Source organism: Oceanobacter antarcticus, from assembly GCF_044962685.1.
Lineage (GTDB): Bacteria > Pseudomonadota > Gammaproteobacteria > Pseudomonadales > Oceanobacteraceae > Oceanobacter > Oceanobacter antarcticus.
Genome location: NZ_JBBKTX010000002.1, coordinates 172,141 through 262,107 on the forward strand (window position 1 = coordinate 172,141; position 89,967 = coordinate 262,107).

The following is an 89,967-nucleotide window of genomic DNA, read 5'->3' on the forward strand; positions in this document are numbered from 1 at the left end:
GCCGTTGTGCCCAGGCGCGGGCCATTGAAAATGAATGTTATGTGGCGATCGCTGGCAGTATTGGTAACTTGCCACAAGTGGATAGCCTGGATATACAGTATGCCCAGACGGCGGTGTTTTCACCCTCCGACTTCTCTTTTCCACACGATGCCATCATGGCGGAAACCACCCCCAATACTGAAATGACACTGATTGTGGATGTTGATCTGGCCAAACTTCAGGAAGTCAAAAATGAAGGGTCGGTGACCAATTTTCTCGATCGTCGCCGCGATTTATACCGGGTTGAGTGGATCGGTTCCGAGACTCGTTGAGTCTGCCTGAGCAGGAATGACAGTTGGGCATAGTAATTGTCGGCGGCTTCTCTCCCGGATTGTATTCAGTGGGCTAGTCTTGGAGCGTGGGATAAAAACTACCTTGCGATCACCCGGAGTGCCATGCGCAAATATTTGCTTCCTGTTGTGTTGCTGGTCGGCCTGGGTCTGGTCTTTTTGTACATGGATCGGCTGTTGGTTGCCCAGCAACAGGCCTCAGAGACCATTATTGCCAAGACCCGTATCAATGAGGTAAGTAACCGCCTGTCTGCCGTAGTGAACCAGCACCTGCAGTTGACCTATGGCTTGGCGGCTTTTGTTCATGCGCAACCAAATTTTACCGAACAGGAATTCGAGGTGTTTGCGGCCAGCAGCCAGCAAAATACCGGTGGCGTGATGAGCTTGCAGTTGGCGCCGGGCGCGGTCGTCCGTTATATGACCAACAAAGAACACCATGGCAAGGCGCTGGGTCACGATTTATTGGCGGATCCGGCGCGCCGGAAGATCGTCAAGCGTGCTATTGACGAACGTCGTTATGTCATTGCCGGGCCGATTTCCCTGGTTCAGGGGGGCAGAGCGATCATTGCCCGCAATCCGATTTATTTGATGGGCAATGAGGGCGAGTTTTTTTGGGGCTTCGCCACCATACTGCTCGATATCGAACGGTTGTTGCTGGAAGCCGGATTATCCAAGCATGAATACTGGCTGGATCTGGCTGTGCGTGGCAAGGATGCACTGGGCGCCAAGGGCGATGTGTTCTTTGGTGATGCCAAGGTATTTGAGCGAGATCCGGTGGTTGCATCGGTCATTTTACCGGGGGGATCCTGGCAAATAGGTGCCAGTCGGGCGCTGGATTATCGCTATCTGCTGCCACAACGGATTGTCTTGTGGCTGGTCTTTTGTATTGTTGCTCCCTTGCTGGGCTGGATGTTCTGGCATTTGATGAACGAACCGGCAGTGCTCAAACGTGAAGTGGCGGTTGCCACCACCGAATTGCAGGAAGCTTATGCCCGAAGTGAGGCGGCATTGACGGAAGCGGAAGTGGCCAACAAGGCGAAGTCCGAGTTCCTTGCCAATATGAGCCATGAATTACGTACCCCACTGAATGCCATCATGGGGTTTGCGACCCTGATTGATACTCGAACAACCGAACCCCATGTGCACCGTTATGCCAGTCAGACGCTGGCGTCGGCGCGGCACCTGCTGGCTTTGGTGAATGATATTCTCGACTTTTCCAGAATTCAGGCAGTGGGTATTGAGATCGAATCAAAGCCGTTCTTGCTTTATCAGATGCTGGAAAGTGTGATGGACAGCCTCAAGGCCTTGCTGGGAGACAAGCCCGTCAAGGCAGCGTTGACCCTGGACGACGATATCCCGCAATGCGTCTGCGGTGATGAACTGAGATTGACCCAGATACTCATCAATTTTATCAGCAATGCGGCAAAGTTTACGGCGGCTGGTGTGGTTGAGCTGGCGGTACAACTGATCCATTTGGGTGAGGATCATGTCCGGCTCCGATTTTTGGTGAACGACACCGGTCGCGGTATTCCGGCAAACAAGCTGTCGCTGATTTTCGAGCAATTCCAGCAAGTGGATGGCTCGGATACTCGCCACTATGGCGGTGCCGGTCTCGGGTTGAGTATTACCCGTTCGCTGGTGGAAGCGATGGAAGGCGAATTGCTGGTGAGCAGTGAAGAAGGTAAAGGCAGTCAATTTGGCGTGTCTTTGACTCTGGCATTGCCGGATGCTGGTCTGGAAACGGCATCGCTTGCCGTTGCAGAAACTGAGGCTGATCAGATCGATGAACAGCCTGGCACAAACCTCAGCGGTAGTGCGCCGGAGTCGTTATCGCTTCAGGGGATTGGCATCCTGATCGTTGATGATAACGCGGTGAATCGCAAGCTGGTCAGTGAAATGCTGGGCCGGCGTGGTGCGACCCTGGTGTGTGCAGAAAATGGTCATGAAGCGGTTGATGTCTTGCTGAACGGGCTACAGCCGATTGATATCGTACTGATGGATATTCAGATGCCCGTACTGGGAGGGCTTGAAGCAACGCGGCTGTTACGGGAGTACTACCAGATCGATACCCCGGTGATCGGGCTGTCGGCCAATGCTTCAGCGCAGGACGAGCGGATCAGTCTGGAGGCCGGTATGAATGGCTATCTAAGCAAACCCTTCCGGCCGGAACCGCTGGTGGCACTGGTGCAGCAGTTGACCAAACGGGATAAATGTTCATTCGGTGGCACAACAACAGACCCAGGAACCCAGACCTAGCGAATCATCGAGAAGCGTCGCAGCGCGCGCTGGGCATGACTTTCAAAGCGACTGCTCTGCTGCAGCGTTTCTTCAACAAAGGCCAGATGGTTGTTCACAGCTTGGCGGGCATCGTCTTCATTACGCTGGATCACCGCATTTTTCAGGGCTTCATGCTGCAGGCGGATGGTATCCCGACGTCCTTCCTCGGTGTAGAGGTAGGTCAGGTTGGTGGCAATGGTCTGTTTGAACAGGCTGAGTAATGCCCGCATGGAGTGCAACAGGACGGCATTGTGTGATGCCTCGGCGATGGATAAATGGAAGCGCCAGTCCAGCTCGGCTTCTGCTTTGGCGCCGAGTCGGGCCTGATGCCCGTCGAGCCATTCCTGGTAACGACGTTCAATAATAGCGTGGTCTTCCGGTGTCGCCCGCAGGGCCGCATAGTGAGCGGCAACTTCCTCCAGCGCATGGCGGTATTCCAGCAAATCGTAATTAAACTCCGGGTGACTCTGAAACAATTCCAGCAGTGGATCGGCCAGAGAATGGCCAAGGGCGGTGGCAACATAGGTACCGCCGCCCTGTCGACGGCTGACCAGTCCCTTAGTCTCCAGCTGATTCAGCGCCTCGCGAATGGAAGGGCGAGAGACGTCAAAGCGAGCAGCCAGTTCACGTTCGGTCGGCATTTTCTGCCCTGGTTCCAGACTGCCTTCAATAATCATGCTTTCCAGCTGGCCAGCAATAATAGCGGAGATTTTCTGACTCTGGATGCGTTGGGTCATGGGAAATCCTGTGTACGGTGTGCCATCAAATGTGCCATCAAGTGCGCCATGGTGGCTGATTTTACGCCAGACGTGCGACTTTGATCGGTAGCGGCCACAGTTGTCCATTGACCCCGACAATATTCAGAGGTAATTTGGCGTTGTATTTTTGGTAAATTGGTAAGACCAATTTATTCAATCACAATAATAACTGCAAGTGTTTTCTGCGATGTCGGTCGTGATTCCTGCGGCCGGGCTACTGACGCAGTGCACCTGGCATCCGTATAGGTGGAATCCTCATGACCCTTTCCCTGTCGTCACGGCGGCGCAGCTATCCATCCCGACCATCGCGGGTGTACCTGATGGGCACGTGTCTGGTCGACAGTTTTTTCCCCCAGGCGGGGATGGACGCGATTGCGGTTTTACAGAGCCAGGGCGTTGAGGTGGTGTTTCCACAAGCACAAACCTGTTGCGGCCAGCCAGCCTGGAATTCCGGTTACGAAAACGAAGCCCGCGCCGTTGCCCGGCGTCAGCTGTTAGCTTTTGCAGAGGACATTCCCGTTGTGGTGATGATGGGGTCTTGCGCCGGTATGGTGCATCTGGAGTACCCGGCGCTGTTTCGTGGCCAGTCGGAAGCGCCGCAGGCGGTGGCGTTGGCGGCACGTACCTATGAGTTCTCCGAATTTCTGATTAACGTTCTCGATATTCAGTTTGAGTCTCGTGATATTACCAACCTAACGGAGCAACGAGTGGCCCTGCACACCTCTTGCTCGTCGCGGCGGGGCATGGGAGTGGCGGCCGAGCACCGGGAGCTGGTCGGCCGTCTACCGGGTGTTCAGGTGGTGGAGCCAAAGCGGGTTGCCGAATGTTGTGGTTTTGGCGGCACTTTTGCGGTGAAGCAGGCGGAGATTTCGGCAGCGATGGCACACGACAAGGCCATGGCCATGTCAGCCACAGCGGCTGATGTGATTACCAGTGCTGATTGCGGCTGTCTGATGAATATTGGCGGCACGCTGGATGTACTGGCGGCCGAGGGCAAGGCCCGCGCCATGCCGACACGCCACCTGGCAACGCTGGTACGAGCATCCCTGGATCAGACCGGAGGTGAAGCATGAATTCGTCAACCTCAGCGTTTATTGAATTAAAAACCCTGGTTGATCAGGAAGAACACGAGTTTGCCGATATGCAGGCGCGCCACTTCAAGGCTCGCGCCAGCATGGCACTAAAAAACGAGACCCTGCGGGCCAGTTTTCGGGGAGCCAGTGACTTTCTGATGGGCAAACGTCAGAGTGTCTTTCCAGATGCGGTCGAACTGGAAGCCTTGCGTGATCGGGGTGAAGCCGCCCGCCAGCGCAGTCTGGCGAAGCTGCCGGATTTACTCGAACAACTGGAAACCAACCTGGTTGCCAACGGTATTCAGGTGCACTGGGCCGATACTGCCGAGCAGGCCAATCAAATCATCCATGGCATTCTTGATGCCAATCAGGCCGATACCGTGGTGAAGGGCAAATCCATGGTCAGCGAAGAGATTGAGCTGAACCACTATCTGGAAGCCCGAGGGATCGAATGTCTGGAAAGTGATATGGGCGAGTATCTGGTACAGCTGGCCAAAGAAGCGCCATCCCACATCGTGATGCCGGTGATTCACAAAAACAAACAGCAAATCGCCCAGCTGATGCACAGTCGCGCCACGACCCCTGAAGGTGACCCGGTACCTTACAGCGAAGAGGTGGATGATCTGATCGGTAATGCCCGCGCTATTCTGCGGGAGAAATTCCGTCACGCCGATGCCGGTATCTCTGGCGTCAACATGGCGATTGCGGAAACCGGCACCTTGTTGCTGATCGAGAACGAAGGTAACGGTCGTATGTGCACGACCGTGCCACCGCTACATATTGCCGTGACGGGCATTGAAAAAGTGGTGCAAAGTCTCAGTGATGTACCGGAGTTGCTTACCCTGTTACCGCGCTCTGCCACCGGCCAGCTGATTACCACCTACGTTAATATGATTTCTGGCCCGCGCCAGACGGACGAACTGGATGGCCCGGAGCAGGTGCATCTGGTGCTGGTGGATAACGGTCGTTCGAAAATATTCAACCACCCGGATCTGCAATCGACCCTGCAATGTATCCGTTGTGGTGCCTGTATGAACCACTGCCCGGTGTATGCCCGGATTGGCGGTCATGCCTACGGCTCGACCTATCCTGGCCCGATTGGTCAGGTGGTGACACCCCAGCTGGGTTCGGCTGGCGGCTTGGCGATCCATGGCGACATGATCAACGCTTGCTCGCTTAATGGTGCCTGTGGCGAGGCGTGCCCGGTACGTATTCCGTTGCCAGATCTGATTCGTGATCTGCGGGCTGAGGCGGTGGCACCCCTGAGTCGTCAGCAAAATGGCCAGACGCCTGTGGAAGGAAGCGGCAGCAAACGTACGCTGGCCGAAAGTCTGATCTGGCAAGGCTGGAGTCTGGTGCACAAGGTGCCCTGGTTGTACCGGCTGACGACCAGGCTAATGACCCGTGGCCGCAAACTGATGCCCGCCAGACTGGCCCCCTGGACGAACACTCGTTCGATGCCAAAACCTGCAGCCTACAGCCTGCATGAATTGGCCCGCAAGGCGGGTATTGCCGCGCAAGCATCTCCGGTAGCCAATAGCAGAGAGAATAACAATGAACAGTAAAACCCGAATTCTCGAGCGCTTGCGCCAAGGGCAAGCGCAACAGGCGACGGCGGTTGACCACGGCGACTTGCCCGCCATGCCGCGCTTGCCGGAAACCGCCTGGAAAACCCGTTTCATCGAATTGATGACGGCCAATCACGCCCAGGTAATTGAATGCAACAGGGCCAACTGGATTGGGCAACTGGTTGAACTGCTGCAGCAAAAACGTCTGGATCAGCTCTGCCTGGGCCAAAGCCCCGCTAATCTGGAACTGGCCGACGTGCTGGCCAGCCGCCTGCCGGAACTCCGTCTGTCGCGCTTTGACCAGGCGCTGGAAGCGTACGCAGATAGTCGTATGCGAGTGCGATTGTTCACCGAGATGTCGGCCGGTTTCAGTCGTGCCACTGCGGCACTGGCGGAAACCGGCACGCTGGTGGTGGCCAGCGGCGCAGAGGAACCAAGAACCTTGTCGCTGGTGCCGCCGCTGAGCATCATTCTGCTGCATCAAGCCGATCTGGTATCCGGCTTTGCCGAACTGATCGAGCAGCCACGCTGGCAGGGCAAGCTGCCAACCAACCTGTTGCTGATTTCCGGGCCCAGTAAAACCGCCGATATTCAGCAAACCCTGGCTTATGGCGCCCATGGGCCAAAAGAGCTGGTGGTGCTGTTAGTGGATGAATGCGTGCAGGATGAATGCGTGCAAGATGAATGCGCCAGCGACTGAGCTGATGAACACAACTGATTTTGCGGCGGTACCGCCAAGCCGGTGTCGTCAGGGATAAGTAATGAAACCCGAATATAGTAATTTTCTGAAGCAACTGGGGCAGGTGATTGAGTCTGATCGAATCATCACCGATGCGCTGCGGAGGCTGGCGCTGGGAACCGATGCCAGCTTCTATCGGTTGATACCGCAGGCCGTCGTGATGGTGAATACAGAAGCCGAGGTGGTGCAACTGTTGTTATTGGCTGGCCAGCACAAGGTACACGTCACTTTTCGCGCAGCAGGCACCAGTCTGTCTGGTCAGGCCGTCACGGATGGCATTTTGGTTCGTCTGGCACCAACCTGGAATGGTATTGAGGTGTTGGAGAACGGTGGCAAACTGCGGCTGCAGCCCGGCGTTATCGGTGCCCATGCCAATCGTCAACTGGCACCGTTCCAACGCAAGATTGGCCCGGATCCGGCATCCATCAATGCCTGTAAAATTGGCGGTATTGTTGCCAATAACGCCTCTGGCATGTGCTGTGGCACAGCCCAGAATAGCTATCAGACCATCGACTCAATGCGGTTGGTGTTGGCCGATGGCACGATCCTGGATACCGCCGACCCGGCGTCGCGACAGGCATTTGTAAAACGCCAGCCCGAGATGATCGCCACACTGGCCTCGCTGCGTGACGAGGTGGCTGCCAATCAGGAATTGACCGCCCGTATCCGCAAAAAATTCTCAATTAAGAACACCACTGGCTACAGCCTTAATGCCCTGGTTGATTTTCAGGATCCGATCGACATTCTGATGCACTTGATGGTCGGTTCGGAAGGCACGCTGGGATTTGTCTCAGAAGTGGTCTATCGCACGGTAGAAGAACATGCGTTCAAGGCCTCGGCCTTATTGATGTTTGCCGATATCGAACGCACCAGTCGTGCAGTCACCGCGTTGGCCAGCGCTCCGGTAGCGGCGGTGGAACTGATGGATCGCGCCAGTTTACGCTGTGTGGAAGACAAGCCAGGCATGCCCGATTATCTGGCTGCACTGGCTAACGACGTTGCCTGTTTACTGGTGGAGGTTCGTGGCACCAGCCAGCAAGAACTCGACCAGCGTCTGGCCGCCGTGACCGCCGTACTGGCTGAATTTGATACCTTGCATGGTAACGCCTTTACCATCGATGCAGACATCTGTCAGCGCTACTGGAATATTCGCAAGGGGTTGTTTCCGGCCGTCGGCGCGGTGCGGGAAAAAGGCACCACCGTAATCATCGAAGACGTCGCCTTTCCGGTCGAATCCCTGGCCCCCGCAGTGCTGGAATTGCAGCAGCTGTTCAGCAAATACCACTACGACGAAGCGATTATTTTTGGCCATGCTCTGGCCGGAAACCTGCATTTTGTGTTTACCCAGAATTTTACTGACGCTGCTGAAATCCAGCGTTATGCCGATTTTATGGACGAAGTCTGTGTGCTGGTGGTTGGTCGTTACGATGGATCGCTCAAGGCCGAGCATGGCACCGGGCGCAACATGGCACCCTTTGTGGAACTGGAGTGGGGGGCACAGGCGTATGAGCTGATGTGGCGTATCAAGGCGGCGTTTGACCCGGCTGGTATTCTCAACCCGGAAGTGATTCTGACCCGTAATCTGCGTACACATATCGAACACCTGAAACCGATACCGGAAGCCCACGACCTGATTGACCGCTGTATTGAATGCGGTTTTTGTGAGCCGGTGTGTCCGTCGAAAAACCTCACACTGACGCCTCGGCAACGGATTGTAGTGATGCGTGAGCTGAGTCGGCTGGAGCGACAGCACGCCAACTTGCATCGCTCTGATGAGTACGAACAATTACTCAGTGACTACCAGTATCAAGGCATTGATACCTGTGCTGCGGATGGCTTGTGCAGCCTGGCCTGTCCGGTGGACATCAATACCGGCGACCTCAGTCGTTTTTTGCGCAGCGAGCGTAACGCCCGTTATGGCGGCCGGGCGGACTGGGTTGCCGGACACTTTGAGCTGGTTGCCAACGGCACGCGTGCTGGTTTGAAAATGCTGGATCTGACCCGTGCGGTGATTGGGGATTCCGCACTGGCAGGTATCAGCAAAGTGGCCAACAAACTGACCTTCGATGCGCTGCCACAATGGCATGATGCGATGCCGCAAGCCAGCGGTAGCGCCCGGCCGCTGGCACCGACACCGGAAGTGGCCGGAGCCGGGGTCGATCTGGTGTATTTTCCGAGTTGTGCCAGCCGGAATATGGGGTCGGCAAAGCAGGACGATGACCAGCGCAGTTTGCAGCAGGTAACGCTGGATCTGGCAAAAAAAGCCGGTCTCACCGTGATCCAGCTAGCCGATCAACAGGCGTTTTGTTGCGGTATGCCACTGGAGAGCAAGGGTATGTTTGAGCAGGCAGATGCCATGCGAGAACAGCTGAACCAGGCGTTGCTGGTGGCCAGTGATATGGGCCGTATTCCAGTAGTGATCGATACCAGCCCTTGCGTATTTCGTATGAGCCAGCAACTGGATAAGCGTATTCAGCTGCTCGATCCGGTGCATTTTGCCAATCGGTATCTGGTGCCGAAACTGGCTATCACACCCGTGGATGACGCAGTTGCCGTGCATGTCACTTGTTCAACCACCAAGCAGGGGTTAGGCACTGAACTGATCAAATTGGCAAAGCAGTGTTCCACCCGAGTCGTGGTGCCGGAAGACATTAGCTGTTGCGGCTTTGCTGGCGACAAGGGGTTTGTTTTGCCAGAGCTGAACGCCTCGGCGCTGGCGCCACTGCGAGGCCAGATCAAGGACTGCAAGGAAGGCATTTCAACCAGTCGCACCTGCGAGATTGGCCTGGCGCGGCATGGCGAAATTCCTTATCACTCGCTGTTCTACTTGCTCGATCGGGTGAGTACAAGTCAGCCTGTTGTCGCACACTCTATTCGACGGGACACTCTGTCTCAGGATTAATCCGTCGGCTGTTTGTTCTCCAGAGTGCTTGCCTGCACGCATCCACATCCCGGAGAATCACGTTTTTTGCTTTTTGACGTTTTTACGGGATGAGATGTGACGGCAATGGGCCCAGGCTGCGGTTATTATGTGAATTCAGGCGCATAAACCGCCGTCTTGCCGCAGTGGCTGTTGCATCGGTCGGAGCCGCGTTGTCGACGATAGCTGTGGCGTATTTCTTTCCGGTACACTGGCCAATCATTCTGGTTTTTATCCGGTATTTGCAACGTACACAGGGAAAGCGACTATGCCATTGTCCTGGCAGCAACCATTGCAGCAATGTTTTGGGTTTGACTCTCTGCGTCCTGGCCAGCAGGCGGTGATTGAGACGCTTCTGGCGGGGCGTTCTGCCGCTGCAATTTTTCCGACCGGTTCCGGCAAGTCGCTCTGTTATCAGTTACCTGCGCTGCTGTTACCGCATCTGACGTTGGTGATTTCACCGCTGCTGGCGCTGATGCAAGACCAGGTGCAGTATCTGCAATCCCGTGGCATTGCCGCTGCGACGATCGATTCTACCCAGAGCCGGGACGAAGCCCAGGCTGTTATGAACGGGGTGCGCAGCGGTACGACCAAAATCCTGATGGTGTCGGTCGAGCGGCTGAAAAACGAGCGCTTCCGGCAATTTATTGGTCAGGTGCCTATCTCTTTGCTGGTGGTCGATGAGGCTCACTGTATCTCGGAGTGGGGTCATAATTTCCGCCCGGATTATTTGAAACTGCCGGATTACTGCCGCGAATTTGCGGTGCCACAGGTGTTGTTATTAACCGCCACTGCAACTCAGGCGGTGATTGATGATATGCAAACGCACTTCGCTATCGCCGTAAACGATGTGGTGACGACGGGCTTTCACCGGCCCAATTTGCGTTTGCTGGTACAGCCGACGGCGGTGTCTGATCGGGTTGATCAATGTGCGACCTGGTTGCAACATCTGGCCCGCAAATCGGCACAAAAACAGCAAGATTTTGCCGCCATTATCTATGTGACCTTGCAACATACTGCTGAAGAAGTAGCCCGGCAGCTGGCCCCGCAGTTGCCGTTTGCGGTGGTGGCTTATCATGCCGGTTTGGGCCATGAACAGCGGGAAGCCATTCAGCAGCAGTTTATGTCTGGTGCGATGCCGGTGATTGTCGCCACCATTGCGTTTGGCATGGGGGTGGATAAAAGCAATATCCGTCAGGTGATGCATTATGACTTGCCGAAATCGATTGAAAATTACAGTCAGGAAATTGGCCGTGCCGGGCGCGATGGCCATGCTTCGGACTGCATTATGCTGGCGGATGAGTCCGGTCTGACGGTGCTGGAAAATTTCGTTTACGGCGATGGGCCAGAGTTACACAGCATTCAGCAGGTGATTCAGAGCATTTCGGAACAGCAACAGGGCAGTCAGTGGGAAGTGCTGATGACGCCACTGTCCAATACCACAAATATTCGTTTGCTGCCGCTGAAGACCCTGTTGGTTAATCTCGAAATGCGCGGTGTACTGACGTCGCAGTACAGCTATTTTGCTGAATACAGGTACAAGCTTGAGCAGTCCGAAACGGAGTTGTTGAATCACTTTAACGGTGAGCGTCAGCAGTTTTTGCAAACGCTACTCAACACCAGCAGCAAAGGCCGCAGCTGGTACACCTTCAATAGTGACGCGCTGGAGCAGGCGTTAGGTAAGCAAGCAAGCGCTGGAGACAGGCCAACCCGAGTGCGGGCATTAAACGCGCTGGAGTTCTGTCAGGAGAGAGGCTGGATACAACTCGAAAGCAAGCAGATGACGGATGTTTATCGGGTCGATGGGCAGAAGCTGGCCGAACCGGGTCTGGCGGAGTCCTTGTATGCGCATTTTTTGCAGAAACAGACCAATGAGATTCATCGTATTCACACGATGCTGGATCTGTTTCGTCAGCCTGACTGTGTATCGCGGCGGCTGGCCGCCTACTTTGGTGAGCAAATGCCGCAGGATTGCGGTATCTGCTCGGTGTGTCGTGGCCAGTTTAAAGCCTGGGCTTACACTCAACATAGCCATTCATTGGCAACGCTGAATGCGGCCAGGCTGGTGGCTCCGTTACAACAAAACATTCAGCAGCAGTTTGGTCAGCCAGCGTCGCTGGAGTTGCTCACCCGTTTTTTATGCGGAATTCAGGTGCCCTGGTTATCCAAAGTACGTGCCCGGCAGTTGCCCGGTTTTGGTCAGCTGGAAAACATCCCCTATGCTGACGTCCGACACTGGCTGGCATCCGGTTTGACTTGAGTCGGTGGGATCAACAGGGATGGATCAACAGAGATGGGATCACTGCGGGATGATCCGCCACGATCGATCGATCGTGGCGGAGCGGGTAGCGACGAGTACGAGGTGGTTAACAATGGTTAAAGTTTTCTGGCTTTGATCGTCTTGCCCTTGACCCGGCCTTTATTTAACACATCAACCGCCTGACGGGCTGCTGTCCGTGCCACCGCGACGTAAGACACCATATCCAGCACGTGTATCTTGCCAACCTGACTGCCCTGAATACCGCCGGGCGCTGTGAGAGCGCCAAGTACGTCACCTGGGCGCATTTTGTGTTTGCGGCCTGCGGCAATACAGAGGGTGGCGAATTCCGGCAGCACTGGTACCGGTTCGCTGCGGCTGAGTTCGTCGATGGCGATACAGGGAATCTCAATATCTTGCTGGTGGTTGAGTGCCTTGCGCTTATGGTCTTCGCTGTCGGCCAGCAAGGTGATGGCGATACCTTCCTTGCCTGCGCGGCCAGTACGGCCAATGCGGTGGGTGTAGACCTCAATTTCCCGAGGTACTTCGACGTTAATCACTGCGGGCAGATCGTCAACATCCAGACCGCGAGCGGCAACGTCAGTGGCGACGAGGAAGTTGGCCGAGCCTTGTTTGAACTGGGTGAGAATGGCATCGCGGTCGCGTTGTTCCAGGTCGCCATTAATGGCGCGGGCAATAAAGCCGAGAGAGGTTAACTGCTGGGCGATTTCTTCGGTACTTTGTTTGGTATTGCAGAATACCACGGCCTGTTGAATGTTGAAGTGAGCTAACACTCGTTCAAGAGCAGCAGGGCGCTGATGACGGTCGCACAAGATAAAGCGTTGATCGATGCTGTTGCTGGTATGAGTCGATTCGACCTTGATGATTTCTGGCGTCTGTTGGTACTGGGCGCTCAGTTTCTGGATATTGTTCGGGTAGGTGGCCGAGAACAGCAAGGTCTGGCGGTCTTCCGGGGTGTGGCCAATGATGTGCTGAATGTCGTCACTGAATCCCATGTCTAACATGCGATCGGCTTCGTCGAGCACCAGAGTGTGTACCTGGCTGATGTCGAGGGTGTTTTTGCGCAGGTGATCCTTGAGGCGGCCAGGTGTGCCGACGACGATATGAGCACCGTGTTCGAGGGAGCCAATCTGGGGGCCAATGGAGACGCCACCACTGAGTACCACGACTTTGATATTGGCCAGGTAACGGGCCAGTTTGCGGATCTCGGTGGCGACCTGGGTTGCCAGTTCGCGAGTAGGGCACAGCACCAGGCCTTGGACACCAAAAAAGCGCGGGTTGATTTTGGTCAGCAGTGGAATGGCGAAGCTGGCGGTTTTGCCGGATCCGGTTTTGGCCTGGGCAATCAGATCCCTGCCGTCCAGCGCCAGCGGCAAAGCCAGTTTTTGAATGGCGGTCATGGTGGTGTAACCCATGGCACGCAGGTTGTCGATTTGTTCCGCTGGCAGCGGCAGGGTTTCAAATTCGCTGGTGGGGGTTGATTCGGTCATGGCGGCTGCCTGTGGTGTATCCGGGATGGACTGATGCGACCGGGCGGCGTTGCCGACGGGGCTGATATCAGCTGTGGTGTCAGGAGATGTCCCGTTACGCTGGGCGTTGACGGGTGGGATGGAGCCGAGTTTGCCGCTCCGGGCATTTTTCCAGGGATCGACCATCAGACAGGTTTCCGGGTCAGTAAAACACCAGTCTCAATATGATGGGTATAAGGAAACTGGTCAAACAGGGCGAAGCGTTGAATGGTGTGCGTTTGTGACAGAAGACGCAAATTCGCTTGCAGGGTTTCGGGGTTGCAAGAAATGTAGATGATGTTGTCGTACCCCTGCAGCTGTTTGACGGACTCGTCATCGAGTCCTGCCCGTGGCGGGTCGACCAGTACGGTGCGGAAGTCATAGCTGCCGAGGTCGATGTCTTTCAGTCGTTCGAACTGTTTTTCGCCACGCAGGGCCTGAACAAAATCCTCGCTGGCGAGACGGGCGATAATCAAGTTGTCGATCTGGTTGTCGGCGATATTGATCTGCGCCGCCGCGACGGAGGTTTTGGAAATTTCAGTCGCCATAACACGGTCGAAGCAGTTGGCCAGCGCGATCGAAAAATTGCCGTTGCCACAGTAGAGTTCGAGCAGGTCACCACCAATACCCTCTGAACAGCTGCGCGCCCAGCTGAGCATGTGCTGATTCATTGCGCCATTTGGCTGGGTGAAGCCACCTTCGATCTGGCGGTAGCCATAGCGCTGGCCATCGACCTCTAGTTGCTCGGTAACGTAGTCCCGTTCCAGCACTACTTTTTGTTTGCGGGAGCGACCAATAATGGCGACGTTTAAACGAGCCATCAGGGCGCGTGCTTCTATTTCCCAGCCGTCATCCAGTTTTTTGTGATAAATCAGTGTGATCAAGGCATCGCCACTGAGCGTGGTGAGAAACTCGACCTGAAACAGTTTACGCCGCAGTGGTTGATTGTGTTGCAGCTCTGCTAACAGGCGTTGCATCAGGTCGTTGATCAATTCAGAGGCAATCGGAAAGTCGAGCACTTCCAGCGGCTTTTTGCGATCGTCGGGATCAAACATGGCGTAGAAACAGCGGTCACCGCTGTGCCACAGGCGAAATTCTGCCCGTAGGCGGAAATGGCTGGCACGGCTGGCAAACACTTCCAGTTCCGGTGGGCTAAATTCGGACAGGCGTTGTGTCAGGGTTTGGCACTTTTGTTCCAGTAATTCCGGGTACTGTTCTGGCGTTACGCCGGGTTGGTACAGATCTGACATAAAAGCGGGTAAGCTCCGCATTGGGATAGATATGGGTGAAAAAAGCCGGGCATTATACGGCGCTGGTGCTGTACAACAAGCGTACTGCACGGAAGCCTGAGAATAAAAACAACTTTCGGTGTTTGATTGGTTGTGAGTGGCTCCTTTGGATAGGGCTTCTTTGCCGCAAATACCACCTGATTCTATTGATTGCCTGATTATAGAGAGAGGCCTTGGCATGAGTGATGTTCTGGATGAACTGATGGGTTTGCTCGATCTGGAGCCGATTGGCATGAACCGCTTTCGTGGTCGCTGCCAGGATTTGGGTTTTAAAAATCTGTTTGGTGGCCAGGTGTTGGGTCAGGCGCTGTCAGCGGCGATGCAGACCTTGCCTGGTGATTTTCATCGCGACTGGTTGCCGCATTCATTACACGCCTATTTCTTGCGTCCCGGCAATGTCCGCGACAGCCTGGAGTTTGAAGTATCCGCCCCTCGTGATGGTCGCAGTTTTGCCAATCGGCAGGTGATTGTCAGTCAGTTGGGTAAAGCGGTGATGTCGATGATTTGTTCGTTTCAGCGTCCCGAGCAAGGCTTTGAGCATCAGCTGAATATGCCTCCGGCAGAAGGGCCGGAGGGGGTTGCCTCTCAGGTCGAGCTGGCCCGGCAGTGGCGCGATTGTTTTCCGGAGCGCTTGCGGCCGATATACACCGCCGACAAGCCGGTTGAGATGCGGGTGGTTGATCCGATCAATATTTTTTCACCCGAGGTTCGCCCGCCGCACAAGGCGGTGTGGATGCGCAGCGACGATACCCTGGGTGACAATATTCGCCATCACACGACCTTGCTGGCCTACGCCAGTGACTTCAATCTGATCACGACCGCCTTGCTGCCGCATGGGGTTTCGGTGTTCCAGAAAGAAATGCAGGTTGCCAGCCTGGATCACAGTATCTGGTTTCATCGCCCGTTCCGTATGGATGACTGGCTGCTATACAGCATCGACAGCCCCAGTGCCTCGGGTGGGCGCGGTTTCTGTCGGGGTCAGGTTTTTTCTTCCAATGGCGAGCTGGTGGCCTCGATTGCCCAGGAAGGTCTGATCCGTCATTGCAAACCGGAAGACTGAGTTTCAGGGCTGGCTGGTTTCTTCGTGGTTGGCCTCAGGCAGCAGTTGCGGGTCAAGGAACAACATCGGGTTTACCCGCGCGTTGTTGAGGCTGATGGTCCAGTGCAGATGTGGGCCGGTTGCCCGGCCAGTTGCGCCCACCAGGCCGATATGGTCACCGGCTTGCAGTTGGTCACCAGGCTGCACATCGATCTGGCTTAAATGGCAAAACATCGAAATCAACCCCTGACCATGATCCAGCAGCACGGTATTGCCGTTGAAGTAGTAGTCGCCGGTTTGCACCACGGTGCCGTGGGCGGGGGCGACGATGGCGGTGCCTGTGGCGGCGGCGATATCCAGCCCGCTGTGAGGATTACGGCGTTGGCCATTAAAAAAGCGTTGTAGCCCAAATGGGCTGGAAATTGGCCCGGTGATCGGCCAGATCATGGGTTGCCATTGCGTCGATGCGGTACTGCTGAATGAGGTGAATACGGCTTTCATTGCACGGCTTTCGGCACCAATGCGATCCAGTGCTGGCTGACTCGGATTAACGTGTTTGTTTTGCACCGTCAGGTGTTGTTCGGCGTAATTGTGTTTGGTTACGCTGAAGGTTCGGGCTTGGCCATCAATGGTCAGGGTACGTTTGCCAGGTGCTGACTTCAGGTCAATACCTACGATCGCGGTCCAGTGCTGACCAGTACCGTTGCCGGTGGCGACGGTCATGACCGGTTGACCCTTGATGTCGACCTTGGGACGAGTGGCTGCGGTGCCGAGGTCGAACAGGGCGAGACCGCCGGGAATCAACTGTTGTTGTGGCAAGACCTCGGCGCTCACGGTGAATGACAGAAACAGGCTCGTCAGCGCTGTGATTACCAATCGATTAGCCATCAATTGATTAGCCACCAACCGCTTCGCTCTGAATCGCTGGGTGAATGTTCCGGCCTCTGTATTTTGTGGTGTTTTCACTGTTGTCTTGTGCATTGTTGTCTATCTCCTTCGCTTATCTGTCTGGTCTCGGCTGACATCAGCGGGATGTGTTGTCTGAGTGGGAAGCAAGCACTTCGCATTCAAGCCAGCCCTCCGCCAGGCGCGTATGCACCCGTTCCCCCGGCTGGTGCATCCGGGCAGTACGAATCACTTCGCCGGTTGGCGTCTGACAGAGCGCATAACCCCGGCCCAGTACATTGAGCGGGCTAAGGTTATTAAGCAGCTGTGCCTGATAGCCAAGTTGTTGCTGGCGCTGCTGGAGCAGCCGTTCCATCGCCTGCTGCAGACGGCTGCCGAGCTGGCTGTTCTGGCTGCTCAGAGCTGTCAGTGTGGTTTGCGGATGCTGGTGTTGCAGCCGCTGATGCCACTGCTGGATGTGCCAGTGACGTTGCTGTTGTTGCTGTTGCCAGACGGAAATCAGGCGCTGTTCCAGTCGATCCAGTTGTTGGGCTTTTTGCTCCAGTTGCTGCGCCGGGTGGCGCATACGCTGTTGCAAATGCTGCAGGCGCTGGCTGGCGGTCAGCAAGGACTGGCGCTGACTGCGTAACAGTCGTTGCGACAGTTGGGCGAGTTGTTGCAGGCGGCTGGACTGGTCGTCACTGACCAGTTCTGCGGCTGCGGACGGGGTTGGCGCACGCAGGTCGGCAACAAAGTCGCACAGGGTGAAATCCACTTCATGGCCGACGGCGCTGACGACCGGTAAACGTGAGGCGAAGACGGCGCGCACCAGAGCCTCATCGTTAAAGCACCAGAGGTCTTCCAGCGAGCCACCGCCGCGTCCGAGAATAATCACGTCGACGCTGTTATCGCGATTGGCCCGTGCCAGGGCGGCAATCAGCTGGGCTGCGGCATCCTGGCCTTGTACCAGTGCCGGATAGACATCGACCTCGACGGCTGGATTGCGCCGTTGCAATACCGTCAGAATATCGTGTAGCGCCGCTCCGGTCGCAGAGGTAATAACGGCAATACGCCGGGCTTTCGGGATCGGCTGCTTGTACTCCGCATTAAACAGACCTTCGGCTGCCAACCGTTGTTTTTGCTGCTGGAAGGCCAGTAATAATGCCCCTTCACCCGCCGGTTTCATGCTTTCGACAATCAGCTGATAGTCGCCGCGAGCTTCGTACAAGCTGACCTTGGCGCGAATTTCGACCTTGTCGCCTTCCTTCGGAGCGAATGTTAACTGCGCGGTACGTGAACGGAACATGGCGCAACGTACCTGAGCACCACTGTCTTTCAGGCTGAAATACCAGTGGCCGGATGATGGCCGGGACAGGTTCGACAGTTCACCTTCTACTCGCACACTGGCAAAGGATATTTCCAGCAGTTGCTTGGCGCGCTCGTTTAACTGGCTGACCGTAAAAACGGCGGACGGGGTCGGTGCAGGCATGATGGTCTCGAACAGGGTTTGTCCAGAGGCTGCCACAGCGCTGTGGCGTTGGCCAGCGGGTGATTCTAAAAAGTCTGTCTTTGATGAGATGCTTCCGGTGTGCAGTGAGCGTTTTGGGAGATGGCGCAGTATGTCGAATATCGGTAGTTGGTAATATAGACGTCATCGATCAGGCATATTAGTGTATTTATTGAACGCCGCAGGGCAATAATGTCTGCAGCGCTTCATTGACCCCATTTTCAAGTTAAAGGATTAAGGACTATGAAAAAAATTGCAGCAATTGCCATTTTGGCAGCGTCTTCTTCGTTTGCACTGGCGTCTAACGGCCCGGCTGGATGTGGCTTGGGCACTGCCGTTATCTTCCCTGATGCCGACGAGTGGCATGAACATGTGCTGGCAGCAACCACCAACGCCACCTCTGGTAACCAGACTTTCGGTATGACCTCTGGCACGCTTGGTTGTGAGTCTGCTCATGGCCCGTTGTCGAAAGGATTGACGCAGGCATTTATCGACGAAAATATGGATCAGCTGGCTGCCGATGTGGCGGTTGGTGAAGGTGAAACCCTGAATGCCCTGGCTGAAGTGGTGGGGGTTGAACTGTCCGATCGCGCAACCTTCGCGGCAGTGCTGCAGTCCGGTTTCGATACCATGTTTAACGAAAATGCGACCTCTGCAACGACGCTGGCTGCAATGACGGCTGCGATGGCTGCCGATGCCAGCCTGCAGAAATACCTGGGTTGATCGTTCCTGTTGTTGGCAAGCAGGGTGCCGGGTAACGATTATTTCTAGCGGTATTGCTACTTGATTAAAGTGCGCTGAGGCGCACTTTTTTATGTGCTTTATTTTATGTGTCTGGTTCTGTGGGCTGCTGTGTTGTCGTGGGTTACAGAGGAGCGGTTGGTTATGGCTGGTACAGGTGCGAATTGCTGGCGCTGATCATATGGACGGATCTGACGAGTGAATGGATTGTTAATGAGTTTTTATCCCGGCTACAAAACCGGTATCTGCCTGTCCGGATGGATGCGGCGTCTGACAGGAACGATGACGTTGATTACGGTGGCGTTGATTACGGTGGCGGCTTCTTCTGTCACGGTATCTGCTGCCGCAACAGCAACAGCAACAGCAACAGCAGCGACTCCAATCGCTAACGATAATCCGGCCTTCTGGTCTGAAAGCAGAGTGACGCAGCTGGAAGCGCTGGCAAGCAAGCCGCAGTGGCATCATCTGCTGCATTATCGTTATCACCCGTTCAGCTTTCGCTGGATGGCGCAGAACGATTCGCCCGAATTTTATCTGGCTCATCCAGAGGGTCATCTGCAAGGTGACGCAGGTTTGCGGGCTGAATTACAAGCGGCTGTGGCGGCATTTTTACAGCGGGATATGGCTCCGGATACGTCGGCGCAATGCCGTTTTCCGGCCCGTTATCACTGGCTCCGACTGCAGTTGCCGGAATACGACTGGCAAGATCAGGCATGCCCGGAATTTGAGCGCTGGCGCGAGACGCTGGGGGCTTATTCGCTGACGTTGGTATTCCCGGCCTCACACATTAATTCGCCCTCATCCATGTATGGCCACACCCTGGTGCGTATGGATCGCCAGGATCCGGACTCCAGCAAACTGCTGGCTTACAGTGTGAATTTTGCCGCCAATGCGAACCCGGACGATAACGAGCTGGTATTCAGTTACAAGGGGCTGACGGGAGGCTACCCGGGCGTGGTGTCGGTGATGCCGTATCACGTTAAAACCCGTGAGTATCAGCACATGGAATATCGCAATGTATGGGAGTATCCACTGGCGTTGACACCGGCCGAAGTCGACCAGTTTGTGCGCCATATCTGGGAGTTGAAGGATACCGAGTTTGATTATTTCTTTTTTGATGAAAATTGCTCCTACCGGGTGTTAGCTATGATTGATGCCGCGACCGAGCGTTCTGATCTGGCCGATGGGTTTTTATTCACCGCCATTCCGGTAGAAACCATCCGGGCGCTGGATTCGGCGCAGCTGATCGCAGGTCACGTGTTCCGGCCTTCGGCAGCGGCAGAACTGGACAACATGGAATATCAAAGTTCGCCGGATATGATTGCTCTGGCCCGTCAGCTGGTGGAAGGCCAGCGGTCGCCGGAGCAATTGCCAGAGCAACTGGACGATCAGCACAAAGCGCAGGTGCTGGAGCTCGCTTTCCAATACGCCCGTTACCTGTCGGTCAGAAAGAAACAGGCGACGCCGACCTTGCGCCGTCAGACACTGGCGCTGCTGCAGGCGCGCAGTCAGCTGACGCTGGCGAGTGGCAGTGCGTTTCCGCAACCGGTGCAAGCGCCTGTGCGTGATGATCTGGGGCACGGCTCTGGCCGCATCGGTGTATCGATCGGGGCGGTTGGCGGAGAGCGGTTTGCCGATCTGTCGCTGCGTCCGGCATACCATGATGTGATGGATCGTCCGACGGGTTTTGTTGCCGGTTCTGAAATCCAGATGATGCATCTGACCTTGCGTGATCAGGCGCAAGACGGCCTGCGGGTACAGCAGCTGTCGGCGGTCAAGGTGCTGTCGCTGGCCAGCCGTGGTGAATTGTTGCGGCCATTATCTTGGGGCGTGGATGCCGGATACGACCGCTTGCCCGGTCTGGCTGGCAGACCCGGTGCAGGCCATGGTTATCTGGAGACGGTGTTTGGTTACACTTGGGGGCTTGGGCAAAGCCCCCTGTCACCCAATGGCATGGGGCGTGTTTACACCTTGCTGGAAACCCGTTTGCTGGCAGGGCAGCAGTTGGGTGACGCTGGCTGGAGCCTGTCGGCAGGCCCGCAGGCCGGTTGGCTGTATCAGGGGGAGCACTGGCAGTGGCAACTATCCGGGCGCTGGCATCCGGCCATTGCCGGTGAGTCGCTGGATCTGCTGGAATGGCAAGGACAACTGGGATGGTCGGTCATGGAATCCGGCCAGATCCGACTGCTTGCCCAAACAACGCGTTTTGAACAAACATGGGTTGAGCAATGGTCGCTTGGGTTGAACTGGTATTTCTGATGATGCGTTGGCGCGGATGGCGAGGGCGGCGATGTTGTCGTGTGGGCAGCAGAGGATCTGGCTGGGGGCGCAGCGCTATGGTGATCGGCCTGCTATTGATGCTGTCTGGCTGTACGTCGCTGACCCGGCTTTATTTTCATCCTCAGCAAGTCTGGATTCGTACCCCTGCGGAACTGGGCCTGGCCTATGAAGACGTCGCCCTGACTGCTGCCGACGGCACCTCGCTGCATGCCTGGTGGATTCCCGCACAAGAAGACAACAACGAAGACAACACAGCCGCCAAAGCGGAATCTGTGTCATCGTCGGTAACGCCATTGCCGGTGGTGCTTTACCTGCATGGCAATGCAGAAAACATCAGTTCTCACTTACTCAGCGTGTCCTGGTTGCCACCGCAGGGAATTGGCTTGCTGGCGCTGGATTATCGCGGTTTTGGTGCCTCACAAGGACAACCACTACTGCCGGACGTGTTGATGGATATTCAGGCCGCCGCCGAATGGTTACAGCAACGTTTTCCCGACCGTCCGCTGGTGGTGCTGGGGCAGAGTATTGGTGCCGGGCTGGCGGTGCCGTTTGTCGCCCTCCAGGCCGAGCGCTATGGCATTGATGCCCTGGTGCTGGAAGCACCACCGGCACATTATGCCGAGGTCGCCCGAGACATGTTCTCCCGCAGCTGGATCGGCTGGGTATTGATACCGGCAACCTGGTTGTTGCCGTCTGACTGGGATCCCGACAACTATGCAGCGGCGGTTTCTGTGCCGGTACTGGTGATCCATAGCCCGGATGATCAGGTTATCCGGGTCGAACAGGGTAAAACACTGTATTCCGATGTGTCTGGCCCGGCTTGCTGGATCAATGCAACAGGCCCTCATATTGCCGGTTTTTCAAGCGCGGCAGTGCGTCAGCAGACGCTGGCGTTCATCTCCGGACTTTCGTGCGCGGCGTTGTCGAGGTAGTTATTTCCGGGTACAATGCCGCGCCTAAGTTTCTCCGGGGTCGCTTGAAAACGTGATATTCCCGGCGGATCAGGCCAGCGAACAGGGCTTTCCGCCACCGCGTTTGACTTCGGGTAACCTCCCAAATTTCCCCATTCTGGAAGGCTCTCTATGTTGCGAATCGCTCAGGAAGCACTCACTTTTGATGATGTGCTGTTGGTTCCCGGTTTTTCTGAAGTTCTGCCCAATCAGGTTTCCCTGAAAACCCGTCTGACTCGTGGTATTGAGCTGAAGATTCCGCTGATTTCTTCTGCAATGGATACCGTCACCGAAGGCCGCCTCGCGATCGCGATCGCACAGGAAGGAGGTCTGGGTATTATCCACAAGAACTTGACGCCGGAAGAACAGGCTGCCGAGGTTCGCAAGGTCAAAAAATACGAAAGTGGGGTGGTGAAAGATCCCATTACGGTCACCAGTTCAACCACGATCAGCGGTGTGCTGGAATTGTCTGCCCAATTCAATATTTCCGGAATGCCGGTTGTCGATCATGGCGAGCTGGTGGGTATTGTTACCCGCCGTGATGTGCGTTTTGAAAAAAATCTGGAGGCAACCGTCGCCTCGGTAATGACTCCCAAAGAAAAACTGATCACCGTGCTGGAAGGCACCAGCCCAGCTATTGTTCAGGATCTGCTGCACAAGCACCGTATTGAAAAAGTGCTGGTGCTGAATGAGGCTGGCAAACTGGTGGGACTGATGACCGTCAAGGACATCGACAAGGCCAAAGCTTCTCCCAACGCGGCCAAAGATGATCAGGGACGCTTGCTGGTGGGTGCTGCTGTTGGTACTGGCGCAGGCACGGATGAACGTGTGGATGCACTGGCCGCTGCCGGTGTAGACGTGATCGTGGTGGATACTGCCCATGGCCACACATCCAATGCCAATGGCACTGGTGTGATCGATCGTGTACGCATGATCAAACAGAAATACCCTAATCTTCAGGTGATCGGCGGCAATATCGCCACCGCAGAAGCCGCCGTTGCTCTGGTAGAAGCCGGAGCTGATGGCGTGAAAGTAGGTATCGGTCCGGGTTCTATTTGTACCACCCGAATTGTGGCCGGTGTCGGCGTTCCGCAAATCAGCGCAGTCGCCAATGTCGCAACAGCCATGGAAAAGTACGACGTCCCGGTTATTGCAGACGGCGGCGTACGTTTCTCTGGTGACATCGCCAAGGCACTGGTCGCCGGAGCCTCAGTGATTATGGTTGGTTCTATGCTGGCCGGAACCGACGAAGCACCCGGTGAAGTGGAGTTGTTCCAGGGCCGTGCCTACAAGTCTTACCGTGGCATGGGCTCTCTGGGTGCAATGGGCCAGACCCAGGGTTCTTCCGACCGCTACTTCCAGGACAAGAAGGAAGGCGTTGACAAGCTGGTACCAGAAGGCATCGAAGGTCGTATCGCCGTTAAAGGGCCGCTGTCGAATGTGGTTCATCAGTTGATGGGCGGTGTTCGTGCGGCCATGGGTTATACCGGTTGTGCGACCATTGACGAGATGCGCACCAAGCCGCAATTCGTACAGATCACCGGTGCTGGCATGAAAGAATCCCACGTCCACGATGTGCAGATTACCAAAGAAGCGCCCAACTACCGCCTTGGTGACTGATGCTGACTGCTCTATGGCACTGCTGTCTACTGCATCGCTGTGCTAGTGACGGTGTTTACTGTTAATGACGGTGTTAGTGGTGTGTTAGTGGCTATAAGCAGCCAGCAGCAGGGTAGAGCAGCAAGGACTGGAATTCGACAACGCGGATTTTAAAGAGGGGGATTAGCGTCCCCTTTTTGCATTTTTACTGATTATTCAACCGTGGGCTGTGGCCCCGTTACCATGGATACCCTATGTCTCAAGATATCCACGCCCAGAAAATTCTGATTCTGGATTTTGGCTCCCAATACACCCAACTGATTGCCCGTCGTGTGCGCGAAATCGGTGTGTTTTCGGAAATACGTGCCTTTGATATGGACGCCGCCGAAATTCTTGAATACAACCCGAGCGGTATTATTCTGGCCGGTGGCCCGGAATCAGTGACCGAAGCCGGATCACCACGGGCTCCGGAATGTGTATTTACCCTGGGCGTGCCCGTGCTGGGTATCTGCTATGGTATGCAAACCATGGCAGAGCAGCTGGGTGGCAAGGTTCAGGGTTCCAGCATTCGTGAATTCGGCTACGCCCAGATTCAGGTGGAAGGCAATAGCCAGCTGTTCCATGACATTCGGGATCACATCACCGACGACGGCCAGTCACTGCTGGACGTCTGGATGAGTCACGGCGACAAAGTATCTGCCATGCCCGAAGGCTTTGAGCTGATGGCCTCAACGCCTTCATGCCCGATTGCCGGTATGTACCTGGCCGACAAACATTTCTACGGCGTTCAGTTCCACCCGGAAGTGACCCATAGCCTGCAAGGCCAACGCATTCTGGAACGCTTTATTCTGGACATCTGTGGCTGCGAAGTGCTCTGGACACCGGCAAAAATCATCGAAGACCAGATCGAAAAAGTCCGCGTCCAAGTCGGCGATCAAAAAGTATTGCTCGGCCTGTCGGGTGGTGTGGACTCCTCCGTGGTGGCGGCCTTATTGCACAAGGCCATCGGCGACCAGCTGACCTGTGTTTTTGTCGATAACGGCCTGTTGCGCAAGAACGAAGGCGACATGGTGATGGACATGTTTGCCAAAAATATGGGCGTTAAAGTCATCCGTGCCGACGCCGAAGCGCTGTTCCTGGGTGCCCTGGCTGGCGTGACCGATCCGGAAGCCAAGCGTAAGGCCATTGGCGGCAACTTTATCGACGTATTCGACGCCGAAGCCACCAAACTCAAAGACGTACACTTCCTGGCACAAGGCACCATCTACCCGGATGTGATTGAATCCGCTGCCTCCAAAACCGGTAAGGCCCACGTCATCAAATCTCACCATAACGTCGGCGGCCTGCCAGACGATATGAAAATGGCATTGGTAGAACCATTACGCGAACTGTTCAAGGACGAAGTGCGTAAAATCGGCCTGGAACTGGGCCTGCCCTACGACATGGTCTACCGCCATCCATTCCCAGGGCCGGGCTTGGGCGTCCGTATACTTGGCGAAGTGAAAAAAGAATACGCCGATATCCTGCGCGAAGCCGATGCCATCTTTATTGAAGAACTGCATAACTTCGACTGGTACCACAAAACCAGCCAGGCCTTCGCGGTATTTATTCCGCAAAAATCCGTTGGCGTCGTCGGCGACCAGCGCCGCTACGAATGGGTAATTGCTCTGCGCGCAGTCGAAACCATCGACTTTATGACCGCCCGCTGGGCGCACTTGCCGTACGAGCTGCTGGAGAAAGTATCCAACCGCATTATCAACGAAATAGAACACGTCTCCCGCGTGACCTACGACGTATCCAGCAAACCGCCTGCGACGATTGAGTGGGAATGATTCCACGTCTGGCACTGGCTGGCATTCACAAGCAGTAAACCTCTATTAACCCATTGATATCAATGGGTTTTTCTTTATTTTTCCTGGCAATGTCAGGCACTCCCCAGCACCCTCAAGCAAACTTTTTTCATGGTATTTTTGATGGTATTGTTCGAGCTGATACCGCGACCTCAAAGAAATACCATGCCATGAATTTTGGAGTAGTCATGGTATCGAAAATCACTAACATGCTGATATTAAAGTAAATATAGGCGAAAAATACGGCATGTTTGATCATGGTATTAAGGACGAGAAAAGGAGGATTAGCCATGCTGACCGATACCAAGCTTCGCAACCTGAAACCTCAAGACAAGCTCTACAAGGTCAACGACCGAGACGGCCTTTACGTAGCAGTCACGCCGGCAGGGACAATCTCTTTTAGACATAACTACTCCATCAGCGGCCGCCAGGAGACGTTGACCATCGGTCGGTATGGCAGTGGCGGTATCACACTGGCGGAAGCGCGGGAACTGCTGAGCGAAGCAAAGAAAATGATTGCAGCCGGCAAATCCCCGGCCAGAGAGAAAGCGCGCGACAAATCGCGCGTGAAGGATGCCGAAACATTCGGGGCATGGGCTGAAAAATGGTTGCGCGGCTATCAGATGGCTGACTCGACACGCGACATGCGTAAATCGGTCTACAACCGCGAGTTGAAAAAGCGCTTCGGCAATCAGAAATTATCTGAGATCACGCATGAGGATCTCCGGGCAGTGACCGATGCCATCGTGGAAAGAGGAGCGCCAGCAACAGCCGTCCACGCCCGAGAAGTGGTATTACAGGTTTATCGGTGGGCGATCGAACGCGGACAGAAAGTTGAAAACCCCGCTGAAATGGTTCGCCCCAACAGTATCGCCAGATTCGAACCCCGTGACCGCGCCCTGAGTCCTGCCGAAATTGGTCTGATGTATCGGTACATGGATCGAATCGGGACCTCGCCGCAATATAGAGCCGCAATCAAGCTGCTGTTATTGACCATGGTCAGAAAATCCGAGTTGTCCAACGCCACCTGGGAAGAGATCAATTTTAGCGAGGCACTCTGGACGATCCCGAAACAGCGTATGAAGCGACGAAATCCACATTTGGTGTTTCTGTCTCGCCAGGCACTGGACATCTTTATCGCACTGAAGACCTTTGCCGGTGGCTCCGAATTCGTGCTTCCCTCGCGGTATGATTCGGACTTGCCTATGAGTGCAGCGACTTTGAATCGCGTTCTTGCCCTGACGTATCAGTCTGCACAAAAGGATGGTGAGCAGCTTGGTAAATTTGGTCCGCACGATCTGCGTCGCACAGCCAGCACCTTATTGCATGAAGCAGGCTACAACACTGATTGGATTGAAAAGTGTCTTGCCCATGAGCAGAAAGGAGTAAGGGCAATTTACAATAAAGCCGAATACCGGGAGCAACGGGCGGCGATGTTGCAAGACTGGGCTGACATGATTGACGAGTGGACTAGCGTGAAGCGTTAATATTGATTCCTGGCCGGATAGGTTGATCTTCAGACTCTTTGCGGGATTCGATCCACTTTTCCACCTCGGCCAAGTCCCAGGCGACATTGCGGCTTGTCAGCACGATTCTGCGCGGAAAGTCGCCTCGTTTCTCCATATTGAAGATGGCGCGATCTGAAAGCGGAATCATAGCCAGTAATGTTTTTCGATTGATTAAAGTCTTTCTTGGTCGAGTAGGGTGTCCGTCATCCATTGCTTCTCACTCTCGCTCCGGACCGCACGTGTCAGAGTCTTAGGCTTGCCAAAAACTAAACGTTAGCACCGTGCAAATCATTTTGGCAAAAGAGAATGTTTAGCAATGTGATAAACAATTACTGCATCAGGGTGGGGTGATGGACTTAGGAGTGTTGCCGTGACAGCGTCATTCACCATATTTGCGCTGCATGCGGTCACTTGAATTAATTATTGTTGTTCCTGCCTTTGGGCAGGCTGGGAATACTTAGACCACCTCCCCCTTGAAGACAATGACTCCACAGATTGTCGCTTCTTCATCCACTTCGATAATGCGATTCGGCCAGTCAGGGTTGAGTGCCTTCAGGTACTGCTTGCCCTCTTCAATAATTAACTGCTTGAACGTGGCTTCATTGGATTCATCGAGTCGAACAACCACGTACTTTCCGTGGTCAGGTGAAACATTGGGGTCAACAAAAATCAGGTCGCCCTCATGAAACTTGGGTTCCATACTGCTACCGCGAACCCTAAGTACAAAGGATTCAGGACTACAACAAACCGGGCAGGGTAAAAGTTCTGAACCGTAGGCCGGCACGAAACTTTCAGAAATCTCATACCAGTTTCCCGCTTGGACCCAGGATATCAGCGGGTGGAGACTGCGCAAATCCGGGCCGTCGTGGGCGTTGTGTTCCTCTTGTCTTGCCCCGTCCGCATGGGGGGTATCCATCCATCCTTGGTCTTTATTCATGGCCTTTTCCAGTTTCTCCGCCAGCTCATCTCCAATAGAGCGGGGCGTTCCTTTTTTGGTCGGCAGCTGGTTGCGCACCTGACTGAGGTAGGAGCTATTGGTCCCAGCCGCACGCGCCAACTTGGCAGCTGACCCCGCTTCGGCAATCAGAACCTCAAGATTGTGGAGCCGGATCTGGTTAAGTTTTAGCGTCATGCGAAACACTTTAGCATGATTTTTAGCAGAGTGATAAACAAAAAGTGGCGATTGCGCGTTGTTCGATGATTCGCACGGTGCTAATGTTTCTGCGCATGGAGCTAAAGGATTTCCTCAAAATGGCAACCAAGCGGGAGCGGGCCGACGTCGCTGCGGCGTGTGGCGACTCAGTCTCCTACTTGTATCAGATTGCCGGCCAGCATCGATATGCCAGTCCATTGATGGCGACGCAAATCGAGCATTACACCCGTACTGTGGCGGACCTTTCGGATGGTCGACTGGAGCCTGTGCCTCGGGCGAGCATGGTTCGACATCCAGAGATTTTCTACGGCGTCGTGCCTGAATCGGGTGCACAAGAAGCAGGTGGCAACGATGACGCCTGAGAGATCGCCATCCGCCCACGAGATCACCCGTGTAGACGTCACTCGTATCCACCATTACTCCCGCAATCCCCGTCGGCAGCAGAACCCTGAATACGATCGAATAAAGGCGTCGATCCAGGCTGAAGGCCTGGATCAACCATTGGTGCTATCACAGGAGCCGGGGGCTGCTGATTATGTGCTCCACAGTGGCGGCAATACACGGCTGAGGATACTAAAGGAGCTTTTGGACGAAACCGGCGATGAGCGATTTCGCTGGATTGATTGCGTCGTCAAGCCCTGGTCGCAGGAGTCCAACGTACTTTTTGCCCACCTCCGCGAAAACGAGCTCCGCGGCGGTTTGCCTTTCATTGATAAAGCGTTGGCCGTATTCGAAGCAAAGCATCTCCTCGAAAGCGAGATGGGGGTTGAGAGCCTGTCTCAGCGCCAACTGGAAGAGTTGTTCAGAGAGCGAGGTTTCGGGCTCAGCCACAGCATGATTTCCAAAATGGGATATGCCGTTGAGACCTTGTGGCCATTGATGCCAAAAGCCTTGGCTGCCGGATTGGGTCGGCCACAGGTGGAAAAGATCCGAGCCCTTGAACGCGCTGCCCGAGCGATCTGGGATCGTCGCCAATTGGGGGATAACACCGTTTTCGATGCGATCTTTGCTGAGTTGTGTCGCCGTCATGACGGCGCCGAATGGGACATTCAGCCACTGCGCGATGCATTGGAAAATGAGATCGCCGTGGAGTCCGAACTGAATCGCCAAGTGATTCATCTGGAGATGGAGGCACAACTATCGGGCCGCGCATTCAGCCTTCCCGCTCATGCCGAAGAGGATACAGAGCCGGGGGCGGACAGGGACTCGGAACACCCGGAGCATTCTGATAGTGGGCCGTCATCGAATACGACGACATTGGAAAAGCAGCCCGCTGACATCGATTCACCGGCGAGTGGTCATGACAAAAGCAAAGACCAACCGAACATGCCGGCTGAGTTGACCTCTGCGCCGAATTCCCAAAAAGGTGGTCAACAAAGAAATCTTGAAGTTTTGCGGAGCCAGTTGTGGGACTGCGCCGTAACCCTGGCGGCATCCCACGGATTGCACGATACAGTCATTCGTCTGCCGGATCAGGGCTTGGGCTTTCTGCTGATTGATGTGCCTTCACTGGAACTGCGGGAATCCCTTGACCAGGACATGCTGGATTTAGTGTCCGCACTCTGGTGGCAGTTGGCTGCGAGCTCAGAGTTGACCGTCGCTCCCACGGACATTGTCCTGGCCTACCTGGATAAAGACTCGCTTCTATACCAGGCCTTGGCATCCCATGATGCCGGTCTGCTCTTTGGCAGTGTCTGGACGCCTGATCCCGGCCATCTCAACAGCCAGCTCTGGCAACAATTGAACCCGCCAGACTGGCAGCGTTTGCTGCAAATGATGGAGTCCTACCGGAGCATTAAACGGTTAGCCTTCGATACCGGGGTCGAGCTTTGGGCGCAACAAGGAGGTGAAAGCGATGTCGTCCAATAAGGAAGCCGACCTCACCACCGCCGTTCTGTTGTACGCCATGCGATGTTTGGCAGAAGGGGATCAGCAGGCATTGCGTGCCATGAACTTTGGCCCCAAGGAACTGGACGCCCTGAAAGAGATGAATCTGGCCGATCTCTATCGGGCCGATGCACTGCGTGTGCACTGTCTGCAGATTGGTCTCAATCGTGATGTTTTTTGGCCGATGCTCGATCACCTGCGTCATCAGCGGGAATCTGAGGATCTGCAGCGAACATTGCTGGTCGCGGACGCGCCGTTAGAGATGATGCAGCAGTTATTTGGTGTGAGTTCTCGGGAATACACGCGATGGCGCCGATTGTTGACGTTGGCGCCGGCCGTGGGCAGGCCTCCCGAACTGAATGAAACCGATACCCACGCGCTTTGGTACGCCTGGCAGGATAAGGTAAGGGCGGATGACAAATCCACATTAACTGCAGAGGACTATCTCGACCTACAGCAACAGACAGGCATTGGATTGCGATCGATTTGGGCGCTGGTGCAGCGTTGGGAAACCTACGGCGTGGGAAGCAGTGCCGCGACGTCCGGGCGGGTTGCCGAGAATGGCTCATGAAGCGGATGCGCTGCGACCAGAAACTGTTGCTCTCGACGCTTTAATCAAGGCAACTGTTGCCAAGGTTCGTGCCCAGAGTGATCCATCGTTACCGGATGCCATGTTGTTCATGGGGAATTGGCATCAGGCCGTGCCGGCCATGGTCATCCAGGATCCGGTGTTGGAACCCGTCGATAAACTGGTATGGATGGTTATCATGCTCTATGCCAGGGAGACAGGGGGACGAACGGCATTTCCCGATTACGATACCATTGCGGCTAAAACCAACGTTTCTTCAACCTCCACTGTCTCTCGCGCTATTGCCATTCTGCGCTTGACGCGTTGGCTAACGCTGTGCGCCAGAGTGCGTCAAAAAAGCGGCCGTTTCACCGGCAATGTCTACATCCTTCACGATGAACCCCTGCCTCTGGTCGATGCCCTGTACCTGGATGAGGCCTACATGGCATTCGTCACCCAATCCCAGGAACATCATCACGCCCGCGTCCGGCGCGTGGCGCAAGCTGTGTTGGAGAGTCTGGATAAGGATATTCAGGAAGGCGAGTCGTTAGGACGGAAGGAGTCAACTATTGAGCGTCGCCTGCAGGCCGCGCAACAATTGTCAGATTCCAGCGGAAACCACAGCAAAAGCGGTCGTTATTTTACCTTTCACGCCGCGACCATCGGGAAACTAAAAAATTCGTCCGGGGCGTGCGCATCAGTACAATCCGTCCAGGACCAAAATTCAAAGGCGGAGGAAAAGGAACACTACAGTAGTGGTTGTAGTAGTCATTATAAAAAAACAACTACAACAACCACTACACACAATACAAACCATGAAGAGAAAACATTTTCTGAATCCAATCCATCAACCCCGTCGTCAACAGAGCGAGCGCTGATCTATCCTCCGCGCTTGTCGGAGAACCAGAAACACTTGGCGGACAGGTATCTTGCCATGATCGATCCTGATGATCGGCAGTTGGTGCTCGACGAGCTTCAGGGGCGCCTGGAGTCTGAGCAAAAAGGCATGAAGCCGGTTTATGACGAGCTGCGGTTCTTGCATTCGCTGTGCAAGGCGGCACAACAAGGCGAATTTGTGCCCAACCTCGGGATCAAGGTGGCCGAGGCAAGACACGATCGGGCACATCACGTCCCGCCGCCAGAAAACGAAGAACAGAAAAGTAAAGCGGCTGAAGAGCGAGCACGAAACCAAGCCTATGGGCTGGAGCAGCTGGCCAAGTTACGAGCATCATTGAATATGGACAAATAGCGCTGCCGCCCGTTGTCACACACGATGTGACATCTCTCTGTCGTTACTTCCCCGCACTGCTTCCACTGGAACCATCTGATCGCAGCAACACAAAACGCTGCATCAGTCGGATGGATATTCCGTGGTGCCATTTTCCCATTCGTGGATTCATAGCACGTCAGAGTTGATCTTGAAGGGAATGACGCAAATGAATTCAGACGCAGAGCAGTCACACGAGAGTACAGCCGAAAATCAAAACGAGTCAGTGCCAGGCGCCCTGCAGGGTGAAGTCTGGTTGACGATTCAGACCTATCAGGCCCAGAGCCTGATCCGCGGCCGCCGTGCAGTCGATGGCAAGCCTGCCATTATGGGATTGATCGGCTTTGCAGATCGGCTGAAGTCGCTATGGCAGGCCGTCCGATTCGACGACCCTTATGCCGACTGGTGGTTACTCAAAGTGGAAGAGGGCGTTGCCGATATCCGAGCACAGCTGCAGGGATTGCAGCAAAGGATGGACGCCCTTATCACTGAATCCAACAGTGCTTTCGAATTCACCGTCGCACAATCGAGTCGACCACAGCGCGTATCGTTACAGTTTGCCAATCCCTATGCCTTCCGTGCTGCACAGTTGCTGGGTGAGTACGACCGGTTGATGTGCGCAGACATGACGTTGCATCACTTAGGTCTCGACATGCCCACTGACCTCATTGAGCAGGTGTCGGCTAGCGGGCGATGGGTGCGCCGGGTGTTTGCGTTGCCCCAGGGGTATCACAGTCTGGACGTTCGTCGCCACGACATCCGGCAGGGAACACCGGCAGCCATCAAAGCGAGGGAACGGATGGGCGAGATTCCCCAGGACATCCTCAATGGTGAGCGGTTGCCGTCTCTGCGTCCACTGGCATTTCAACAGAAGCATAGCAACGCCATCGCAGATTCTGACGAGACCTGACCGCCGTGGCCACCAGCACGCTTCAGCAGCTCGTCATCTCGCTTGATACGCGAATTCCACTCGAAGCGATGGTGCTTCAGCGTCTACGCCGCCTGCCTAAAAGCAGACAAAACGAGTGGTTGCGGCAGCTGTTGCTGGTGGGATTTCGAAGCGAGTGTCAGGCCATCAGATCTGAGCAAGCGCTGCCGGCACACACAATTCCTATGAGCCAGCCGTGTACATCCACCCAGATAAACGGAAGTCGCGGATCGGGTTCCGTCCAGCCGCGAACAACCGAGACGATGGTCGATCACGCTGCGCGGTCACCTGGCAGCTCACACAACAGCGAACGCGCCAGGCTTGCTCCCCCAAACGACACCAGAAAACCCTTTACGCACCTGAGACGAGTGATCGGTGAGTAAAGACAGCTAACCCCGATATCAGGAATCGCACCATGACAGAACTGACCAATGAGAAATTTTCTGACGAAGACAAACCTCCCGTGACCACTAATCCCATGGCGGTGGGACAGGTGGGTCTCGATGACGGCTATGCCTATACCAAAGTGGCGTTACCGGATGGTCGCCTCCTGGCGGTGCCTTCGCGGGCACGCATGGGATCGGCCGGTGTCACCTGGATACGGGATGAGGAACAGAAAATTTTTGAGTACGAAACCGGTGGCAGTGTGTATTCCGTCGGTGCGGTCGATGGTGAGCCCACCCAATTCGATGAATACCCTGGCTCGGCCCTGAATCGGGTGATCGTCCAGCATGCACTGCAACAGGCGGGTTTGTCGGGCCGATCCGTCCATGTGGTGACGGGGTTGCCGGTCTCCGCTTTTTACCGCAACGATGGTCAGCAACGGCGACAAGCGATCCATGCCAAAAGAGATGGTTTGAAATTGGCGGTTGAGCCTGTTGTTGCCAGAAAAGCATCGCAAAGGTCAGCGCAACAGGGGCTCCTAAAGGTGAGCATCGCCTTTCATGAAGTTATTCCGGAGGCGCTGGCTGCCTGGTACGACTATGTGATTGTTATGACCGATGATGATGGTGTGACGTTGGACGCGGATCGCGTCAACGCGCCCATCGCTATTGTCGATATCGGTGGCCGCACCACGGATTATGTAGTGGTTCAGGACCAGGGCATTGTGCACGGTTCCTCCGGCTCTCTGAATCGCGGCATGCTGAACGTCAAGATTCGCGTGGCGAACCGTATACAGGAACAGTTCGATATCAACGAGCTTGGCGAGCAGAGTATCAGTCGGGCCGTCGATACACATCGGTTGCGTTTGCATGGCAAGGATCATGATGTCTCGGCCATGGTGGCGGAAGCAAAACGCGAGTTGGTGGAACGACTCTATACCGAAACCCGCCGCAAGCTTGGACTCGGTGTGGAGTTGGATCGTGTGCTGTTCGTCGGCGGTGGCAGTGCTGCGTTAGCCGCTGATATTGCCAACTGGTTTCCCAATCAAATTATGGCCGACCATGCCGCTTTTGCTAACGCAAGGGGCATGCTCAAGTACCTGCAGTTTGTCTGCGACGCCCCGGTGAGGGAGGGGTAACGACTTTGTACGTGGCCACTGCGGTCTCAGTGGCAAAGAAGATGTCAGCGGATTGTGCAAGTGACATCGCGGTTTTACCGTCAATCCAGTATCAGGGCTTGTCCTGATTTTACTCACCCTGCCGGGAAACACCTTCCCGCCAGGGAATCGTGTTCTCCGGCTTTCCATTATGTTCAAGGAGAAACTGTTATGACCAGTAGACAAACTACCCCTGAAAAACCGAAGTATTTCGATCTTGATATCCACGGCATCGGTTACCTCAACCGGGTTCGCGAAGTGACACCCGAGAATGGGTTCCCCTTTCTCAGTGTCACCATCGCAGCGCTACGAGGGCCAGCCGATAACGTTCAGCACACGCATTTCGAGTGCGTGGTGGTGGGTGAAGAGGCGAAGGATCTGGTGCGTCAGCTAATGCCTGCGGTGGAAGCTGACTTTAAAGTCTTGGTGGGTTTCCACCTCAGTGATCTGCAAGCCGAAACCTTCATCTTCAAAAACGGTGATCGAGCCGGTACGACGGGCATCAGCCTGAAGTCCCGGTTACTGCGGTTCCAGTGGATCAAAGTCGAAGGTCAGCCCTTTCCGGCGCCGACGGCTGAGACCCACAACGCCGTAGCCTGACGACCAAATCTGATCGCATCTTGTGATGCGATCAATCTTTCAACCCAGCGAGGGAGATTCTCCCTTGCTGGGCAGGTCTCCTCGACTCTTCAAGGAGACCGCTCATGGCTTCCAAATCCTCACCTTCCCGGGTGATTCCTAAAAACCGCTTTGCGGCCATTCGCATGGCGTCGTTGAACGATCCTGAAAAGCAATCCCTGCTGGAGCTGGCCTTTGCGATATTGCAGGACCTGCACCAGCCGGGCCTTGAGTTACCGAGCCCCAACCACACCCGTGATTACTTGCGGATGTTGTTGGCTGAACGCAAAGCGGAAGTCTTTGGTTGTGTGTACCTGGATAATCGGCATCGGGTAATCGAAGCCGCAGAGTTGTTCCAGGGAACCATTGATGGTGCCTCGGTGTACCCCCGCGTGGTGGTGCAACAGGCGTTGACGCTTAACGCGGCAGCGGTGATGTTTTTTCACAATCACCCGAGTGGTGTCGCCGAGCCCAGTCACGCGGACGAAGCGATTACCCGGCGCTTAAAAGAGGCGTTGGCACTCGTTGATATTCGTGTACTGGATCACTTTGTGGTCACGGTGGGGGAATCAGTTTCCTTCGCCGAACGCGGATTGCTGTAACGCCATTTACTTAACCCATTGGGGAGTCTTCTTCCCCAATGGGAAGGAGGTGCTCCCTGAATTTCTTAATTCATTTCTCCAGGGAGAAACCTTATGAAAAATTCAGAGCACAAGTCGTTGGAAGATGTCTTCGGTCCTGTTGTCGCAAGTTACAGTCGTGCACAGGCTATCGAAGATGGTGTGCTGATCGATGTCACCGCTATGGCACGTGAGGCTGGCTTCAAATGGCCAGTCGCACTTACCCATACCGCTTGGTGTGATTGCGTTGCCTGGACAGAGCGGGATAACCGCTTTCAAGTGCACCAGGACGAGTCTGGCCGTTTGTGGGACGTGCTGTTTATGGCGTTCTACGCCATTCGAACGGCTACTGCTCCTGGTGATCGGTTGCTGTTCTCGTTGTACCGCGTGCCGAAAGACGGGCATTCGACAGAAGCCGGCGAGGTGAGTTTGAAACTGATGGTTGGCCCCGGTGATGCCGGTGAACCGGTCGTCACGATCATGCTGCCCAGCGAAGATTAATGTCGCCGATCGAATCGGCTCCTTGCCCTGGCCACTTGGGATAAAGTGGCACCTCTTCTGCTCCCGCCTGCCGTTTCGCTTAATCCTGCTTTCAATCGAAAGTGCCAACACTGCATCAAACTGACGTTTTGCTTATGGTTCCACTGTAACCATGGGTCGAACAGATTTGTCTGTTCAACTGCCATGACAGGTCGCAGACCTGGCGTGGTGGTTGACGCGAACGAAGCCCTCGTCACTGCTTAGCGAAGCGGGGTAGTGACGAGGGCGGCGGAGCACGGAACGACAACGGATTGCGCTCGGATTGATGCGTTCCCAGCGAGTTCGCTCTAACTATACTAGCGGCCAAGAAACGTAAACAGTTCCATACGCGGCCACGGCGGTAACGTGGATGAGGATTGTCGCCCTCGCCATCAAAAAATGGCAAAAACGGCAACGGCGCCAGCCGAGCTACTATGGCGCACAGCATCAGCTGCAGCTCATCTTCAATGTTTCCTCAATAACAGGACGTTCGTCCTCGCTTCAATCTGGCTATCGCCACCTCAAACCCGGCTTGCAAGTAGCCGACTTCCAACGCGCCGTTTCATCGACGGTTTCTTTCAACTCGCGGACCGATGGTTTCGCTCATTTAAAAGGAGGTGAAGTACTCACCATCGCAACTGACTCTTAGAGTCCATTGGTTTACCCGGCACCATCTTCAGCAGAAGAGCAGCCAGGTTGCCTGCGACCAGGCTTATCAGGTCGAACGGGGAGTAGTGTCCCTTGACCCTTCCGCTTCGGCGGACCCAGTCAGGCTACGAGCCTGTGGTTGGTCAGAAACACTTACCAGACTGGAAAGTACACGATGAGAGACCTGAACTACCAATTGAAACAGTTGTGCAAACGCAATCGTGATGGCAGTTACAGTACGCAAGCCAATCGAGCGCGCATACTTAACCAGATTGCCAATCAACTGCAGGAGATGGGGTATCGGCGCATGACTACCCGATCCCTGAAGCCGAAGCACGTGGACGCCCTGGTGAAACGATGGCTCAGCGAGGGTATGGCGGCCGGTACCATCAAAAACCGTATGAATTGCCTGCGCTGGTGGGCCGCCAAGGTGGATAGGCGCAATGTTATCGCCCGATCGAATGAGTTCTACGGCATTCCCGATCGGCAGTTCGTCAGTCAACACTCCAAGGCGGTGGTTGTCGGTAACGATGCGTTGAGCAGCGTTAAAGATGAGCATGTGCGAATGACTCTGGAGTTACAGCGCGCCTTCGGATTGCGCAGGGAGGAGGCGATCAAATTTATCCCAGCTTATGCCGACCAGGGTGATCACGTTCGCCTGAAAGCCAGCTGGACGAAAGGGGGCAAGACGCGGATCGTGCCGGTGCTCACTCAGGAACAGCGTGCCGTCTTGAATCGTGCCCACCGACTGGTGGGATCTGGTTCCCTGATTCCACCGCAGAAAACCTACATCCAGCAGCTGCGGACCTACGAACGTCATACCACTCAGGCAGGTTTATCGAAACTGCATGGCCTGCGCCATGCGTATGCCCAGTCACGCTATCAGGCGTTGACCGGCTGGGCCTGTCCTGCGGCGGGTGGACCGGTCGCAAACAGTTTAAGCATTGAGCAACGACAGCAGGACCATCAGGCACGACTCACCATCAGTCGCGAATTGGGCCACGCCCGCGAGCAGATCAGCGCTGTTTATTTAGGTCGATGAGTTTGGGTCGAGATGTCTCATGGATAAGCACGACACTCACCGAGTGGATTAACCATTCACGCCAGAAGATCACTTGGCGATCATGATGCCATTCATCACGATTGAGGCCAAAACATGTCTCCGTTTAAACATCATGGAATCCCTCGTCTCCTAACGATAATGGTGTGCTGTTCTGGTGCTGCCGTCGGGAGCCATTCGGTAGTGGCGGCAGAGCGGCCCGTCACAACAATGACCACGCTGACCCAAACGGGTCGCTATTCCGTGATGGTCGCTCAGCCGACCGCCGGGCAGCGGGATCTGTTATCGGTGACGAGAGCGATCACCATTCCAGGCGACATCGAAAGTGTGGGGGAGGCCTTCCACTGGATGTTGCGAGATTCCGGCTATCGCCTGGCGGCCGATGCTATGCTGTCGGAGGAAGCGAAAGCCATGCTGGCGCTGCCACTGCCAGCGGTGCATCGCCGCTTTGAGCCCATGCCACTTCAAACCGTGATGGGACTTGTGATCGGTCCTGCTTTTCATCTCATCCAGGATCCCGTTCACCGCCTCATTGCATTCGAGCGTTGCGCGGATATTTCCGCCCCTAATGCGACGGGAGGTGCGCAGTAATGGAGGCCTTTGTCATTGCCATCGTTTTTGTTACCGCATGGGTTATGGGTGCTGAGTCCGGGCAGATTGATCCGGAACCGCGTGCTGAAAGTGAGGCGGTTTCGATCGGCGATCAGATAGACGATCGAGAATGCTCCGTGCGTATTTGTGATCAGGAGTATCAGCTGATCATTCAGCGCGATCTGACCGTGCCCGTCGACCAACAGGTCAATGAAGATGACCATTGAGCATCGCATGAGAAAACCTGCCATCGCATTGGTCGGGTTCTGTCTTTGCGTCACGTTGCCTGTTAACGCGGATACCCGACAGGCAGCGGAATCTCAATCTTCTAACACAGTGGCGATCAAGCAATCTGCGACAGAACGTATCGACTCTCAGCCGTTTCGTGCTGACTCGTGGGGATTAGATGAGTCGGAATGGCAGCGTTACCAATCCTTGCTGCAGGGTATCCGGGGCAGCGTGAGTCCTGCGACCTTGTCACCCCTCGAAGTGCTGGGCATCCACGCCCGCAGTGCCGATGAACGTCGGCGCTACGCTGAACAGTGGGCAGTGATGATGCGTGACGATGCCGAACGCATCCTGGCGTTTCAGCGGGCTTACGACGACGCCCAGCGGCGTCTTTTCCCCAACGGTTTGTTGATCGATCCCGGTGTTGCAGCGTCCACCAAGCCGGATCAAGGTCTGGCTGGAAAATTCGTGTGGCAGTCGTCGGACCGGGTGTTGTTCTTTACCGATACCCAATGCCCGACCTGCGATGCGGTGCTGGAGCGATTGGTCAGCCAGATCAAACAGTTCTCTGGCATCGATCTGTACCTGATCGATGTGTTTGCCGGTGAGGAATCCCGTATACGTGACTGGGCGGCCTCGAAACAGATCGATCCACAATGGGTGAGTGAGCACAAGATTACCTTGAACATCGACGATGGTGCGCTAGGTAAGGTCTCCGCACATACGGGTCTGCAAGGACAAGATTTGCCCGTACTGATACTGCGGCGGGATGATCGCTTGATGCCCTTGCCGCTATCACGATTCTAGCGGGCGCCGGTCATGGTGAATTGGCCGATCATACCTTGTGTTATCGGTTTGCTGTGGTGGTCGACGGCCGCGCAGTCGCAATCCGTGCCAGTGGGGTATCAGCAAGTCGCGAGCGAATACGGCCTGCCTCCGGGCCTGCTCTACGCGGTGGCCTTGACCGAGAGCGGACAGAGCTCGCTCAGCGGTGGACAGTTCCGCCCCTGGCCATGGGCGCTCAATATTGATGGGGAAGGACACTATTTCCCGTCGCGCCAGATGGCATGGCAGACACTGGAGATGGTGTTGACAGAAACTAAAACCTCAGTGGATATCGGGCTGATGCAAATCAGTTGGCGTTACCACCGTTCAGTCCTGGGTTCATCCTGGCAAGCGCTGGATCCATACCACAACCTGCGTGTGGCCGCCGCGATCCTGCGCGACTGCTTCGTCGAACACACCCAATGGATTCAAAGCGCCGGCTGCTATCACGCACCCAACGATCCTGCCCGAGCTGATCGCTACGGTCAGCGGGTCAAGGCGCACTGGATGTGGTTGAACGATACACCACAGGAGGTACGTCTTGAGAATCCATAAACAACGATCGTTGCCAGTCCTCGTGCTCGGGCTGGTCATGAACTCCTCCGTATTGGCTGAGCTGGCGGTGATTTATGACAGTGGTCAGACCCGACCCTTAGCGCCGTTACTCAGCCCACTTTTGTCGAAGAAAACTCAATCGACCGCCCCGGCTGAATCGAGCGACCACAATCCATCTTCAACGTCCTTGCTCGGTCCGGCGACTCTCGGCAATTTATTGCCCATACGTTCACCCGGATTGGTCGTAGGCGATACCGCCGATAGCCAACTGAGTCCCGAAGCCCTGGCGCGTTTGGCGCAAGGGAATCCACGCCCCTTCTTTCTCATCGGCTCGGATGCGGTGTCAGTGCAATGGCTGGCGACTCACCACGACACTCTCAGAGCCCTGGGTGCGGTGGGCATGTTGGTACAAGCCGATACCGAGGCGGATGTTCGACGGGTTGCTGAAGTGGCGCAGGACTTATCCGTCACTCTGGGCTCCGGGAGTGATTTGGCCACCGCACTGGGTATTCATCATTACCCGGTATTGATTACCCGTGATGGCATCCGGCAATGAGTTCGCATCCGATGGAAGCGCTGTTGCGGCCTCCCGTAGAGTTATGGTCCACCTGTACGGCGTTTGCGGCGGGTACGCTGGCCTGGCTCGCCCCCTGGGCCTTGATGATGCCACCGGGTATCGCAATGGCCACCAGCCTGACCTTTTTCGGCTTTGGCTTGTGGCGGGGCCGTCAAGCATGGCGTGTGTTGCGCTACCAGCATCACATGAAGCGGCTGCCGGATTACCAAGTGCGGGCCAACCAGATCCCCGTCAGTCGCCATAAGCTGTTTTTGGGCAAAGGCTTTCGCTGGACCCAGCAACACACCCAGCGCCTGCGCGATACCCTCAAGCCCGAGGTTCAACGTTGCGTTCAGCCGGGCTCGCTATACCAGTGGGCGCGACAAAAGGAAGTGGCCTGGGAATCGATGCCAGTCCTGTCTTTGCTGGCCAAAGCCCTGCGTAGCCGCAGCCGTTGGAACCCGCTGGCACCATTACCAGCCGTCGGCGGTAAACCCGCCCTGCACGCGGTTGAACCGCAAGAGCAGCCCGTGTGGATGGATTTGGGTGAACGGGTTGGGCACACGCTGGTGTTGGGCACCACGCGCGTCGGTAAGACACGCCTGGCGGAACTGCTGATTACCCAGGACATCCGCCGGGGCGATGTCGTCATTGTCTTTGACCCCAAAGGGGATGCCGATCTGTTGCGTCGCATCTACGCCGAGGCGAAGCGCGCCGGTCGGCTGGACGATTTTTATCTGTTTCATCTCGGCTTTCCGGAACTGTCGGCGCGTTACAACGCCATCGGTAACTTCTCCCGCATTACCGAGGTCGCGACCCGTATCGCCAATCAGTTGCCCAACGAGGGCAACTCCGCTGCCTTCAAGGAGTTCGCCTGGCGCTTCGTCAATATCATTGCGCGCGCTTTGGTGGCCCTGAAACGCCGGCCGGACTACCAGCAGATCCGTCGCTACATCAACGACATCGAGCCCTTGTTTGTGGAATACGCCGGCCACTGTGCCGACGTTGCCGGCATCGAAGCCTGGCCGTCTCTGGTTGAAGAGCGCGCGGCGGATATCAAAGAGCGCAACCTGCCCAATGCCCTACGTGGCCGGTCGATGGAAGCCATCGCCTGCATGCGCTTGTTGCAGGAGAAGGCCATTTACGATCCCGTCCTGGACGGGCTGATTTCCGCGTTCAAATACGACAAGACCTATTTCGACAAGATCGTCAGCTCCGTCGGCCCGCTGATGGAAAAGCTGACTACAGGTACCATTGCCGGGCTGATCTCACCGGATTACCAGGATAAGCACGACGCCAGGCCGATCTTTGAATGGATGGATGTGGTGCGCCGCAAGGGCATCGTGTATGTGGGACTGGATGCACTCACCGATACCACAGTGGCCAGTGCGGTGGGCAATTCCATGTTTGCGGATCTGGTGTCCGTCGCGGGGCATATCTACAAGCACGGTGTCGCGGCTAAGGGTACTCATGCGCCAACCCTGAAAACCTCGCCACACTCGACCCCCACCATTTCTCTGCATGCGGATGAGTTTAACGAGCTGATCGGTGATGAGTTCGTGCCACTGCTGAACAAGGCCGGCGGGGCAGGCTTTCAGGTCACGGCCTATACTCAGACCTGGTCGGACGTGGAAGCACGGATCGGCAGTCGGGCGAAAGCGGGGCAGGTGGCCGGTAACTTCAATACCCTGCTGATGCTGCGGGTGAAAGAGCTGGACACCGCCGCCATGCTGACCGAGCAGTTGCCGCGGGTTGAGGTCTTCACCCTGATGAGTGTCTCCGGCGTCGATGATTCGTCGGATCCCGGTTCCGGGGTCGACTTCAAATCCCGCAACGAAGACCGGATCAGCGTCTCGGAAGTTCCGATGCTGACCGCCGCCGATATGGTCACACTACCCAAGGGACAGGCCTTCGCCCTGCTGGAAGGCGGCCAGCTCTGGAAAATCCGCATCCCGCTGCCGGATGACCGCGAGGATACGGCCATGCCCGACGACTTTGAGGCGATAGCCGAGGCCATGCGCCGCAGCTATATCACCAACGATCATTGGTACCGGGTCACCGATCACTGGTGGCACGCCGTCTCCGAGGCCGCGATCCGACCCTCAGACGCCGGTGAGCAGGCTTGAGCACGGTGGAGCCCCGTGATCCCCGACGGACGGTTGCACAGCCGGGTACCGTATCCCGGCTGCTGACGGGCATCGCCCAGTGCCTCAAATGGCTGTTTCTCTCCCTGTGGTTCTCCATTCTGGTGGAGTGGATCGGCATGGCGTTCTGGTGGGAAGAGCAAGGACTTGGCCACAGTCGGCAGATGCTGGTGAATGAACTTCAGTTCCTCGGCGCCGACTTTCATCGCAGCTGGCTAACCGCCCAGCCGATGGTGTTCGCCAGTAACCTCTCGGATCGCATCTACCAGTTTGCCTTCGAGTGGACGGGGCTCGTGGATCTGATTCACTGGATCACACCGGTACCATCTGCGGAGGAAACCGGTCTGAGACCGGTGCTGCACCGATTTTACCGGCCCGTCGCTGACTATGTGCTGGCGGGTATGCAAATCACCCAGGTCTTTGCGGTACGACTCGCCATCCTGACGCTGGCCACGCCGGTATTTGGACTGTTCACCCTGGTGGCGCTGGTGGATGGACTGGTGCGGCGCGACCTGCGGCGTTGGGGAGGCGGCAGGGAAAGCTCTTTCGTGTACCACTACGCCAAGAAAGCCGCCATACCGCTGATCATCATGGCCTGGGTGTTGTACCTGGCGCTGCCGCTCAGTTTGCACCCGTCCTGGATCATCCTGCCATTTGCCCTGGCCTTTGCCTTCGCCGTCACCATCACAGCCAGTACCTTTAAAAAGTACCTTTAAACGTACTTCTAATACTAAGTCATTGAACCAGTTGACTGTACCTTTACAGTCTGCTAGGCTGCATTTAAGCACTGTAAAAATACAGTATGAATGCTGCTTAGGAGGTAATCATGATCGCTCAAGCCGAACAACTGCTGCAACGTGGTTCCAGTGTCACCAGTTCACTGCTGCCGGCGATTTTCAATATCTTCAGCCAGTGGCGCCTCACTGGAGCCCAGCAGATGACGCTACTGGGACTCAGCAATGAGAAGACCCTCTATAACTGGAAGAGCCAACCCGAGAAGGCCAAGCTGACGCGAGACCTGTTGGAACGGGCCAGCTACATTTTGGGGATCTACAAGTCATTGCAAATCCTGTTGCCTGATCAGGTGCTGGCTGACCAGTGGCTGGCTACTCCCAACGACAACCCGCTGTTCAATGGCACGGCGCCGCTGGACCGGATACTCGCTGGTCAGGTGGTCGACCTGGCCATGGTCAGGGATTTTCTCGATGCGGAGCGGGGTGGCTGGTGATCGCTATCGATACGTTACCCACTAGCGAGGTCAATGAATCGGTCTATCGGATCATCCTGTCGCGCTACCCGCAGATCCACCTGTTCGAACGCGTCTCCAACCCACAGGATTGGGAGGTGCTCTACGCTGTCGAGTCCCTGACCAACCCCCGGCTACGGGATGAAGTCGGTGATATTCGCCTGGTGCCACCGGAAGACCGGGTCTATGGCGACGGTGCCTCCTGGATCATGGCGGCCTTTACCCACCCGCCGGTCGATGGCCGAGGTGGTCGCTTCAACTGGGACTTCGGCATCTATTACTGCGCTGCCGACGAAGCGGTCGCCATTGCCGAATCGTCCTACCACCGGGCGCGCTTCCTGCGTGAGTCCCGAATCGACAAGACCACTCAGGAAATGCGCGTGATTCGCGCACAGTTGGGGCCGACAACTCTCCACGATGTCCGTCACCTGCTTGGAGACGCCATCTACGACACCGATCATTATGGCGAAGCCCAGCAGCTCGGTTACGCGTTACGTGATACCAAAAGCTTTGGTGTTCACTACCAAAGCGTGAGAGCGAAAGGGGAGTGCTACGGAGTAATGCGTGCTCGAGCGCTGTCCGATGCGATTCACTGGCGTTATCTGCGCTACCACTATGACCAGGGAGCGATAGTCAACGTCGAATCTCTCGATGGCAGTGGCAGGAGGTGAGGGCAATGTACTATGTCTAAGTGCAATGAGCTGCTGTGGATCTTCACCCAACTCCCGGACGATTACATCGTCCTCGATACCGAAACCACCGGACTCCCTGACGAAAACGGCCCACCGGATATCGTGACACTCGGTATCACCGTGGTGAGAAATCGAGCGATAGCGGAATCCATCGAATTTAAAACACGGCCACAAAAACGCATTTCAGAAGAAGCGCAGTCGATACACGGCATTACCAATGAACAGGCTGCAGGATTTGATTCCTTTGATTTCCAATGGAATCAGATCGCCGAATACCTGAAAGATCAGCTTATCGTCATTCACAACGCGAGTTTTGACTGGCCGATTATTCTGGATCACGTCTACCGATATGCTTTGTCAATGCCGCCAATTCAAGGTGTGTTTTGCAGTCAGAAAGCAGCAATTCCCTGGGCGCAGGCGACCGGTTTACCTGGCAGCCACAGAGGCCCATCGTTAGATGCGCTGACGAAAGTGCTGGGTATTGAAGACCTCAGAGCAAAGTTTGGTGGAATTCATGGGGCGCAGATAGATAGTCAGCAAGCGGCTCAAGTTTCAGAGGTGATGAGACACAATGGTAATATAGATCAGGTTTAAATCTTGAGTCACGATTGATGGAAATAGATCTTTAAGGTTAGTTCAGTATCGTATGATAAAGATCATCACCGCACTAACACGCTGGCTTGCCAATAGCCTCTATAGCATCGTGTCTTGGCTGGAAAGCAAAGACCGCTCCGCCGACATGCAATCGAAGTTCGTGGACCTCGCGCCAACTGATAAGGCGGACAAGGCTGGCATATATTCCGAAGCGATTCTCTTTGCGACGAACAATGCGAAGGTCTCTAACATTGCCCTAACGGGTCCCTATGGGTCGGGAAAGAGCAGCATCATCCAATCCTTCTTGAAGAAGTATCGGCGGCCTGCGCTTCATATTTCTCTTGCTGCGTTCATTCCCGAGACAGATTCGGGGGGCGAGAAGGTGAGCCGTCAAGAGATTGAGAGAAGTATCCTGCAACAGATGCTGTATGGTGCTGATGCAAACAAGCTTCCGCTATCGCGGTTCAAAAGAATTCAGTCGCCCGGTGTTGGGTCGATTTTTAAATCTCTTTACATAATGCTTGGAATTCTCGCGCTTTGGTATGTGTTTCATCAGCGAGAAGACATCATCAGCGGCTCCTTTTTCGTTCCGCTCGCGCTCAGCAATTGGTTCAACCTGGGGACCTTAGTGCTCGCGACAACATTCCTCTGGGTGACACTGCATCACTTTTATGTCGCGAGCTTCGGTCTATCACTCAAGAGCATCTCGCTGAAGGACGTTGAGATAAAGCCCGCACATGATGACCAGTCGTCCATATTGAACCGTCACCTAGACGAAATAGTCTACTTCTTCCAATCAACCGATTACGATCTTGTAGTCATTGAAGATATAGATCGATTTGAAAATGCCGAAATTTTCGTTACGCTGCGCGAAATTAATAGCCTCGTTAACGAGAACGCGGGCGTGAAACGAACCATCAGGTTTCTCTACGCCCTGCGTGACGACATGTTCGTCAGCACCGATCGAACCAAGTTCTTCGAATTCATCATTCCCGTCATTCCGATCATCAATACATCAAATTCGATCGACATGGTGCTTGAACAGGGAAGGAGACTCGATCTCGACGGGCGCCTTGATCGGCAGTTCCTGAGAGAGGTCTCCAGATACCTGAACGACCTTAGATTGATTCAGAACATTTTCAATGAATATGCCATTTATGTGGCCAATTTGGAAACCGATGGAGAGAATCTGCTTGATGCCAACAAGCTCCTCGCGATCCTGATCTATAAGAACGTCTATCCCAGGGACTTTGAGCGACTGCACCAGGGCGCGGGTACTCTCGCCGAAATTTTGAGCCGCCAAGACAAGTTGATCAGGCATGGTGAGACCACTTGCAGGAACGAGATCGCGGAACTCGAAGAGCGACTCAACGTCGCCGAACGACAGACGCCTTCGGACGTGAGAGAATTGCGCCAAATCTACGCTATGGCTCTGCTTGAAAAGCTGCCAGCTAATGTTGCAAGCGTCAGTCTTGACGGGCGAACATGGATCAGCCTTCAGCAGATGGTCACGCACGATGCGTTTGAACAGCTGCTAGACGCTCCGCGTCTTAACTGCCGCAACGTTCAAGGACATCAACAACAGCACAATATTCCTAATCTGCAAAATGAGGTGGATTCTCAGAAATCCTATCAGCAACGCAAGGAGGAGATCGAAAGCAAGGCGACTGACAGTAAGAACAAGAGCTTACGCCGAATACGCGACCTTAAATCAAAGATCGCAACGCTTCGCACCTTTAAGCTCAACGAGCTGTTGCGTTTGAACACCGACCGAGTGCAGGATCTTTTTAAGGACTTCGGGAAAAACGGAGAGCTTGCCCGTTTTCTGATCCTGGAAGGCCATCTCGACGATACCTACTACCAATACACTTCACTCTTTCACTCAGGCCGTTTGTCGCCCAATGACAACAAGTTTCTGATCCAAATACGGGCATTCGTCACGCCTGAGCCGGGTTTTCCGATTGACAATCCCAAAGAGGTCATTGCCGCGATGCGAGATGAAGACTTCCGGCAAAGTTACGTTTTGAACGTTAAGCTCGTTGATAGCCTCCTGAGTGATCGGAGCCGCTATCTTGACCAAACGCAGAAGCTTTTCGAGTTTCTCTCGGCCGAGTTTGAGAGCTGCGAGGGCTTTTTCGATGCCTATTATGACAGCGGCCGCTATGTTGCAGGATTACTATCGGGATTAACCGACGCTTGGAAAGGTCTCGTCCCAACAGCCATTGCCAGCCCCAAGAATATCCTTCACGTCACCCAACTGCTTGCGGGCCTACCTGAAGGCTCGCTCAAAACGCTCGCAAGGGATTTTGACGAGCTACCGGAATTTGTTTCGGTGAACCTTCCTGAGATTCTGGAGCAGTCACCCGAACTAGCACCGGAACGCCTTAAATGCCTCGACTTCGAGGTCAAAGATCTGGCTTCAATCAAAAAACACTTTGGAATTGTACGGTTCATGTTCGAGGCGGGGCTTTTCGAACTTACGATAGCGAACCTGGAATACGTCTACGGGTCGATATTGGGAGAGAACAATCTCGAGCCACTGCGCGAGAGAAACTTCACTGCCATACGTTCGACGAACAACGCTATCTTGATGGAGCGGGTCGAACGCGATTTCGACCGCTACTTTAGCGATGTACTTTTGGAGTTGGAAGAAAACTCTAAAGAGGATGCGCCTGCTATTCTTTCCGTGGTTCGCCACGATACACTTGATGAGGATGATCTTCGGGAGTTTTTAGAGCGGCAGACAACATTATTGCCAAGCCTAGAGGACGTGCCTAAGAGATTGCACGCGGTGCTGTTCAAGCTAAGTATGATCGAACCAACCTGGGTGAACTGTCGTGATTTTATAGAAAGTGAAGGGTTCGAAGCAGATAGCTTGGTTGGCTATCTCGATCGAGATGTTGTCCGTGCGGCTATCCTGCAATACCCCATACCAAGCGACTCAGATTCACAGCAGCTTCGTCAATTCCTCGTCAGGGCCGGCTCGCTGTCTGATACTGCCTATAGAGAATATGCTCACATCCTGCCGAAAACGTTCAATGAGCCACCCGAAGGACTTGAACCAGCCAAGCTTCGAATCCTGATAGATGAAGGAAAAATCACATTCTCTAAGGCTAGTCTCGACGCGCTCGCCGATAAGAGAGATTTGCAGGTACTATTCGTCGCGACAAACATCGACAAATATCTGGCAGATCCAGACAACTTTGCCCTCGACGATGACTACCGAGAGGAGTTGCTTCGATCTGAAATTGATCATAATGCTAAGCTCGGGATAGTCAAATTGATGGATCTAGGTGTCCTCGTGAGCCTTCCCGAACGATCAGCACTTATCGGCCCAATTATTAACAACACCGATGCCAACATATCCAATCTTAATGGGAATATTGCGCAATCTTTGGTATTACATTCTAAGCCCATAGAGACGCAAATTTCTCTCTTTAACAAATATCATTCTCTTATGACAGATGACGAAGTGCGTAATGTCTTGGCCAATCTACCGAAACCTTTTTCAGAAATAAAAACCGGGTACAATGCGCCGAGACTAAAAAATACATCCCAGAATCAGAATTTGGTCAGATGGCTTGATTCAAGAAATATTATATCGTCATGGAGTGAGAGTAGTTTCTTCACTGACGATATAAGAGTGAATCTCTATAGGCGCTAATTATCGGCTTCCAAAATCCGCACCCTCTTCGCGTCAGTGGCGATCCGCCTGGAGCGCCAGACTTACAGGGGACGGATTTGTTTATTAATTTTGGTTTGGTTTCTCAAAGTCTTCTTTTGGCCGGTAGAGCTTAAAAAAAATTAACTAATTATTGGTGCACAAAGATGACTAAAAAAAACAAAATGTCATGCCAATTAGAAATTAACTCTGAAGCCTGGTTCAGGCGGCGTTGTCAGGAAGCCAAAAAATGCTTACTAGAAACGATACCATCAATTAGAAAAGAACAGGCATCCAAAGCATGTGCTACACAAATAAATGATACAGCAGGACTGTTTTGCCTTAGCGCTCAGGTTGATAATAATTTTATTACTCCCAGTAGAGCCAAAGAACTTCTCGCAGGTGACCTTGGCTGTGTATACCGAAATATATTACGACGTTGCTGCGTACCGATTTATTGGTCAAAAAAAGAAGAAAGACGGTTAGATCTACTCCATAGCGGCACTTTAACATTAGTCAAAACTCCTCAAAAGTTAATTGGAATAACCGCAGCACATGTCATTCGGCAATTAGAAACAGATAAACAATGTGATGATGTAGTGGTTCAGTTTTTTAATGCGGTTATCCAAGATATATCGAGCTTGATCATAGACATATCTGATAAGTACGATCTCGCTACAATTTCACTGGAGCAGAAAATATTAGAAAGTATTGGAAAAGACATAATGCCGCTAGAAATGTGGCCTCCAAAACCCCCAGAAGAAGGAAAAGGGATACTTATTGCTGGATATCCTGGAATTGAACGTCTATTGACTGGTGAAAGAGAAGTGGATTTTGGCCTTTTCACTGCTCTCGTAGTTTCGAGAATGGTCAATGACACCCAGATCAGCTGGCTTCTCCAACCAGAATATCAAGTCCCCGGTACCCCTATAAGCCCACCTCCACCTGAATACAATCTAGGAGGGGTTTCAGGCGGTCCTATGATCGGAATATTTGAAACAAAGGGAGGCATTATTCACTATTGCCTCTCAGGTATTATTACTGAATGCCCTGACTTTGAGAACAGCGATATTGCTATAGAGCGCCTAATCGCGACACGTGCAGATCTAATATACGAAGATGGAAAAATAAGTCGTTAATTAGGGAGGCAGAGGGGTGATTTTTTTGTTTAGAGGATGGAGGTGCAGAGTAAAAGTCCCGAATATCCGCTCCTGGCCGTGAGCAGATAATGAGAATCAGGATTCAAAAACCAACCCGCCCACCGAATAGATTTCCCATCGTCCATCGTCTCTAATTCTCGCACTATGCCCCGTAACAACTCACGGGAGCAGTAGTGCCATGAAACGCCATCTCTGGCTACCTTCTTTTCTGATTATAGGCTTGGTTGTCACGCCGGCGGCTTTTGCCGATGCAGACGCCGAGCGCGAGGCGCTCGCCAAAGTCATCCATGAGCTCAATGCCCTCGACTCATTAATCAAGCGTGCCGAGGCCAACGCCGAGCAGGATTCCCGTATCCGATTTCGTTATGACTGGCTGCGTCAGGACCTGAAACAGATCAAGGACGGCATTCAGTCACACATCGATTCCCCCCGTGCTCAGCCTCGCTCATTTCCGCCGTTGCGCGGCGATTACCGTCGATAGGTCTCGTCATGAACGCCGCACAACAAACAGCTTTTCAAGCCGGTTCCGGTATTACCCCAGCCACAATGCTGACGGCCATCGCGTCGATGGTGTTGGTGTTGGCGTTTGTCTGGGTGATCTGGGTAGCGTTAGGAACTTTTCGGGCCTGGCAGGAGGGGCAGGCCACGCTCTTTGATCTGACCTGGAGTACCCTGCGGGCAAGCATTGTGTTGATGGTTTTGGGTTTCTATTTGCGGTGAGTCGATCGAGTTGAGACCGAGAAAGTCCGGTAAGGGCAAACGGCGATGCAGCGCAGTGGGATGCGGGGGTAGTTCCCCTTTTTATCAGCGTTACAGAAGAGGACATTTGTTATGGACACATCAAATACAAAAAACGGTTTCAACAAGAAATCGGTTGCCATCCGCAAGCCGCTATCGGCAGCGGTCGCGGTGCTATTCCCACTGCCGCTCTGGGCGGCGTTGCCGACGCCGGTTGCGCCGAGTACCGCGCCGCCGGCGGGTGACTGGATCGGCTTGATTCAAGGCTACATCAAAGACGGCGGCTTGGTACTTGGACTGGCCATCGCAGTGCTGGGTTTTCTCTGGATCGCTTACCTGGGCTTCGCAAAATTCAATGAAGCTCGCCAGGGCAAGGCAGAGTGGGCTGAAGTCGGTGTGCTGGGGATTGTCGGTGCGATCGTGCTGATCTTCGCCAGCTATCTGCTCACAGAAGCGGCTGGGGTTATTTAACAGCCAGCGTCAATATCAACTTGCCGTAGGAGACGCGAATGTCCAACGACCATGAAATTCTGGCGGATCGGCTCAATGCCGAGCCCGCCATCTTTAAAGGCTGCTCTTCTTCTGAGCTGGGCATGATTGTGGGGCTGGTCATTGTGATATGGCTGCCCCTCAGTCTGTTACTGGCTTGGTTGCTGGGTGCCATCACCATGGGTTTTGGTATTGCCGGTGTCGGTGTGGTGGCCACTGTGGTCGTTCTGGCGACGCTGTTTCAGCGTATCAAACGCGGCCGGCCTGGAGGCTATTACCAGCAATGGCTGCGTATTCGTCTGCAGACGATGGGGCTGTATCGCACGCCCTGGGTACTACGCAGCGGTTCCTGGGATATAGGGAGAACGCACTATGCGCCGCTACCGACTCGAAATCGATAACGTGCGGTCCCATTTACGTTCCCTGTGGATCGTGATTGGCTTGCAAGGGCTGATCATTCTCGCGCTCTGGATCGGCTGGAGCCAGGCACCCAAGCAGCTGCGTGTTTATGTGCCACCTGATCTGCGGTCTGGTGCAGTTCTGGCGGCCGAAGAAGTGCCTCCGGCCAATGTCTATGCCTTTGCGTTCTACATTTTCCAGCAGCTCAATCGCTGGCCAGAAAACGGCGCAACGGATTACGGCAGCGCAATTTTCCGAATCTCGCCCTACCTGACACCCCGCTACCGCAACGACCTGATCGCTGATATGGAGCTCAAAGCCAGACGCGGCGAGTTGGCCTACCGGGTGCGCGGTGTCCATGAAGTACCGGGGCATGGCTACGAGGAGCGCCGAGTCGATGTGTTGTCGCCCGATGTCTGGATTGTCTGGCTAGATCTCGATCTGCTGGAGTCCGTGAAAGGCGTGACCGTCAAGCAAACCACGATTCGCTACCCGATTCGCGTGGTGCGTCAGGCCATCGATCCGGAAGCCAATCCCTGGGGTCTGGCACTCGACGGCTACGCCAGTGACGGCCCGCGTCGATTAACCGATGCCGAGCTGGCTGAGCCCAGCGTGACTGGCGCCATTACCAATAAGGAATCCTCCCAATGAATTCTCGTTATTTCTGTGCGTCATTGAGTTTGATTGCTTTGCTCGGTCTCTGTTTCCCGTTGCTGTCCTTTGCACAAGTCGATGACGCGGCATTGAGCACTCCGGAACGCGTTGTCTGGAACAAAGCGCCCATCGCAATTCCATTGGTGGTTGGTGAAGAGCGCCTGGTGCATTTTCCTGATTCGGTGAGCATCGGCCTGCCACAGTCACTGACACCATTGCTGCGCAGCCAAAGCATCAACGGCACCCTATATCTGTTGGCCAGTCAAACCTTTGAGCCCACCCGCGTCATGGTGCGCTCGGAAACCGACGGCCCGATCTACGTCCTCGATATTTCAGCGGCGTCAGGCGGATCAGACAGTGGATTATTGCCGGATGTGCAGGTACTGCTCCAATCCCCACAAAAGTCACGGCAGAACTTACAACAAAAGTCACCGCAAGATGCCGGTGCCGATCAGTCAACTTCGGGCAAGCAATCACAGTCTTTGGGTTATGCCGCTTTAACCCGGTATGCCGCGCAACAACTCTATGCGCCAACACGACTGATCCCCCGGCAGCCGGGCGTGGTTGCCGTACCCGTAAACCCCGAACCGGTCGATCTGGTAGTGGGCGGCAAGATTGAAGCCGTGCCGGTTGCTGCCTGGAAGGCGGGTTTGCGGTACGTCACTGCCGTCAAGCTGATCAATCGTACCCAAAGCCCCGTCGTGCTGGATCCACGCGAACTGCGCGGGTCATGGCTGGCGGCAACCTTTCAGCACAATCGCCTGTTACCCGCTGGCAGTGAGGCCGATACCACAGCCGTCTATCTGGTGTCGGATCGGCGCTTTGATGCGGCCTTTTGATGTGGCGCTTTGAGAGAGGATAGGAATCTACCCCATGTCGATGGTCACCAGTAATCGTTTGTTACCACTTCTTGCCGGTTCCGTTGTGCTGATGGCGGTGCTCGTTTCGGTGAAGTCCTGTTCCCCGAGTGACCATCAACCCCAGCTGTTGGAAGCCGTGCCACAGGCACCGAAACCGGATGCCGATACCCCGGCGGATACCATCAAGACACTGACGGCCAATGTCAGCGCCATGACTTCGGAGCTCAATGCCCTGCGTCGGGATAACACCGCACTCAAACAGGAAAACCGCGATCTGATCGAAGACCGAAAGCAGATCGAAAACAACGTGCTGTCGAGAGTGCAGACAGCTTTGGAGGAAAAACGTACGGACGCCGCGCCAAGCGAAACCACGTCGGCCATCGCCGCGTTGACGGCGAGGGTGGATTCCCTGGCCAACCGCTTTGGGACATCATCGACACAGCGGTCTTCCACGGGTTCTGATATTCCGGTTGGACTCGGTCTGGATGGTGTCAGAACATCGGCGACGGAACCGGAATCACTGGTGTGGGTCAACCCCCTGGAGCTTGCGCCATCGCCTGATGCTGATAAGGAGGCGTTGCTTAACCGCTTCACTCGCGGCAGTCGAAATGCGTTAGATAGCGCCGGTCCGGAAGTGAAATCGCTGGTAGCGAAAGGATCCAAAGCCCTCAATACCGCTCTGCCGGTCTACACCGTGCCGCGCAATGCCACCCTGATTGGCTCCACCGGTATGACCGCCTTGGTGGGCAGGGTGCCAATTCAGGGACAGGTGCGCGACCCCATGCCGTTCAAGGTGATTACCGGTAAAGAAAACCTGGCCGCCAATGGACTGCGCATACCCGGTATTGAGGGCATGATCTGGAGTGGAACGGCTGTTGGCGACTGGACGCTCTCCTGTGTGACCGGGAAATTGGAATCGGTGACCTTCGTGTTCGAGGACGGCACCATTCAGACCATTTCCTCTGATGAAAAGTCCAGTGGCGGCAACCAACGGGGTGGTTCCAGTGGAAGCAGCGATAGACCGCTGGGCTGGATCTCCGATGCGCGGGGCATCCCCTGTATCACGGGCGAACGCAAGACCAACGCTCCCGCATTCCTGACACAACGCATTGGTGTGATGGCCCTCGAAGCCGCCGGTGAAGCGGCAGCACAGGCCGAAACCACAACGCTGATCAATGATTCAGGCTCGGCCACCAGTGTGGTCTCCGGTGAGACCGGTAAATACGTACTGGGCAAAACCCTGAGCGGCGGTAGCGACGAAGTCGCCCAGTGGTTGCGGGAGCGTCAGGCACAGAGCTTCGATGCGGTCTTCGTGCCCGCCGGTGTCCAGCTGGCAATTCACGTTGATCATGAACTCCCCATCGATTTCCATTCCAACGGCAGGAAACTTCATCATGAAACCAATCTTTTCCAGCAAGCGACGTTTACCACTGGTTCTGGTCTGGACTAGCGCTCTGATGGTCGGCTGCGCCAGCACTAAAGAGACAGTACTACCGCAGGACGGCCCGACCATGAAGTCCATTTACGATCAGCACATGGTGGATGTTCAGAAGCCAGACCATCGGCGAGTCATCGGTGGTCAGCCGTTACCGCAATCCGGTATCGACCACTACCAGGGCTTTGTGCGGGAGGCTGCTAATGAACTCGACACGGTATTTCCACGTCTGCCCAATCCCACGCTGGTGATGTATATCTTTCCCCACCTATCGGGCAGTGAACGCACCCCGGTACCAGGTTATGTCACCACCTTTCCATTTTATGAAAGGGTGGAATACGCCTTGCCGGGAGAAGTGCCGGGGGAAGTGTCAGGCGAGGCGCCGTCGGCAGTTAGTCATTCGCCGTCAGACCAGTAGGGGTACCCATGCCAGCTAACCAACCTGATGATTCGAATACATCGCCACTAACCAACGCGACGATCAAGCAGCACTATAGCCGCCCGCCGTCGTTTACCGATTTGCTGCCCTGGATGGAATACATCCCCGAGAGTAGGGCATTTTTGTTGGAAGACGGCGTCAGTCTTGGTGCCCTATTCGAGGTGCAGCCGGTCGGTTGCGAGGCAAGGACGCCAGCCTTTATGACCCAGCTGCGTGACGCCATTCAAACGGCAATCAACGAGGCCATTCCCGAGCGCGACGATGCGCCTTGGGTCTTACAGATCTATGTGCAGGACGAGCCCAGGCTAACCCAATTCAATGAGTCTTTGGCCCGTTATCCTTCGCCGACGGTGCGCGCATCGGATTATTCTCAACATTACCAGTCGGTGATGTCGAAGCACCTGCAAGCGATTTCCCGACCGGGTGGGTTGTTTGACGATACCACCGTCACCGGTTCGCGTTGGCAGGGGCAGCAACGGCGGATCCGCGTTGTGCTCTACCGCCGTTTGAAAAACAACGGCAAAATGCCACCCGCTGTTGAAATGGAGGAGGCGCTCAATGACGTGGCCACCAAATGGATCGCCTCACTGGCCTCTGCCGGAATCAACGCCCAACGGGCCAATGGTCAAGCGTTTTATCAGTGGTTGCTGAGCTGGTTCAATCCCAATCCACCGCTGGCAGACGGTAATCCGGAATCACTGCTGCAGTTGGCACCTTATCCGGGTGATGACAATTTACCCTTCGGCTATGACTTTGCCGAACAGCTTACGCTGTCGATGCCACACTCCGACGAGGCATCCTCGAGCTGGATTTTCGATAAACTGCCGCACACCGTCGTGACCGTCCAAAGCTTGCGGCGGGCCCCGGACATCGGGCACTTTACGGCGGAGCGCCAGGCCGGGGATCAGGTGTATTCGCTGTTCGATCGTTTGCCCGAGCACACCATCATGGCAATAACACTCACGCTCAAACCGCAAGACACCACCCGCAATCACATTGCCCAGATCAAGCGCGCAGCGGTGGGTGATTCCGCAGAGGCGTCGATCACCCGGGAAGATGCGGAACACGTGGAGCGGGAAATGGCGCAGGGCAACAAGCTGTATCCCGTGAGCATGGCCTTCTATGTGCGCGGAGATAATCAAAAGGCGCTACGGAACAATTTGAATCGTCTCCACGCGCTGCTTTTGCCCAATGGTCTGCAGCCCATTGCCCAGGAAGCTGACCTGCTGTCGCTCGACAGTTACATCCGTAACCTGCCCATGGCCTACGACGCCGACCTGGACAAATCCCGCCGTCGCTCGCGCCTGATCTTCTCCCGGCATATTGCCAATTTGGTACCGTTCTACGGCCGTTCCCGTGGCACCGGTCATCCCGGCCTGGTGTTCTACAACCGGGGTGCCGAACCGCTGGTCTTCGATCCGTTGCACCGGGATGACCGCAAGAAGAACGCCCACATGCTGATCCTGGGGCCGACGGGGGCGGGCAAGTCAGCACTGCTAGTGTATCTGTTGCAGCAGATGATGGCACGACACCGGCCACGGATTTTTATCATCGAGGCCGGGGCTTCGTTTTCGTTGTTGGGGCAGCATTTTGCGCATCACGGTCTGTCAGTGAACCAGATCACCCTGAACCCCAATGTCGATGTCAGCCTGCCGCCCTTTGCCGATGCGCTTCGACTGCTGGATCGTCGCCATGCGTTTAATCCGCTCGACGTCGATGAGTCCACAATGGAGGAGACGTTAGACGAAGATGATGAGATGGACGAAGAGGGCGGCGGGCGCGATATTCTCGGCGAAATGGAGATTGCTGCACGTATCATGATCACCGGTGGCGATGAACGTGAAGACGCGCGATTGACCCGGGCCGACCGACTGCTGATCCGTAATGCCATATTCCTTGCCGCAAAAACCGTGAAAGAGACCAGTCGACCCCAGGTGATTACCCAGGATGTGGTCAACGCCTTCCAGACCATCGCCACCAACAGGGAATTGCCCGAACACCGGCGTAATCGAGCACTGGAAATGGGGGATGGTATGGCGCTGTTCTGTTCGGGCCTGGCGGGCCACTTCTTCAACCGGCCGGGGCAGTCCTGGCCAGAAGCCGATGTCACCATCCTCGAAATGGGCATGCTGGCCCGGGAAGGCTACGAAGATCAACTCACCGTCGCTTACCTGTCCATGATGAGTCACATCAACGACCTGGTGGAACGTCATCAACACGACGATCGGCCCACGCTGGTGGTGACTGACGAAGGCCATATCATTACCACCAATCCCTTGCTGGCGCGCTACGTGGTCAAGATCACCAAGATGTGGCGCAAGCTCGGTGCCTGGTTCTGGATTGCCACCCAGAATCTGGAAGACTTTCCGGACGCCAGCCGCAAAATGCTCAATATGATGGAGTGGTGGCTGTGCCTGGTCATGCCAAAAGAAGAGGTGGAGCAGATCGCCCGCTTCAAGGATCTGAATGATGAACAACGCAACCTGCTGCTGTCTGCCCGCAAAGAGCCGGGAAAATACGTGGAGGGAGTCGTCCTGGCCGACAAGGTCGAAGCGCTGTTCCGCAACGTGCCTCCTGCTTTGTCGCTAGCACTGGCCATGACTGAAAAGCATGAGAAGGCTGAACGTGCAGCGATTATGCGTGAGCAAGGCTGCTCAGAATTAGAGGCTGTTTATGAGATGGCTAGACGAATTGAAAATAGCAGGAATCGTTAGAAAAGCTCGGTTTGTAGTGTGATCGGCGGTGCAAACACACCAATAATGATGAAGGGATTTTGCGCCCATCCGTCGTATTGTAAAGTCGTACCCAGAAAAAGGTGGAGGTCCTTGGTGTTAGCAAAGTCATCAATGTATTTCTTTCTGACATCGAGTATCGCCTTCTTTTCGTCGCCATGATGCCTTTTCAGGCAATTCCAAAACAGCATGCCGATTTCCCAATCCTCAATCATCATCGTGCTTTCTTTGCCTTTATCGTCGAGGAGTCGGTATGAAAATTTGTAAGGGAGTTTGTTGACGACGCTAAAATATTCGGGAGTATCGGAAAATAGATCGCCTTGTTTCGCTTGCTGCTTGAGAGCTTCGATTTTTCCCTTATCCCACTCTCGATCAACTTCCTCGACAACCAAGTCGAGTATTTTTGTTGGTTTGAAGGTGGCTAGTGATAGGGTGCCTGACTTATTGAGCTGGATTAACTCATCCAGATTCTCATAAACACTTCCTTTTTCAAATACGTAGGACTTGCGTTCTTGCCAATTATTTTCTGTACCCATTTTTTCATGAAGCGTGATGGCGTCCGGACTTAGCAGCCGATGACTTTCATGGCGTTTGTCACTCTTGTTTTCGACAACGTCCAACTCTACCCATTGGAATTTATCGTACTTATCGAACAACTTACGGAATGGAACGGGGTAGATTCGTATCCATGAGCCATCTTCTCGAATGCCGGCAGTACAAACCAGCTCACTGTATGCTTTAGATATGGTGGGGTATGTCTTGACTGTAATGAGTACGCGTTCTTTTTTCATCGACTTCCGTGTGGTTTCTTTGTTTATAGGTGAACGACCTTGAACCTGCTATTTGCAATACCTGCAACAGCATCTGCAACTTTATGGCGATGACACATCGTATGACATTCTTCGAAGCAAGTAATGGCAATGCGGGCAGAGTCCAGATAAAAATCATAAAGCTCGGCAATCGTGTCTTTCTCTTCGGGAATAACTGTTTTCTCGTAATTTGAAAAAAGATTTTTGTAGTCTTGAGATGTTTTCAGGGATTTTCTTTTGTCGGAAACAATGCCGAGTTTAGGTAAATGTTTATAACTGATACCGACGTTATTTAAGAGCTCGGACAGTTTGGTTTTCGAGAAACCGTATTTTCTGCTCAAGGGATTTTTTCTCACATCAACGAGAAGCCGAATATTGTTTTCAATCAATTTATTGAGATATTCCTCAACGGTAATCCCTTCGTACCCGATAGTGGCAAATAATTTACCTTTTTTTGGGGCTTTGAGTTTTTGTACGGCCGCGTATTCGTCCGCCGTTAATATTTCATTGGCAACCAGACTGTTGATTGCATAATACGGGTAGCCTCGGTAGACATGCTGCAATAGCTTCTTGCCCTTGAGCGATACGTACTTATCGTGAAATAACTGGATTTTCCCGGCGTCGTCCTTTTTGAGTTGTGCAGTGTGATTGTTAAATGAATCGGATAGTTTCCAGTCTTTAGCATCCTCCAGATAACCTGAAGCAACCAATTTGGATTTGTCGGCGTAAGATTGAAAAGAAAAACACCCGTATTTGTAGGGCACAAACTCGTAGCTCCGATCTTTCTCGCAAAGCCGAGAGTATAGAAAGAGGTATTTCTGAAAATCAGTGCTGGCCAGTTTTCCGCCAAATGACTCAAGTAAGGCAAGTAGCACTTTCTGCCTGTAGTACATAGTTGTTTGCGCCCTTTCTCTGGGTAGTAAAGTTCCAATCGCGTCAAGTCTATCAGCTATCACACTGGGGCTAAACAAGCTGGCTCCCATTGTCCATTAGAAGTGTAGGGGATGCTGCCAGGTGATCAAGAATTAAGCACGATTCGGTTTGAAGGGATTTCCGGTTTAATAAGCGCTGAGTTGGCCGCAGGATGTCGGGATACACCTGGCATCTGGAGTCGCTTTTAAATGGCTGACTATCATAGGAATTCACTGAAAGGCTGGTATGTGGCGCTATCTGTCATCGTGGCGTTTGGGTTGATTACCAATTTGCAAGCTAACGATGCTGAAGGGCCTGTCATTGAAGCTTTTGTCGGGAATATAGAACTTGGATTACGTGAGCCAGAAAATACGACAGTCTATAACATAGAGCGTATAGCACATCTTCAACAAGCACTCTCCAAGGACTTGCCCAGTGACCCGGAAAAAGCCAAAAAGTTGGTTCTAGATCGCTTTCAACAGATAGATACCCAGCTCAGCCATGAACTGGAAAACGCCGCTAACGGCCTTGTGCAGGCGATGCAGTACGGCATTGATCGCTACCCGGCCATTGTCTTCGATGGCAAGGCTGTGGTGTACGGCATCACCGACATTCGTGCAGCAAGTCAAGTGTATCGGCAGTGGCAGGCCGGGGAGGCTCGACCATGATGCGCGCTATCCGCCGTTGTGGATTCATCCTGCTGATGTGGGCGCCCCTCATGAGCCATGCTGGAACCATCTCCACCACGGAAATCGTTTCCCAGACCACGAGTGCCGCGCTCAGCTGTATGCGCTGGATGCCGGTGGGGATGTGCTTTTGGCTGCGCTGTTCCATTTATGAATGCGATGTCGAGACCTCAATCAAAGTTGGCCATTACCAGCCGGATGCGGTGGTGAGTAGTTACAACGAACTCGGTAGCAATCCCTGGACAGAGATCCGCAGTATTCTTGGGGCCGCTCAAAGTTCCGCCGCGACAGGACTGCTCGGCAGCTTGCTGGCCGTGCCCATCGAGAGCGCCGGGAATCGAACGGAAGGTGGGCAGGGCAACAAGGACCACCGTAATCTGATCTTTCGGGAGACCGATGTCATCGGCCATCCTTTAGGTTCGCTGCCAGGTGTCCTGGCGGGTACCGGCTATTTGTGTGAATCGGAAACCACCTCCTTTTATCCCTATTTCATGTCGAGCCTGGATGCGCTCTCCTGGCGTATGGAAATCCCGGAAATGTTCTATCCAGCGAGTCTGATACCCGGCATGCGGGAAATCGGCACCTGGCCTCTGCAGACCTGGGGTGGTGTCTACCCCAGAACAGGCTGGACCACACAGGCAGAGGAGCCCAAGGCCGCGGCAATCAATGCGCAGCGAGCCGGGGATATCGTGACCCGGAACGGTCAGCCGCACATTTACGATCAGATCGAACCGTCTTCCAGCTCCGACCAGCGGATTTGGTCGCCGGGTCCATTGGTTGAAGACGATCCTGCCACCGGTGAGTGGCAGATGTTGCTCCCCAAAGCAGAATCAAGCTGCGCTGTTTTTGGCACCAACGATCTCGCCAGCGCCAATGGTTGGGGTGGTGGCCGCGTGGACGAGGAGGGTGATTACGCCTGGAACCTGTGGAGGCCTTATCAGTGCTGTGAAAAGGAAGGCCAGTTTTTTCTGTTCGACATCAACTGGATCAATTATCCGCCATGATCAAACACAACCCTATTTACTGTCTGCTGATCGCTTTGTCGATTGCCATTGGTCCGGTCAGCTATGCCGCTCAGGCGCCCACAGAAGATGGGCTGTGGTATTACGAGATCGGTGGCGCTGAACCGGTCTCGGTACCGGCGAACCCCGCCGTGGTCTCCACAACGTTGGGTGGCTCTGCGCAACTGGGACTCGGCTACAGCTGCGGCAAGTTCGATCCGGTGGCGGCGGTCACCAATACCTTGAACGACATCGGTTCCGGTGTCGACAACATGATGAACGCCATGACGGCAGCGGCCACCAGCGCTATAGCGTCGTTACCTGCACTCATTCTGCAACGGGCCAATCCCGGCCTGTACGACCTGTTTCAGAATGCCCTGATCAAAGCCGAAGAAACCATGCAGCTGGCCACCAAATCCTGCGAGCAGATGGAGGCGGAGATTGCTCAGGGTAAGAACCCCTACGCCGATCTGATCACCTTGTCCAAGGGTAACGATTGGAAGGTGCAAATGGGTATTGGCGGCAACGATGCCGTCACCGCCAAAGACACGGTGGAATCCTCTAACGGCGATAACGGTGTGCCCTGGATCGGTGGGCAAGCCGGGGGAACCGGTCAGCCAGTGCTGGAGTTCACTGGCGACATCGTCGAGGCCGGTTACAACATCAATATGAATCGCGCCGTGACTGACACCACCCCGGTACCGGCCGCATCGGCCACCCGCCTGTCGGAAATCTGGGGGTCGCCGGCCGAAGCTCGGGACTGGACCGTGGATGTGGTGGGCGAGAATATCGTCACTACCTGCGACACCTGCCGCAAGGACAGCATTCCCGGTACGGGCCTGCTGCCGAAGCTCTATCAGGAATCCGCCACTGTCACCACCGAGATCCAGAACCTGGTCAGTGGCGCGACTCCACTCACTCTGACTAACCTGGAGCAGATCACCGCACCCGGCGTTGCCATCACCCGCCAGGTGATCGAAGCGATCCGCGAGATGCCGGCCTCAGAGCAGAGCCTGATCATGGGCCGCCTGGTCTCCGAGATCAGCACCGCACGCACGGTCGAGAAGGCACTGTACGCCCGACGTCTGCTGCTGTCGGGGCGGCAGGTCCCTGAGGTCTACGCCACCGAAGTGGCCCGCGAGCATGCGGACAACTCCATCGCCGAGCTCGATAAAGAAATCGAAAACCTGCTGTTTGAAACCCGTGTACGCAAAGAAGTGGTCTCCGACACCGTTGCCACATTACTGGAGCGAGCGGCTGCCAAACGGCAGAGTTCACTTACCGTACCGGAAGTGCCGACCCTGGATCCCAATCCGTTGCGAGGTGGGCGTGTTCAATAACATCCGAACAAGACGAAAAAACTTTCTGCTATTCACCACCATGGCGGTGTTGCTGACAGCGCTGGCGGGGTATCTCCTGATGCATCGATTACAAACGGATTCCGTGCAATCCGTTCAACAGAGCATCGACGACTGGCGGACGACACTTACAGCCATGCGCTGGACAGTGATCGCTGTCATTGCCTTTGGCTGGAATCATCTGGTTGCCTGGCTGGCTGATGCAAAAATCCTGAGCCAGGCCAAAGCAACCAGACTAACAGGCTTACGCTGGCGCGCCGTCACCTGGTTGGTTTTGCTCGAATTGGTGTTAGGGCAGGGTGTGTTGGTCAATGCCATTGGCTTGATGGTTAGAGCTTGATCGTTGGAGCAGGGCAATGAGTGTCGATAGCTATCTGGAGCTCTTTACTTCCCTTTTTGGCTGGACCTTCTACGGCATTCTGTGGGATGTGCTGGTCAGTACCGGCATCGTCTATCTCCCGTTTCTGGGCATCCTGATCGACAACTGGCGCGAACCGGCGCAGGGCGGTGAGGTGGGCCATGCCAGCGGCCTCTCACTGCGGCGGATGGAGATCGAGCTGTTCATTGCGCTGTTGGTAGTCGTGCTGGCCGGGCAACCCGCTGCCCTCACGCCACTCAATGCCGGTACCTTGTCCTACTCGCCGCCGCCGACCTTGCTGAATCCAGCGCCAACAACCGCGACCGTCGCTGCCCCACAGAGCACCTATGGTTCGACCGGATTCACGGGTTCTGCCGCAACCGTCAATGTTCCCGTCTGGTGGTACGGCGTGATCGCCCTCAGCTCCGGCCTGAATCATGCCATTGTCGAAGGCCTGCCAACCGTGGCAGATATGCGCACCTTCGAGCAACAAGCACACCTGGCCACCATTGCCGATCCGCGACTCCGGCAGGAGGTGAGTGATTTCTTCAGCCAGTGCTATATTCCGGCCCGTTCCAAATACCAGACTGAACGACCAAACACAGCGGCCATCAATGGCATTATCACCACCTATGGCGCCGATGACCCCGACTGGATGGGCTCACACGTCTATCGGGATACCGCCGGCTATTACGATACTCTGCGCCCGGCCAATCAAATCACCGATTGGGCTTACAACGCGGCCAGGGATACGGAATACGATCCGACGACTCCGCCAGCCTGGGGCAAACCCTACTGCAAACAGTGGTGGGAAGATGGGGCCATCGGCTTGCGGGAGAAACTGATCAATGAGGCAGATGCCACATCGGCCGGCTTCTCCGGTCTGGTGGTCGCTATCGCGCCGGCACTGGCCAGCGAGCAGCAAAACGACGCCGTCGCCAAAACGGTTCTCACCAATGCGCCCCCCTCCTGGTCGAGCAATGATCTGATCGCCAATAATGCATCTGGGGCAGGATTGGTCAACACCGCTGGATCCATCGTCAAAGGCGGCCTGGCGACCGGTGGTGTGGTCACCGCATCGGCCCTGTTTTCCGTCACCATGACCGCCGTGTTGCAGTCATTGCCCATGGTCCAGGCCATTATGCTGCTGGGCATCTATGCCCTGCTGCCACTGGTGGTGGTTTTGTCCCGCTACTCCATTGCCATGATGGTGGTCGGTGGCATGGCCATCTTCACCATCAAGTTCTGGACAGTGCTCTGGTACCTGGCCATGTGGGTGGATCAGAACCTGATTCTGTCCATGTACCCGGACGTCAATGTCTTCCTGCAGATCTTTGCCAACCCTGGTGAACACGATGCCAAGCGCATGCTGTTGAATATGATCACAACCAGCCTCTACCTGGGATTGCCGCTGCTGTGGAGTGGGATGATGGCGTGGGCGGGGGTGAATATAGGGCGCTCTATCACTGCAGCTACTTCCCCGCTCGCAAGGCCTGCTGATGATGCAGGAAGGCAGGGCGGCAGTTTGGGTAAAATGGCCGTCTCAAAAGGGATGAAAAAGAAATAGGGAGCTGTTACAAGTCCTCCTCATACCAGCCATCTGGATCAGCTCCAGAGTCCATACGTCCGGTACGAAAATTGTGATCCCCAAATCGGTCTGAGCCATCTCCTAAGGGGCGGTCTTCGCTTTCGTCGTCATCGGCGCTGAATAGAATGCCCAAAGCGGTTACGAGCAAAGCAGCACTGGCTCTGAGGATATTGGCAATGTGGTTGACAGTATTCATCGGCAGACTCCATCTGCGGGTTACTCCAGTCCAGATTTAAGTATAGCGCCGTTGGACAAAAAAACTTAGCTCAGCCACTCAATCCTGACGGGGTGGGCCTCAAGTCAATATTTGCAGTTCTGGCGCTTAATGGAAGTATCCGTTGATTGATCTATGTCAATCATCAAGGGCGTTATGTTTGAACTTTCGAGAGAATAAGGTATCTTTCCTAATGTTAATATAACCATTTGCAGATTATGTGGCTTAGCAGATTCAGATTTTACATGGCGATCTTCGCGTTACTGGCTTTTACCAGCCAGTCGTTCGCTGTTGCGAAATTGCCCTGCCACAAGATGAGTCACGAACCTGATGTTCCAGTAATGACGGGGGCAATGGATCATGGAAGCCATACCAAGGCAAACAATATCCAGATCAATAATGCCCTTACGGCTGATGCCGCTGATTGTTGCAGCCAGGATCACTGCTCTCAGTTGGATTGCATCTCTGCAAGCGTTGCGGTGGTGAGTACACTGTCGCCGTTTTCCGTTCAGTTTTCTCAAACCCTCAATACAGCGTATTCGGTTTCCTTCCTCTCCCAGGCAGCTTCCTCGCTGTTTCGCCCCCCCATTTCCCGCTGAAGTAGGGTTGGTACGCCTGAAATTCAGGCGTCTGACGACTCGATAAGCGGGAGATCAAAACTCCCATAACGTATGTTTAAAACGCGCCATCGCTACGAGCGCGTTCACTGCAACTCTTGATTGGGAGTCATCATGAAGCCGTTACATACCTATCTGCGCTTTCCGGCGCTGATCGTATTCCTGTTATTTCTTACCGCTTGTTCAGAAAGCGAAAATCACGCAACTAAAAGCGCAACGATTGCCACGTTGGATGTTTATAAAAGCCGCACCTGTCAATGCTGCCAGCAATGGGTTCACCATATGGAAGATGTTGGTTTTGACACAAAAACCCACCACCCGTCGGACTTGAATCGCATTAAAAATGACTATGGCATAGCACCTGAGTTCCAGTCCTGCCATACAGCAGTGACGAGTAACGGTTATGTGTTCGAAGGCCATATCCCTGCGCGCTTTGTTCAGCAGTTTCTGGAAAACCCTCCTGATGACGCCATCGGCCTTAGTGTGCCCGGCATGCCGGCAGGCAGCCCGGGTATGGAGATGGGTGACAGGTTTACGCCTTACAAGGTATGGCTGCTTAAAAAAGACGGTTCGGCTGACGTGTTTGCATCTGTGAATAGTCGCGATCAGCAATAGGACATATAACGATGAACATTCAATGGGTATTTTTATTGTTTTTGCTGGTGGGGCTTCCTGTATTTGCGCAGAGCCCGGCTAATACGTTGAGTCTGGATGAGGCCATCGCCCATGCCATTGCCACGGATCCCTGGCTGAACGGTAGCCGGCATCGCGAAGACGCTTTGACCAGCGAATCAATTTCAGCATCGACGCTGCCAGACCCCAAGGTCAGCCTGATGGCGGCTAACTTTCCTACCGATAGCTTCGATATCAACCAGGAGCCTATGACGCAGCTCACTGTAGGTGTTAGTCAGATGTTTCCTCGCGGCGATAGTCTGGCGCTGTCCAGCCGTCAGAAACAGGAGTTGGCGGAACAGGAGCCATTGCTCAGGCAGAATCGCCAGGCCAAGGTAGCGGCTACTGTCTCGCAGCTGTGGCTGGAAGCATTCAGGGCCCAGGAGAGCATTCGATTGATTGAGCGGGATCGCTCGCTGTTTGAACATTTGGTAGATGCAACCAAAGCGAGCTATTCGTCGGCACTGGGACGTGCCCGCCAGCAGGATATTATCCGGGCCCAATTGGAGCTTACTCGGTTGGACGATCGTTTGACGGTGCTGCGGCAACAGTCGGAGTCAGCCCAACAGCGTTTATCCGAGTGGGTCGGCGGTCGCGCCCGTCTGCCGTTAGCGCAGCTTGTGCCCAGTCAGTACGGTGATGAGCCGACGTCGGTGGGAGGTCAGCCGGATAGTGATCGTTGGCTCTATGAACAGGTCAATCGGCACCCACTCTTGCTGGCACTTGATCAGCGTATTGATGCAATGGAGACCGGGGTCGAATTAGCGCGCCAGAAATATAAACCTGAGTGGGGTCTTTCCGCCCAATACGGCTATAGGGACGATGATCCCATGGGTCGCGACCGCGCTGATTTGTTCTCTGTCGGTGTGACCTTTGACCTGCCGCTTTTCACCGGCAAGCGACAGGATAAAGACGTCAGTGCGGCCACTTCTCGGGCCGAGGCCTTGAAAACTGACAAGTTACTGATGGCGCGAAAGCTGATGGCGGACCTGGATACGGCCTTGGTCCAGCTACAGCGTCTGAATGATCGTCGCGCGCTCTACGCCGAGCAGTTATTGCCGCAAATGTCAGAGCAGGCCGAAGCTGCCCTGGCCGCCTACAACAACGACGACGGCGACTTTGCCGAAGCGGTGCGCGCTCGCATTGCTGAGTTAAATGCCAAGATCGACTTTTTAACGATCAGGATTGATCGGCTGAAGATGATTGCCGAGTTGAATTACCTCTTGTCCAAAAATGGTTCAGAACCGTTTCCCGCCACCAGCAGAGAACACGCTGAAGGATTAACCCCATGAAGATTCAATTGAATAAATCTTTTTTCATTACAGTTGCCTTGTTGATTGCGACAGCGACCCTTGCGCACTACTCGGCCCTATGGCGTATGAAAGAGACCACAGGCAGTGATGACGTTGCTGCCGAGAAAAAACCACTCTACTGGGTCGCGCCGATGGACCCCAATTATAAGCGCGATAATCCGGGTAAATCCCCTATGGGGATGGATCTGATACCTGTGTATAAAGACGCGGGCGGCGATCAGGAGATTGGCACAGTCACCATCTCTCCGGATGTGGTTAACAATCTGGGCGTACGTACAGCTCCTGTCACTCGGGGGCGTTTGGATCTAACCATCAGTACAGTGGGTTATGTGCAATACGATGAAGATCGCCTTGTTCACATTCATCCACGGGTGGAGGGTTGGATCGAAAAGCTCCATGTCAAAGCTGCGGGTGATCCGGTTATACAGGGTGAGCCGCTGTATGCGTTGTATTCGCCGACTTTGGTCAATGCCCAGGAAGAACTGTTGCTGGCATTAAAACGAAATAATCCAACACTAATCACGGCTGCCATGGAGCGGCTATCGGCCTTGCAAGTGCCTCATTCAGAAATCAATCGCCTAAAAAAATCCGGCAAGGTTAGTCAGACCATTACCATCACTGCACCTCAATCTGGGGTATTGGATAATCTGAACACTCGGGAAGGGATGTTTGTTAAGCCGGGTATGGAGATGATGGCCATCGGGCAGCTGGAACATATCTGGGTCATAGGAGAAGTGTTCGAGCGTCAGGTCATGAGCGTACGGGAGGGTGATGCAGTGAGCATGTACCTCGATTATCTGCCAGGACGCACGTGGTCTGGCACGGTTGACTATATCTACCCGTCACTGAATACCCAGACTCGAACAGCTCGGGTGCGGGTACGATTCGACAACCCGGACGGCTACCTGCGACCGGGTATGTTTGCGCAAATGACGATAGCGACACAACCCGCTCGGGAGGCGTTGCTCATTCCCCGTGAAGCACTGATTCGCACGGGTAGTCAATCGCGGGTCGTGTTGGCTAAAGGTGACGGGCGCTTTAAATCCATCGCCGTCGAGGTGGGGCGGATTGGCGAGAACCAGGTGGAGATTCTGTCGGGGCTCAACGAGGGCGACCGGCTTGTGACTTCCGCTCAATTTTTGATTGATTCCGAATCCAGCAAGACCTCGGATTTTCGTCGCATGAACCACAGCCCGGATGACGATACCCAGCCTGAAACACCGGCATCGGTATCGGTCGACGCCCGTATTGAAGGCGTCATGGTCGAACACCGAATGCTCAAGCTGGCTCACGACCCCATCGATGCCTGGCAATGGCCGGCCATGACGATGGATTTTACTGTGGACCCCGCAGTGGATCTGGATGGGCTGAAACCCGACATGAAGCTGCATGTGGAGATTCAGCGGAACGGGGACAACCACTACGTGATCAGCCAGATCCATCGACTGGAACAGGTGTCCGAAGAGGCACCCAGGGAGGGGGGCGGGCAATCCATGGACAACAGCCAGCATCAGGGTATGAGCCATGATGCGATCGATATGGATCAAGGCCAGCGCAACGGGGAGGACAAGCCATGATTGAAGGTATTATCCGCTGGTCTGTCCAAAACCGCTTTTTTGTGCTGCTGGCCACCCTGATTCTGGTGGGGATCGGCGGTTGGTCCCTGAAAAACACGCCAGTGGATGCCATTCCCGATTTGTCGGACGTGCAGGTGATTATCAAAACCAGTTATCCGGGGCAGGCGCCGCAGGTGGTGGAAGATCAGGTCACCTATCCACTGACTACTGCCATGTTGTCGGTGCCTGGTGCGGTCACCGTACGCGGCTACTCGTTTTTTGGCGACTCCTATGTCTATGTCATTTTTGATGAGGATACCGATGCTTACTGGGCGCGTTCGCGGGTACTGGAATACCTGTCGCAGGTGGCGCCCACTTTGCCGCCCAATGCCAGGCCGCAATTGGGGCCGGATGCCACCGGTGTGGGTTGGGTCTACCTCTACGCACTGGTGGATCGCACCGGTCAGCACGATCTCAGCCAGCTGCGCAGCCTGCAGGACTGGTTCCTGAAATACGAACTGCAAACTGTGCCCGGGGTATCTGAAGTCGCTGCACTTGGCGGCATGGTGAAGCAGTACCAGGTTAAGGTGAACCCGGACAAGCTGCGAGCTTTTAACATTCCACTCTCTCATATCCAGACGGCAATCCAGCGCGGCAACCAGGAAGTCGGCGCTTCTGTGGTGGAAATGGCGGAAGCGGAATACATGGTGCGCGCGTCCGGCTACATCCAGGGGCGTGATGATCTGGCCAATATCCCTTTGGGCCTGAACGTCAACGGTACCCCCTTGCTGTTAAAGGATGTGGCCGACATCGAAATCGGGCCACAGATGCGCCGGGGCATTGCCGAACTCAATGGCGAGGGTGAGACAGTAGGCGGCATTGTGGTCATGCGCTTTGGCGAGAATGCGCAAAAAACCATTGATGGTGTCAAAGCCAGGCTGGAGACACTCAAGGCCGGGTTGCCTGAGGGTGTGGAAATCGTGACGGTCTATGATCGTTCCGGCCTGATTGAGCGCGCCGTGGAAAACCTGTGGCACAAATTGCTGGAAGAATTCATCGTCGTGGCCCTGGTGTGTGTCGTCTTCCTGTTTCATATCCGCTCCAGTCTGGTGGCCATTGTCAGTTTGCCGGTAGGTATTTTGGCCGCATTTATCGTCATGCATGCGCAAGGACTTAACGCCAATATCATGTCGTTGGGCGGGATCGCCATTGCCATAGGCGCCATGATCGACGGCGCCATTGTCATGATCGAAAACATGCACAAGCATATGGAACGCCTTGTGTTGCAAGGGAAAGCACTTACCAACGAAAACCGCTGGCAGGTGGTGGAGGAATCCGCTGCCGAAGTCGGTCCTGCGCTATTTTTCAGCCTGCTGATCATTACCGTGAGTTTCGTGCCGGTGTTTACCCTGGAGGCCCAGGAAGGCCGTATGTTCTCGCCGCTGGCCTTTACTAAAACCTACGCCATGGCCGCGAGTGCTGCATTGGCAGTAACGCTGGTGCCCGTGCTGATGGGCTATTTTATCCGTGGCAAAGTACTGCCTGAGCACAAAAATCCACTCAATCGCGCGTTGATTGGCGTGTATATGCCTACGCTTAAAACCGTGCTTAATTACCCTAAATCCACGCTCGTGTTAGCCCTGGTGATTACGGTTATCGGATTTTGGCCCGTCAGCCAGATAGGTAGCGAATTTATTCCCCCTCTGGATGAGGGTGATTTGATGTATATGCCCACCACCTATCCCGGTCTGTCGATAGGTAAAGCGCGGGAGATCCTGCAGCAGACCGACAAGTTGATAGCCACGGTGCCCGAAGTGAAAAGTGTATTCGGCAAAATCGGTCGGGCAGAAACGGCCACTGATCCGGCGCCCCTGACCATGATTGAAACGTTTGTCCAGTTGAAACCGAGAGAGGAGTGGCGCGATGGTATGACTACGGAATCGTTAAAAAAGGAACTGGATGCCTTGGTGAAGTTTCCTGGACTGACCAATGCCTGGGTGATGCCTATCAAAACCCGTATCGACATGCTGGCCACGGGTATTAAAACCCCGGTGGGTATCAAAGTAGCTGGCCCCGACCTTAAGGAAATCGAAAAGATCGGCAAGCGCCTGGAGCAGGTGCTCAAGGATGTGCCGGGCACCGCCTCGGTCTACTCCGAGCGAGTAGCGGGTGGCCGTTATATCAAGGTGGATATTCAGCGGGAAAAAGCAGCGCGTTATGGTCTCAATATTGCTGACGTGCAGCAGGTGGTGGCCACCGCCATCGGCGGCATGAACGTCACGCAGACAGTCGAAGGGTTGGAGCGTTATCCCGTCAATCTGCGTTATCCCCAGGACTATCGTAACTCGCCGGAACAATTAGCCCTGTTGCCCATCGTAACAACCAGTGGCCAGCGCATTGCATTGGGGGATGTCGCTCGTGTTTATGTGGAAGACGGCCCACCTGCCATCAAGAGCGAGAATGCCCGCCTCAACGGCTGGACCTTTGTTGATATCGATGGCGTGGATATTGGCAGTTATGTAAAAAATGCCATGGCCGTGGTGGCCGATCAGGTCGAGCTACCAGCAGGCTACTCCCTGAACTGGTCGGGGCAGTACGAATACATGCTGAGAGCCAAGGAAAAACTCACCTATGTGGTGCCGCTGACGCTGGCCATTATCATCGTGCTGCTCTATTTCAATTTTCGCAACTTTGCCGAGGTCGCGATCATCATGGGCACTCTGCCGCTAGCCATGGTGGGCTCGATCTGGCTGATGTACGTGCTCGGCTACAACTTCTCTGTCGCTGTTGGCGTGGGCTTTATTGCGCTGGCAGGTGTGGCAGTAGAAATCGGCGTCATCATGCTGGTGTACCTCAATCAGGCCTATCGCCATATGCTGGAAGACTGTGAGCAGAAAGGTGTTGAACCGCGAAAGGAAACATTGCGCCACGCGGTGTTGCACGGTGCCGGCCTACGGGTAAGACCCGTGATGATGACTGCAGCGGCGATTATCGTCGGGCTGTTACCCATTATGTACGGCACGGGTACCGGCTCGGAAGTCATGAGTCGGATTGCGGCGCCTATGGTGGGTGGCATGCTGAGTGCCGTGGTATTGACTTTGCTGGTATTGCCGGCGGTTTATCTGCTTTGGAAGCAGAGTAAGGGTAAAGACGGAACTTAAGCTATGGACCTGGCGTACCCGATTATAAAGTTTGGGTGCGCCGTTCTGAATTCTAACCCTATATTCTTGGCCTCTCTGTAGCTTCTGGAGCTGCAACCGATGGGGAACACGTCGGTGTCAAACATTTGATTCAGGTCAAGAACTGGCGATATCAGATCTGCTAGATTAAAACGGTCAATAAAGGGAGCCGATATGGTTCATTATCTGGGTATTATGTTGGTCATTTGGGGGTTGCTTGCGCAACCACTGATGGCTGCATTGCCCAGGGATATGCAGGTTCACCTTCCAATACCGGCAAACGCGCTCAACCATGGCTCGATCGCCTCGATATTGGATCTGGACCATACGCGACCAGTCCCAGCGCCCACTTCCGATTCTCTCAACCCGAATGACCGTGGTGAACAGGCGGCCGGACATAGCCTCACTGCTTCGACAATGCCCTGTCATCAGATTGCCAAGAGCGATTCGCCCAAACCCCGCGGTAAGTGCTTAGCCGGTCATTGCGACTCAGGCTGTCTATCGGCCAGTCACTGTGCGTCAACCTGTTCAGCCTCGGGAACAGTTGGGGCGGTCGGTTCATTTTTTAAAAATACTATGAATCATGCCGCCTGCGACATGTTCAATACTGCGCCGGAACCATTGTTGGCACGGCTCCCCTCACGCATTTTTCACCCTCCCAAAACGGCCTGATCAGGCCGGTAAGCCCGCTGGTATAACAACCGCGATACCTGTTTCCTGAAGGGTTCCGCCTTTGCGGGCCCTGGTTCTTGAACCTTTGAAATCCCTGCTGGTGGTTCTCCCGCTTTGTGCTGTGAGCAACGCATGTTCCGACTTGCCAGGGTAAACAGGATTACACATACATTACTGGAATGTAATACATGGGTCATCTTAAGGTCAGAAACGCCGCTCTACTATGACAATGGATAAGTCCAGGTGCAGCTTGGGCGTTGTGTACGGGTCGATTCAATGCAGAAACGCCGTGACAGGATATCGGGCCAATATTGACGGTTGACGGCGTACAGGCTACAGATCGAGGGCGTGTAATAGTGAGTACGAGAAGCCTGATACCTGTTAATGAAAATTGCTTGACCTGTGTCTTGGACACAGGTGTAAGGTGACAAAAAGCCGGACAAATTCTTTGGATTTTCTCTCGGGTTTAAAACTGATGATTAACTCATATCGAGGCAAGGAACAGATCTTCGGGGTTAATCTGAATCCCGCGATAGTCAGACTGAGCTGCGAGGAGAGCTGTGTGAAAGTGATCGAAATGGCCAGGCGTTTAGGGGTTACGGCCGATACCGTGCGGTTTTATACCCGGATCAAGATTCTGAAACCGGGTAAGAACAAAGCCAATGGATATCGGGAATACAGCGAAAAGGATTACAACCGCTTGCGATTCGTGCTGAGTGCACGGCAACTGGGCTTTTCCGTTGAGGATATTCAGGAAATTTTGAACCACGCGGATAAGAAGAAATCGCCTTGCCCGACGGTTCGCCGCTTGATTGACCAACGCCTGAATGAAACTGAACAACGGTTCGCCGAGACTCTGCAACTGCGGGAACGCATGCAGCAGGCCGTGGTCGAGTGGAGCCAAAAGCCGGATAAGGTGCCGACCGGCCATATGATCTGTCACCTGATTGAAGAGTTTGCCCAGTAAATCAACATAGAGGATTTGCCATGAATACACAGAAGTTTGAGAGCCCTGCTCATCACCAGGGCGGCTGTTGTTGCGCCAGCAAGTCATCCACAGCAGCTACCACCCGGAGCAGTGTTGGCTCAGATAGCGATATCCCGCTGCAGCGGTTACAGGTGCAAGGCGCCACGTGCGGTGGTTGTGTAAGAAGCATTGAGCAAACGCTACGCTCTGTTTCCGGTGTAAGCGATGCGTGTATGGATCTGGCGACGGGTGTCGCTTCGGTCGTTGGCATGGTCGAATCTAACGCTCTGATAGAGGCGTTGAATCGAGCGGGTTTTCCTGCGGCGGTCATCAAATAATTCAGGAGTGATCCCATGAGTTCAGTGAACACGGAATCCGGCAAACCGGGTTGTCATAAAGATACCGATAACAACGCACAGCATCATAATCATGAACACGGTTCTGATCCCCATGTTCATGTTGATAGCGCGGCGCACCAGGAACTGATTATCGAGGGTGCTGGTTGTGCCAGCTGTGTGGGAAAAATCGAATCAGCTCTGAAGGCGGTACCGGGTGTGGAGAACGCGGAAATGAATTTCGCTCAGCGCACCGTCAGCGTGATTGGCAATGCAGCCGCGTCTGACTTGCTTAAGGCGGTGGAGAAGGCGGGCTATAACGCCAAGCTTGCGGCTGCTGAGAATGAAGATGATGCATTGGCCGAAAAAGAGAAGGCGGATCAGGCTTATTACAAGCGCTTGATGAAAGAAACCTGGATTGCTCTCTCACTGGGTGGCCCTTTGATGGCCTATGCGCTGATCACTGGTGAAGTCAACGTCAACACCACCACAGAACGCATCGCCTGGTTGGTCGTGGGTATTCTGACTTTTGGTGTTCTCTATTTTTCCGGCAAGCACTTTTTTGTCGGCGCCTGGAAGTCCTTTCTCAATCATTCTGCCAATATGGATACGCTGATTGCTTTGGGTACTGGCACGGCGTGGTTGTATTCCATGGTGGTGGTGTTTTTCCCAGACGCCGTTCCCGATCAGGCGCGCCATGTCTACTTCGAGGCTACGGCGATCATTATCGGCTTGATTGATCTTGGCCTTGCACTGGAACTGAAAGCCCGCGGTCGTACCTCGGAGGCCATTAAGCGCCTGATTGGTTTACAGGCAAAAACAGCACGGGTCATTCGCGATGACAAAGAACTGGATATTGCTATCGAACAGGTTCTACTGAACGATGTGGTCCGTGTGCGGCCAGGTGAAAAAATTCCCGTCGATGGCGAGGTAATCGAAGGGCATACCGCTATTGACGAATCCATGCTCACCGGCGAGCCGATGCCGGTAGAAAAAGCTACTGGGGATACCGTGGCGGCGGGCACCATCAATAAGTCAGGCTCAATTCTGTTTAAAGCTACCCGCGTTGGTAAAGACACGGCGCTGGCGCAAATCATCAATATGGTCAAGCGCGCACAAAACTCTAAGCCGCCCATTGGTCGTTTGGCTGATGTCATCTCAGCCTATTTTGTTCCGGTGGTCATGATTATCGCCGTAGCGAGCGCCCTGACCTGGTTGAATTTTGGGCCGGAACCAGCGGTAGCTTTTGCGATTGTATCGGCGACCACTGTATTGATTATCGCCTGTCCCTGTGCGCTAGGCCTGGCAACACCGATGTCAGTGATGGTGGGCGTGGGCAAGGCCGCGGAGGCGGGCGTGCTGATTCGTAACGGCGAGGCCTTGCAAACCGCGTCGAAGATATCGGCGATGATTCTGGATAAAACCGGCACCATCACCCTGGGCGCGCCGAAGGTTACCGATGTGTTGGTGGCAGGTGAACATGACGAGCAGGCGGTGTTGCGATTGGCAGCAACGCTTGAATCCGGCTCCGAGCATCCGTTGGCCATGGCTATTGTTGAAAGTGCTCAGGAAAGAGGGATCGAAATGGGCAAGGTCTCAAATTTTAACGCCATTGCCGGCCACGGTGTGCAGGCGGAGGTGGACGGAAAAACACTGTTGTTCGGCAATGAAAAGCTCATGCGCGAGCGCACTATCGAACTGGGTGATTTTGTTGAAAAGGCCCAGATGCTGGCCGCCGAGGCTAAAACGCCGATGTATTTCGCCGTTGATAATAAGCTCGCAGCGATTATCGCAGTAGCCGATCCAATTAAGGAAGACTCCATTGCTGCCATCAAGCGCCTGCAACATAACGGCATCCGGGTGGTGATGCTCACCGGCGATAACCGCGCCACAGCCAAGGCGGTAGCGGAAAAAGCCGGTATCAAGGAATTTTTCGCCGAAGTGCTGCCGGAAGAAAAATCCAAAAAAGTGCAGGAACTGCAGATGGAAGGTGAAGTGGTGGGCATGACCGGTGACGGCATCAACGACGCGCCAGCCCTGGCCATCGCCAATGTCGGCTTCGCTATTGGCACAGGTACCGATGTGGCCATTGAAAGTGCCGACATCACCCTGATGCGGGGTTCGTTACATGGTTTGGCCGATGCCATTGCAGTGAGTAAAGCGACCTTGCGCAATATCAAACAGAATTTATTCGGCGCCTTTATTTACAACGTGGCCGGCGTGCCTTTTGCGGCTGGCGTGCTGTACCCATTCTTGGGCTTGTTGTTGAACCCGGTGATTGCCGGGGCCGCGATGGCGTTTTCATCACTCACTGTCGTGACCAACGCCAATCGATTGCGTTTGTTTAAAGCGCAGGAACACTAAGCCCAACACCAGGAGAAATACCACATGTTACTGATCAATATAGCCGGATTTGCGTTAATCGCTCTGATTGTGTGGTGGTTCTGGCTTTACAAGCCGAAAGAAGCTGAGCTGGGGGAAAACGATCTGGTGATTACTGTTGAAAATGGCACCTATTCCCCTTCTCGGATTAAAGTGTCGACCGGAGAACCTGTCGAAATCAAATTTATCCGCAAAGATCAATCACCCTGTTCTGAGACTTTACTGATCCCTGACCTGCAAATCAGCGATACCCTGCCACTGAACAAATTGAAAACCATTCAGTTACCCGCGTTGGCAGCAGGTGAATACGCGTTTCATTGCCAGATGCAGATGTACCGTGGACTGATCACGGTGAAATAAGTAGAAGGATCTGATGAACATCAATAAAGTCACGGCCATTTTTGATGAGTTTCGCCTGAAAGACGTGGAAGAGGCCTTGATACGACACGGGGTGACGGGTTTTACCTTACACCCGGTTCGCGGCCGGGGTTATTACTTCGACAGTTTTAACGAAAACCACTTGATCAAGCATATTCAAATGGAGATTTATGCCGAGGCTGAGCAGGCGAGGGAAATTGCGCAGCTGATTGTGGATGCGGCGCATGTTAATGCCGATAGCGAAGGGCTGGTCTGCATCGTGCCAGTCAACGATCTGATTTGGATACATGATAAACGCAGCGCAACAGACAACGATTTTCAATTTCACAGGTGAGGTGTTCCATGGCAACCCAAAAATCATCATTCTGGTTGACCCCCAAAGGCCTGGCCGCCCTGGGTTTAATTGCAGCGGCGAGCTACTTTCTGCTGATCGAGCACCGGCAACACGTCTGGCAGTTTTTACCTTTCCTGATTCTCCTGGCCTGCCCGTTTATGCATCTGTTTATGCACGGCGGACATGGGGGGCACGGCGGCCACGGTGACCATGGCCAGCACGAGGATGAATCCGACCAGGATGCTTATCAACGTGGCTTGGAAGAAGGTCGCCGGGAAAACGAACATCGTCATCACCATTAACCCAATACATAACAGGAGATGAAGTATGCACGGTGAATCCGCTTACGGCCTCTGGACGCTGGTGATACTCAATTCAGCAATATTTATTTTCTTTGCCTTCAGTTTTACCAAACCGAAAACCAAAACTGACTGGCGAAGCTTTGGTGCTTTCTCGGCGTTTATTATTGCACTGTTTACCGAGATGTATGGCTTTCCCTTAACCATTTATTTCCTCTCCGGCTGGCTGGCGGAAAAATATCCAGGTATTGATTTCTTGTCCCACGAGAACGGCCATCTTTTGCATACCCTTTTCGGTTTTGAAGGTAACCCTCATTTTGATCCGCTGCATATCGCCAGCAATGTCCTGATCATTTTGGGTTTCTTCCTGCTTGCCTCAGCGTGGAATGTACTGCACAAGGCACAGCAGACCCGGTCGCTGGCCACTACCGGCTGGTACGCTCGTTGTCGCCATCCGCAGTATGTTGCTTTTATCCTGATTATGTTCGGCTTCCTGTTGCAGTGGCCGACCATTCCAACGCTGGTGATGTTTCCGATACTGGTAATGGTTTACGTGCGACTCGCAAAGCGTGAGGAGCGGATGGCGCTGGAAGAATTTGGCGAAGTTTATCGCCATTATATGGAATCTACGCCAGCGTGGATTCCGAAATTTAAAATCAATGAAACTGAAACTGTCTGAGGATAAACCGATGAAAAAACTAATCTCCACCTTGGTAATAGCCGCCGCGATTTCTTCGTCGGCGTTCGCGGAAAAAGTGCACGAACATGGCGACAGTAAAGATCAGCCAATGGGCGGAATGATGATGGGCCATGAGCAAATGATGGCAATGCATGAGCACATGCAAAAAATGCACGACATGATGGCGAAAATCAAAGCCGAAACCGATTTGGAAAAACGCCAGAAACTGATGCAGGAACATATGCGAGTCATGCAGGAAGGCATGCGGCTAATGGGTGATGGTATGGCAATGGGCATGACCAAAGGTGAGTCATCAAAAATGGACGACATGGATATGATGAAGCGCATGGATGTGATGGAAGAACGAATGGGCATGATGCAGATGATGATGGGGCAAATGATGGATCATGAGTCTGAATCCCAAAAATCACCTGTCCACAAACACAAAAAGTAGATGGATCGCTTATTCAATCTGTCGGTTGGAAGGAAAACACTATGAGTGAGCATCGGTCAGGTATCAATCCAGGTTTTCTAGCCAAACACAGCTTAAGTTTACGTGGAGTGAATGAAAGCAACGCGCAAATCATTGCAGAGGAGCTGGATGAGCTTCCTTGTGTAGACGGTGTTTGGCTGAACGAGCGCAAGCAAACGCTGAAGATTGCCTACGATGCCTCTCACCACAATATCGATGAAATGATCGCCATTGTCGAAAAGCATGGCGCGGCAATCAAAGATAACTGGTGGAGCCGCACAAGGGTCGGTTGGCAGCGACAGATTGACGAAAATATTAAGGATAACGCCAGGCATGAAGCACACTGTTGCAACAAGATCCCGCCCCATTAGAGGAAAAGGAAAATGACTAATGCAGAGCATCGATTGGGCGTATCGGAAGTAAATCTGGTAGTGCGCCATTTGAGAGTGGAGCCTGTCGATCAGACCAATTTGGAAGCGGCTATTGCCGAAGTCGATCAGCTCTATGGTCTTGATGGAATCAGCTTTGACGAAAAAAGACATGTGCTGAATCTTGCTTATGACGCATCCAGAATTTGTCTGGATGGTATCGAAGATGTGCTAAAAAAGCATAACGTCGAAGTAAGCCATGATTGGTTGACGCACTTTAAAGAAGGCTATTACAAATTTATCGATGAGAATGTTAAAGACAACGCCAGCCACGAACCTTGGAGCTGTCATCAAACACCCCAGGACGCTAGCCGTAAGCGCTAGTGTATACCTGCATGATTAATGTCGATAAATAGAGGAATGCAGTTTTAAGCATCCTGCATACCTTTCAGCGAATACCCAGAAAGGGGCCTAACTATTATTTGAAGGAGTCCTGAATGCAGAAAAAAGACGACCGTTCGACACATTACGACGAAGGTAGCCTCACTCTTTCGGGTACGGTGATGCTCGGTACTGGGGTGATGATCGGCGCAGGAATATTTGCGCTAACCGGGCAAATGGCAGAGATGACTGGTGCATTATTTCCACTGGCATTTCTCGCGGCCGCAATCATCGTTGGTTTTAGCGCTTACTCTTACATCAAAATATCCAATGCCTACCCATCGGCAGGGGGGATTGGCATGTATCTGCATAAGGCTTATGGCGACCGGTTGCCCACTGCGTTTAACGCACTACTAATGTATTTTTCGATGGTCATCGCGCAGAGTTTTCTTGCGCGTACGTTCGGTTCTTACACCATGCAATTATTTGGCGGTGACCCATCAGGACAAATGACGCCTATACTCGGCGTCTCCCTAATTCTGGCGGCGTTCATTGTGAACCTGTTGGGTAATCGGCTGATTCAAGGGGTTGCAGGATTTATCGGTCTACTGAAAATTGGTGGCATCCTGATTTTTGGCCTCGTAGGTATCTGGTTAGCGGATAGCCTGGCAGTGGACTTTGACCATGTAAGCGAGACTGGTTCAGCCAGTAATTTCCTCGGTGCCACAGCGCTGGGGATTCTGGCATTCAAAGGCTTTACCACCATTACCAATAGCGGCTCCGAGGTGATCAATCCACACCGCAATGTTGGTCGCGCGATTGTTATTTCGATTGCTGCCTGTGTCGTTATCTATACATTGGTTGGTTTTTCGGTGGCCAGTAACCTATCACTCAGGGAGATTATTGAAACCCGTGATTATTCCCTGGCTGCAGCCGCTCGACCCGCACTCGGTGAGTACGGCGTGTGGTTCACCGTTGCGATTGCCATGCTGGCGACTGCGGGAGGGATTCTTGCCAGTATTTTTGCAGTCTCCAGAATGCTGGCGATGCTAACAGAAATGAAGTTGGTACCCCACAGACACTTCGGCATGCCGGGCAGCATTCAGAAACATACACTGGTATACACCGCCGTGCTCGGTCTTGCGCTCACTGCGTTCTTTGATCTTTCCCGTATAGCAGCACTTGGCATCGTTTTCTATCTGGTGATGGATATCGCCATTCATTGGGGTGTTCTGCGTTACTTGTTGGACGATGTTAAAGCGAAGAGCTGGGTTCCCGTTACCGCAATTATATTGGATTTGCTCGCACTAAGCGGGTTTGTCTGGGTAAAGGTGAATTCAGATCCATTCGTGCTGGGTGTGGCCGTTGTCACAATGATCCTAATCGCTGCCGGCGAGCAACTATTCCTTGGATCTGAAAAACGAAAGCAAGCTGTGTCCCAAAGTCAGGCGCATGAACATCATCATTAAAAATCATGTGGAGGAAGCCTGCCAGGCACAGAACGGGACTCTAGTGGTTAACTTTTGTTGTTTGGAGAATGGTAATGGATCAAGTTAGCACACTTAAAGCGATCTATATGGGCATCGACACCCACCAGGAACTGGTGGTGTGTATGCGCAGCTATCGTGACTTTTTGAGACTCTAATCGATGAGTCAATCCACAACTGAGAAAAAATTATGCAAATTGAAACCTTAAAAGATGTGCTGCACTGGACCCGGGAATTTCACCAACATCTCAGTCAGTGCTTATCCCATTGCGCAGACAAGAATACGGATGAACGGGCCCGGATGATTCTTGCTTACCTGTCCGATCACGAAAAAAGTCTCACAAAAGTTGTCAATGGCTTCGAAACCTCGGGCGATGAACATGCGCTGAACACCTGGTGTATGGAATATGTGGCAAAGCATCCTATCGTCCGACATGCACATTGCGACGCGCCTTTTGCCGAGCTTGATGCCGCGCAAATCATGGAGGTGATTGTCGATCAGCATCAGCAGGTGATTGAGCTGTATCGCTATCTCGCCTCAAGGGCGGATATCCCCTCTGCCAAGGAGTTGATGGAATCACTCCGGTCGCTGGAGGAACACGAAATGATGCGTATGGTGCAGTCTGCCAACCGGTTCGGGGATATGTAGAGACACTAATTTATTACAGATACACCACCATAAACGGAGGAATAGTCATGACACTTAATGCGTTCAAATTCGGGATAGCCAGCGCGATTACCGCGGCGATACTGTGGCTGGCTTGCAGCCTGTTGGTGATGTTAATGCCCGCCATGATGTTATCCATGTCTGGGGAAATGGTGCATATGCAACTGAATGAGATGGGTTGGCATTTGACATTCACTGGCGTTGTTGTGGGACTGGTGGCTTGGTCAGTGTCAGCGGGTATCGCCGGGTGGTTGCTGGCGGCTATTTACAACCGCTTGCAGTAAGCCGATGGATTATGAGGTGCCATATCAGTGACCATGCCCTTCCGAGTCTTGCCCACGTGCGGTGAGTATCTGGTATTGGTCGGGAGACAGTTCCGGCAACCGCTTCAGGAACGCCACCATGTTCCAGATACGTTCATCGTCATGCCCCGGTCCCCAGGCGGGCATGCCCGAGGCCTTGATGCCATGTTTAACAATCCAGAATTGTCGTTTACTGGCCTCGTCGTCATTTTCGGTGTTACCGGTATGATCGTGTCCATGTTCATCACCCGCTAGAGTTAGGTTGGGTGGTGTGGGATATAACCCCAGGGTGAAATCACTTTCGGTTTTGCCCGGCTTCAAATGGCACCCTGCACACATATCATTGTAGTCGGCGCCACCCGCCAGTAACCGCTCCGGTGCGTTTAGGTCGCCAGGAACCTTAATTTCACTGGCAGCACGTGCAACTGAACGTTCACGCAAGGTTTCCAGCAGCCAGTAGGTCAGCCGATTGTGTGGTACATCGGCTCCCATGGGGTAGAGGCCTGAATAGAGAAATAGCCCACCACCCACCAGCGCGATGACAGCGGTAATGACCAGACTCTTGATAAAGGTGGTGAGCGCCGACATGAAAACTCCTTGGGTTGATCAGTGTTGGTGTTCTGAATGTTGCTCGCCTGAGCTTTTTTCGTTGTCCTGATGATCAGCCTGCGCTTGATCCTTTTCAGAGTCGTTATGATGCATGTCATTCATGCATTGTTTCATCATGGCTTGCATCACGGGATCATTCATATCCATCTTGCTGTGATCCATATTTTTCATGGCTGCACAATCCGGTTTTTCAGCGTCTTTCATGTGCTCTTTAGGATCATGGGCCTGTGCAGATAAAGCGATGCCCAGAGCGGCGAGGGCGATGATGGGCGTGAAGCGTTTGGTTTTCATAGCGGTGTTCCTCTTGAAGAAAAAGTGATGGAGATAGGCATGTGCCCATGGTTAGAACCAGAACCGCAATCCGGCAACGAATTGGGTATCTGAGGTATCTTCGCCCGCTGCGCGGCGGTAATCGGCTGTGTCACCATAGGTGTCTGTCCATTCCACACCGATATAGGGAGCGAATTGACGGCTGAATTCGTAACGCAGGCGTAAGCCCACCGCGAGATCCGAGAGACCCGAGCCCAGGCCATTTTCAGCGTCATCCTTGCCGTACAGGTTGAGTTCTGCTCTGGGTTGAAGGATGAGTTTTTGTGTCAGCAGCAACTCGTACTCGGCTTCGGCGGAGAGAGCGGTCCGACCGTCGTCGCCCACATAGGCAGTCACATCCAGCTCAAACCAGTAGGGCGCCAGGCCTTGGACACCGAACGCGAGCCACTGGCGATCCTTACCTTCGTTATACTGGTCGAGTCGAACGCCGAGCTGCGTGTCAAAATAGGCATTAAGCGCATGGCCCCACAACAGGTCGGTTGAACTCTCCTCCAGCGTGCCGTCTGCGATATCACCCTCCGCTTTGATGACAAAGCGGTCGTAGGTGGTGCCATACCAGGCCTGGACATCGTAAACCGTGCTATCGCTATCTTCCTGATACTCCAGGCGATCACCCAGAATGGACCAGAAGGCGTGTTCGTCCGCCAGTTTCAGTTGCCGCGGCCCCGGCTGTGCATAGGGGCCTTCGGTCAAGGTGTAACCGTCGGAATAAGCGTGGGGATCGCGGGCATCGGCCGGAGCGCTGCCGCCCTGCATTTGCATCTCGTCGTGATCCATTTGCGCCAGGGCCGTATTCACTTGAAGGGCACCGACAATAAAAACCAGTGTTGTGAGATATTTCACCGTATTAAGCCTCATGACACCACCACTTCGCGGAACATGCCCGCGTCCATATGAAACAGCAAATGGCAATGCCAGGCCCAGCGGCCCAGATCATGGGGTGTGGTCAGGTAACTGATGCGCTGCGCTGGTTGCACGGGAATGGTATGGCGCCGAACCCGCAATTCGCCCTGATCGGTTTCCAGTTCGCTCCACATGCCGTGTAGGTGCATGGGGTGGGTCATCATAGTGTCGTTTTGCAGAATGATTCTAACGCGTTCGTTATGACGCAAGGAGACTGGTGTGCTTTTGCCGAATTCAAGCCCGTCGAAGGACCAGCTATAGCGTTCCATATTGCCGGTAAGGTGCAGTTCCAACTCCCTCGCAGGCAGGCGGCGGTCATCCATCACACCAACGATGGATTTCAGGTCGGCCAGCGTCAGCACTCGGTGGCCCTGTGGGCGCAACCCACGCTGGCTTAAGTTGCGCAAGCCAATACCCGGATCGTCGAGATTGGTGCGTGGCATGTCCACTCGCATATCCACCGAAGCGCCGTATTCGGTTCGGGCGTGGCGTATGGTGGATGAGGGTTTGGCAAGAGAGTTATCAGAAGCCCGCTGCATGCCGTGCATACTGTGATCCATGGCCATGCCGCCGTGCATCTGGGAATGATCCATGGTGCTGTGATCCATGGCACCCATACTCATGGACCCCTGATCCATACCGCTATGATTCATGCCTTCGTGACCAGTGCCATGACTCATAGCCCCCATCATGTCAGCCATGGTCAACCACTCAACCGGGTCAGGATCTGGTACTGGAGCGGTTAAGCCTTGCCGCACGGTCAGGGTGCCGCGGGCATAGCCGCTGCGTTCCATGCTCTGGGCAAAGATGGTGTAAGCATCGTCCTGCGGTTCGACCATGACATCGTAGGTTTCTCCGGGGCCAAAGCGGAATTCATCCACGGTGACCGGCTCGACATCCTGGCCATCCGCCTGGATCACCGTTAGCTTCAAACCGGGAATGCGGACATCGTAAAAGCTGTTGCTGGCGGCGTTGATAAAGCGAAGCCGTACGCGATCACCGCGCTGGAACAATCCGCTCCAATTGCCCGCCGGGGTGGTGCCGTTCATCAGGAAGGTGAGGGTGGCTGCCGACAGGTCCGCCAGATCGGTCGGGTTCATACGCATCTGGTTCCACATCTGGCGTTTTTCCAGTGCCGCCTGTAAGCCCATCTTTGAAACATCGACTGTGAAATCGAAAAAGGTGGGCTGATTGAAGTTGTAGACATCGCTTTGCACTTTCAGTTTGCTGAAAGTGTGCATAGGGTCTTCGTCGGTCCAGTCGGAAAGCTGTACCACGTAATCCTGGTCGGCGCGGTGCCTTTCGCCCGCCCGTGGTTCAATAATCAGGGCGCCGTACATGCCCGTCATTTCCTGAAAGCCGGAGTGGCTGTGGTACCAGTAGGTGCCGCTCTGCCGAAGTGTAAAGCGATAAACAAAGGTTTCTCCCGGTGCGATGCCTGGGTAGCTGATCCCCGGCACACCATCCATTTGATAAGGCAGCAGTATGCCGTGCCAGTGAATGGAGGTGGCGACCGGCAGGCGGTTGGTGACGCGGATGGTGACTTCATCGCCCTCGCGCAAACGTAGCGTCGGTGCCGGAATGGAGCCGTTGATGGTGGTAGCCATACGTGTGACACCGGTAAAATTGACGGGGGTTTCGGCGATCACCAAATCGATTTCTCGGCCGCTGAGTACCGGTGCCGAGCCCAGCGCGGCCGCGCCTTTTACGGCCGCCTGCAACCAGGACGGTGTGGCGGCCAGCACGCCACCGGCTGCCAGGCCCTGCACGAAGCGGCGGCGACTAAGTTGCCAGGGCTGTTTGGGTCGGGGAAACCATGGGGTCATGAGTCAATCTCTTTTCGAATAAACGATGGTTGTCCGCATACTAGCGAGCCGAGCCTGTCACCCGCATGACTTCAAAATGACAAAGTTGTAATCTGGTCGTCATCTTCTTGTGGGTTAGCCAGGTTTAGGCTGTTTCCAAACCCATTCTGAACATACGGAGCAAGGCAACGATGCGGCTATTGGTGGTCGAAGACGAAATCAAGACCGGCGATTATTTACAGCAGGGACTGACCGAGTCGGGCTTTCTGGTCACGTTAGTGCGCAATGGCCTCGACGGCCATCATTTGGCGATGACAGAGATCTTTGATTTGCTGGTGCTGGATGTCATGTTGCCGGACGTCGACGGCTGGCGAATTGTGCAGTCACTGCGCGAGGCTGGCCGTCAAACACCGGTGCTGTTCCTAACCGCCCGCGATAGCGTGGATGATCGCGTAAAGGGTCTGGAGCTGGGTGCTGACGATTACCTGGTCAAGCCCTTCGCCTTTGCCGAGCTGCTGGCTCGGGTGCGCACCCTGTTGCGCCGCAGTACGGTGCCGGTGATGACCGACCAGATCAGAGTCGCCGACCTCACCCTGGATTTGCCGCGTCACCGGGCCATGCGCGCCGGCCGCAAGATCAATCTCAGCCACAAGGAATTTTGCTTGCTGGAGCTGTTGGTCCGGCGGAAGGGTGAAGTATTACCGCGCTCCTTGATCGCCTCCCAGGTGTGGGACATGAACTTTGATTCCGACACCAATGTCATTGATGTGGCCATACGGCGCCTAAGGGCAAAAATCGACGACGATTATGAGCCCAAGCTGATTCACACCGTGCGTGGCATGGGTTACAAGCTGGAGGTTGAAGACGACCATGACGAAGGTTAGCCTCGCCCGGAGACGACCGCTGTCACTCAACAGCCGGGTGATGTTGTTTGTCGCGATCGCCATCAGCCTGAGTCTGCTGATGATCGGCCATCTGGTGCAAAAGGAGGTGGAGCGCCATTTTGCTGAACAGGATGCCGACGAATTGGTGGTGATTACCCGTGCTGTTGAGAAGGCCCTGCAAACGGCGAAGGATCAGGGTCTGGCTCCGGAGGACGCCCTTGCGCGAGCTGTGTCTGGCCATCACGGCGTCTATTTTCAAGTTTGGGATGATGCTGGACGTCTGGTCTATAGTTCCGTGGACACCGGATCTTTGCTACAGGCGAACACCTATGCCCCTGTGGCCCGCATCCAGGTAGACAATCTGTACACCTGGCAATCTGATGGCAAAACCTACCGTGGCACTGCCACCCATACCCGCATCGCGGGCCAGGACTATCGCATCGTCGCTGCCATCGATATGGATTTCCACATCCACTTTCTGGAAAATTTTCGTCGCAGCTTGTGGATGATCATGGTGGCGGCAGGGGCCATCACTCTCCTGGCGGCCTGGTATGGCGTGCATCAGGGGCATGCCCCAATACGTACTCTCAGTGAGACTATGGGTAATGTCCAGGCTGATCGGCTGCATGTGCGTCTCGATCCCGATACCGTGCCGGGGGAGCTGAAAACGCTGGTTGATTCGTTCAACCATATGATTGGGCGATTGGAGGACAGTTTTGTTCGACTTTCTCATTTCTCCGCTGATATCGCCCATGAATTGCGCACACCGCTAACCAACCTGATCACCCAGACTCAGGTGGGTTTGGGTAAGTCCAGAAGCCTGGAAGAATATCGCGAACTGTTATATTCAAACCTGGAAGAACAGGAGCGCCTGACCAAAATGGTTAATGACATGCTCTGGCTGGCCCAGAGCGAACACGGCCTGCTCAAGCCTGTCTGGGAACCGCTGGATCTGGCTCGTGAAGTGCGCGAGCTGTTCGATTTTTTCGAGGCGCTGGCGGAGGAAAAACACATCGAATTGGTATTGGAGGGAAAGGCGCCAATCATACAGGGTGACCGCGCCATGCTGCGTCGTGCATTATCCAATCTGCTGTCCAATGCCCTACGTCATACACCTGAGGAGGGACGAGTGCTGGTCCGGCTGGATTCATCGGGCGAGGGTAGGGCGTTACTCAGCGTACAGAATCCGGGGCCGGAAATTCCAGCCGAGCATTTGCCCAGGGTTTTCGACCGGTTTTACCGGGTCGATCCCTCCCGACAACGACAAAGCGAAGGTGCTGGTTTGGGGTTGGCTATCGTCAAGTCCATAGTCGAAGCTCATGAGGGAAACATCGAGGTGATCTCCGAACGCGGCGTTACGCGTTTCACGATCAACTTACCCAGAGCAGCCGATGCAGAGGTAACTGTTATGGGAGAAAGTGATGAGTCAACTGACCATCGGTAAACTGGCGCAAGCAGCACAGGTCAGTGTCGAAACCATCCGTTATTACGAACGTCGCCAGCTTATCGAGCAACCGCCAAAACCAGCACAGGGATACCGACGTTACCCAAAAACTACCCTGGCGCGGGTCTTGTTCATCAAACGCGCCCAGGAACTGGGATTCACTTTGGAAGAAATCGATAATCTGTTGGCGCTTGGAGAATCGCATTGCGAAGAGGTACAAGGCCTGGCTGAAGGTAAGCTGGCCGAGGTGCGGGCGAAAATTAACGACCTGCACCGATTGGAGCAAGTCCTGGAGCATCTATTGATTCAGTGCCGCACCAATCCCGATAATGCGGTTTGCCCCATTGTGGAATCCTTGCAACCCCCTTCCGAGCAATCATAAATGGGCGATCAATCATAAATTTGAACTTGACTCCGTACCTGAGTACGGTGGTTACACTGGCTTCATCACAATTATAGGGTGAAGTCAGCCATGACCCCAAAACATAAACTCGCTGGAAGCAACGTACCCGTTATAGGTGGCGTGATTGCCGCTATCGGTGCGAGTCTGTGCTGTGTCGGACCTTTTGTGTTGCTGACGCTGGGCGTCAGCGGCGCCTGGATCGGCAACCTGACACTGCTGGAGCCTTATCGTCCTTTCTTTATTGTCATCGTGTTGTTGCTGTTCGGTTGGGCTGGCTGGCAGGTTCATCGACCAATCGAGGCCTGTGCGTCGGGCACCGCCTGCGCCGTACCGCAAACACGGAAACGGCGGCAGATTATTGTCTGGACCACGGCAATCATCGCGCTGATCCTCGTCAGCAGTAGTTACTGGATTCCCCTGTTTGCCTGAAAAAATGGCGCTCACCGTTAAAGACTCTGGAGCCAACCATGCAGAAAATCATTCTCAGTATCGTATTCACCCTCGCCAGCTTCTCGGCCTGGGCCAAGCCACAAACCCTCACGCTGGACCTGCCAACCATGAACTGTGCCATGTGCCCAATCACCGTCAAAAAAACGCTGACCAAGGCAGAAGGAGTAACCAATGCTGAAGTCAACTATGAAAAAAAGCAAGCGGTGGTGACCTTCGAAGATACCAAGACCAGCGCCGAAAAACTGATCGAAGCGACCACCAATGCCGGTTATCCCTCAACGATCGTTAGCGAAAAAAAACCATGACAGAAGTCATTCTACAATCGGAACTGACTTGCCCCGAATGCGGCCATAGAAAGATCGAAACCATGCCGACAGATACTTGCCAATGGTTTTATGAATGCGAAGGTTGTCATACATTATTGAAGCCGAAGGCCGGTAATTGCTGTGTGTACTGTTCCTATGGATCGGTGCCATGTCCTCCGGTACAGCTCAACCCGAAGTCAAAAGGTTGCTGCGACTCACCATGACAGGTCAACCCCTTGAAAGTGCGCCATAGTGCATAACAATGGCAGCCAAACTCATACACCAGAATAAGCCAATGGCCAAAACGGCGGGCCAGCTTTTAGGTAAATTAATGCTGCTTTTTTCGACCTGCGTTTGGAACTCATGCCATAAAGGCTCAGGGATTAACTTTACCGCCAGATAGATCCCAAACGGCAAGAGTATGAGGTCATCCACATAGCCCAGAACGGGGATGAAGTCTGGGATCAGGTCGATGGGGCTCAGCGCGTAGGCAACAACAATCACGACGAGGCATTTCGCTGCAATGGGTGTTCTTGGATCACGGCTTGCCAAGTACAGGGCTTTAACCTGTTGCTTTATGTCTCGCGCAAAACATTTGAGCCGCTTATTCATTGCCCATCAGTTTCCTTGTCGAAAGACTCAAGGATCGGACAGCCCTCTTCGCGGGTACCGCAGAGATTGGTTAGAAGGCGCAGTTCGTTCCTCAAAGTGGTTAATTCGGTCAAATGCTGTTCTACCTCCTCCAGTTTATGATGTGCCAGCTCCCGGACTTTAGGCTTCGCTTTTTGCGGATTTTCCCTGAACTTAAGCAACTGGGTTATCTCGTAAACGCTCAAACAACCCCATCTAAAATCACTACTCAATTCATTCTAAGCTGTCTTCAAATTCTTCAACGAGACAGCTCATGACTAAATCCGAACAATGGCAGCAGCACATCAACCTTT

At 54.2% G+C, this 89,967-nt stretch carries 91 protein-coding genes (1 of these 91 only partly in view); 75 read left to right on the plus strand and 16 right to left on the minus strand.

Annotated features, from left to right (window positions below; genetic code table 11):
• A protein-coding gene (locus tag WG929_RS02410; protein WP_369857600.1) for a carbon-nitrogen hydrolase family protein crosses the window boundary here: on the plus strand, positions 1-311 show its end. It extends 1,243 nt beyond the left edge of the window; the window shows 311 of its 1,554 coding nt (coding positions 1,244-1,554); the start codon falls outside the window, past its left edge; its stop codon occupies positions 309-311.
• 123 nt (positions 312-434) lie between these two features.
• Positions 435-2,585, plus strand: coding sequence for an ATP-binding protein (locus tag WG929_RS02415; protein ID WP_416204744.1), 2,151 nt, complete (start codon positions 435-437; stop codon positions 2,583-2,585).
• Here WG929_RS02415 and WG929_RS02420 read toward each other — a convergent pair.
• Positions 2,582-3,343 carry a GntR family transcriptional regulator gene (locus tag WG929_RS02420; protein ID WP_369857602.1) on the minus strand — a complete coding sequence of 254 codons (762 nt, stop codon included), beginning with the start codon at positions 3,341-3,343 and terminating at the stop codon, positions 2,582-2,584. The two genes, WG929_RS02415 and WG929_RS02420, sit on opposite strands and share 4 nt — an antisense overlap.
• A 278-nt stretch (positions 3,344-3,621) precedes the next feature.
• Between WG929_RS02420 and WG929_RS02425 the strand changes: the two genes are divergently transcribed.
• The 5 genes from WG929_RS02425 (at position 3,622) to WG929_RS02445 (ending at position 11,924) form a co-directional block, all read left to right on the plus strand.
• Positions 3,622-4,437, plus strand: coding sequence for a (Fe-S)-binding protein (locus WG929_RS02425; RefSeq protein WP_416204745.1), 816 nt, complete (start codon positions 3,622-3,624; stop codon positions 4,435-4,437).
• Positions 4,434-6,002, plus strand: a complete 1,569-nt coding sequence (locus WG929_RS02430) for a LutB/LldF family L-lactate oxidation iron-sulfur protein (RefSeq protein WP_416204746.1) — start codon at positions 4,434-4,436, stop codon at positions 6,000-6,002. Before WG929_RS02425 ends, WG929_RS02430 begins: the two co-directional genes overlap by 4 nt.
• Positions 5,992-6,705 (plus strand): LutC/YkgG family protein, encoded by a 714-nt coding sequence (locus tag WG929_RS02435; protein WP_416204747.1) that lies wholly within the window; start codon positions 5,992-5,994, stop codon positions 6,703-6,705. The genes WG929_RS02430 and WG929_RS02435 overlap by 11 nt, the downstream gene beginning before the upstream one ends.
• A 61-nt stretch (positions 6,706-6,766) precedes the next feature.
• Positions 6,767-9,646: an FAD-binding and (Fe-S)-binding domain-containing protein gene (locus WG929_RS02440; RefSeq protein ID WP_416204748.1), complete on the plus strand. Its 2,880-nt coding sequence runs from the start codon at positions 6,767-6,769 to the stop codon at positions 9,644-9,646.
• 286 nt (positions 9,647-9,932) lie between these two features.
• Positions 9,933-11,924, plus strand: coding sequence for a RecQ family ATP-dependent DNA helicase (locus WG929_RS02445; protein WP_416204749.1), 1,992 nt, complete (start codon positions 9,933-9,935; stop codon positions 11,922-11,924).
• Between the two features lie 116 nt (positions 11,925-12,040).
• Here the strand turns inward: WG929_RS02445 and dbpA are convergent, their stop codons facing one another.
• Together dbpA and trmA are read right to left on the minus strand one after the other, a co-directional pair.
• Entirely contained in the window at positions 12,041-13,597 is a 1,557-nt protein-coding gene (gene dbpA / locus WG929_RS02450) for an ATP-dependent RNA helicase DbpA (protein ID WP_416204750.1), read from the minus strand.
• A complete protein-coding gene (gene trmA, locus WG929_RS02455) occupies positions 13,597-14,700 on the minus strand; it encodes a tRNA (uridine(54)-C5)-methyltransferase TrmA (RefSeq protein ID WP_416204751.1) in 1,104 nt (367 codons plus the stop codon). The genes dbpA and trmA overlap by 1 nt, the downstream gene beginning before the upstream one ends.
• Before the next feature lie 217 nt (positions 14,701-14,917).
• On the opposite strand from trmA, the gene WG929_RS02460 reads away from it, so the two are divergent.
• Positions 14,918-15,799 (plus strand): acyl-CoA thioesterase, encoded by an 882-nt coding sequence (locus WG929_RS02460; RefSeq protein ID WP_416204752.1) that lies wholly within the window; start codon positions 14,918-14,920, stop codon positions 15,797-15,799.
• Between the two features lie 3 nt (positions 15,800-15,802).
• Here the strand turns inward: WG929_RS02460 and WG929_RS02465 are convergent, their stop codons facing one another.
• Positions 15,803-16,666 carry a peptidoglycan DD-metalloendopeptidase family protein gene (locus tag WG929_RS02465; protein ID WP_416204753.1) on the minus strand — a complete coding sequence of 288 codons (864 nt, stop codon included), beginning with the start codon at positions 16,664-16,666 and terminating at the stop codon, positions 15,803-15,805.
• A 136-nt stretch (positions 16,667-16,802) separates the two neighbouring features.
• Positions 16,803-18,152: an exodeoxyribonuclease VII large subunit gene (gene xseA, locus WG929_RS02470; RefSeq protein WP_416204754.1), complete on the minus strand. Its 1,350-nt coding sequence runs from the start codon at positions 18,150-18,152 to the stop codon at positions 16,803-16,805.
• 261 nt (positions 18,153-18,413) lie between these two features.
• On the opposite strand from xseA, the gene WG929_RS02475 reads away from it, so the two are divergent.
• The 6 genes from WG929_RS02475 (at position 18,414) to WG929_RS02500 (ending at position 27,077) form a co-directional block, all read left to right on the plus strand.
• The gene (locus WG929_RS02475) at positions 18,414-18,893 is read left to right on the plus strand and encodes a DUF3015 family protein (RefSeq protein WP_369854737.1); all 480 of its coding nucleotides are present in this window, start codon (positions 18,414-18,416) and stop codon (positions 18,891-18,893) included.
• A gap of 231 nt (positions 18,894-19,124) precedes the next feature.
• Positions 19,125-21,170 carry a lipoprotein N-acyltransferase Lnb domain-containing protein gene (locus WG929_RS02480; RefSeq protein WP_416204755.1) on the plus strand — a complete coding sequence of 682 codons (2,046 nt, stop codon included), beginning with the start codon at positions 19,125-19,127 and terminating at the stop codon, positions 21,168-21,170.
• 77 nt (positions 21,171-21,247) lie between these two features.
• On the plus strand, positions 21,248-22,123 hold the full coding sequence (locus WG929_RS02485) for an alpha/beta hydrolase (RefSeq protein ID WP_416204756.1): 876 nt from the start codon (positions 21,248-21,250) through the stop codon (positions 22,121-22,123).
• Positions 22,124-22,273: 150 nt separating this feature from the next.
• Entirely contained in the window at positions 22,274-23,761 is a 1,488-nt protein-coding gene (guaB, locus tag WG929_RS02490) for an IMP dehydrogenase (RefSeq protein ID WP_369854734.1), read from the plus strand.
• A gap of 233 nt (positions 23,762-23,994) precedes the next feature.
• Complete coding sequence (guaA, locus tag WG929_RS02495; protein WP_369854733.1) at positions 23,995-25,572, plus strand: glutamine-hydrolyzing GMP synthase; 1,578 nt, start codon at positions 23,995-23,997, stop codon at positions 25,570-25,572.
• Positions 25,573-25,880: 308 nt separating this feature from the next.
• Positions 25,881-27,077, plus strand: a complete 1,197-nt coding sequence (locus WG929_RS02500) for a tyrosine-type recombinase/integrase (RefSeq protein ID WP_035230352.1) — start codon at positions 25,881-25,883, stop codon at positions 27,075-27,077.
• Here WG929_RS02500 and WG929_RS02505 read toward each other — a convergent pair.
• Together WG929_RS02505 and WG929_RS02510 are read right to left on the minus strand one after the other, a co-directional pair.
• Positions 27,061-27,309 carry a helix-turn-helix transcriptional regulator gene (locus WG929_RS02505; RefSeq protein ID WP_035230350.1) on the minus strand — a complete coding sequence of 83 codons (249 nt, stop codon included), beginning with the start codon at positions 27,307-27,309 and terminating at the stop codon, positions 27,061-27,063. The genes WG929_RS02500 and WG929_RS02505 overlap by 17 nt on opposite strands.
• Before the next feature lie 246 nt (positions 27,310-27,555).
• Entirely contained in the window at positions 27,556-28,230 is a 675-nt protein-coding gene (locus WG929_RS02510; RefSeq protein ID WP_014704084.1) for a LexA family protein, read from the minus strand.
• Positions 28,231-28,349: 119 nt separating this feature from the next.
• On the opposite strand from WG929_RS02510, the gene WG929_RS02515 reads away from it, so the two are divergent.
• From WG929_RS02515 to WG929_RS02670, 32 genes are all read left to right on the plus strand, one after another.
• Positions 28,350-28,613, plus strand: a complete 264-nt coding sequence (locus tag WG929_RS02515; protein WP_416204757.1) for a hypothetical protein — start codon at positions 28,350-28,352, stop codon at positions 28,611-28,613.
• On the plus strand, positions 28,603-30,120 hold the full coding sequence (locus tag WG929_RS02520) for a ParB family protein (protein ID WP_416204758.1): 1,518 nt from the start codon (positions 28,603-28,605) through the stop codon (positions 30,118-30,120). The genes WG929_RS02515 and WG929_RS02520 overlap by 11 nt, the downstream gene beginning before the upstream one ends.
• Positions 30,107-30,709, plus strand: coding sequence for a DUF2857 domain-containing protein (locus WG929_RS02525; protein WP_305170027.1), 603 nt, complete (start codon positions 30,107-30,109; stop codon positions 30,707-30,709). The genes WG929_RS02520 and WG929_RS02525 overlap by 14 nt, the downstream gene beginning before the upstream one ends.
• On the plus strand, positions 30,699-31,955 hold the full coding sequence (locus WG929_RS02530; RefSeq protein ID WP_416204759.1) for an STY4528 family pathogenicity island replication protein: 1,257 nt from the start codon (positions 30,699-30,701) through the stop codon (positions 31,953-31,955). The genes WG929_RS02525 and WG929_RS02530 overlap by 11 nt, the downstream gene beginning before the upstream one ends.
• A gap of 187 nt (positions 31,956-32,142) precedes the next feature.
• The gene (locus WG929_RS02535; protein WP_416204760.1) at positions 32,143-32,883 is read left to right on the plus strand and encodes a PFL_4669 family integrating conjugative element protein; all 741 of its coding nucleotides are present in this window, start codon (positions 32,143-32,145) and stop codon (positions 32,881-32,883) included.
• A gap of 433 nt (positions 32,884-33,316) precedes the next feature.
• Entirely contained in the window at positions 33,317-34,423 is a 1,107-nt protein-coding gene (parM, locus tag WG929_RS02540; protein ID WP_416204761.1) for a plasmid segregation protein ParM domain-containing protein, read from the plus strand.
• 189 nt (positions 34,424-34,612) lie between these two features.
• On the plus strand, positions 34,613-35,041 hold the full coding sequence (locus tag WG929_RS02545; RefSeq protein ID WP_035230339.1) for a DUF3577 domain-containing protein: 429 nt from the start codon (positions 34,613-34,615) through the stop codon (positions 35,039-35,041).
• Between the two features lie 104 nt (positions 35,042-35,145).
• A complete protein-coding gene (locus tag WG929_RS02550) occupies positions 35,146-35,661 on the plus strand; it encodes a JAB domain-containing protein (RefSeq protein ID WP_035230337.1) in 516 nt (171 codons plus the stop codon).
• 93 nt (positions 35,662-35,754) lie between these two features.
• Positions 35,755-36,180, plus strand: coding sequence for a DUF6573 family protein (locus WG929_RS02555; RefSeq protein ID WP_416204762.1), 426 nt, complete (start codon positions 35,755-35,757; stop codon positions 36,178-36,180).
• 388 nt (positions 36,181-36,568) lie between these two features.
• Positions 36,569-36,847, plus strand: coding sequence for a hypothetical protein (locus WG929_RS02560; RefSeq protein WP_416204763.1), 279 nt, complete (start codon positions 36,569-36,571; stop codon positions 36,845-36,847).
• A gap of 174 nt (positions 36,848-37,021) precedes the next feature.
• Positions 37,022-37,888 carry a phage integrase N-terminal domain-containing protein gene (locus tag WG929_RS02565; RefSeq protein WP_416204764.1) on the plus strand — a complete coding sequence of 289 codons (867 nt, stop codon included), beginning with the start codon at positions 37,022-37,024 and terminating at the stop codon, positions 37,886-37,888.
• Positions 37,889-38,116: 228 nt separating this feature from the next.
• Complete coding sequence (gene pilL2, locus WG929_RS02570; RefSeq protein WP_416204765.1) at positions 38,117-38,497, plus strand: PFGI-1 class ICE element type IV pilus protein PilL2; 381 nt, start codon at positions 38,117-38,119, stop codon at positions 38,495-38,497.
• A complete protein-coding gene (locus WG929_RS02575; protein WP_416204766.1) occupies positions 38,497-38,724 on the plus strand; it encodes a hypothetical protein in 228 nt (75 codons plus the stop codon). Before pilL2 ends, WG929_RS02575 begins: the two co-directional genes overlap by 1 nt.
• A complete protein-coding gene (locus WG929_RS02580) occupies positions 38,714-39,532 on the plus strand; it encodes a TIGR03759 family integrating conjugative element protein (protein ID WP_416204767.1) in 819 nt (272 codons plus the stop codon). Before WG929_RS02575 ends, WG929_RS02580 begins: the two co-directional genes overlap by 11 nt.
• Positions 39,533-39,544: 12 nt before the next feature.
• Positions 39,545-40,105: a lytic transglycosylase domain-containing protein gene (locus tag WG929_RS02585; protein ID WP_416204768.1), complete on the plus strand. Its 561-nt coding sequence runs from the start codon at positions 39,545-39,547 to the stop codon at positions 40,103-40,105.
• Complete coding sequence (locus WG929_RS02590) at positions 40,092-40,661, plus strand: integrating conjugative element protein (protein WP_416204769.1); 570 nt, start codon at positions 40,092-40,094, stop codon at positions 40,659-40,661. Before WG929_RS02585 ends, WG929_RS02590 begins: the two co-directional genes overlap by 14 nt.
• An 11-nt stretch (positions 40,662-40,672) precedes the next feature.
• Positions 40,673-42,787, plus strand: coding sequence for a type IV conjugative transfer system coupling protein TraD (gene traD / locus WG929_RS02595; RefSeq protein WP_416204770.1), 2,115 nt, complete (start codon positions 40,673-40,675; stop codon positions 42,785-42,787).
• A 5-nt stretch (positions 42,788-42,792) separates the two neighbouring features.
• Positions 42,793-43,521, plus strand: coding sequence for a TIGR03747 family integrating conjugative element membrane protein (locus WG929_RS02600; protein WP_416204810.1), 729 nt, complete (start codon positions 42,793-42,795; stop codon positions 43,519-43,521).
• A gap of 110 nt (positions 43,522-43,631) precedes the next feature.
• Positions 43,632-44,033 (plus strand): MbcA/ParS/Xre antitoxin family protein, encoded by a 402-nt coding sequence (locus tag WG929_RS02605; RefSeq protein WP_416204771.1) that lies wholly within the window; start codon positions 43,632-43,634, stop codon positions 44,031-44,033.
• The gene (locus WG929_RS02610; protein ID WP_416204772.1) at positions 44,030-44,722 is read left to right on the plus strand and encodes an RES family NAD+ phosphorylase; all 693 of its coding nucleotides are present in this window, start codon (positions 44,030-44,032) and stop codon (positions 44,720-44,722) included. The genes WG929_RS02605 and WG929_RS02610 overlap by 4 nt, the downstream gene beginning before the upstream one ends.
• A gap of 12 nt (positions 44,723-44,734) precedes the next feature.
• Entirely contained in the window at positions 44,735-45,337 is a 603-nt protein-coding gene (locus tag WG929_RS02615; protein WP_416204773.1) for a 3'-5' exonuclease, read from the plus strand.
• Between the two features lie 52 nt (positions 45,338-45,389).
• Positions 45,390-49,001 (plus strand): YobI family P-loop NTPase, encoded by a 3,612-nt coding sequence (locus WG929_RS02620; RefSeq protein WP_416204774.1) that lies wholly within the window; start codon positions 45,390-45,392, stop codon positions 48,999-49,001.
• A gap of 164 nt (positions 49,002-49,165) precedes the next feature.
• Positions 49,166-50,137, plus strand: coding sequence for a trypsin-like serine peptidase (locus WG929_RS02625; protein ID WP_416204775.1), 972 nt, complete (start codon positions 49,166-49,168; stop codon positions 50,135-50,137).
• Between the two features lie 199 nt (positions 50,138-50,336).
• The gene (locus tag WG929_RS02630; protein WP_416204776.1) at positions 50,337-50,639 is read left to right on the plus strand and encodes an integrative conjugative element protein, RAQPRD family; all 303 of its coding nucleotides are present in this window, start codon (positions 50,337-50,339) and stop codon (positions 50,637-50,639) included.
• 8 nt (positions 50,640-50,647) lie between these two features.
• Complete coding sequence (locus WG929_RS02635; RefSeq protein WP_014704108.1) at positions 50,648-50,878, plus strand: TIGR03758 family integrating conjugative element protein; 231 nt, start codon at positions 50,648-50,650, stop codon at positions 50,876-50,878.
• Positions 50,879-50,989: 111 nt separating this feature from the next.
• Complete coding sequence (locus tag WG929_RS02640; protein ID WP_416204777.1) at positions 50,990-51,367, plus strand: TIGR03745 family integrating conjugative element membrane protein; 378 nt, start codon at positions 50,990-50,992, stop codon at positions 51,365-51,367.
• 38 nt (positions 51,368-51,405) lie between these two features.
• Positions 51,406-51,786, plus strand: a complete 381-nt coding sequence (locus WG929_RS02645; protein ID WP_416204778.1) for a TIGR03750 family conjugal transfer protein — start codon at positions 51,406-51,408, stop codon at positions 51,784-51,786.
• Entirely contained in the window at positions 51,758-52,435 is a 678-nt protein-coding gene (locus tag WG929_RS02650) for a PFL_4703 family integrating conjugative element protein (protein ID WP_416204779.1), read from the plus strand. The genes WG929_RS02645 and WG929_RS02650 overlap by 29 nt, the downstream gene beginning before the upstream one ends.
• Complete coding sequence (locus WG929_RS02655; RefSeq protein ID WP_416204780.1) at positions 52,432-53,277, plus strand: TIGR03749 family integrating conjugative element protein; 846 nt, start codon at positions 52,432-52,434, stop codon at positions 53,275-53,277. The genes WG929_RS02650 and WG929_RS02655 overlap by 4 nt, the downstream gene beginning before the upstream one ends.
• Before the next feature lie 34 nt (positions 53,278-53,311).
• Positions 53,312-54,748: a TIGR03752 family integrating conjugative element protein gene (locus WG929_RS02660; protein WP_416204781.1), complete on the plus strand. Its 1,437-nt coding sequence runs from the start codon at positions 53,312-53,314 to the stop codon at positions 54,746-54,748.
• Positions 54,693-55,151 carry a TIGR03751 family conjugal transfer lipoprotein gene (locus tag WG929_RS02665; RefSeq protein WP_416204782.1) on the plus strand — a complete coding sequence of 153 codons (459 nt, stop codon included), beginning with the start codon at positions 54,693-54,695 and terminating at the stop codon, positions 55,149-55,151. The genes WG929_RS02660 and WG929_RS02665 overlap by 56 nt, the downstream gene beginning before the upstream one ends.
• A gap of 8 nt (positions 55,152-55,159) precedes the next feature.
• Positions 55,160-57,886, plus strand: coding sequence for a conjugative transfer ATPase (locus WG929_RS02670; protein ID WP_416204783.1), 2,727 nt, complete (start codon positions 55,160-55,162; stop codon positions 57,884-57,886).
• Here the strand turns inward: WG929_RS02670 and WG929_RS02675 are convergent.
• Both WG929_RS02675 and WG929_RS02680 read right to left on the minus strand, forming a co-directional pair.
• Positions 57,883-58,695 (minus strand): DUF8758 domain-containing protein, encoded by an 813-nt coding sequence (locus tag WG929_RS02675; RefSeq protein WP_416204784.1) that lies wholly within the window; start codon positions 58,693-58,695, stop codon positions 57,883-57,885. The two genes, WG929_RS02670 and WG929_RS02675, sit on opposite strands and share 4 nt — an antisense overlap.
• 23 nt (positions 58,696-58,718) lie before the next feature.
• Positions 58,719-59,684, minus strand: coding sequence for a DUF488 domain-containing protein (locus WG929_RS02680; protein ID WP_416204785.1), 966 nt, complete (start codon positions 59,682-59,684; stop codon positions 58,719-58,721).
• A 150-nt stretch (positions 59,685-59,834) separates the two neighbouring features.
• Here WG929_RS02680 and WG929_RS02685 point away from each other — a divergent pair, with 150 nt between their 5' ends.
• The 5 genes from WG929_RS02685 (at position 59,835) to WG929_RS02705 (ending at position 64,595) form a co-directional block, all read left to right on the plus strand.
• The gene (locus WG929_RS02685; RefSeq protein ID WP_416204786.1) at positions 59,835-60,293 is read left to right on the plus strand and encodes a TIGR03757 family integrating conjugative element protein; all 459 of its coding nucleotides are present in this window, start codon (positions 59,835-59,837) and stop codon (positions 60,291-60,293) included.
• On the plus strand, positions 60,290-61,315 hold the full coding sequence (locus WG929_RS02690) for a TIGR03756 family integrating conjugative element protein (RefSeq protein WP_416204787.1): 1,026 nt from the start codon (positions 60,290-60,292) through the stop codon (positions 61,313-61,315). Before WG929_RS02685 ends, WG929_RS02690 begins: the two co-directional genes overlap by 4 nt.
• Positions 61,312-62,652 (plus strand): integrating conjugative element protein, encoded by a 1,341-nt coding sequence (locus tag WG929_RS02695; protein ID WP_416204788.1) that lies wholly within the window; start codon positions 61,312-61,314, stop codon positions 62,650-62,652. The genes WG929_RS02690 and WG929_RS02695 overlap by 4 nt, the downstream gene beginning before the upstream one ends.
• A gap of 79 nt (positions 62,653-62,731) precedes the next feature.
• The gene (locus WG929_RS02700) at positions 62,732-63,010 is read left to right on the plus strand and encodes a hypothetical protein (RefSeq protein ID WP_416204789.1); all 279 of its coding nucleotides are present in this window, start codon (positions 62,732-62,734) and stop codon (positions 63,008-63,010) included.
• 16 nt (positions 63,011-63,026) lie between these two features.
• The gene (locus WG929_RS02705) at positions 63,027-64,595 is read left to right on the plus strand and encodes a conjugal transfer protein TraG N-terminal domain-containing protein (RefSeq protein ID WP_027948924.1); all 1,569 of its coding nucleotides are present in this window, start codon (positions 63,027-63,029) and stop codon (positions 64,593-64,595) included.
• A 7-nt stretch (positions 64,596-64,602) separates the two neighbouring features.
• On the opposite strand, the gene WG929_RS02710 is transcribed toward WG929_RS02705, so the two are convergent.
• The gene (locus tag WG929_RS02710; protein ID WP_027948923.1) at positions 64,603-64,812 is read right to left on the minus strand and encodes a hypothetical protein; all 210 of its coding nucleotides are present in this window, start codon (positions 64,810-64,812) and stop codon (positions 64,603-64,605) included.
• A 263-nt stretch (positions 64,813-65,075) separates the two neighbouring features.
• On the opposite strand from WG929_RS02710, the gene WG929_RS02715 reads away from it, so the two are divergent.
• The 18 genes from WG929_RS02715 (at position 65,076) to WG929_RS02800 (ending at position 81,872) form a co-directional block, all read left to right on the plus strand.
• Positions 65,076-65,429 (plus strand): hypothetical protein, encoded by a 354-nt coding sequence (locus WG929_RS02715; protein WP_152025194.1) that lies wholly within the window; start codon positions 65,076-65,078, stop codon positions 65,427-65,429.
• Positions 65,430-65,561: 132 nt separating this feature from the next.
• Entirely contained in the window at positions 65,562-66,062 is a 501-nt protein-coding gene (locus WG929_RS02720; protein ID WP_023659436.1) for a DUF411 domain-containing protein, read from the plus strand.
• 11 nt (positions 66,063-66,073) lie between these two features.
• Positions 66,074-67,411 (plus strand): TolC family protein, encoded by a 1,338-nt coding sequence (locus tag WG929_RS02725; RefSeq protein WP_416204790.1) that lies wholly within the window; start codon positions 66,074-66,076, stop codon positions 67,409-67,411.
• Positions 67,408-69,009, plus strand: coding sequence for an efflux RND transporter periplasmic adaptor subunit (locus tag WG929_RS02730; RefSeq protein ID WP_416204791.1), 1,602 nt, complete (start codon positions 67,408-67,410; stop codon positions 69,007-69,009). The genes WG929_RS02725 and WG929_RS02730 overlap by 4 nt, the downstream gene beginning before the upstream one ends.
• Positions 69,006-72,149, plus strand: coding sequence for an efflux RND transporter permease subunit (locus WG929_RS02735; protein WP_416204792.1), 3,144 nt, complete (start codon positions 69,006-69,008; stop codon positions 72,147-72,149). The genes WG929_RS02730 and WG929_RS02735 overlap by 4 nt, the downstream gene beginning before the upstream one ends.
• A 1,252-nt stretch (positions 72,150-73,401) precedes the next feature.
• Positions 73,402-73,806, plus strand: a complete 405-nt coding sequence (locus WG929_RS02740) for a MerR family transcriptional regulator (RefSeq protein WP_035230620.1) — start codon at positions 73,402-73,404, stop codon at positions 73,804-73,806.
• Between the two features lie 20 nt (positions 73,807-73,826).
• A complete protein-coding gene (locus tag WG929_RS02745) occupies positions 73,827-74,144 on the plus strand; it encodes a heavy-metal-associated domain-containing protein (RefSeq protein WP_331280423.1) in 318 nt (105 codons plus the stop codon).
• A gap of 150 nt (positions 74,145-74,294) precedes the next feature.
• Complete coding sequence (locus WG929_RS02750) at positions 74,295-76,505, plus strand: heavy metal translocating P-type ATPase (protein ID WP_435873310.1); 2,211 nt, start codon at positions 74,295-74,297, stop codon at positions 76,503-76,505.
• Positions 76,506-76,529: 24 nt separating this feature from the next.
• Positions 76,530-76,883: a cupredoxin domain-containing protein gene (locus WG929_RS02755; protein WP_027948917.1), complete on the plus strand. Its 354-nt coding sequence runs from the start codon at positions 76,530-76,532 to the stop codon at positions 76,881-76,883.
• Between the two features lie 13 nt (positions 76,884-76,896).
• Entirely contained in the window at positions 76,897-77,235 is a 339-nt protein-coding gene (locus WG929_RS02760; RefSeq protein WP_027948916.1) for a P-II family nitrogen regulator, read from the plus strand.
• 8 nt (positions 77,236-77,243) lie between these two features.
• Positions 77,244-77,537 (plus strand): DUF2933 domain-containing protein, encoded by a 294-nt coding sequence (locus tag WG929_RS02765; protein ID WP_027948915.1) that lies wholly within the window; start codon positions 77,244-77,246, stop codon positions 77,535-77,537.
• Positions 77,538-77,562: 25 nt separating this feature from the next.
• Entirely contained in the window at positions 77,563-78,213 is a 651-nt protein-coding gene (locus tag WG929_RS02770) for a methyltransferase family protein (RefSeq protein WP_339638130.1), read from the plus strand.
• Between the two features lie 10 nt (positions 78,214-78,223).
• On the plus strand, positions 78,224-78,667 hold the full coding sequence (locus WG929_RS02775) for a hypothetical protein (protein ID WP_416204793.1): 444 nt from the start codon (positions 78,224-78,226) through the stop codon (positions 78,665-78,667).
• Between the two features lie 41 nt (positions 78,668-78,708).
• Positions 78,709-79,056: a hypothetical protein gene (locus WG929_RS02780; RefSeq protein ID WP_416204794.1), complete on the plus strand. Its 348-nt coding sequence runs from the start codon at positions 78,709-78,711 to the stop codon at positions 79,054-79,056.
• A 12-nt stretch (positions 79,057-79,068) separates the two neighbouring features.
• A complete protein-coding gene (locus WG929_RS02785; RefSeq protein WP_339638124.1) occupies positions 79,069-79,437 on the plus strand; it encodes a cation transporter in 369 nt (122 codons plus the stop codon).
• A gap of 113 nt (positions 79,438-79,550) precedes the next feature.
• Positions 79,551-80,903 (plus strand): APC family permease, encoded by a 1,353-nt coding sequence (locus WG929_RS02790; RefSeq protein WP_339638123.1) that lies wholly within the window; start codon positions 79,551-79,553, stop codon positions 80,901-80,903.
• Between the two features lie 208 nt (positions 80,904-81,111).
• The gene (locus tag WG929_RS02795) at positions 81,112-81,570 is read left to right on the plus strand and encodes a hypothetical protein (protein ID WP_022960192.1); all 459 of its coding nucleotides are present in this window, start codon (positions 81,112-81,114) and stop codon (positions 81,568-81,570) included.
• 47 nt (positions 81,571-81,617) lie between these two features.
• Complete coding sequence (locus WG929_RS02800; protein ID WP_022960193.1) at positions 81,618-81,872, plus strand: DUF5676 family membrane protein; 255 nt, start codon at positions 81,618-81,620, stop codon at positions 81,870-81,872.
• Between the two features lie 24 nt (positions 81,873-81,896).
• On the opposite strand, the gene WG929_RS02805 is transcribed toward WG929_RS02800, so the two are convergent.
• The 4 genes from WG929_RS02805 to WG929_RS02820 are packed head-to-tail and all read right to left on the minus strand — an operon-like array spanning position 81,897 to position 85,558.
• Positions 81,897-82,478 carry a c-type cytochrome gene (locus WG929_RS02805; protein WP_416204795.1) on the minus strand — a complete coding sequence of 194 codons (582 nt, stop codon included), beginning with the start codon at positions 82,476-82,478 and terminating at the stop codon, positions 81,897-81,899.
• Positions 82,479-82,496: 18 nt separating this feature from the next.
• A complete protein-coding gene (locus WG929_RS02810; RefSeq protein ID WP_027951200.1) occupies positions 82,497-82,790 on the minus strand; it encodes a hypothetical protein in 294 nt (97 codons plus the stop codon).
• A gap of 51 nt (positions 82,791-82,841) precedes the next feature.
• Complete coding sequence (locus tag WG929_RS02815; RefSeq protein WP_416204796.1) at positions 82,842-83,672, minus strand: copper resistance protein B; 831 nt, start codon at positions 83,670-83,672, stop codon at positions 82,842-82,844.
• An 11-nt stretch (positions 83,673-83,683) separates the two neighbouring features.
• Entirely contained in the window at positions 83,684-85,558 is a 1,875-nt protein-coding gene (locus WG929_RS02820; protein ID WP_416204797.1) for a copper resistance system multicopper oxidase, read from the minus strand.
• Positions 85,559-85,728: 170 nt separating this feature from the next.
• Between WG929_RS02820 and WG929_RS02825 the strand changes: the two genes are divergently transcribed.
• The 6 genes from WG929_RS02825 to WG929_RS02850 all read left to right on the plus strand — a co-directional run bounded on the left by WG929_RS02825 (position 85,729) and on the right by WG929_RS02850 (position 89,247).
• The gene (locus WG929_RS02825; RefSeq protein ID WP_416204798.1) at positions 85,729-86,421 is read left to right on the plus strand and encodes a heavy metal response regulator transcription factor; all 693 of its coding nucleotides are present in this window, start codon (positions 85,729-85,731) and stop codon (positions 86,419-86,421) included.
• Positions 86,408-87,865: a Cu(+)/Ag(+) sensor histidine kinase gene (locus WG929_RS02830; RefSeq protein ID WP_416204799.1), complete on the plus strand. Its 1,458-nt coding sequence runs from the start codon at positions 86,408-86,410 to the stop codon at positions 87,863-87,865. Before WG929_RS02825 ends, WG929_RS02830 begins: the two co-directional genes overlap by 14 nt.
• A complete protein-coding gene (merR, locus tag WG929_RS02835; RefSeq protein ID WP_416204800.1) occupies positions 87,843-88,247 on the plus strand; it encodes a mercury resistance transcriptional regulator MerR in 405 nt (134 codons plus the stop codon). Before WG929_RS02830 ends, merR begins: the two co-directional genes overlap by 23 nt.
• Before the next feature lie 90 nt (positions 88,248-88,337).
• Positions 88,338-88,697 (plus strand): mercuric transporter MerT family protein, encoded by a 360-nt coding sequence (locus WG929_RS02840; protein WP_416204801.1) that lies wholly within the window; start codon positions 88,338-88,340, stop codon positions 88,695-88,697.
• A 38-nt stretch (positions 88,698-88,735) separates the two neighbouring features.
• The gene (gene merP, locus WG929_RS02845; RefSeq protein WP_416204802.1) at positions 88,736-89,023 is read left to right on the plus strand and encodes a mercury resistance system periplasmic binding protein MerP; all 288 of its coding nucleotides are present in this window, start codon (positions 88,736-88,738) and stop codon (positions 89,021-89,023) included.
• A complete protein-coding gene (locus WG929_RS02850; protein ID WP_416204803.1) occupies positions 89,020-89,247 on the plus strand; it encodes a GDCCVxC domain-containing (seleno)protein in 228 nt (75 codons plus the stop codon). Before merP ends, WG929_RS02850 begins: the two co-directional genes overlap by 4 nt.
• 4 nt (positions 89,248-89,251) lie before the next feature.
• Here the strand turns inward: WG929_RS02850 and WG929_RS02855 are convergent, their stop codons facing one another.
• Complete coding sequence (locus WG929_RS02855; protein WP_416204804.1) at positions 89,252-89,635, minus strand: YkvA family protein; 384 nt, start codon at positions 89,633-89,635, stop codon at positions 89,252-89,254.
• Positions 89,632-89,886 (minus strand): MerR family DNA-binding protein, encoded by a 255-nt coding sequence (locus WG929_RS02860; RefSeq protein WP_416204805.1) that lies wholly within the window; start codon positions 89,884-89,886, stop codon positions 89,632-89,634. The genes WG929_RS02855 and WG929_RS02860 overlap by 4 nt, the downstream gene beginning before the upstream one ends.
• Between the last annotated feature and the right edge of the window lie 81 nt (positions 89,887-89,967).

Bases quoted from the DNA above. Each gene is read 5' to 3' on its own strand.
- WG929_RS02415 (WP_416204744.1), top strand. From the start codon at position 435: ATGCGCAAATATTTGCTTCCTGTTGTGTTGCTGGTCGGCCTGGGTCTG.
- WG929_RS02420 (WP_369857602.1), bottom strand. From the start codon at position 3,343: ATGACCCAACGCATCCAGAGTCAGAAAATCTCCGCTATTATTGCTGGC.
- WG929_RS02425 (WP_416204745.1), top strand. From the start codon at position 3,622: ATGACCCTTTCCCTGTCGTCACGGCGGCGCAGCTATCCATCCCGACCA.
- WG929_RS02430 (WP_416204746.1), top strand. From the start codon at position 4,434: ATGAATTCGTCAACCTCAGCGTTTATTGAATTAAAAACCCTGGTTGAT.
- WG929_RS02435 (WP_416204747.1), top strand. From the start codon at position 5,992: ATGAACAGTAAAACCCGAATTCTCGAGCGCTTGCGCCAAGGGCAAGCG.
- WG929_RS02440 (WP_416204748.1), top strand. From the start codon at position 6,767: ATGAAACCCGAATATAGTAATTTTCTGAAGCAACTGGGGCAGGTGATT.
- WG929_RS02445 (WP_416204749.1), top strand. From the start codon at position 9,933: ATGCCATTGTCCTGGCAGCAACCATTGCAGCAATGTTTTGGGTTTGAC.
- dbpA (WP_416204750.1), bottom strand. From the start codon at position 13,597: ATGGTCGATCCCTGGAAAAATGCCCGGAGCGGCAAACTCGGCTCCATC.
- trmA (WP_416204751.1), bottom strand. From the start codon at position 14,700: ATGTCAGATCTGTACCAACCCGGCGTAACGCCAGAACAGTACCCGGAA.
- WG929_RS02460 (WP_416204752.1), top strand. From the start codon at position 14,918: ATGAGTGATGTTCTGGATGAACTGATGGGTTTGCTCGATCTGGAGCCG.
- WG929_RS02465 (WP_416204753.1), bottom strand. From the start codon at position 16,666: ATGGCTAATCGATTGGTAATCACAGCGCTGACGAGCCTGTTTCTGTCA.
- xseA (WP_416204754.1), bottom strand. From the start codon at position 18,152: ATGCCTGCACCGACCCCGTCCGCCGTTTTTACGGTCAGCCAGTTAAAC.
- WG929_RS02475 (WP_369854737.1), top strand. From the start codon at position 18,414: ATGAAAAAAATTGCAGCAATTGCCATTTTGGCAGCGTCTTCTTCGTTT.
- WG929_RS02480 (WP_416204755.1), top strand. From the start codon at position 19,125: ATGAGTTTTTATCCCGGCTACAAAACCGGTATCTGCCTGTCCGGATGG.
- WG929_RS02485 (WP_416204756.1), top strand. From the start codon at position 21,248: ATGGTGATCGGCCTGCTATTGATGCTGTCTGGCTGTACGTCGCTGACC.
- guaB (WP_369854734.1), top strand. From the start codon at position 22,274: ATGTTGCGAATCGCTCAGGAAGCACTCACTTTTGATGATGTGCTGTTG.
- guaA (WP_369854733.1), top strand. From the start codon at position 23,995: ATGTCTCAAGATATCCACGCCCAGAAAATTCTGATTCTGGATTTTGGC.
- WG929_RS02500 (WP_035230352.1), top strand. From the start codon at position 25,881: ATGCTGACCGATACCAAGCTTCGCAACCTGAAACCTCAAGACAAGCTC.
- WG929_RS02505 (WP_035230350.1), bottom strand. From the start codon at position 27,309: ATGGATGACGGACACCCTACTCGACCAAGAAAGACTTTAATCAATCGA.
- WG929_RS02510 (WP_014704084.1), bottom strand. From the start codon at position 28,230: ATGACGCTAAAACTTAACCAGATCCGGCTCCACAATCTTGAGGTTCTG.
- WG929_RS02515 (WP_416204757.1), top strand. From the start codon at position 28,350: ATGGCAACCAAGCGGGAGCGGGCCGACGTCGCTGCGGCGTGTGGCGAC.
- WG929_RS02520 (WP_416204758.1), top strand. From the start codon at position 28,603: ATGACGCCTGAGAGATCGCCATCCGCCCACGAGATCACCCGTGTAGAC.
- WG929_RS02525 (WP_305170027.1), top strand. From the start codon at position 30,107: ATGTCGTCCAATAAGGAAGCCGACCTCACCACCGCCGTTCTGTTGTAC.
- WG929_RS02530 (WP_416204759.1), top strand. From the start codon at position 30,699: ATGGCTCATGAAGCGGATGCGCTGCGACCAGAAACTGTTGCTCTCGAC.
- WG929_RS02535 (WP_416204760.1), top strand. From the start codon at position 32,143: ATGAATTCAGACGCAGAGCAGTCACACGAGAGTACAGCCGAAAATCAA.
- parM (WP_416204761.1), top strand. From the start codon at position 33,317: ATGACAGAACTGACCAATGAGAAATTTTCTGACGAAGACAAACCTCCC.
- WG929_RS02545 (WP_035230339.1), top strand. From the start codon at position 34,613: ATGACCAGTAGACAAACTACCCCTGAAAAACCGAAGTATTTCGATCTT.
- WG929_RS02550 (WP_035230337.1), top strand. From the start codon at position 35,146: ATGGCTTCCAAATCCTCACCTTCCCGGGTGATTCCTAAAAACCGCTTT.
- WG929_RS02555 (WP_416204762.1), top strand. From the start codon at position 35,755: ATGAAAAATTCAGAGCACAAGTCGTTGGAAGATGTCTTCGGTCCTGTT.
- WG929_RS02560 (WP_416204763.1), top strand. From the start codon at position 36,569: ATGAGGATTGTCGCCCTCGCCATCAAAAAATGGCAAAAACGGCAACGG.
- WG929_RS02565 (WP_416204764.1), top strand. From the start codon at position 37,022: ATGAGAGACCTGAACTACCAATTGAAACAGTTGTGCAAACGCAATCGT.
- pilL2 (WP_416204765.1), top strand. From the start codon at position 38,117: ATGACCACGCTGACCCAAACGGGTCGCTATTCCGTGATGGTCGCTCAG.
- WG929_RS02575 (WP_416204766.1), top strand. From the start codon at position 38,497: ATGGAGGCCTTTGTCATTGCCATCGTTTTTGTTACCGCATGGGTTATG.
- WG929_RS02580 (WP_416204767.1), top strand. From the start codon at position 38,714: ATGACCATTGAGCATCGCATGAGAAAACCTGCCATCGCATTGGTCGGG.
- WG929_RS02585 (WP_416204768.1), top strand. From the start codon at position 39,545: ATGGTGAATTGGCCGATCATACCTTGTGTTATCGGTTTGCTGTGGTGG.
- traD (WP_416204770.1), top strand. From the start codon at position 40,673: ATGGAAGCGCTGTTGCGGCCTCCCGTAGAGTTATGGTCCACCTGTACG.
- WG929_RS02605 (WP_416204771.1), top strand. From the start codon at position 43,632: ATGATCGCTCAAGCCGAACAACTGCTGCAACGTGGTTCCAGTGTCACC.
- WG929_RS02615 (WP_416204773.1), top strand. From the start codon at position 44,735: ATGTCTAAGTGCAATGAGCTGCTGTGGATCTTCACCCAACTCCCGGAC.
- WG929_RS02620 (WP_416204774.1), top strand. From the start codon at position 45,390: ATGATAAAGATCATCACCGCACTAACACGCTGGCTTGCCAATAGCCTC.
- WG929_RS02625 (WP_416204775.1), top strand. From the start codon at position 49,166: ATGACTAAAAAAAACAAAATGTCATGCCAATTAGAAATTAACTCTGAA.
- WG929_RS02630 (WP_416204776.1), top strand. From the start codon at position 50,337: ATGAAACGCCATCTCTGGCTACCTTCTTTTCTGATTATAGGCTTGGTT.
- WG929_RS02635 (WP_014704108.1), top strand. From the start codon at position 50,648: ATGAACGCCGCACAACAAACAGCTTTTCAAGCCGGTTCCGGTATTACC.
- WG929_RS02640 (WP_416204777.1), top strand. From the start codon at position 50,990: ATGGACACATCAAATACAAAAAACGGTTTCAACAAGAAATCGGTTGCC.
- WG929_RS02645 (WP_416204778.1), top strand. From the start codon at position 51,406: ATGTCCAACGACCATGAAATTCTGGCGGATCGGCTCAATGCCGAGCCC.
- WG929_RS02650 (WP_416204779.1), top strand. From the start codon at position 51,758: ATGCGCCGCTACCGACTCGAAATCGATAACGTGCGGTCCCATTTACGT.
- WG929_RS02655 (WP_416204780.1), top strand. From the start codon at position 52,432: ATGAATTCTCGTTATTTCTGTGCGTCATTGAGTTTGATTGCTTTGCTC.
- WG929_RS02660 (WP_416204781.1), top strand. From the start codon at position 53,312: ATGTCGATGGTCACCAGTAATCGTTTGTTACCACTTCTTGCCGGTTCC.
- WG929_RS02665 (WP_416204782.1), top strand. From the start codon at position 54,693: ATGAAACCAATCTTTTCCAGCAAGCGACGTTTACCACTGGTTCTGGTC.
- WG929_RS02670 (WP_416204783.1), top strand. From the start codon at position 55,160: ATGCCAGCTAACCAACCTGATGATTCGAATACATCGCCACTAACCAAC.
- WG929_RS02675 (WP_416204784.1), bottom strand. From the start codon at position 58,695: ATGAAAAAAGAACGCGTACTCATTACAGTCAAGACATACCCCACCATA.
- WG929_RS02685 (WP_416204786.1), top strand. From the start codon at position 59,835: ATGGCTGACTATCATAGGAATTCACTGAAAGGCTGGTATGTGGCGCTA.
- WG929_RS02690 (WP_416204787.1), top strand. From the start codon at position 60,290: ATGATGCGCGCTATCCGCCGTTGTGGATTCATCCTGCTGATGTGGGCG.
- WG929_RS02695 (WP_416204788.1), top strand. From the start codon at position 61,312: ATGATCAAACACAACCCTATTTACTGTCTGCTGATCGCTTTGTCGATT.
- WG929_RS02700 (WP_416204789.1), top strand. From the start codon at position 62,732: ATGCATCGATTACAAACGGATTCCGTGCAATCCGTTCAACAGAGCATC.
- WG929_RS02705 (WP_027948924.1), top strand. From the start codon at position 63,027: ATGAGTGTCGATAGCTATCTGGAGCTCTTTACTTCCCTTTTTGGCTGG.
- WG929_RS02710 (WP_027948923.1), bottom strand. From the start codon at position 64,812: ATGAATACTGTCAACCACATTGCCAATATCCTCAGAGCCAGTGCTGCT.
- WG929_RS02715 (WP_152025194.1), top strand. From the start codon at position 65,076: ATGGCGATCTTCGCGTTACTGGCTTTTACCAGCCAGTCGTTCGCTGTT.
- WG929_RS02720 (WP_023659436.1), top strand. From the start codon at position 65,562: ATGAAGCCGTTACATACCTATCTGCGCTTTCCGGCGCTGATCGTATTC.
- WG929_RS02725 (WP_416204790.1), top strand. From the start codon at position 66,074: ATGAACATTCAATGGGTATTTTTATTGTTTTTGCTGGTGGGGCTTCCT.
- WG929_RS02730 (WP_416204791.1), top strand. From the start codon at position 67,408: ATGAAGATTCAATTGAATAAATCTTTTTTCATTACAGTTGCCTTGTTG.
- WG929_RS02735 (WP_416204792.1), top strand. From the start codon at position 69,006: ATGATTGAAGGTATTATCCGCTGGTCTGTCCAAAACCGCTTTTTTGTG.
- WG929_RS02745 (WP_331280423.1), top strand. From the start codon at position 73,827: ATGAATACACAGAAGTTTGAGAGCCCTGCTCATCACCAGGGCGGCTGT.
- WG929_RS02755 (WP_027948917.1), top strand. From the start codon at position 76,530: ATGTTACTGATCAATATAGCCGGATTTGCGTTAATCGCTCTGATTGTG.
- WG929_RS02760 (WP_027948916.1), top strand. From the start codon at position 76,897: ATGAACATCAATAAAGTCACGGCCATTTTTGATGAGTTTCGCCTGAAA.
- WG929_RS02765 (WP_027948915.1), top strand. From the start codon at position 77,244: ATGGCAACCCAAAAATCATCATTCTGGTTGACCCCCAAAGGCCTGGCC.
- WG929_RS02770 (WP_339638130.1), top strand. From the start codon at position 77,563: ATGCACGGTGAATCCGCTTACGGCCTCTGGACGCTGGTGATACTCAAT.
- WG929_RS02775 (WP_416204793.1), top strand. From the start codon at position 78,224: ATGAAAAAACTAATCTCCACCTTGGTAATAGCCGCCGCGATTTCTTCG.
- WG929_RS02780 (WP_416204794.1), top strand. From the start codon at position 78,709: ATGAGTGAGCATCGGTCAGGTATCAATCCAGGTTTTCTAGCCAAACAC.
- WG929_RS02785 (WP_339638124.1), top strand. From the start codon at position 79,069: ATGACTAATGCAGAGCATCGATTGGGCGTATCGGAAGTAAATCTGGTA.
- WG929_RS02790 (WP_339638123.1), top strand. From the start codon at position 79,551: ATGCAGAAAAAAGACGACCGTTCGACACATTACGACGAAGGTAGCCTC.
- WG929_RS02795 (WP_022960192.1), top strand. From the start codon at position 81,112: ATGCAAATTGAAACCTTAAAAGATGTGCTGCACTGGACCCGGGAATTT.
- WG929_RS02800 (WP_022960193.1), top strand. From the start codon at position 81,618: ATGACACTTAATGCGTTCAAATTCGGGATAGCCAGCGCGATTACCGCG.
- WG929_RS02805 (WP_416204795.1), bottom strand. From the start codon at position 82,478: ATGTCGGCGCTCACCACCTTTATCAAGAGTCTGGTCATTACCGCTGTC.
- WG929_RS02810 (WP_027951200.1), bottom strand. From the start codon at position 82,790: ATGAAAACCAAACGCTTCACGCCCATCATCGCCCTCGCCGCTCTGGGC.
- WG929_RS02820 (WP_416204797.1), bottom strand. From the start codon at position 85,558: ATGACCCCATGGTTTCCCCGACCCAAACAGCCCTGGCAACTTAGTCGC.
- WG929_RS02825 (WP_416204798.1), top strand. From the start codon at position 85,729: ATGCGGCTATTGGTGGTCGAAGACGAAATCAAGACCGGCGATTATTTA.
- WG929_RS02830 (WP_416204799.1), top strand. From the start codon at position 86,408: ATGACGAAGGTTAGCCTCGCCCGGAGACGACCGCTGTCACTCAACAGC.
- merR (WP_416204800.1), top strand. From the start codon at position 87,843: ATGAGTCAACTGACCATCGGTAAACTGGCGCAAGCAGCACAGGTCAGT.
- WG929_RS02840 (WP_416204801.1), top strand. From the start codon at position 88,338: ATGACCCCAAAACATAAACTCGCTGGAAGCAACGTACCCGTTATAGGT.
- merP (WP_416204802.1), top strand. From the start codon at position 88,736: ATGCAGAAAATCATTCTCAGTATCGTATTCACCCTCGCCAGCTTCTCG.
- WG929_RS02850 (WP_416204803.1), top strand. From the start codon at position 89,020: ATGACAGAAGTCATTCTACAATCGGAACTGACTTGCCCCGAATGCGGC.
- WG929_RS02855 (WP_416204804.1), bottom strand. From the start codon at position 89,635: ATGAATAAGCGGCTCAAATGTTTTGCGCGAGACATAAAGCAACAGGTT.